This window comes from Aquibium pacificum, assembly GCF_040839445.1.
GTDB lineage: Bacteria > Pseudomonadota > Alphaproteobacteria > Rhizobiales > Rhizobiaceae > Aquibium > Aquibium pacificus.
This window is the reverse complement of the sequence record NZ_JBDPGJ010000004.1, coordinates 1-115343: the sequence shown is the minus strand read 5'-3', so window position 1 is coordinate 115343 and position 115343 is coordinate 1. Positions and strand designations below refer to the sequence as shown.

The 115343-nt window shown below is 62.3% G+C and carries 102 protein-coding genes and 10 pseudogenes (1 of these 112 running past the window's edge); 46 read left to right on the top strand and 66 right to left on the bottom strand.

All coding sequences use genetic code 11. From position 1 onward, the window contains the following. Positions 1-52, top strand: the final stretch of a protein-coding gene (locus ABGN05_RS17080; RefSeq protein WP_367955249.1) for a TAXI family TRAP transporter solute-binding subunit. It extends 968 nt beyond the left edge of the window; the window shows 52 of its 1020 coding nt (coding positions 969-1020); the start codon falls outside the window, past its left edge; it ends in the stop codon at positions 50-52. A 61-nt stretch (positions 53-113) separates the two neighbouring features. Beyond that, positions 114-2192, top strand: a complete 2079-nt coding sequence (locus ABGN05_RS17075) for a TRAP transporter permease (protein ID WP_367955248.1) — start codon at positions 114-116, stop codon at positions 2190-2192. A gap of 286 nt (positions 2193-2478) precedes the next feature. On the opposite strand, the gene ABGN05_RS17070 is transcribed toward ABGN05_RS17075, so the two are convergent. The 3 genes from ABGN05_RS17070 to ABGN05_RS17060 form a co-directional block, all read right to left on the bottom strand. After that, complete coding sequence (locus ABGN05_RS17070) at positions 2479-3975, bottom strand: class I adenylate-forming enzyme family protein (RefSeq protein WP_367955247.1); 1497 nt, start codon at positions 3973-3975, stop codon at positions 2479-2481. Between the two features lie 116 nt (positions 3976-4091). Further along, positions 4092-5075 (bottom strand): fumarylacetoacetate hydrolase family protein, encoded by a 984-nt coding sequence (locus tag ABGN05_RS17065; protein ID WP_367955246.1) that lies wholly within the window; start codon positions 5073-5075, stop codon positions 4092-4094. Positions 5076-5129: 54 nt separating this feature from the next. Continuing rightward, positions 5130-5819: a TetR/AcrR family transcriptional regulator gene (locus tag ABGN05_RS17060; RefSeq protein WP_367955245.1), complete on the bottom strand. Its 690-nt coding sequence runs from the start codon at positions 5817-5819 to the stop codon at positions 5130-5132. A gap of 153 nt (positions 5820-5972) precedes the next feature. Here ABGN05_RS17060 and ABGN05_RS17055 point away from each other — a divergent pair, with 153 nt between their 5' ends. The 6 genes from ABGN05_RS17055 (at position 5973) to ABGN05_RS17030 (ending at position 11260) form a co-directional block, all read left to right on the top strand. Continuing rightward, on the top strand, positions 5973-7046 hold the full coding sequence (locus ABGN05_RS17055; RefSeq protein ID WP_367955244.1) for a type 2 periplasmic-binding domain-containing protein: 1074 nt from the start codon (positions 5973-5975) through the stop codon (positions 7044-7046). Positions 7047-7183: 137 nt separating this feature from the next. Then, positions 7184-7741 carry a TRAP transporter small permease subunit gene (locus ABGN05_RS17050; protein ID WP_367955243.1) on the top strand — a complete coding sequence of 186 codons (558 nt, stop codon included), beginning with the start codon at positions 7184-7186 and terminating at the stop codon, positions 7739-7741. After that, positions 7741-9057, top strand: a complete 1317-nt coding sequence (locus tag ABGN05_RS17045) for a TRAP transporter large permease (RefSeq protein ID WP_367955242.1) — start codon at positions 7741-7743, stop codon at positions 9055-9057. Before ABGN05_RS17050 ends, ABGN05_RS17045 begins: the two co-directional genes overlap by 1 nt. A 20-nt stretch (positions 9058-9077) precedes the next feature. Next, the gene (locus ABGN05_RS17040) at positions 9078-10100 is read left to right on the top strand and encodes an MBL fold metallo-hydrolase (protein WP_367955241.1); all 1023 of its coding nucleotides are present in this window, start codon (positions 9078-9080) and stop codon (positions 10098-10100) included. 52 nt (positions 10101-10152) lie between these two features. After that, positions 10153-10881 carry a glutathione S-transferase family protein gene (locus ABGN05_RS17035; RefSeq protein WP_367955240.1) on the top strand — a complete coding sequence of 243 codons (729 nt, stop codon included), beginning with the start codon at positions 10153-10155 and terminating at the stop codon, positions 10879-10881. Between the two features lie 250 nt (positions 10882-11131). Beyond that, positions 11132-11260: a hypothetical protein gene (locus ABGN05_RS17030; protein WP_367955239.1), complete on the top strand. Its 129-nt coding sequence runs from the start codon at positions 11132-11134 to the stop codon at positions 11258-11260. Between the two features lie 354 nt (positions 11261-11614). On the opposite strand, the gene ABGN05_RS17025 is transcribed toward ABGN05_RS17030, so the two are convergent. The 11 genes from ABGN05_RS17025 to ABGN05_RS16975 form a co-directional block, all read right to left on the bottom strand. Further along, positions 11615-12544, bottom strand: coding sequence for an ABC transporter permease (locus tag ABGN05_RS17025; RefSeq protein ID WP_367955238.1), 930 nt, complete (start codon positions 12542-12544; stop codon positions 11615-11617). Then, complete coding sequence (locus ABGN05_RS17020; RefSeq protein ID WP_367955237.1) at positions 12537-13577, bottom strand: ABC transporter permease; 1041 nt, start codon at positions 13575-13577, stop codon at positions 12537-12539. The genes ABGN05_RS17025 and ABGN05_RS17020 overlap by 8 nt, the downstream gene beginning before the upstream one ends. Further along, complete coding sequence (locus ABGN05_RS17015; protein ID WP_367955236.1) at positions 13574-15145, bottom strand: ABC transporter ATP-binding protein; 1572 nt, start codon at positions 15143-15145, stop codon at positions 13574-13576. The genes ABGN05_RS17020 and ABGN05_RS17015 overlap by 4 nt, the downstream gene beginning before the upstream one ends. A 12-nt stretch (positions 15146-15157) precedes the next feature. Beyond that, on the bottom strand, positions 15158-16111 hold the full coding sequence (locus ABGN05_RS17010; protein ID WP_367955235.1) for a BMP family protein: 954 nt from the start codon (positions 16109-16111) through the stop codon (positions 15158-15160). 41 nt (positions 16112-16152) lie between these two features. After that, a complete protein-coding gene (locus ABGN05_RS17005) occupies positions 16153-16824 on the bottom strand; it encodes an isochorismatase family protein (protein ID WP_367955234.1) in 672 nt (223 codons plus the stop codon). Positions 16825-16838: 14 nt separating this feature from the next. After that, entirely contained in the window at positions 16839-17438 is a 600-nt protein-coding gene (locus ABGN05_RS17000) for a helix-turn-helix domain-containing protein (RefSeq protein ID WP_367955233.1), read from the bottom strand. A gap of 3 nt (positions 17439-17441) precedes the next feature. After that, entirely contained in the window at positions 17442-17720 is a 279-nt protein-coding gene (locus ABGN05_RS16995; protein ID WP_367955232.1) for an acetone carboxylase subunit gamma, read from the bottom strand. Next, positions 17717-19513 (bottom strand): hydantoinase B/oxoprolinase family protein, encoded by a 1797-nt coding sequence (locus tag ABGN05_RS16990; protein WP_367955231.1) that lies wholly within the window; start codon positions 19511-19513, stop codon positions 17717-17719. Before ABGN05_RS16990 ends, ABGN05_RS16995 begins: the two co-directional genes overlap by 4 nt. A gap of 3 nt (positions 19514-19516) precedes the next feature. Beyond that, the gene (locus ABGN05_RS16985; RefSeq protein WP_367955230.1) at positions 19517-21631 is read right to left on the bottom strand and encodes a hydantoinase/oxoprolinase family protein; all 2115 of its coding nucleotides are present in this window, start codon (positions 21629-21631) and stop codon (positions 19517-19519) included. Continuing rightward, positions 21628-22203: a helix-turn-helix domain-containing protein gene (locus ABGN05_RS16980; protein ID WP_367955229.1), complete on the bottom strand. Its 576-nt coding sequence runs from the start codon at positions 22201-22203 to the stop codon at positions 21628-21630. The genes ABGN05_RS16985 and ABGN05_RS16980 overlap by 4 nt, the downstream gene beginning before the upstream one ends. Positions 22204-22502: 299 nt before the next feature. Continuing rightward, complete coding sequence (locus ABGN05_RS16975; protein ID WP_367955228.1) at positions 22503-23717, bottom strand: acyl-CoA dehydrogenase family protein; 1215 nt, start codon at positions 23715-23717, stop codon at positions 22503-22505. 221 nt (positions 23718-23938) lie between these two features. On the opposite strand from ABGN05_RS16975, the gene ABGN05_RS16970 reads away from it, so the two are divergent. Further along, entirely contained in the window at positions 23939-24628 is a 690-nt protein-coding gene (locus ABGN05_RS16970) for a TetR/AcrR family transcriptional regulator (protein ID WP_367955227.1), read from the top strand. A 62-nt stretch (positions 24629-24690) separates the two neighbouring features. Here ABGN05_RS16970 and ABGN05_RS16965 read toward each other — a convergent pair whose 3' ends face one another. Next, positions 24691-25611: a LysR family transcriptional regulator gene (locus ABGN05_RS16965; protein WP_367955226.1), complete on the bottom strand. Its 921-nt coding sequence runs from the start codon at positions 25609-25611 to the stop codon at positions 24691-24693. A 120-nt stretch (positions 25612-25731) separates the two neighbouring features. Here ABGN05_RS16965 and ABGN05_RS16960 point away from each other — a divergent pair, with 120 nt between their 5' ends. Next, the gene (locus tag ABGN05_RS16960; protein WP_367955225.1) at positions 25732-26322 is read left to right on the top strand and encodes a carboxymuconolactone decarboxylase family protein; all 591 of its coding nucleotides are present in this window, start codon (positions 25732-25734) and stop codon (positions 26320-26322) included. A gap of 66 nt (positions 26323-26388) precedes the next feature. On the opposite strand, the gene ABGN05_RS16955 is transcribed toward ABGN05_RS16960, so the two are convergent. The 10 genes from ABGN05_RS16955 to ABGN05_RS16910 form a co-directional block, all read right to left on the bottom strand. Continuing rightward, positions 26389-26631, bottom strand: coding sequence for a lipoyl domain-containing protein (locus tag ABGN05_RS16955; RefSeq protein WP_367955224.1), 243 nt, complete (start codon positions 26629-26631; stop codon positions 26389-26391). After that, positions 26628-27608, bottom strand: a complete 981-nt coding sequence (locus tag ABGN05_RS16950) for an alpha-ketoacid dehydrogenase subunit beta (protein ID WP_367955223.1) — start codon at positions 27606-27608, stop codon at positions 26628-26630. Before ABGN05_RS16950 ends, ABGN05_RS16955 begins: the two co-directional genes overlap by 4 nt. Then, positions 27608-28588: a thiamine pyrophosphate-dependent dehydrogenase E1 component subunit alpha gene (locus ABGN05_RS16945; RefSeq protein ID WP_367955222.1), complete on the bottom strand. Its 981-nt coding sequence runs from the start codon at positions 28586-28588 to the stop codon at positions 27608-27610. Before ABGN05_RS16945 ends, ABGN05_RS16950 begins: the two co-directional genes overlap by 1 nt. A gap of 57 nt (positions 28589-28645) precedes the next feature. Further along, positions 28646-29569, bottom strand: a complete 924-nt coding sequence (locus tag ABGN05_RS16940) for an alpha/beta hydrolase (protein ID WP_367955221.1) — start codon at positions 29567-29569, stop codon at positions 28646-28648. Between the two features lie 182 nt (positions 29570-29751). After that, positions 29752-31008: a TetR/AcrR family transcriptional regulator gene (locus tag ABGN05_RS16935; RefSeq protein WP_367955220.1), complete on the bottom strand. Its 1257-nt coding sequence runs from the start codon at positions 31006-31008 to the stop codon at positions 29752-29754. Further along, the gene (locus tag ABGN05_RS16930) at positions 30971-32644 is read right to left on the bottom strand and encodes an AMP-binding protein (protein ID WP_367955219.1); all 1674 of its coding nucleotides are present in this window, start codon (positions 32642-32644) and stop codon (positions 30971-30973) included. Before ABGN05_RS16930 ends, ABGN05_RS16935 begins: the two co-directional genes overlap by 38 nt. A gap of 231 nt (positions 32645-32875) precedes the next feature. After that, positions 32876-34195, bottom strand: a complete 1320-nt coding sequence (locus ABGN05_RS16925) for a TRAP transporter large permease (RefSeq protein ID WP_367955218.1) — start codon at positions 34193-34195, stop codon at positions 32876-32878. 31 nt (positions 34196-34226) lie between these two features. Next, complete coding sequence (locus tag ABGN05_RS16920; protein WP_367955217.1) at positions 34227-34778, bottom strand: TRAP transporter small permease subunit; 552 nt, start codon at positions 34776-34778, stop codon at positions 34227-34229. Positions 34779-34782: 4 nt separating this feature from the next. Further along, a complete protein-coding gene (locus ABGN05_RS16915; protein ID WP_367955216.1) occupies positions 34783-35862 on the bottom strand; it encodes a C4-dicarboxylate TRAP transporter substrate-binding protein in 1080 nt (359 codons plus the stop codon). A gap of 315 nt (positions 35863-36177) precedes the next feature. Then, positions 36178-37104: an alpha/beta hydrolase gene (locus ABGN05_RS16910; protein WP_367955215.1), complete on the bottom strand. Its 927-nt coding sequence runs from the start codon at positions 37102-37104 to the stop codon at positions 36178-36180. 208 nt (positions 37105-37312) lie between these two features. Between ABGN05_RS16910 and ABGN05_RS16905 the strand changes: the two genes are divergently transcribed. Then, on the top strand, positions 37313-38329 hold the full coding sequence (locus tag ABGN05_RS16905) for a LacI family DNA-binding transcriptional regulator (protein ID WP_367955214.1): 1017 nt from the start codon (positions 37313-37315) through the stop codon (positions 38327-38329). On the opposite strand, the gene ABGN05_RS16900 is transcribed toward ABGN05_RS16905, so the two are convergent. The 4 genes from ABGN05_RS16900 to ABGN05_RS16885 all read right to left on the bottom strand — a co-directional run bounded on the left by ABGN05_RS16900 (position 38326) and on the right by ABGN05_RS16885 (position 42173). Then, the gene (locus ABGN05_RS16900; protein ID WP_367955213.1) at positions 38326-39486 is read right to left on the bottom strand and encodes an acyl-CoA dehydrogenase family protein; all 1161 of its coding nucleotides are present in this window, start codon (positions 39484-39486) and stop codon (positions 38326-38328) included. The genes ABGN05_RS16905 and ABGN05_RS16900 overlap by 4 nt on opposite strands. Before the next feature lie 129 nt (positions 39487-39615). Further along, positions 39616-40245, bottom strand: a complete 630-nt coding sequence (locus ABGN05_RS16895) for a TetR/AcrR family transcriptional regulator (RefSeq protein WP_367955212.1) — start codon at positions 40243-40245, stop codon at positions 39616-39618. Positions 40246-40367: 122 nt separating this feature from the next. Continuing rightward, positions 40368-41165 carry an enoyl-CoA hydratase/isomerase family protein gene (locus ABGN05_RS16890; RefSeq protein WP_367955211.1) on the bottom strand — a complete coding sequence of 266 codons (798 nt, stop codon included), beginning with the start codon at positions 41163-41165 and terminating at the stop codon, positions 40368-40370. Positions 41166-41276: 111 nt separating this feature from the next. Then, on the bottom strand, positions 41277-42173 hold the full coding sequence (locus tag ABGN05_RS16885; protein WP_367955210.1) for an NAD(P)-dependent oxidoreductase: 897 nt from the start codon (positions 42171-42173) through the stop codon (positions 41277-41279). Between the two features lie 81 nt (positions 42174-42254). Between ABGN05_RS16885 and ABGN05_RS16880 the strand changes: the two genes are divergently transcribed. Then, positions 42255-42539, top strand: a complete 285-nt coding sequence (locus tag ABGN05_RS16880; protein ID WP_367955209.1) for a YciI family protein — start codon at positions 42255-42257, stop codon at positions 42537-42539. A gap of 18 nt (positions 42540-42557) precedes the next feature. Here ABGN05_RS16880 and ABGN05_RS16875 read toward each other — a convergent pair whose 3' ends face one another. Both ABGN05_RS16875 and ABGN05_RS16870 read right to left on the bottom strand, forming a co-directional pair. Then, positions 42558-43460, bottom strand: a complete 903-nt coding sequence (locus tag ABGN05_RS16875) for a DMT family transporter (RefSeq protein WP_367955874.1) — start codon at positions 43458-43460, stop codon at positions 42558-42560. Positions 43461-43657: 197 nt separating this feature from the next. Beyond that, complete coding sequence (locus ABGN05_RS16870) at positions 43658-44140, bottom strand: OsmC family protein (protein ID WP_367955208.1); 483 nt, start codon at positions 44138-44140, stop codon at positions 43658-43660. A gap of 774 nt (positions 44141-44914) precedes the next feature. Here ABGN05_RS16870 and ABGN05_RS16865 point away from each other — a divergent pair. Continuing rightward, positions 44915-45037 carry a hypothetical protein gene (locus ABGN05_RS16865; protein WP_367955207.1) on the top strand — a complete coding sequence of 41 codons (123 nt, stop codon included), beginning with the start codon at positions 44915-44917 and terminating at the stop codon, positions 45035-45037. A gap of 870 nt (positions 45038-45907) precedes the next feature. On the opposite strand, the gene ABGN05_RS16860 is transcribed toward ABGN05_RS16865, so the two are convergent. From ABGN05_RS16860 to ABGN05_RS16815, 10 genes are all read right to left on the bottom strand, one after another. Beyond that, a complete protein-coding gene (locus ABGN05_RS16860; RefSeq protein ID WP_367955206.1) occupies positions 45908-46930 on the bottom strand; it encodes an RES family NAD+ phosphorylase in 1023 nt (340 codons plus the stop codon). Positions 46931-46935: 5 nt separating this feature from the next. Continuing rightward, on the bottom strand, positions 46936-47871 hold the full coding sequence (locus ABGN05_RS16855; protein ID WP_367955205.1) for a sce7725 family protein: 936 nt from the start codon (positions 47869-47871) through the stop codon (positions 46936-46938). Positions 47872-47878: 7 nt separating this feature from the next. Beyond that, complete coding sequence (locus ABGN05_RS16850) at positions 47879-48769, bottom strand: sce7726 family protein (RefSeq protein WP_367955204.1); 891 nt, start codon at positions 48767-48769, stop codon at positions 47879-47881. A 390-nt stretch (positions 48770-49159) separates the two neighbouring features. Then, entirely contained in the window at positions 49160-50239 is a 1080-nt protein-coding gene (locus ABGN05_RS16845) for a transposase (RefSeq protein ID WP_367955203.1), read from the bottom strand. A 112-nt stretch (positions 50240-50351) separates the two neighbouring features. Beyond that, positions 50352-51599: a His-Xaa-Ser system-associated MauG-like protein gene (locus ABGN05_RS16840; protein WP_367955202.1), complete on the bottom strand. Its 1248-nt coding sequence runs from the start codon at positions 51597-51599 to the stop codon at positions 50352-50354. Beyond that, the gene (locus ABGN05_RS16835; RefSeq protein ID WP_367955201.1) at positions 51583-51978 is read right to left on the bottom strand and encodes a TIGR03982 family His-Xaa-Ser system protein; all 396 of its coding nucleotides are present in this window, start codon (positions 51976-51978) and stop codon (positions 51583-51585) included. The genes ABGN05_RS16840 and ABGN05_RS16835 overlap by 17 nt, the downstream gene beginning before the upstream one ends. Next, positions 51953-52546: a His-Xaa-Ser repeat protein HxsA gene (gene hxsA / locus ABGN05_RS16830; RefSeq protein ID WP_367955200.1), complete on the bottom strand. Its 594-nt coding sequence runs from the start codon at positions 52544-52546 to the stop codon at positions 51953-51955. Before hxsA ends, ABGN05_RS16835 begins: the two co-directional genes overlap by 26 nt. Beyond that, a complete protein-coding gene (hxsC, locus tag ABGN05_RS16825; protein ID WP_367955199.1) occupies positions 52543-53634 on the bottom strand; it encodes a His-Xaa-Ser system radical SAM maturase HxsC in 1092 nt (363 codons plus the stop codon). The genes hxsA and hxsC overlap by 4 nt, the downstream gene beginning before the upstream one ends. Further along, positions 53631-55037 carry a His-Xaa-Ser system radical SAM maturase HxsB gene (hxsB, locus tag ABGN05_RS16820; protein ID WP_367955198.1) on the bottom strand — a complete coding sequence of 469 codons (1407 nt, stop codon included), beginning with the start codon at positions 55035-55037 and terminating at the stop codon, positions 53631-53633. Before hxsB ends, hxsC begins: the two co-directional genes overlap by 4 nt. Then, positions 55034-55291, bottom strand: a complete 258-nt coding sequence (locus ABGN05_RS16815) for a hypothetical protein (protein WP_367955197.1) — start codon at positions 55289-55291, stop codon at positions 55034-55036. Before ABGN05_RS16815 ends, hxsB begins: the two co-directional genes overlap by 4 nt. A gap of 817 nt (positions 55292-56108) precedes the next feature. Here ABGN05_RS16815 and ABGN05_RS16810 point away from each other — a divergent pair. From ABGN05_RS16810 to ABGN05_RS16795, 4 genes are all read left to right on the top strand, one after another. Further along, positions 56109-57815, top strand: coding sequence for a tyrosine-type recombinase/integrase (locus tag ABGN05_RS16810; protein WP_367955196.1), 1707 nt, complete (start codon positions 56109-56111; stop codon positions 57813-57815). Between the two features lie 14 nt (positions 57816-57829). Then, entirely contained in the window at positions 57830-58885 is a 1056-nt protein-coding gene (locus ABGN05_RS16805) for a site-specific integrase (protein WP_367955195.1), read from the top strand. A gap of 3 nt (positions 58886-58888) precedes the next feature. After that, positions 58889-59296 (top strand): hypothetical protein, encoded by a 408-nt coding sequence (locus ABGN05_RS16800; RefSeq protein WP_367955194.1) that lies wholly within the window; start codon positions 58889-58891, stop codon positions 59294-59296. 500 nt (positions 59297-59796) lie between these two features. Next, entirely contained in the window at positions 59797-60168 is a 372-nt protein-coding gene (locus tag ABGN05_RS16795) for a transposase (RefSeq protein ID WP_367955193.1), read from the top strand. 209 nt (positions 60169-60377) lie between these two features. On the opposite strand, the pseudogene ABGN05_RS16790 reads toward ABGN05_RS16795, so the two are convergent. Then, positions 60378-61396, bottom strand: a pseudogene (locus tag ABGN05_RS16790) (IS110 family RNA-guided transposase). 127 nt (positions 61397-61523) lie between these two features. Here ABGN05_RS16790 and ABGN05_RS16785 point away from each other — a divergent pair. Continuing rightward, positions 61524-61925 carry a transposase gene (locus tag ABGN05_RS16785; protein WP_367955873.1) on the top strand — a complete coding sequence of 134 codons (402 nt, stop codon included), beginning with the start codon at positions 61524-61526 and terminating at the stop codon, positions 61923-61925. A 70-nt stretch (positions 61926-61995) separates the two neighbouring features. On the opposite strand, the gene ABGN05_RS16780 is transcribed toward ABGN05_RS16785, so the two are convergent. The 16 genes from ABGN05_RS16780 to ABGN05_RS16705 form a co-directional block, all read right to left on the bottom strand. Then, positions 61996-63207 (bottom strand): IS256 family transposase, encoded by a 1212-nt coding sequence (locus ABGN05_RS16780; RefSeq protein ID WP_367955192.1) that lies wholly within the window; start codon positions 63205-63207, stop codon positions 61996-61998. Between the two features lie 660 nt (positions 63208-63867). Next, positions 63868-64278, bottom strand: coding sequence for a Zn-ribbon domain-containing OB-fold protein (locus tag ABGN05_RS16775; RefSeq protein ID WP_367955191.1), 411 nt, complete (start codon positions 64276-64278; stop codon positions 63868-63870). Further along, positions 64275-65435: a thiolase family protein gene (locus ABGN05_RS16770; RefSeq protein ID WP_367955190.1), complete on the bottom strand. Its 1161-nt coding sequence runs from the start codon at positions 65433-65435 to the stop codon at positions 64275-64277. Before ABGN05_RS16770 ends, ABGN05_RS16775 begins: the two co-directional genes overlap by 4 nt. A 49-nt stretch (positions 65436-65484) precedes the next feature. Beyond that, positions 65485-66618 (bottom strand): acyl-CoA dehydrogenase family protein, encoded by a 1134-nt coding sequence (locus ABGN05_RS16765; protein ID WP_367955189.1) that lies wholly within the window; start codon positions 66616-66618, stop codon positions 65485-65487. Positions 66619-66628: 10 nt separating this feature from the next. After that, positions 66629-67663 (bottom strand): acyl-CoA dehydrogenase family protein, encoded by a 1035-nt coding sequence (locus tag ABGN05_RS16760; RefSeq protein WP_367955188.1) that lies wholly within the window; start codon positions 67661-67663, stop codon positions 66629-66631. 52 nt (positions 67664-67715) lie between these two features. Then, positions 67716-68477 carry a crotonase/enoyl-CoA hydratase family protein gene (locus tag ABGN05_RS16755; RefSeq protein ID WP_367955187.1) on the bottom strand — a complete coding sequence of 254 codons (762 nt, stop codon included), beginning with the start codon at positions 68475-68477 and terminating at the stop codon, positions 67716-67718. A 5-nt stretch (positions 68478-68482) separates the two neighbouring features. Continuing rightward, positions 68483-69247 carry an SDR family NAD(P)-dependent oxidoreductase gene (locus ABGN05_RS16750; protein WP_367955186.1) on the bottom strand — a complete coding sequence of 255 codons (765 nt, stop codon included), beginning with the start codon at positions 69245-69247 and terminating at the stop codon, positions 68483-68485. Between the two features lie 17 nt (positions 69248-69264). Beyond that, complete coding sequence (locus ABGN05_RS16745; RefSeq protein ID WP_367955185.1) at positions 69265-70446, bottom strand: thiolase family protein; 1182 nt, start codon at positions 70444-70446, stop codon at positions 69265-69267. Positions 70447-70536: 90 nt separating this feature from the next. Next, positions 70537-71313: an SDR family NAD(P)-dependent oxidoreductase gene (locus ABGN05_RS16740; protein ID WP_367955184.1), complete on the bottom strand. Its 777-nt coding sequence runs from the start codon at positions 71311-71313 to the stop codon at positions 70537-70539. After that, the gene (locus ABGN05_RS16735; protein ID WP_367955183.1) at positions 71310-72467 is read right to left on the bottom strand and encodes an acyl-CoA dehydrogenase family protein; all 1158 of its coding nucleotides are present in this window, start codon (positions 72465-72467) and stop codon (positions 71310-71312) included. The genes ABGN05_RS16740 and ABGN05_RS16735 overlap by 4 nt, the downstream gene beginning before the upstream one ends. A gap of 43 nt (positions 72468-72510) precedes the next feature. Next, positions 72511-74082, bottom strand: coding sequence for a class I adenylate-forming enzyme family protein (locus ABGN05_RS16730; RefSeq protein WP_367955182.1), 1572 nt, complete (start codon positions 74080-74082; stop codon positions 72511-72513). A gap of 54 nt (positions 74083-74136) precedes the next feature. Next, positions 74137-75360: an ABC transporter substrate-binding protein gene (locus tag ABGN05_RS16725; protein ID WP_367955181.1), complete on the bottom strand. Its 1224-nt coding sequence runs from the start codon at positions 75358-75360 to the stop codon at positions 74137-74139. Between the two features lie 36 nt (positions 75361-75396). Continuing rightward, complete coding sequence (locus ABGN05_RS16720; protein ID WP_367955180.1) at positions 75397-76086, bottom strand: ABC transporter ATP-binding protein; 690 nt, start codon at positions 76084-76086, stop codon at positions 75397-75399. Next, positions 76076-77878 (bottom strand): branched-chain amino acid ABC transporter ATP-binding protein/permease, encoded by a 1803-nt coding sequence (locus ABGN05_RS16715; protein WP_367955179.1) that lies wholly within the window; start codon positions 77876-77878, stop codon positions 76076-76078. Before ABGN05_RS16715 ends, ABGN05_RS16720 begins: the two co-directional genes overlap by 11 nt. A 127-nt stretch (positions 77879-78005) precedes the next feature. Then, positions 78006-78917 (bottom strand): branched-chain amino acid ABC transporter permease, encoded by a 912-nt coding sequence (locus tag ABGN05_RS16710; protein WP_367955178.1) that lies wholly within the window; start codon positions 78915-78917, stop codon positions 78006-78008. 210 nt (positions 78918-79127) lie between these two features. Further along, positions 79128-79937 (bottom strand): IclR family transcriptional regulator, encoded by an 810-nt coding sequence (locus ABGN05_RS16705; protein WP_367955177.1) that lies wholly within the window; start codon positions 79935-79937, stop codon positions 79128-79130. Positions 79938-80048: 111 nt separating this feature from the next. Between ABGN05_RS16705 and ABGN05_RS16700 the strand changes: the two genes are divergently transcribed. Beyond that, entirely contained in the window at positions 80049-80516 is a 468-nt protein-coding gene (locus tag ABGN05_RS16700; protein ID WP_367955176.1) for a MaoC/PaaZ C-terminal domain-containing protein, read from the top strand. Positions 80517-80800: 284 nt separating this feature from the next. Here ABGN05_RS16700 and ABGN05_RS16695 read toward each other — a convergent pair whose 3' ends face one another. From ABGN05_RS16695 to ABGN05_RS16680, 4 genes are all read right to left on the bottom strand, one after another. Then, positions 80801-82096: a TRAP transporter large permease gene (locus tag ABGN05_RS16695; RefSeq protein WP_367955175.1), complete on the bottom strand. Its 1296-nt coding sequence runs from the start codon at positions 82094-82096 to the stop codon at positions 80801-80803. 13 nt (positions 82097-82109) lie between these two features. Then, entirely contained in the window at positions 82110-82637 is a 528-nt protein-coding gene (locus ABGN05_RS16690; RefSeq protein WP_367955174.1) for a TRAP transporter small permease, read from the bottom strand. 83 nt (positions 82638-82720) lie between these two features. Beyond that, complete coding sequence (dctP, locus tag ABGN05_RS16685) at positions 82721-83662, bottom strand: TRAP transporter substrate-binding protein DctP (RefSeq protein WP_367955173.1); 942 nt, start codon at positions 83660-83662, stop codon at positions 82721-82723. A gap of 361 nt (positions 83663-84023) precedes the next feature. Beyond that, on the bottom strand, positions 84024-84806 hold the full coding sequence (locus tag ABGN05_RS16680) for a citryl-CoA lyase (protein ID WP_367955172.1): 783 nt from the start codon (positions 84804-84806) through the stop codon (positions 84024-84026). Positions 84807-85201: 395 nt separating this feature from the next. Between ABGN05_RS16680 and ABGN05_RS16675 the strand changes: the two genes are divergently transcribed. The 14 genes from ABGN05_RS16675 (at position 85202) to ABGN05_RS16610 (ending at position 102770) form a co-directional block, all read left to right on the top strand. Next, entirely contained in the window at positions 85202-86377 is a 1176-nt protein-coding gene (locus tag ABGN05_RS16675) for a CaiB/BaiF CoA transferase family protein (RefSeq protein ID WP_367955171.1), read from the top strand. Positions 86378-86443: 66 nt separating this feature from the next. Continuing rightward, on the top strand, positions 86444-86980 hold the full coding sequence (locus ABGN05_RS16670) for an acetyl-CoA carboxylase biotin carboxyl carrier protein (protein ID WP_367955170.1): 537 nt from the start codon (positions 86444-86446) through the stop codon (positions 86978-86980). Next, positions 86981-88348 (top strand): acetyl-CoA carboxylase biotin carboxylase subunit, encoded by a 1368-nt coding sequence (locus ABGN05_RS16665; protein ID WP_367955169.1) that lies wholly within the window; start codon positions 86981-86983, stop codon positions 88346-88348. A 14-nt stretch (positions 88349-88362) separates the two neighbouring features. Next, a complete protein-coding gene (locus ABGN05_RS16660; RefSeq protein ID WP_367955168.1) occupies positions 88363-89832 on the top strand; it encodes a hydroxymethylglutaryl-CoA lyase-like TIM-barrel protein in 1470 nt (489 codons plus the stop codon). 281 nt (positions 89833-90113) lie between these two features. Next, entirely contained in the window at positions 90114-91082 is a 969-nt protein-coding gene (dctP, locus tag ABGN05_RS16655; protein ID WP_367955167.1) for a TRAP transporter substrate-binding protein DctP, read from the top strand. A gap of 93 nt (positions 91083-91175) precedes the next feature. After that, positions 91176-91805 carry an isochorismatase family protein gene (locus ABGN05_RS16650; protein WP_367955166.1) on the top strand — a complete coding sequence of 210 codons (630 nt, stop codon included), beginning with the start codon at positions 91176-91178 and terminating at the stop codon, positions 91803-91805. A gap of 192 nt (positions 91806-91997) precedes the next feature. Continuing rightward, complete coding sequence (locus ABGN05_RS16645; protein ID WP_367955165.1) at positions 91998-92588, top strand: biotin transporter BioY; 591 nt, start codon at positions 91998-92000, stop codon at positions 92586-92588. 600 nt (positions 92589-93188) lie between these two features. After that, positions 93189-94823 carry an FAD-dependent oxidoreductase gene (locus ABGN05_RS16640; RefSeq protein WP_367955164.1) on the top strand — a complete coding sequence of 545 codons (1635 nt, stop codon included), beginning with the start codon at positions 93189-93191 and terminating at the stop codon, positions 94821-94823. Positions 94824-94871: 48 nt separating this feature from the next. After that, complete coding sequence (locus ABGN05_RS16635) at positions 94872-95891, top strand: TRAP transporter substrate-binding protein (protein ID WP_367955163.1); 1020 nt, start codon at positions 94872-94874, stop codon at positions 95889-95891. 66 nt (positions 95892-95957) lie between these two features. After that, positions 95958-97820, top strand: coding sequence for a TRAP transporter large permease subunit (locus ABGN05_RS16630; protein ID WP_367955162.1), 1863 nt, complete (start codon positions 95958-95960; stop codon positions 97818-97820). Positions 97821-98080: 260 nt separating this feature from the next. Then, the gene (locus ABGN05_RS16625; protein WP_367955161.1) at positions 98081-99079 is read left to right on the top strand and encodes a TRAP transporter substrate-binding protein; all 999 of its coding nucleotides are present in this window, start codon (positions 98081-98083) and stop codon (positions 99077-99079) included. A gap of 116 nt (positions 99080-99195) precedes the next feature. Continuing rightward, a complete protein-coding gene (locus ABGN05_RS16620; RefSeq protein WP_367955160.1) occupies positions 99196-99702 on the top strand; it encodes a TRAP transporter small permease in 507 nt (168 codons plus the stop codon). Further along, positions 99699-101117, top strand: coding sequence for a TRAP transporter large permease (locus tag ABGN05_RS16615; protein ID WP_367955159.1), 1419 nt, complete (start codon positions 99699-99701; stop codon positions 101115-101117). Before ABGN05_RS16620 ends, ABGN05_RS16615 begins: the two co-directional genes overlap by 4 nt. Before the next feature lie 39 nt (positions 101118-101156). Beyond that, positions 101157-102770 (top strand): FAD-dependent oxidoreductase, encoded by a 1614-nt coding sequence (locus ABGN05_RS16610; protein WP_367955158.1) that lies wholly within the window; start codon positions 101157-101159, stop codon positions 102768-102770. Between the two features lie 20 nt (positions 102771-102790). Here the strand turns inward: ABGN05_RS16610 and ABGN05_RS16605 are convergent, their stop codons facing one another. Further along, positions 102791-104353 (bottom strand): FAD-binding protein, encoded by a 1563-nt coding sequence (locus tag ABGN05_RS16605; RefSeq protein ID WP_367955872.1) that lies wholly within the window; start codon positions 104351-104353, stop codon positions 102791-102793. A 144-nt stretch (positions 104354-104497) separates the two neighbouring features. After that, positions 104498-104923: an organic hydroperoxide resistance protein gene (locus ABGN05_RS16600; RefSeq protein ID WP_367955157.1), complete on the bottom strand. Its 426-nt coding sequence runs from the start codon at positions 104921-104923 to the stop codon at positions 104498-104500. Positions 104924-104979: 56 nt separating this feature from the next. On the opposite strand from ABGN05_RS16600, the gene ABGN05_RS16595 reads away from it, so the two are divergent. The 4 genes and pseudogenes from ABGN05_RS16595 to ABGN05_RS16580 form a co-directional block, all read left to right on the top strand. After that, the gene (locus ABGN05_RS16595) at positions 104980-105588 is read left to right on the top strand and encodes a MarR family winged helix-turn-helix transcriptional regulator (protein ID WP_367955156.1); all 609 of its coding nucleotides are present in this window, start codon (positions 104980-104982) and stop codon (positions 105586-105588) included. Positions 105589-105616: 28 nt separating this feature from the next. Further along, positions 105617-105819 (top strand): annotated as a pseudogene (locus ABGN05_RS16590) (transposase); the annotation flags it as partial. Between the two features lie 68 nt (positions 105820-105887). After that, positions 105888-106108: pseudogene (locus tag ABGN05_RS16585) on the top strand (IS6 family transposase); the annotation flags it as partial. Between the two features lie 51 nt (positions 106109-106159). Then, positions 106160-106288, top strand: a pseudogene (locus ABGN05_RS16580) (IS66 family transposase); the annotation flags it as partial. Here the strand turns inward: ABGN05_RS16580 and ABGN05_RS16575 are convergent. Continuing rightward, a pseudogene (locus ABGN05_RS16575) lies at positions 106284-106544 on the bottom strand (helix-turn-helix domain-containing protein); the annotation flags it as partial. The pseudogenes ABGN05_RS16580 and ABGN05_RS16575 sit on opposite strands and share 5 nt — an antisense overlap. A gap of 74 nt (positions 106545-106618) precedes the next feature. Here ABGN05_RS16575 and istA point away from each other — a divergent pair. The 8 genes and pseudogenes from istA to ABGN05_RS16535 form a co-directional block, all read left to right on the top strand. Further along, a pseudogene (gene istA, locus ABGN05_RS16570) lies at positions 106619-107267 on the top strand (IS21 family transposase); the annotation flags it as partial. A gap of 110 nt (positions 107268-107377) precedes the next feature. Continuing rightward, positions 107378-109282, top strand: coding sequence for a DDE-type integrase/transposase/recombinase (locus ABGN05_RS16565; protein WP_367955155.1), 1905 nt, complete (start codon positions 107378-107380; stop codon positions 109280-109282). Between the two features lie 44 nt (positions 109283-109326). Continuing rightward, positions 109327-109986 (top strand): annotated as a pseudogene (locus ABGN05_RS16560) (Mu transposase domain-containing protein); the annotation flags it as partial. Further along, positions 109986-110785, top strand: a pseudogene (gene istB / locus ABGN05_RS16555) (IS21-like element helper ATPase IstB). The pseudogenes ABGN05_RS16560 and istB, both read left to right, overlap by 1 nt. Positions 110786-111179: 394 nt before the next feature. Then, positions 111180-111542, top strand: coding sequence for an IS1096 element passenger TnpR family protein (locus ABGN05_RS16550; RefSeq protein WP_367955154.1), 363 nt, complete (start codon positions 111180-111182; stop codon positions 111540-111542). A gap of 23 nt (positions 111543-111565) precedes the next feature. Beyond that, the gene (gene tnpA, locus ABGN05_RS16545; protein WP_367955153.1) at positions 111566-112003 is read left to right on the top strand and encodes an IS66-like element accessory protein TnpA; all 438 of its coding nucleotides are present in this window, start codon (positions 111566-111568) and stop codon (positions 112001-112003) included. 26 nt (positions 112004-112029) lie between these two features. Further along, positions 112030-112356 (top strand): IS66 family insertion sequence element accessory protein TnpB, encoded by a 327-nt coding sequence (gene tnpB / locus ABGN05_RS16540; RefSeq protein WP_373695954.1) that lies wholly within the window; start codon positions 112030-112032, stop codon positions 112354-112356. 108 nt (positions 112357-112464) lie between these two features. Continuing rightward, positions 112465-112980, top strand: a pseudogene (locus ABGN05_RS16535) (transposase domain-containing protein); the annotation flags it as partial. A gap of 230 nt (positions 112981-113210) precedes the next feature. On the opposite strand, the gene ABGN05_RS16530 reads toward ABGN05_RS16535, so the two are convergent. Beyond that, positions 113211-114245 (bottom strand): IS110 family RNA-guided transposase, encoded by a 1035-nt coding sequence (locus ABGN05_RS16530; RefSeq protein ID WP_367955152.1) that lies wholly within the window; start codon positions 114243-114245, stop codon positions 113211-113213. Positions 114246-114322: 77 nt separating this feature from the next. Between ABGN05_RS16530 and tnpC the strand changes: the two are divergent. After that, positions 114323-115288: pseudogene (tnpC, locus tag ABGN05_RS16525) on the top strand (IS66 family transposase); the annotation flags it as partial. Positions 115289-115343 lie beyond the last annotated feature (55 nt).

The following is a 115343-nucleotide window of genomic DNA, read 5'->3' as shown; positions in this document are numbered from 1 at the left end:
CCGCTTCTATGAAGAAAAAGGTATGGACGTTAGCGGCATGACCGCTGAATAAGCCACTAGATGCCCAGAGGGGGCCGGCCCATCGGCCCCCACCTCTACGATCGGGAAGCAGCATGACCGAGGCCGACCGCCAGGAGGCGCTTACCGAAGCCGAGATGAAAGCGCTCGAAGAGCGCTACGATCCGGAAGTGCGGTTCCGACCGCTGCCATCCTCGTTGCACTGGCTCGTCGCCACGGCGCTGTTCGTCCTTTCCTGCTATCACTTCTACACCGCCGGATACGGCATCCCGCAGGCCGCCACGCATCGAGGGACGCATCTCGCTTTCACGTTAGGCCTGATCTTCTTTTCCTTCGTAGCCTGGGGCAAGGCGCCGGAGCCGCGCGGCACCTGGCTCCGACCCCTCGGCGTTTCCTTCTTCGATTGGGTGTTGGCGGCAGCGGGGATCGTCGCAGCCCTCTACGTCCCCTGGATCTTCGATGACCTCGCCTTTCGCGTCGGCGATCCGCTGCCGATCGACGTCGTCATGGGGACGATACTGATCGTCGTGCTGCTCGAGGCTACGCGCCGCGCCATGGGTTGGCCGCTGCCTGTTATCGCGATCCTGTTCCTCGCGTATGCTTATTTCGGTCGCTCGATGCCGGGCGTTCTGACGCATCCGGGCGCCAGCTGGACGAACATCGTCAATCACCTATACCTCACCAGCCAAGGAATCTACGGCACGGCGCTGGGTGTCATCTCCACCTACGTTTTCCACTTCGTGCTGTTCGGCGTCCTGGCGACGCGCATTGGCCTGGGACAGCTCTTCATCGATCTTGCCTCGGCGCTCGCGGGGCGTTTCGCCGGCGGTCCGGCCAAGGTGTCGGTCATCTCGTCGGCCATGCTGGGCTCGATCTCAGGCTCTTCGATCGCTAACACGGTGACGACCGGCTCGCTGACGATCCCAGCGATGATCCGCATCGGATATCCCCGCCATTTCGCCGCCGCCGTGGAGGCAGCCAGCTCCACCGGCGGCCAGATCACGCCGCCCGTCATGGGCGCGGTAGCGTTCCTGATGATCGAGTATCTGGGCGTACCGCTGACCACCATCCTCACGGCTGCGCTGGTGCCGGCCTTCATGCACTTCTTCGGTGTGCTGGTGCAGGTTCATCTGGAAGCGCGTCGTCGCGGGCTTCGCGGCTTGACGAAGGAGGAACTGCCCGTCGCATGGACGGTATTCAAGGCCGGTTGGCTGACCACGCTGCCGCTTTTCGTGCTGGTGGCGGTCCTACTTTCAGGCAAGACGCCGTACCTCGCCGCTTTCTGGGGCATCGCATCCTGCCTGCTCGTGCTGGTGATCCAGAACGTGATCCGCCACGACCTTAAGACCGCCGCGCGCGAGACCGTGCGCGAGACATGGGACGGGTTCGTCGTCGGTGCGAAATACTCGCTGTCTGTCACTGCCGCTGCCGCGCTGGTTGGTATCGTCATAGGCGTGGTTACGCTGACGGGGGTGGGGTTCAAGATCGCCTACATGGTGACCTCCGTCGCCGCTGAATGGGCGGGGGATGTCAGCGGCTTTCTTTCGGTGCTGCCGTTCGAGATTATGAGCGTCGCCAGCCTAACTCTGTTGTTTACGCTCATCATGACCGCGGTCGTCTGCGTCCTCATGGGCTGCGGCATACCGACAACGGCGAACTACCTCATCATGATCGCGGTCGCCGCGCCCATCCTCGGGCTGCTGGGCGTACAGCCGCTCGTCGCGCACTTCTTCGTCTTCTACTACGGCGTGCTGGCGGACATTACGCCGCCGGTGGCGCTGGCCGCTTATGCGGCCGCGGGGATTGCCGACGCCAACGCCTTCAAGACAGGCAACACCGCCTTCCGGCTCGGCATGGGCAAGGCGCTCGTGCCGTTCGTCTTCGCCTTCTCGCCTTCGCTGCTGCTGGTGACCGACGGCTTCACCTGGACCGAATTCTTTCTCGCATCAGGGGGAGCGATGCTGGGCATATGGGCCTTGTCGGCAGCATTCTCGAACTGGCTTTTCGCGCCATTGCGCGTCTATGAACGGTTCCTACTTGGCTTCGCGGCGATTCTCCTCGTCGCGCCGGATCTTGTCGCTACGATCATCGGCCTCGCCCTCATCGCTCCCGCGTTCCTACGCCAGACGATTTTCCATACAGACAGGCGCGCTGTTCGGAAAAGCACGGGTTGAGGCCGAAGGCTGATCACGGCGGACTCGAGCCGTGGGCTGCCCCCTTTGAAACAGTCCGGGTTGAGTGCCCCTTCCCTGTTACCTCGTTTCTGGGAGCGTTACCCAACTAAGACCAAGATGGTTGCGCGGGTGACGGTCCGCGATCGCAAAGCCATGCCGATCCGAAGGCCCGAGAATGTCGGCTTCCCGGAAGAGACAACTCATTCGGAACGGCAAATTTGGGGGCGCTTAGAAGTCACCGATCAAATGAAGAACCTGTACATGTCCATAGAGTTGCGGACACCAGTTATCGCCTGAACATGGCCTGGAGCTCCCGGCGCAGAACCTTTCCATACGCGTTCTTCGGCAGTTCCTGCACGATATGGACGTGTTTTGGCTTCTTGAAGCTCGCCAGATGTTCTCGGCAGATGGCGAGAAGGTCCACCTCGCCGAGCGCCGGATCGTTGGCTACGACGGCGACCGCGACGCTCTCGCCCCATTCCGCGTCGGGGACGCCGAAGGCGGCGACCTCGCGAACCCGCGGGTGAGAGGCGAGGACGTCCTCGATCTCCTTGGGGTAAATGTTCGTGCCGCCGGAGATGATGGTGTCGTGGCGCCGATCGAGAATCCGCAGGCGGCCGCCGGTATCGAAGTGGCCGACGTCGCCGGTGTGGAGCCAGCCGCCAGCGAGCGCCCTCGCGTTCGCTTCCGGATTGCGCCAGTAGCCCGCCATCACCACGTCGCCGCGCACGCAGATCTCGCCGTCCGTGCCGTCTGGCACGTCGCGGTCGTCCTCGTCCCTGATCCGCACCTCCACGCCCGCACGCACGTAGCCGGCCGAGAGCAGCGTCCCATCATCGGCGCCGAGATGGTCGCGGCCCGGAAGATAGGAAATCGTCATGGGCGCTTCGCCCTGGCCGTAGAGCTGGTGGAAGATCGGCCCGAACATGGCGACCGCGGCGCGAATGTGCTCGAGATGGATAGCCGCGCCGCCGTAGACGATGCCACGCAGGGTGCCGATGTCGTCGCGCGGGCCGGCCTCAAGGAGGCGCACGATCATGGTCGGGGCGACGAAGGCGATGACGGTCACCCCGCGGGCGGCGATCGTGTCGAAGACCTCGTCGGGCCTAAAGCCGGAGCGGTCGTAGACGATGTTGTGCGCGCCTCGCGTCAGCGCGGGCAGGAGGTAGAGGCCGCTGCCGTGCGACAAAGGCGCGACGTGGAGCACGCGGTCCGTCTGGCGGAAGTCGAAGACGTCGGCGAGGCAGTTGATCGACGCGGCGACGAGGTTGCGATGGGTGAGCGTCGCCCCTTTCGGCTTGCCGGTGGTACCAGAGGTGTAGAAGATCCAGGCCGGGTCTTCTGGCGCAACCGCGACGGGCTGTGCCGGCGCGCCGGCAAGGGTGGAGAGCGCGAAATCCTCGATCGCGACGATCTCGGCCGCGTTCCCCTTCGGGAGCGCCGCGGCCAGCGCTTCGACATGCTCGGCATGGGTGAAGATGACGCGTGGCTCGGAGTCGCCGGCGATCCAGGCGACTTCGCGCGGATGCAACTTGGAATTGGCCGGCACCGCCACCATTCCGGCGCGCATTGTCCCCATCAGCAGTGTGGGATAGTCGAAGCCGTTGCGGAGAAACAGGAGCACCCGGTCGCCGGGACGGCATCCCTTCTCCGCCAGCCATTCGCCGAAGGCGGCGCATGCAGCGTCGAACGCGCGGTAGGTCAGCCGCCGGTCGCCGTGCTCGACCGCGGTCTCGCGGCCGCGGCGGCGAATGGCATCGGCAAGCATGGCATAGACGTTCATGGGAGGATTTTCCGAAGGATCACGATGAGACCTTTGGCGACCGGATGCCGTCTAGCATGAAGCGCCGGTCGCTGGCAGCGCGGCCCGGTGCCAGCCGGAATTCCGCGTAGAGGCCGCTACTGGCGGGTCAGGACGCGGTTGCGCAGCGTCCCGATGCCTTCGACCTCGAGTTCCACGACGTCACCATGTTTCAGGAACTTCATGTGCTCGAGGCCGCAACCGTTGCCGACGGTGCCCGAGCCGAAGAACTCGCCGGGGTAGAGGGTCTCCGACCGTGAGACGTAAGCGATCAGATCCTCGAACTTCCAGTACATCGACGACGTGCTGCCGCGGCCCCACTCCTCGCCGTTCACACGACATACCATGGTCAGACCGTAGGGATCCTTCAGTTCGTCGGCGGTGACAAGGCAGGGCCCCATGGCATTGCCGGTGTCGAAGTCCTTGCCCTTGGCGGGTCCCAGCTGCCCGCCCATTTCCTGCGTCTGGGCGTCGCGCGCCGAGAAGTCGTTGAAGATCGTGTAGCCGTAGATGTAGTCGCGTGCCGCGTCGCGGGCGATGTCGACACCCTTCTTGCGGACGTAGAAGCCAAACTCCAGTTCGAAATCCATCAGATGGGAATAACTCGGCCACAGCACGTCGTGATCGTTCCCGATCACGCTGAAGCGGTTGGCCTTGTAGTAGATCGGCTGCTCGTAGAAGGTCTTCGGCACCGAAAGGGTGCCGGTTCGCTCGAATTCCCGCATCGCCGCTTCCGGATCCGGCGTCGCATCGGCGCGTATGCGCCTGGCGGCCGCGAAGGACTGCTTGAGGTGTGTCTCAAAGCACAGGCAGTCGCGCATCTGCACCGGCACAGGAACCGGCGCGAGGAGCCTGACGGAATCCCGCGCGAGGGTGGTGGCGTCCGGCTTGCCGACGGTCTCGTAAGCCCGGTCGAGCGCGGCGTCGCCGGCTTCAATCATCGCCTGCACGGAGGCAAAGGGCGCATAGGCTTCCCCGAATGCCCTCTGGTGGGCTTCCGCCAAGTCGACGATCCGGCGGTCGCCGTCAACGAAGGCGCCGGCGCGCGGCGCGCCATCCCGCTCGTAGGTCACGAGTTTCATCAGTCTGTCCTCCCAGAGCCGGACGCCGGCCGATGCGCCGGGTCCTTGTTTCGACTACGACACGCGGCTGTAGAGAAGGGCCGCCTTCATGAGCGCCACCAGATGCCTCGACGTGGTCATCTCGTCCTCCGGGTCGCACAGCCCGCCCGAGAGGCGGCTGATGCGGCCGGTATCGGCCATGGTGTAGACCATCACACCGAGCATGGCCTGGTAGCCCCAGTTGATCTCCTCGACGGTCCGGTCGGGCATCGCGCGCTGCAGCGCTTCGATCACCTTGTACGCGATGGGATCGAAGAACTCGGCGACTACCTTGCGGTGGTGTGACTTCGGATCCGAAACCTCGCGGGCTAGGATCCGGGCGTAGCTCGAGTTCTTCTCGGTGCTGCGCATGTGCAGGTTCGGGACGAGCACCGCCTTGACGATCATCTCGACCTTCCGCTCCGGGTCCGGCTCCATCTCGGCCAGGCGCAGGCCCGCGATGCGCTGGTCGACGATCATCGGCGCCCGCATCTCGAAGATTGCGCGGTAGAGACCTTCCTTGTTGCCGAAGTGATAGTTGACGAGGGCGACGGGGACGTCGGCGCGCAACGCGATCTGGCGCACCGTGGCGCCGTCGAAGCCGTGGTCGGCAAACTCGCCCTCCGCGGCCATCAGGATGCGCATGCGCGTGGCCGCGCCATTGCGCTGCGTCGCCTCGATCATCACGACCTTCCGGTCTTCCGCGTTCTTTTCGCTATTCGCCACGTTCCACCGATCGCGCAGGGCGCGCCGATGGCGCCCTTGTGAGATCATTGAACGACATGACAGGTATCTTGTCAACTTGTTCAAATCTGCTACCGTTCGTGCATCGACGGAAGGGCACGGAGAGAGCCGCCGTTTTGAACAGGGAGGATCCGGATGTATCGTAACGCATTGCTGGGCGGCGCCGCCGCCATCGCCGTCGCATGGGCCGCGGGTCCGGCGGCCGCGCAGGAGACCATCAATCTCACCGCCGCCACCGGCCATCCCGAAGTGTTCCTTTGGGTGAAGCACCTGAAGGAGACGTTCATCCCAACGGTCGACGCCGAACTCGCCAAGACCGGCAAGGTGAAGATCAACTGGACGCAGGGGTATGGCGGCACGATCGTCAAGCTCGGCTCGGAGACGGAAGCCTTCCAGCAGGGCATCATCGACGTCGGCCAGATGAGCGGCGTGTTCAATCCGGCCACGATGGGCCTGCTCAACCTGACCTATGCCATGCCATTCGGGCCGCCCGACGCGCGCGGCGTGACGGCGGCGGTCGAGGCCGCCCTGACGGAGACGGATGGAGCGCTCACCAAGCTCGAGGAGGCGACCGGCGTCGTCTATATCGGCGGCGGTATCGCCATCGACGACTACAACATCGCCTCGACCAAGGCCCTGAGCAAGATCGCCGACATGAACGGCGTCAAGCTCGGCGGCGCGGGACCGAACCTCGCCTGGCTGGCAAGTACCGGGGCTGTCGGCGTGCAGGGCAGCTACGTCACCTTCTACAACGACATCAAGACCGGAGTGTACGACGGCAATATCGGCTGGATGACGGCCAACGTTCCGGCCAAGCTCTACGAGGTCGCTCCCAACTGGAACCAGACGCACTTCGGCGCGATGTATATCGGCGGCCTGGGCGTCTCCAAGCAGCAGTGGGACACGTTCTCGGACGAGACCAAAGCTGCGTTCAAGACGGCCGCGGCCGTCTACACCAAGGCCTATTTCGACGAGCAAGAAGCCCGCTACGAAGCGGCGAAGAAGACGCTGATCGACGCTGGCGGCAAGATCGTCGAATTCGATCCGGCCGAGCGCTCGACCTGGATCAAGAGCCTGCCGAACCCGACCACGGCGTGGACGAAGGCTGCCGACGCGCGCGGCGAGCCGGGGAAGAAGGTGCTCGAGGCCTATCGCGACAAGCTGAAGGCTGCGGGCTTCACCTTCGAACGGGACTACCTCGCCGAGTGATCGCCAGGCCCGCCCCGCGGGCCTCTGACAAAGACCGGCGGCGCGACGGGCGCCGCCAGTCTTCGTGCGCCCTCACGACGCGGAGATCCGCCGCGTCGGGGCATCAACCCCACCTGACGCAGGACCGGAGCGAAGTCATGGCAGGCGAATCCGCGATCCCCAGAGACGAGGCGCCACCGCCTGGTCCGCCCGCCGGACCGTTCGCCCGCGTCATCGGCGTGATGAATGCGGTCGGGACGATCTGGATCATTGGCCTGATGCTGCTGATCAATGCCGATATCTTCGGCCGCGGCGCGCTCAACGCGCCCATCGCCGGCGTGCCGGAGCTCGTTGCGTTCTCGATCGTCGGCATCGTCTTCCTCCAGCTCGCGCACACGCTTCGATCGGGGTCGATGACGCGCTCCGACGTGCTCCTCAACGTGCTGGAACGCCGCGCGCCGCGTGTCCGGTCTGCCCTGCTGGCGTTCTTCCACCTCGTCGGCGGTCTGCTGATGGCGATGATCGCCTGGAAGTTCTGGGCCAGCGTCGCCGCCGCCTGGCTGCATCCGGAGCGCAATTTCATGGGCAATCCGGGCTTCTTCACGATTCCCCAGTGGCCGCTCTTCATCCTCGTCTTCCTCGGCATCGTCGCGACCGCCGTCCAGTTCCTGCTCACTGCGTGGAACGATCTGCGTGCCGTTCGGGAGCCGATGTAATGAGCGGCGTCGACATCGCGTTCCTCTCCATCGCCGTCATGCTGATGCTGATCTATTCGGGCATGCATGTCGCGGTCGCGCTGATCCTTCTCTCCTTCGGCGGGGTCTGGCTGTTGCGCGGCAATTTCGACATCGCCTCGAACATGCTGGTGCTGGCGTTCAAGGATTCGATCAGCGACTACCTGTTCGGCGTCGTGCCGCTGTTCGTGCTGATGGGACTGCTGGTGGCAGTGGCCGGCATCGGGCGCGACACGTTCGAAGTGGCGGCGCAGCTGTTCCGCCGGGTGGCCGGCGGTCTCGGCATCGCCACCGTCGCCGCCAATGCGGTCTTCGCCGCGATCACGGGGATCTCGATCGCTTCCGCCGCGGTGTTCACCAAGGTCGCGGTGCCGGAGATGATCCGCCACGGCTACACGCCGCGCTTCGCCGTCGGCGTCGTCGCGGGATCGTCGGTGCTCGGCATGCTGATCCCGCCGAGCCTGCTGTTCATCCTCTACGGCGTCCTCACCGAGCAGTCGGTGGGATCGCTGTTCATCGCCGGCGTGATCCCTGGAACGCTGCTCGCCGTCGTCTACTGCATCGGCATCGTCTCGATGGGGAAATGGTGGCCGTCGTTCATCGGCGGTCGCTCGTCAGCCTCCTACGACACGTCGCAGGACATGGGCATCGGCGAGATGGCCAACAAGATCGCGCCGATCCTCATTCTCATCGCCCTGGTGCTCGGCGGCATCTATGGCGGCTATTTCACGCCGACCGAAGCCGGCGCGGCAGGTGCGCTCGGCGCGCTGGTGATCTCGCTCGCCAAGGGCCGGCTGACCTGGGCGAGCTTCTGGCAGGTGCTGGTCCAGACCGGCCACACGACCTCGTCGATCTGCTTCCTGATCATTGGCGCCAGCCTCTACTCGCGCATGCTGGCGATGTCGGGCATGCCGGGCTGGCTCGGCAATTTCGTGGTCGAATCCGGCATGGGCGCGACCGGCATCATCCTGGCGCTGATGCTGGTGATCATCCTGCTCGGCACCATCCTCGACTCCGCCTCGATCATGCTGCTGACGCTGCCGATCGCGCTGCCGATCCTGACCAGCACCGGCGTCGACCTGATCTGGCTCGGCGTGATGGTGGTGCTGGCGGTCGAGATCGGGCTGCTCACCCCGCCCTTCGGCATCGCCGTCTTCGTGGTGAAGGCGACGCTGGGGCCCGACAGCACGGTCACGCTCGGCGACATCTTCGCCGGTGCCTCACCTTTCGCCGCCATGATGCTCTTCGTCCTCGTTCTCGTCTTCCTCTTCCCGTGGCTCGCCACGGTGCTCGTCTAGTCTTTTCAGGGAGTTACCCGATGGCAAAGTGGCAATACACCAAGGGCATGCACGACCTCGGCAACGGCTGCTATGCCTATCTCCTGCCGGACGGCAGCTGGGGCTGGTCGAACGCGGGCCTGATCGTCGACGGCGATGCGACCCTGATGGTCGACACGCTGTTCGACCTCAAACTAACGGCCGAGATGCTCGCCGCCTACCGCGCCTCGATCCCGGCTGCGAAGGAGATCGGCGTGCTGGTCAACACGCATGCCGACGGGGACCACACGTTCGGCAACCAGCTTGTCGAGGGCGCGCGCATCATCGCCACGCAGGGCACGGTCGACGATTTCGCCCGGTTCGACCCGGCGGTGGTGCAGCAGATCGTCACCAATGCCGACCAGTTCGGCAGCGCCGGCGTGTTCATGAAGGAGTGCTTCCGCCCATTCGACTTCTCCGGCATCGAGCTGACCCCTCCGACGGAGACCTTCTCGGGCACCCTCGACATCATGGTGGGCTCCAAGAAGGTGCAACTGATCGAGGTCGGCCCGTCGCATTCGCTCGGCGACGCGCTGATCTACGTGCCCGACGACAAGGTGATCTACACTGGCGATATCCTGTTCACCGAAGGCACGCCGATCGCCTGGTACGGCCCGGTGGATCGCTGGATCCGGGTCTGCGACATGGTGCTCGACATGGACGTGGAGACGATCGTCGCCGGCCACGGCCCCATCTCGACCCAGGAGGACGTGCGAACGATGCGCGACTATCTCCAATACGTGACCGACAAGTCGCGTCCGCTCTGGGAGCAAGGCATGGACTACCTGGAAGCGGCCTACAAGATCGATCTCGGCGAGTATCGCGACTGGAACGATGCGGAGCGCGTCGTCGTCACGATCCAGACACTGTTCGATGATTTCGGCCAAGCGCCGGAGCGCCCGGTGCGGGCGCCGATTCCCTACTTTGCCGAGATGAAGGGCTTTCGCCATCATCTCGGACGCGGACCGGTCCACGAAGCCTATTGCAAGGCCTGCGGACTGACGCACGGCACCGACCAACCCTAGGCGAAACTGGACCATTCGATCTCGTTGAAGGCCTCACCCAAGGAATGTCCGAATGCTGTTTCTCTACCACGCACCTATTTCGACCTGCAGCCAGAAGGTTCGGCTTGTGCTCGCCGAAAAGCAGCTGGAATGGGAGGGGAAATCCATCAATTTTGGCAAGGGAGAACACCTGACACCGGAATACCTCAGGCTTAACCCCAACGGGGTTGTGCCGACACTTCTCCATGACGATGATCCCATCATCGAGAGCAGCGTCATCACGGAGTATCTCGACGAGGTTTTTCCCGAGCATCCGGTCAGGCCGAAGGATCACAAGCCGCTCGCCCATATGCGCGCGTGGCGTCAGTACATAGACGAGGTGCCGACGCCATCGATTAGGCCGATCTCGTTCAACACCTTCTTCGTGCCGATCTGGTCCAAGATGACCGAGAAGGAGTTCTGGGACTACACGGAGCGCCTGCCGCTTCGAAAACACTTCTATCGGAAGATGGGCCGTACCGGCTTCTCCAGTCAGGAGATCGACGAGTCGCTCGACCGGCTATCCCAGGCGCTCGGGAGAATGGAGAGCGCACTCGAGCGCACACGGTTCATAGCGGGAGATGAGTACTCCATCGCGGACGTGAACATGACCCCGACGGTTGTCCGCCTCGAGGATTGCGGACGCGCAAACCTGTGGGATCGCCTACCAAGGGTGGCGGACTGGTACGAGCGGATCAAGGCACGGCCAAACTTCGATGTCGCCTACATGCCCGGATCACGGGATCTTGGCGCGCATATCTGAGGTCTGCCGAGCCCGGACGATGGTCGGCGTTGGCGGCGCCGATTCGGAACGCCATCGGAGGAGACGGGATGATGCCAATAGAAATTGTCGGAGTGCGGGAGCAGGCGGCAGGAGCGCTTCTGGATGCGACCGAGGCGCTGCCTACTTGTGCGACCTCTTGGCAGGAACGGTAGTAGGTTCGGGGACCGTTTCAAACGAAAACTGCCGGGAGGCCGGATCCTCTTGCATCGCCGAGCGGCCGGGCATCGAGATGATCGACGACGGCGAAGCAAGCACCGGCTTGATGCGCTTCGGAGACAGGGTGCAGAGGGAAGCCAAGCTGCCCGACGGCACACCGCTGTTTGGCGGCATCGACCAGAAGATGGTCAAGGCCGGATGAGCAGATCTCGAAGCACGCCACGCGGTTGATGGTGCGGCGAACCGGTGTTCCTGGTCTAATTGTTGGGAAAATCCGTCCCCAAGACGCACGGGATCTGTCCCAGTTCAAAGCCAGATGATGGCAATTAAGTAGGGGGACCGCGCCAGCGGAGTGCCGGCGAAATTTTGAGTACGTCGACCCCGCAGAAGCATATGGGAGCGCCGCGGGTTGTGTGGCAAAGTTCGCTTCCAATCTTGACATCTCGGGACCGTCGGCTTCCAGGCAACTGCCCTTTCGGGCTAAACGACAGTTTTGAGAGCGCAAGACTGCCATTTGCAGTTTATCTCTCAACCTGCCTGGAGCGGGTTGATACCCTTACCGTTGAGGTGAAAACGCCGTTCCCAACGCTGCTGGCATTCGGCTGCCGCGCGACGCCAATGCCAGCGACACGATCGCCACCACATAGGGCGCGATGACGAAGAACTGGTAGGGTACTCCGGGATAGCCGGCCTGCATTCGGATCTGCAGCGCGTCGGCGATGCCGAAGCCGAGCGCAGCGACGATCGCCCCGAGCGGGTTCCAGCGGGCGAACACGACGCAGGAGATGGCGAGGAAGCCGCGTCCGGCCGTCATGTTCTCGACGAAGCCCCACAGCTGCGCCGTGGAGAGGAAGGCGCCGCCGGCTGCGGCGAAGGCGCCGCTCGCCATGACGCAGAGAAAGCGCACGCGATCGACGGCGCCGCCGGCCGCGTCCAGCGCCTGCGGATAGTCGCCGGCGGCCTTAATCATCAGCCCGAGGCGGGTCGACGAGAGCATGAAGGCGAGCAGGGCGGCGCCGATCACCGCGAGATAGACGAGGGCATGCTGGCCGAACAGGATCGGCCCGACGATCGGCACGCCGGCGAGACCGAAGAGGTCGAGTTCGCGGAAGCCCGGCACCTGCACCGCGGTGCCGCCCTGCGCGAGCGTCAGGCGGAAGCCGTAGCCCGACAGGCCGATGCCCAGGAACAGCAGCGCGATGCCGCTGACGATCTGCTCCGCCTTCAGCCGCACTGTGAAGACGGCGTGGATCGCGCCCATCGCCGCCCCGGACAGGATGGCCGCCGCCAAGCCGGCCCAGGGGCTGCCGGAGGAGACGGTCACGAGGACGGCGACGAAGGCGCCGACCAGCATGATGCCCTCGATGCCGACGTTGATGACACCCGCACGCTGGGAGATCGTCTCGCCGATCGCCGCGAGCGCGATCGGTGTGGCGAGCCGGATGCCCGCCGCCAGCAGGCCGCTCAGGAAAAGCGCCTCATCCATCGGCCGTCTCCGCCTGCCCTCGCTTCGCCCGGTGCGCGACGTAGACGCTGCCCGCCAGGAACACGAAGATGATCGCGCCTTCGAGGATGTTGATGATCGGGAACGGCACGACCCCGTTTCGCGCCAGCGTGCCGAGACCGGCATAGAGGAGCGAGAAGCCGAGGGCCGAGACCGGTACCAGGAGGGGATTGAGCCTAGCCACCAGAGCCACCGCGATGGCGGTGATCCCGAAGCCGGGTGCGAAGCCTTCCTGCAGGCGACCGTAGATCCCCGTGATCTCGACCGCGCCGGCGAGGCCCGCCAGCGCGCCGGACAGGGTCAGCACGCTGCCCGCGATCCAGCGCGGATCGATGCCGGCATAGCGGGCCGCATGCGCATTGGCGCCGACGACGGCGAGCTTGAAGCCGTAGCGGGACCGCCGTGCCAGGATGGCAACGGCGACGACGGCGGCAAGGGCAATCAGAAGGCCTGCATGAATGCGCGTTGCCTCAAACAGGATTGGCAGCCGCAGCGCCGCGTCGAGCGGGTCCGAACGCGGTATGATGCGCATCGTTTCCTGCATCGGCCCGCGCACCAGCCAGGACAGGATCTGCAGCGCGACGTAGTTGAGCATGATCGTCGCGATGATTTCGTTGCCGCCGAAGCGTCCCTTGATGACCCCCGCTATGCCGCCCCAGGCCGCGCCGCCGACGATCCCGCCCGACAGCAGGAGCAGCAGGCCGAACGCGTCGAGCGGGACGAGCGGCGCGAGCGCCATCGCCACCACGCTGCCGGCAATCAGTTGCCCGTCCATGCCGATGTTGAAGACGCGGGCTCTGAAGGCGAGGGCGATCCCGAGGCCAAGAATGGTCAGCGGGATGCTGCGCAGGACCGCCTCCAGGAAACCCGACCGGGTGAACAGCGCGCGTTCGCCGATCCCGATCGCCACCGAGAGCGGATTGGCCCCCGCGAGCAGGATCGCGCCGACGACCAGCGCCACGATGCAGGCGGCGGCGATGACGGCCTGCCGCGCGATATCGCTACGATCAGTCATGCCGGTCCACTCGCATGGCCAGCGATCCAGGCGCCGATCTCGTCCCGGGCAATGTCGCCACGGCTCGTGGGGCCGAAGGTGCGCCCAGCGGCGAACACCATGATCCGGTCTGCGAGCCGGAGAATCTCGTCGAGGTCGGAGGAAACCAGGAGCACGGCTTTCCCGGCCTGGCGGGCCTCCTCCAGGAGCCCATGCACGAAGCGGATCGTCTTGATGTCGAGCCCGCGCGAGGGATGGGCCGCCAGGATCAGCCGCGGATCTCCGTCCATCTCGCGGGCGAGCACGAATTTCTGCTGATTGCCGCCCGACAGCTGGTCGATCCGCTCGTCGGCGCCCCGTGTCCGTACGTCGAACAGGGCCAGTCGTTCACGCACCAGGCGCTGAAGGGCGGAGTTCCGCACCATACCGTGACGGACGAGAGCCCGCCGATCGCTGTGGCGGAGGAGATAGTTCCGGGCCAGCGACATCTCGCCCACGATGCCCGATCGCCGGCGGTCTTCCGGAACGTGGGCGACGCCGGCGCGGCGCAGGTGGGCCGCCGTCCAGGCGGAGCCTGCCGAATCCCGTCCCAGGCATTCGATCCTGCCGCCAAGAGGCACGTCCATCCCTGCCAGCACGCGCATCAACTCGCTCTGCCCGTTGCCATCGACGCCGGCGATCGCCACGATCTCGCCGCCATGCAGGTCGAGCGACAATCCGGAAACCGCGATTGACCCATTGCTGCGCCGCAGCGTCACGTCCGCCAGGCGGCACACGGCATCGGTCCCGGATGCGGACGAGGAGCGGAGGGTCGTCTCGCCCGTCACGATGGCACGCGCCTGGTCGCGGTCGCCGCTGCCAACCATGTGCAGGACGACGTCGTCGGGCGTGAGCCCGGCTGCCGGTGCGTCGGCCACGACCTCGCCATTGCGCAGCACCACTGCCCGGTCAGCGACGGCGAAGATGTCTTCCAGCTTGTGCGTGATGAGGATGACGGCGGTACCCTCCGCCTTCAGGCGCCGGATCGTATCGAACAGATGCGCCTTGTCCTCCGGGCCGAGCACCGCCGTCGGTTCGTCGAGGATCAGCAGCCGCACCTTGTGGATCAGCGCCTTGACGATCTCGATCCGTTGCTGCTGGGCGACGTCCAGCCCCTCGACCCGGGACGTCGTGTCGACGGAAAGGCCGAGCGTCCGCGCCGCCGTGTCGATCGCCTGGCCGATCTGCCGGCGGTTCAGCCGGCCGAGCCCGAGTTCGGGCATCGCCAGCGCGATGTTGTCGAGGCCGGTCAGGGTGGGAACGAGCGTGAAGTGCTGATGGACGACCCCGATGCCAGCTCGCACCGACTGCGCCGGCGAGTCGAGGCTGACCGGCCGGCCGTCGACCAGGATGCTGCCTTCGTCGGGCCGGAGCAGGCCCGACAGCATGTTGACGATGGTCGATTTGCCGGCCCCGTTTTCCCCCACCAGCGCGAGGACCTCGCCGGGACGGACGGCGAGGTCGACCGCGCGGTTGGCGACGACCGCGCCGAACCGCTTCGTCACGCCTCTCAGCGCGACGAGCGGGGGGACCGATCCTTCATCGGACACGCTGCTTGCCTCTCACTTGGGAGGCAGCGTACCGTCGGCGAACTCCTTCATCATGGCCTGGATCCTGGCCATGTCCTCGGCGGAGATCTTGCTTTCGAAGTCACGGAAGGGCGCCAGGCCGATGCCGTTCTCGTTGAGCCCCAGCACGTAGCTTTCCGGCTTGAGCGATCCATCGATCAGGCGGCCCACCGCCAGGTCGATGTTGACGTCCATGTTGATGAGCGCGGTCGTGATGATGGTTTCGGGCGCCATGGCCTGGCTGTCGAAGGCCGTGCCGATCGCCTGCACGCCCGCCTTCTGCGCCGCCTGGATGGTGCCGACGACGTTCTCGTTGCCGGTCGACGTCACGACGTCGGCGCCCTGCTCGATGAGCGACGTGGTAATCTCGGCGCCGCGGGCGATGTCGCTGAACGAGCCGACATAGGCGGACAGGACCTTCACTTCCGGCCGCATGCTCTTCGCGCCGGCCTCGAAGCCCTTGTTGTAGTCCTCGATGACCGGAACCGGGATCGCGCCGATGTGGCCGATCGTGCCGCTCTTCGTGTAGAGGCCGGCCACAGCCCCGGCCATGTATCCGGCATCGCCCCAGCGGTTGTCGAAGGATGCGACGTTCGGCGCGGCTGCGACCTGCGCCGTATTGACGACGAACCACGTGTCGGGAAACTCGGCGTGGATCTCCATTACCGGCTCGGCGAACTGGAAGCCGTGGCCGATGATCATGTCGTAACCCTCTTCGGCATAGGAGCGCAGCACGTCCTGGATCTGGGCGAAGTCGGTGTTTTCGCGCACCACCACCTCGATGTCGTACTTCGCCTTGGCCGCCTCGATGCCCTTGTTCGCGGCCGAATTGAACGTGCCGTCTGTCACCGGGCCGGGCAGAACAAGCGCGATCTTCTTGGTTTCAGCGATGGCCGTGCCGGCCATCAGCGCGAGGACGATCGCAGTACCTGTCATAAGCTTCAGCATGTCAGTTCCCCATTGTTGGTTCTGGTTGTCAGTCCCACCCGTTACGGCACGAGCCGTTCCAGGATCTCGTCGGCGGTCATCACGTCGCCGAATTGCTGGATGATGTTCTCGAGGCTCGCCTGGTGCTCGCGCTCCGACAGCGCGGCTGTGCCGTCCGCGACCATGATCACCTTGAAGTCCATCATCATCGCGTCCCGGGCCGTCGACTCGCAGCACACGTTCGTCTTGGTGCCGCAGATCAGCAGGGTGTCGAGACCGAGGCTGCGCAGAACGCGCTCGAGTTGCGAGGAGCCTGGCACCAGCGCGCTGTAGCGGTTTTTGAACAGCTTCACGTCGCCGTCGCGGACGTCGAGTTCCTCCCAGATCGCCTGTCCGGACCCGCCCGGCGACAGGCTCTCGATGGTCCGGCTGCGCAGGTCGTCGGAGACGAAGTGATCGAAGAAGTTGCGCCAGTCGCTGGTGGTGCCGACGCCGACATTGGCATGCGTGCACCAGATCACGGTGCCGCCCGCCGCGCGCAAGCCCGCCGCCAGGCGATTGATCGGCGCGATGATGCCGCGCGAGGCGGGAACCTCGGCGGGCGCGCCGGGTTCGCAGAAGGTCTTCTGCATGTCGACCACAACCATCGCGGTCCTCGCCGGATTGATGCTGTCGAAGATGTGGAGCCGGCCGCGCCTGGCCACGACCCGGTCGATGATGTGCTGGCTGATCATGTCGAGAAGTCTCCCTAGAATGACAGGCCGTCGGAGAAGACCCACAGCAGGACTGCCTTGTCCTTGCTGGGGTTCGTCCACCGATGCGGGATGTCGCATTTGAAATGAAGCGAATCGCCCTGTGCGAGCCGGTGCACCTCGCCGTCGATGTCGAACACCACCGATCCCTCCAGCACGTGGACGAGTTCCTCGCCCGGATGGCTCATCAGTTCGGAGCCGGAATGGGTCTCGGGGCCGATCGTGCCGATGCGGGCTTCCAGCAGGCCCGGCACGAAGCCGATGTTGAGGTCCTCCAGCACCATCGACATCTCGGGAAAGTCGCGGCGCCCGCGCTGGCCGCGCCGCACGACCGCCGATCGCGCCACCCGTGTGCGGGCCCGGTCAACGAGGAAGCCGAGATTGGCGTCGAGCGCCGAGGCGAGGTTGATGGCATGCACGAGGCTCGGGTTGAGAAGTCCGTTCTCGATCTTGCTGATGGTGCTGGCGGGCACCGCGGACGTGCGCGCGAGATCGGCAATGCTGAAACCGCGTTCGCGGCGCAGCATGCGCAGCCTCTCGCCCAGCGTCTCTCCCGCCATCTGGTGCACGCCGACTGTTTCGCGTTGCGCCGCCATCGCTCAGGACCAGTCGACCCGGTCGACCAGGAAGGGCTCTCCTGGAAGGGCCGTTTCCGTGTCGAGCGTCGTGCCGCAGGACGGGCAGTAGAAGCGGCGCAGCAGCACGCCGCCGTCGGTTCTGAACATCGGGCCGCCGCCTTCGCCAAGCGGACGCTCGTCGAGCACCGCGACGTCCTTCCAGCTCGCTTCGACAGGTGCTAGTTCATGGCCGCAGGCCCGGCAGGCGGTCTTGCCGGCGCTCAGGACGAGGGTCGGGGAGATCGATCTCGGGGGGCTCATTGCACGACCCTTTCCAGCCTGGCCGCCCGGCTGATCGCACGCAGATCCTGAGTGGCCGGTACGTCCAACTCTCCGTCCGGGCCGAGGATGACGCCGTAGATGTCCCGCGCCGCCTCTACGCTGACGAGATCGCCGGCGACGTCGGCCGCGACACGCTCCGGGTCACGGTCGAGCGGATCGCCATAACCGCCACCGCCGTTCCATCGGACGTAGAGCGCGTCCTTGCCCATCAGCGGAAAGACGCCCCACGAGACGGCGTCGCCATCGGCCGTGTCCGCGGCCTCCACGTCGCCACCATTCCTGGCTTTTGCCCAGGCATACTTGTTCGGCGCACCCGGAAAGCCGCCTGCCAGGCCGTCGCTCATCGGGTGGCGGTCGCCCTTGCCCGAGATCACGTAATGGATCCCTCCGTCTGGCGCCTTGTGCGGGACGACCGCGAGCTCGCCGCCGCTGCCGCCGCGCCACAGCCCCGGCCCGCCGGAATCCTTCATGCGGCGACGAAAGAGGTAGCGGATGGGGAAATTGGCCTCGACGGTTTCGACATTGGCCATGCGCGAGATCGGGTTGGGGATCTCGCCGCCGATGTCGACGCCGTCGGCGAAAGATCGCGCACCGCCAGCCCCGGCGAAGGTCTCGGTGAAGATGCCGATCGACTGCCCGCCCTTCTGGTTGCGTCCGAACTTGAAGATGGCGAAATGGTTGGCGTGCCACACCGAGGTCGCCTGCTCGCGATAGCGGTCGCTCGCCGCCAGCATCTTGCCAATGGTGGCGCAGGCTGCATTGTTGACGGACTGGATCGCCGCGACGGTCGCGACGGAGACGGGCGCGGGGCGCGTGCAATTCACGATCGACCCTTCCGGCGCAACCATCTCGACTGGCCGGATCACCCCCTCGTTCCAGGTGATGTCGTAGCAGAGCAGGGGGAAGAGCGGCGCGAACAGGCCGCCGAGCGACGCCCATTTGGTGCAGTTGATGGCATGACGGCTCTGCTCGCTGGAGCCGGTGAAGTCGAAGACCAGCCGGTCGCCCGACTTGGTCATGGTCAGCCTGACGGTGGCCGTCTCGCCATTGACGTCGAGATACTGGCGCGACTGCCAGCTGCCGTCCGGTAGTTCCTTCAGGCGCGCCCGCAGCAGGGTCTCGGACTGGGCAATGAGTTCGGAGCCCGCGGCATCCACCGTCTTCGCGCCGTACTTCGCGGCCAGCGCTTGCATGCGCTCGCGCGCTACGTTGTTGCAGGCGATCATCGACCGCAGGTCGAGCATGACCATCTCGGGCGAGCGCACCATGTTGAGGAGCGTGTCGACCACGTCCTGGACCATCTCTCCCTGGTCGACAATCCTGATGCCGGGCGAAGAAAAGCCTTCCGTGAAAATGTCGGCCGATTGCGGGCTGAACCCGCCCGGGTTCATCGCGCCGATGTCGTAGACATGCACGAAGCAGGCGCTCCAGGCGATCAGCTCGCCCTCGAAATGGATCGGCGCGACCAAGTAGATGTCGGAGGTGTGCAGCGCGGCGGTATAGGGATCGTTGAGCAGGAACACGTCGCCTTCGCGGATGCGCCCCTCGAACCGTCGGATGATCGACTTGCAGGCTTCCGCGGCACTGGTCAGGTGGTGCAGGAAGCCGACGCCGCCCATCAGAAGGGACCCGTCTGCGCGGTAGAGCGACACCATGAGGTCGTGGCCTTCATTGGTGATCGCGCTGCCGGAGACGTGCTTCAGCGTGATCACCGCCTCGTCGATGATGCGGAAGAGGCGGTGGCGGATGATCGAGAAGGTCATCGGATCCATGGCTCAGCCCTCCATCTCGAGCACGATGTTGCGATAGCCGTCCATCCGGGCGGTCTGACCCTCCTGGACGGCGATGGTGGTGATCGGCGTGTGGATCACGGCCGGCCCCAAGAGGCGGTTGCCCGGCGACAGCCGCGAGAAGTCGTAAATGTCAGACTCTACAAGCCTGCCGCGCACCTCGACGAAGATCGGCCGGCGGCCGATGCGCGCGCCTTCGCAGGCGGCCTCGCCTTCTGCTTCGACAGGCAGTCGCGGCGGCTGCATGAGGCCGCTCGCGGTCAGGCGAAACATCGTCATCTCGATGCCCGCTTCGCGGTAGGCTGACCCCTTGCCGAACTTGCGCTCGTAAAGGCTCTCAAAATCGTCGATCAGAGCCGCAAGACCCGACGCGTCGAGCGGGGTCGTGGCGCGCACAGGTGTCGTCACCTCGTGGACCTGGCGGCGGTAGCGCAGGTCGACGGACCAGTCGAACCGCGTCGCCTCGCCGGTAAAGCCCTCGGCTTCCAACTGCTGGCGCGCCCGTTCGGTCAGCGGTGCGAAGATCGCGTTGACCTCTCCGACGTCGACGTCGGAAGGCAGCGTCGTGGTGGTCGAATACTCATGGCGGACATCCGCAGTCACCAGACCGAACGCGCAGTTCACCGATGCCGTATAGGGGATCACGATGCGCTTCACCTCCAGTTCCTCGCCAAAGGCAGAGGCCAGCATGCCGCACGTGCCGCCGAAGGCATGCAGCACGAAATCCCGCGGATCGAGCCCGCGCTCGACCGTGATCGTGCGGATCAGGTCGGTGATCTGCGCGGCCGCGATCCGGTAGATGCCAATGGCGGCCTCCTCGACCGAGACGCCGAGCGGATCGGCGATCCTCTCTTTGAAGATGCGTCGCGTGTTGACGACGTCGAGCGTCATCGAGCCGCGCAGGAAATGGCCGGGCTCCATGTATCCGATCAGGAGCATCACATCCGTCAGGGTCGGTTCGGTGCCGCCGAGCCCGTAGCAGATCGGACCCGGACGCGATCCGGCCGAGCGTGGTCCCACGGTCGGGAGCCTGGTCTTGGGATCGAGCTGGACGATGCTGCCCCCGCCCGCGCCAATCGAAACGACGTCGATCTTCGGCGCGACGTAGTGGAAGCGGTCCACCATGGGCTCGCGCGCATAGTCGAGTTCGCCGTTCTGGATCACCCCCACCTTGAAAGTGGTGCCTCCCATGTCGGCAGCGATGATCTCCGTATCGCCCATCAGGTCGCCGAGGAACTTCGCGCCGATGACGCCCGCCGCGGGGCCACATTCGATCATGCCGACCGCCCGATCGCCCGATTCCGACGCCGGCAGCAGGCCACCATAGCCCTGCATCACCATCGTCTGCCCGCGATAGCCGTTCTCGGCGAGCAGTCCCTCCAGCGAGCGCAGATAGTCGCGCGTGACACGCCCGGCATAGGCGTTGATCACCGCCGTCGACGTTCGCTCGTACTCGCCCGGCACCGGCGCGATGTCGCTCGACAGCGTGACGTAGACCTCCGGGGCGATGCGGCCGATCAGGTCGCGGACGGCGCGCTCGTGCTTCGGGTTGAAGAATGACCAGAGGAACGACACCGCGATCGCCTCGACCTTCTTCGTCTCGACCAGATAGCGCACCGCGCGCTCGGCCTCTTCAAGGTCGAGGTCCTCGACGACCTCGCCGTCGCAGTCGATGCGCTCGCGGATCCCCCGGATCGCTCCGGTCGCCACCAGGGGTTCGGCGCGATCGGTGCGCACGGGGTTCTTGATCCCGTCCTCGGTCAGCCCCGACCACCGGCCATAAGCGCCGCGGGTCACCAAGAGCGTGTCCTCGAAGCCCCGCGTCGCAAGCAGGCCGGTCGCCGCACCGTCCCGCGTCAGGACGGTGTTGTCGACCACGGTCGAGCCGTGGATGAAGAGCGTCGTCTGTTCCAGCACGTGCCGGCGGTCCACGCCCATGATCTCGGTCGCCGACGCGATCGAGGCCAGCACGCCGGTGGCGAAGTCGGGCGGCGTCGACAGCGCCTTGCCGATGTGGATCTCGCCAGTCGATGCGATGATGATCGTGTCGGTGCAGGTGCCGCCGACATCGGTGGCCACGATGTAGGTCGTCTCGCTCATGCCGTCTCCTGTCCCCCGTCCGTCGCCGCATGTCCTGCCTGATCGGCCAGCGCCTCGACCACGAGCAGGCGCCCGCCGGCCTGGCTCCGCCAGCCCCGCAGCACGCCCGCCTGCGCATGAAAACTGTCGCCGTGCCTAAGCAGGGTCTCTTCGCCGTCGAGCGCGACCGCCACGCTGTCGGCGAGCACGTATCCGAACACGGCGTTCGACGGCAGGCTCGCCGCACCGTCGGCGCCGACCTGCACGATGCGCGCCCGCATGCGGGGCGAGCGCAGCGTCCGCGTCAATTCCGTCGTTTCAGTTGCATCGGATGCGGGAGAGTAATCTGAAATGGAGTCCCTTCTGCGCGACGCCTCGACGAGGTCGTTGAGGTTGGCGCCGAGCACGTCGGCCAGACTGACCACCGTCGCCAGGCTCGGGTTGGTGCGGCCGGCCTCGAGGTCCCGCACCGCCCGCTCCGAAAGGCCGGCTGCGCGCGCAAGTTGCGCGATCGTGCGGCCGGAACGCTCCCGCAGAAAGCGGAACTGGCGTCCGATCTTGCGGACGTCGGTCTCTCGGGAAGACGGGGACATCGCTCGCGGCTCCGCTCCAGACATTCACTATTGTCGGAAGATGGACTGATCTGAAACAAGATGTCAATGCGAGCTTGAGGGGCTTTCAATTGCTCCCCATTTGACGGGATCCGAGCGAAGTGGCTCACCTCCTAGCCGAAGACGAGACTATCGATAGCGTGAGAGGGTCGCATGAGCGTGGCTCACGCGATCCGCGCGTGGCCGCTAGATACCTCCGGCTGCGGCCATCGCTGCCACGGCAAGCGGCACAAGCCGCATTGATTTCCGCCTTCCTCGAGCCTGAATACCTGCCAAGGTGCTCAAGAGCCGCCCCCCGCGGCGTCCCATTTCCAGAAGTCGCTGCCTTCCATGTCGAGATGTTTGTTGAGAACCATCTGATGGACCTCGTCGGCGCCGTCGACGAGTCGGGCCTGGCGGGCGTACCGGTAGATCCACTCGAGAACCGTGTCCTTCGAGTATCCGCGCGCGCCGTTGATCTGGATGGCCGTATCGGCCGCCTGGTGCAGCAGGTTGGCGACATGCACCTTGGCCATGGAAACTTCCTTTCGAGCGAAGGAGCCACTGTCCAGCGCCCACGCGGCCTTCATCACCAGCAGCCGGCCGATCTCGATCTTCATGGCGAGGTCGCCGAGCATCATCTGGATCGACTCCCGGTCGGCGAGGCGCTTGCCGAACCCGGTGCGCTCCGCGGCATAGGCGCGCGCGATCTCGACGCAACGCTTCGACAGGCCAAGCCAGCGCATGCAATGCGTCAACCGCGCCGGACCAAGCCGAATCTGCGTGGCCTTTAGCCCGTCACCCTCCTTCATCAGGATGTTTTCCGCGGCTATTTCGAGCCCGTCGAAGACGAGTTCGCAATGACCGCCATGCTCTTCGGGCCCCATGATCCCGATGCGCCGCTCGATCCGCCAGCCTGGCTGGTCGCGGTCGAACAGAAAGGCCGTCAGTCCCTTGCGCGGATCCTCGGAGGTCCTGGCGACGAGGATGAAATGCCGGGCCTCCTCCGCGCCGGTGATGAACCATTTGCGGCCACGAACGACGTAGCGGTCACCCTGGCGGGTGGCGATGGTCTGGATCATGGACGGATCCGACCCGCCGCCCGGATGCGGCTCGGTCATGACGAATGAAGAGCGAACACTGCCATCCACGATCGGCTTGAGCCAACGCTGCTTCTGTGCCTCAGTCCCCACAGCCTCGAGGAGCATCATGTTGCCGTCGTCAGGCGCGGCCGAGTTGAAGATGACGGGTCCGAAGATCGAACGGTTCATCGCCTCGTAGCACACCGCCATTCCGATCTTGCCGAAGCCCTGCCCGCCCGTCTCCTCTCTCAGTTGAAGACACCAAAGGCCTTGCGCGCGTGCCTGCGACCGCAGTTCGTCGGCAGTATCCAGGCGGATGTTCTCGTGTGCATCGTAGTTCGCCGGATCCGCCTCGAGCGGTAGTATCTTCTGGTCGACAAACGCGGCGATCCGCGAGCGAAACTCTTCGATACGAGGTGAAACGGTGAAATCCATGGATGATCCTCAAGCTGTCAAGGCGGGCTGGCGGCCGCCTGTCGGTAAGATTTCCGAGCGAGCGCTCGCTTTTAATTTGTCGAGCCATCGGCTGCAAGCGTTGATTTCGCCGCCATCCTCGGCGACTAACGTTGGACCCGATTTCACCTGGCGGGCAAACCTGCGACACGCCGGTGCAGCGGGTTCGCTCCAGCCGCATCACACACAAGGGAGCTCGATCAGTGAGCCAACACATCAGGCCCGGCGCGACGGATGGCTACACGATGGAGGCTCTGTGCGCCCGCATCGTCGATCGCCATGGCGAGCGCATACGCGTGCGCAAGCAACCGCTGGCCGTCGCCAATCTGACACGCATCGTCGGCGCCTTCCTGCGACTGTCCAACCGGAAGGGATTCCATGCGACGTCGCTGCGTGAACTTGCCTCCGAGTCGGGGCTCAGCATGGGTGGACTCTATTCCTATTTCGACAGCAAGGAGACGCTGCTGTTGATGGTGCTGGGGGAGGTCTCGGACACATTGAAGGAAGTCCTGTATGCGGCTCCCGACGATATTTCGCGCGATCCCCTGGCGCATCTGAAATGGGTCATCTCGACCCACATCCATCTGACAGAAAAGATGCAGCCCTGGTTCGTCTTCGCTTACATGGAAGCGAAATCCTTCCCCAAATCGGCACGGAACGCGGCTGTCGACAGCGAACTCCTGGCGGAAAACGTGCTTGCCGACATTCTTAACCGGGGCAATACATCCGGCGCCTTCTCCGTATCGGATCCGGCGCTCACCGCGGCACTGATCAAGCCACTTCTACAGGACTGGTATGTCAAACGCGCGAAGTACCGGAAGCGTGGCACGTCGATCGACCACTATGTCGAAACCGTCACGCGGATGGTCGAGCTAGCGACACGGGCCACTTGAATAGGAAAACATTGTCATTTCCATGGACCGAATGCCGCTCGAAGAGATCCTGCCGATGAACGTCAGTCGGCCGCTACCGGTCTCCACGAGCTGCCGGTTGCGAGCGTCGCGGCGATTGCGCGCAGTTGCCCTTCGACCGCGTCCCGCAGGCGTATCGATGCGCCGTGATTGGACACGGCGATCGTCCATACGACCATTTCGTTGCCGATCTTTCGGCCGGTGATGCGACCGCCTTCACGCATCTCGCGGCTGATCGATTCCGGCAGCAGCGCGTAGCCGACACCCTTTTCCACCAGTTCCATTGCAACCGCGGCATCCCCGACCTCTGCCAGAATCGTCAAGTCGATGCTGGCCGCCTGCGCAGCGGCATTGATGCGACGCCGCAACGGGTTCTGCACCGGGGGGACGATCAGCGGCAGGCCTTCCACCTCGCTCCATCTAGCATTATTCGCCGCCAAGGGCTGGTCGGACCGTCCGAGCAGCATCAGCGGTTCGGTCGCAAGCGGCTTCACGCTGACCAGGGGAACCTGCGTCTGCGGGCTTATCAGGATGCCAATGTCGATCTGGCCAAAGCCCAGCGCCTGCTCGATTTCGTGCGAAACTCCAAGCTGCAACTGGATCGTGCTTTTCGGAAAGCGTTCGATGAACCAGGTAACCAAGGGCACCGCTACCGTCCTGGCCATCGAATGGGGAATACCCACCTTGATCTCGCCGGTCGGTTCGAAGTCAGCGGATCGTATCTCACCCATGACATTCTCGATTCCCGAGACGAAGGCCGGCAGGCTGTCCGCGAGATGCTGTCCTGCGTCCGAAAGCCGGACTCCGCGTCGCGTCCGCTCAAGCAGCTTTACGCCGGCTTCCGTTTCCAGGCCTCGAATGATGCGGGTCAATGTCGGCTGGCTTACGCCAAGGGACTCGGCCGCCCGCGTCAGATTTCCCATCTCGGCGACCCTCAGAAAACTGCGGATGACTCTGGTGTCCATGCCGGGGCCGGATGCGCTCCACGATCCTGCCATGCAGAATGCGTATCGATGTGATCTCAGTTCATGCATACCACACCCGCGCAACAAGGTGTACCTTGCGAGACCATCACGGAGGAAAACATGGCACCCAGGCTCAAGATGCTCGAACGGTCCGAAATGACGCGGACGCAGACTTTGCTCGTCGACACATGCACCTTCAACGGGGCGCCCGATGCGTTGATCGCCAGCATATTCACGCGCAGCGAAGTCGGCCGCGTCTGGCTGCGCGCCTGGAACGAAGTCCTCAACGGCGGCATCGTGCCCGTCGAAATCAAGGAGATGTGCCGCGTCCTGCTGTCGACAAAACACCAGTGCGGCTATTGCTCGACCGTGCGCTCCCGCGTCGCCGCCGCGGAAGGCCTGAGCGAGGAAAAACTCATGGCCACGATGGATTTCGAGAACAGCCCGCTGCTGTCGGAGCGGGAAAAGGCGGCGCTCCGGTTTGCGCTCCTCTTCCACGAGGGCGACGAGGCGCTGGATTCCGACGCGGTCTTCGACGCGGTCAAGCAGCATTTCAGCGAGGAGGAAATCATCGAACTCGCCCTGCTGTGCGGTGAAACGACCGGCGTCGGCAAGTTTGCGCGCGCGCTCCAGGTTCGCACCTGGGACGAAGCCTGCGAGATCCAGCCGAAGCTGCGGACCCAGACACCGATCGCGGTCGCAGCCGAATAGCCGAACTGGCAACGGGAACCGGCCGAAATGGATGAAGGCCGGTTTCCCGTCCCTCGAGTGTGACTGTCAGTCGGTCTTGTCGATCCGGCAGACCGACGCCCCGACCTCGGCTTCGCTGCCTTCGGCGATCATCGTCTCGAGCAGGATGCCGGCACAGGGCGCCTCAACATCCGACGTGACCTTCTCCGTCTCGATGGAATATAGAACGTCGCCGGGGGCAAAACTCTCGCCGTTCTTCTTGTGCCAGGTGACGAGCGTCGCCTCGTCCATGTTCATGCTCAGCTTCGGAAGTTTGAGGACGACCTTCACGCCGCACGCTCCTTCATGATTGTTCTTATTCCATCGGCGATGCGCGCGGCGTCGGGTATCATCGCCGTTTCGAGCGGCGGCGAATAGGCGATCGGCAGGTCGCGCGTGGTGATGCAGGTCACGGGCGCCTTCAGGTAGCGGAAGCCCTCGCCGGCCGCGATCGCCGCGATCTGGTTCGCCATGCTTCCCGCGCTGCGCGCCTCGTCGGCGACCACGAGGCGGCCGGTCTTCTTCAGGGAATCGAGAATCGCCGCCCGGTCCAGCGGAAACACCGTGCGTGGATCGACGACCTCGACGTCGATCCCCTCTTCCGCCAGTTCGGCCGCGGCGCGCAGGGCAGGCCGCTGCATCGCGGCGATGGCGACCAACGTGACATCCGCCCCTTCTTTTGTAACCGTTGCCTTACCCAGCGGGATGAGCGTTTCCTCGTCCGGCACGTCGCCCATCTCTCCACCCCTGCTCGCAGGCTGGAGAAACACCACGGGGTCGTCGCAGCGGATGGCGGATTTCAACAGGCCCTTGGCGTCGCCCGAATTGCCGGGTGTGACGACATAGAGGCCGCCGAGGCTGGCAAGGGCGGCATGCGGATAGTCCGAATGCTGGGCCGAGTTGGACCGTCCTCCGCCGCCGACCGCCATGAAGACGATGGGAAGCCGGATCTGGCCGTTGGTCATCAGCCTGAGCTTGGTCGCCTGGTTGGCGATCGCATCGAAGGCCGTGTAGATGAAATTGGCATACATGAGGTGGCATACGACCCGGTAGCCGGCCGCGGCGGCGCCCACGGCCATGCCCGCCATCACCGTCTCGGATATCGGCGTGTCGCGGACACGCTCTCGGCCAAACTTCTGCTGCAGCCCTCGCGTGTCGCCGAAAATCGACGTTCCGACGTCCTCGCCGAACAGAATGACGCGTTCGTCGCGCTCCATTTCCTCGAAAAGCGCATCGTTGATCGCGTGGATCATTCTCTTGCGGGCCATCAGCGTACCTCCAGGCCGTCGAGGCTCGACACCTCGGGCCAAGGCTCGTTCAATGCTCGGTCGGCGGCATCGTCGACAGCTGCCCCGATCTCGCGGGAGATCTCCTCAAGCTGTCCCTCGTCGAGAATCTTCCGCGCCACGAGATCGGCGGCGAACCGCATGATCGGATCGGCGTTGCGGCGCTCCTCAACCTCTTCTTCGCTGCGATACGGGGTCTTCAGAAAGCCGGCCTCGCCTTCGACATGTCCATGAAAGCGATAGGTCCTCGCTTCGATCAACGTCGGACCGCCACCACTGCGCGCCCGATCGACCGCCTCATGGGCAGCCTGCCACATCGCCGCGACGTCGTTCCCGTCCACGGCGACCGAAGGCACCCCGTAGGCGGCGCCGCGGTCGGCGATGTTGCCGGAGATGACCGCCCGGGTGGGTGAAAACTCGGAATAGCCGTTGTTCTCGCAGACGAGGACAAGCGGCAGCTTCCAGAGCGCCGATATATTCAGCGCCTCCGACACAACGCCTTGCGCCGACGCTCCGTCGCCGAAGAACGCGACCGCGACGGCTCCCTTGCCGTCGAGCTGGGCGGCGAGCGCCGCACCGGCGGCGATGCCAATACCGCCGCCGACGATGCCGTTCGCGCCGATGATGCCTTTCGACATGTCGGCCACATGCATGGAGCCCCCCATGCCGCCGCAGATTCCGGAACTGCGACCGCGCACCTCCGCGAACATGGCGAAGAGGTCGCCTCCCTTGGCCAGAAAGTGGCCATGTCCGCGATGCGTGCTGGTTATGAAGTCGCTGTCGGCAAGGTGGGCGCAAATGCCGACCGCGACCGCTTCCTGGCCGATGTAGAGATGCACCGACCCGGGAAGCTCGCCTGCCTTGAAGTCGCTGGCCAGCCGCTCTTCGGCCTTGCGGATGAGCATCATCCGGCGGAACAGCGAATCCTGTTCCGCCGTCGGTATGTTGGTCAGCTGGGACATCTTGCTTTCGTCTCTCACGCCCTCGCCCGAACCGAGGGCGGGAGGATCATCGGAAGGTCACCTGTCGAGTCTGGCGAGCGTTTCTTCGAGCCATTCAGCCTGCACCTTGCCCATTTTCGCGAGGTGATCGACGTTGGTGTAGAGGCTCATGTGGTCGATGCCGCCCACCGACACCAACTTCTTGTCCGGCGACGCGATGGCGTTGAACATCTCGACTTCGAGATCGGCGGACGTGATGTTGTCGGCGCGCGCCAGGGCCACCATGACCGGTGTCTCGACGATACGCTGGGCGTAGGGCTTCACCACATAGCTCAGCAGCCACTCCGTCGATTCGATCGTGTTCCAGTGCTCGTGCAGCGGAGCTTCCTTGGCCTTGATGCCCATGAAGCCGGCATAGACGTGCGGGAAGGGCCAGGACGAGAGTTCCTTGGTCGGATCTTCCTTGGGCGACATCGGCATGTTGCCGCCCGGCTTGCCTTCGAAGCGCGCCTGCCGGTCGTCGGCGATCAGCTTCTGAAGCTCTGCGAAGCGTCGTTCGCCGTGGGTACGCCGCATCGTCTGGAACCCGTCGACCACCGGCACGGTCGAGATGACGAAGGCGGGACGCGAATCCAGCGCCGCCGTGATGATGACATGGCCGCCGGCATAGGAGATGCCCCAGATGCCGGTCCGCTTGTGATCGATGCCCTTCAACGTCTGAGCAAAGGAAATCGCGTTGCGATAATCCTCGATCTGCTCCCAGGGGTTGAGGTGCTGGCGACGGTCGCCTTCGCTTTCGCCGAAGTTGCGATAGTCGAAGTACAGAGTGGCGCAGCCGATCGCGTGGAACGACTTCGCATAGTGCGGCATCACCACTTCCTTGGTGTAGCACCAGCCACCCGCCATGATGACCAGAGGCACGTCACCCGTCACGCCCTCGGGGCGGACGAGTATGCCTTTGAGCGTGTTGCCATTGCTCTTGAATTCAACTTGCTCGGCCAATTCCGGATCCTCCCTTGGCACTAGAACTATGCCGCGCAAACTGTTCGAAACGGAGCGGTCTGTCAACCGAATTTTGAACCAGTATTCACTTCGCAAACCGGCAATCCCGAGCGGAGTTTGCCGGCGATCGGCCGCTGGTCACTCCTGATCGTCGAGACTGCCGCGCAGGCCTGTCGATGGTGCTAGTTCGCGGCCGACAATCCGTGCTGCAGCAGGCGGCGATACGCGTCGATGACGTGTCGGGGAAGCTGACGGACACCGCCGTCGGAGGGAACGTATCGGGCCGCGAGATAGTGGCGCGCCGCCATGAAGACATAGGCCAACACAGGCAGTTCGCGGTCTTCGAAATTGACCAGTTCGCCTGCCGATTTCGATCGCCGCAACAGGATCACGTAGGAGTCCGCGAGATCGAAGAAATGGCGCCGATAGGTTTCAGGGGCCCAGACCGAGGCCTCGGACTCGACCCGGATGTACCAGGGGCTCGTCGCCAGAAAGTCGAAGAAGCCGCAAAAGCCGCGGTACTCGCGCTCGAGCAGCGTTTCGGCGCCATGCGTGAAGGCACGGACGTGGTCGATCATGGCGATCCGGACATGGTCCAGCAACTGGTCGAAGAGTTCCTGCTGCGATTCGAAATGCGTGTAGAGGGCGCCGACCGACAGGCCGGCGGCTTCCGCGATGGAGTTCACGCTCGTGGCGGCGAAGCCCCGCGCCATGACCACCCGGACAGCGGCATCCAGCAGGCGCTCTCTCGTGCCGCCCGACCGGGGACGAAGCCCGTGCGTCGCAAACTGGGACGGATCGAAATCGAAGCTGGGGGTCTGCGCGCCCGAAGCGATTCCGTTGCGGATGAACTTCACGAAGGTATCGGCAGCCCAATCCGGGATGCCCGGTGCATCGGCGGCCGGGCGACCTCCGAATCCGAGCGCGATGTGCCCGATGGATCCCGCCAGGATCTCGGCGATGACGCGCGATTCGTCGTCGGGGCATTTTCGTATCTGACCGGCGGCTTCCGCAGCATACTGGGCCTTGAGGTAGCGGTCCTCGACGCTGCCCATGTATTGCGCATAACTCTCCGGCGCGGCGCATTCGGCATCTGTCATGACACGGAGGAAGTGCCTGTTTCGCTGCAGGAAGCGCGAAACCGCCAGGAAATTCCGGCGCTGGTCTTCGAAATACTCACCGGTGTCCGGTGCGTTCTGATCGAGGTACCGGAACAGCCGCATGCCTTCGGCGGGAAGCAGTTCGTTCAGGAAAGCCTGATGTGAGCCGAAGTAGGAATACAGCGTTCCCTGGGCCAGCCCGGCAGCATCGGTGATGCGCTGGACCGACGCTTTGGTATATCCGTGCCGTGCGACGACCTTGAGCCCGGCGGAAATCAGCGCCTCGCGTCGCTCGCGCTGGTTATCCTGCCGCGTCTTTTTCTTCGTCACTGTTCCCATCTGAGGTTTTTTCTTTCGCGATCAGATCGCGGACGAGATCGCGCAGTAGATTTTTCCGTATCTTGCCCGCGGCTGTATAGGGCATTTCGCTCACCACTTCCAAGCGCTCGGGGAACTTCTGCCGGGCAAGACCGCTGCTCGAGAGGACACGCTCCATCGCCGCGAAATCGAAATCCGCGCCGGGTTTCAGTCGCACCACCGCGCAGCAGGTTTCTCCGAGCCGATGGTGCGGCATCGCCACCACCGCCGCCACGTCGATCGCCGGATGTGCGTGCAGGATGTCCTCGATTTCCTTGGGGCTGATGTTCTCGCCGCCGCGTATGATGAGGTCCTTGCTGCGACCGGTGATGACCAGGCAGCCTTCCGGCGTCATGCGCGCGAGATCGCCGGTCAGGAAATATCCGTCGGCGTCGAAGGCGGCTGCGTTGTCGGCAAAGCGGGCGTAGCCGACGCAGACTTCCGGTCCGCGCGTCCTTATCTCGCCTTCTTCGCCCGGCGCCACGATCCGGCCGTCCGGGTCGGTGAGCCTGACATCGTGCGCGACCACGTATCCCTCGGTGGTGGCACCGAGATCCGCTCTCGCCTTGTCGGGCACTCCCAGCGTGACGGTCGGCGCTTCGGTGCTCCCGTAGAGGCGGAAGACCGTGCAGTTCGGGAGCGCAGCATTGGCGCGGTGAACCACTTCCGGCGGCACAGGGGCACCACCGCTGGGAAAATAGCGCAGGCTCGGCATCGGCCGGGCATGGTCGACGGCAAAACGCGCCAGTTCCTGCACGAATGGGGTCGCGCCGATGGTGAACGTTACGCCATGGCGATCGATCAGATCGGCCGCCCTGCCAACGTCCCAGACATCCATCAGCACGACGCGGCACCCCAGAGTGATCGGAAGCTGGATGCCGTAGAGGTAGCCGGTGATGTGGCCCAGCGGCGACGGCATCAGTACCACGTCATCGGCGCCAAGCCCGAGGAAGCCGGCGAAATTCCTCACCTCCGCACCGATCGTGTTGTGCGTGTGCAGCACGCCTTTCGCGGGACCTGTCGTGCCCGACGTGTACATCAGGAGCTTGATGTCGTTGGCGTCGACGACGGCAATCTCGGGCGGACCCGCGGCCTCGGCCAGAAGCATCTCGAAAGAGGTCCGATCGCTTTCGTTCTGCGGACGGACGAGAACGGTTTCGGGTCGGTCGCTCCACGCGTCCTCGATGCGCGACACCATCGCCTCGTAGTCGAAGCGGCGGAAACTTTGCGGAACGAACAGGACGCGGGACCTGGCGTCGCCGACGATGTGCTGCACCTCGGCGTCGCGATAGATCTGGACGATCGGATTGCAGACGAAGCCGCCATAGGCGCAGGCGAGTTCGATGATGATCGCCTCGTGCCAGTTGGGCAACTGGAAACTGACGACGTCGCCAGGCACGAGTCCGCGCTGCTGAAGGGCGCTCAGGAGCCTGAGCGCCATCTCCCGGCAGTCCGCCACGCTGAGCGACCTGTCACCGTCGATGACCGCGACCCTGCCGGGATCGGCGCTCCAGAGCCGTTCGAGATGTCCCGCCAGCGTCGAGCCGTCCCATTCGCCCGAAGTGATGCGCTCGCCAATCATCGCGTCGGTCAGAAGCGTGGTCCACCGCGCGTTCATCGAAGGCAACTCCCCCGGAGAACCGGCAAAACGCCGGCTGGGTGTTCCTTTGACACAGGGATCCTCGTGCGCCTGCCAGCCGGACGCCGTGCCCGTGGCGCGGTATCCTGGTACGGCGCGGGCAGTACGATGCCACTGTGCGCCCGTGCACCGGAAATGGATGCCCGGGCAAAAAGAAGCGGTGGATTCTCCGTCACGAACTCCTCCTGCGACCCGACGCTTCGGACCCGGTCAGACGAAAAACAGAACAATCGACGGGAAGATGACGATCAGCGCCACCGTGAGCAGCATCACCACCGCGAACGGGAACGCCCCGATGAACACGTCACCGAGCGTGACGCCGTAATCCGACAGCGTGCTTCGAACGACGAAGCAGGAAATGCCGAAAGGCGGCGTCAGCAGCCCGATCTCCGTCGCAAGCACGGCGACAATTCCGAACCAGACCAGACTGACATCGAAGGGAGCCAAAAGTGGAAGGAAAAGCGGAACGGTGATCAGGATGATGGAAACAGAGTCGATGATCGTTCCCAGGATCAATGCCAGCGCGATGAACACCAAAAGGATGACGATGTAGCTCGCATCGAGATCACGAACCATGCCGCCGATTTGCGTGGGCAGCCCCGATATTCCGAGCATGCGGCTGTACATCGTGGCGGAGATCACGATGAACAGGATCGACGCGGTGATGTAGCCGGTTTCGATCAGGATAGCCCAGAACCCGCGCAGCGTGAGCCGCCCCTTCAGCAATGCAGCGACCAGCGCCATGGCGGCGCCAACCGCGCCGGCTTCGGTGGGCGTGAATACCCCGCCATAGATCCCGCCCAGAACGGCAACGACCAGCACTACGACCGGTGCTATCTTCCAGAACAACTCGAGCACGGTGAGATTGTCATTGGTGTCGATCGCCGCGGCTTTTTCCGGATCGGAAATGACATACCGCGGGAAAAACTTGGCCGTGAGAAAAATCCCCAGCGAAAACAGAAAGGCTAGCAGCAGACCCGGACCGATGCCTGCGAGAAACATGGCGCCGACCGACTGCTCGGCAATCAGCGCATAGACGATGAGGAGCACGCTTGGCGGGATCAGCATGCCGAGCACGGAGCTTCCGGCGACGACCCCGACTGCGAACCTCTTATTGTAACCGAATTGCAGCATTTCAGGCACTGCAATGCGCGAGAACACGGCCGCAGATGCGATTGTAACACCGGTTATCGCGGCAAACACCGTGTTCGCGGCAACGGTCGCGATACCCAATCCGCCAGCATATCGCCTCAACAACTGATTGGCGACGATATAACTGTCCCTGCCGAGATCGGCGGCGCTGACCAGCATTCCCATCAAGACGAAGAGCGGCACGACACCGAATATGTAATCGGCGATGCCTTGTGTGGCGGCCTGCGTCAGCATCAGCGTCGCAATGGTGAAATTGCCCTTGATCAGCCAAACGCCCACGAACGACGTCAACGCGAGAACGAAGGGGACGTGTATGCCGACGTAGATCAAGGCGAGCATCACCAGAACGGAGACGATGCCGATCTCAATGGGGCTCATCGCAGTCCTTGTCCTGGGCGTTGTCGTGTGATCAAGTGCTGCTGCGGTCGTCGAACAACGCGCGCAACGCGGCAAAGAAGAGCTGGATTCCAGTGAGGATCACGCCGATCGCGACCACCAGCTTCGTCGGCCACACCGGGAAGGTGAACAGTCCAACCGTACCGACGTAGTATCCGCGCTCGTAGTCGACAGGGATCGCGGGGATGATCCCGTAGGCCAGTATGGCCATCAGTGCCAGGCCGGTCAGCGCAGCCATGAAGTCGATGGAGCGCGCGACCTTTGGGCGGCGCATCCGCAACATCGCGATGACGCTGTCTGCGCGCGTTATCCTGTCATTCGCGGTCGCGTCCGCCAATTGGGCGAACACGATTGCGACAATGGATATCTCGACAATCTCGGCAACGCCGGCAATCGGCGCATTTAGGAAATAGCGGCACGCCACGTCGGCGCAGATCAGGCACATCAATCCGAACGTCAGCAGGGATCCGAGCGCGTTGAACGCGCCCGAAACACTGTTGATGAAAGCGACAACGGGACCGCGCGGACGCAATGCCGTTGTCATTTTCAGGGCAGGTTCGGCCAATGGCCTATTCCTTGTCCCACTCGCGCGCGATCTCCTGATCGTTCGCCCGCAGCATGTCCATGTACATCGTCAGGATCTTCGAACCGGGCTTCCCGGCCTTGTCGGCCGCTTCAGCCCACTCCTTCGCAATGTTCGGCATTCCGGCCGCCATCTCCTGGCGCTGCTCCTGCGTGTACTGGACGATCGTGCCGCCGTTGGCCTTATAGGTTTCCAGCGACGCATCCGCCGCCGCGACGACATAGTCGGCAAGCGCGGTTCCGTAGCCTGCGGTCGCCTCCTCAATTGCCTCCTTCACGGGCTCGGGAAGAGTTTCCCAATAGGTCTCGTTTGCCGCGATTGCGAACGACGTGACGGCGCCCATGTCGGCCTTGATGAAGTAAGGCGCGACTTCGTAGAGTTTGAAACCGGCGGCGGCCTCCGCCCAAACGGACGAGCATTCCGCGATGCCCGTCTGCATGGCGTTGTAAAAATCACCGAGATTGCTGTTGACGCCAACCCCGCCGACGCCCTTGAAATAGAGCAGATTGGTACCTGCACCGGCTATCTTGACTCCATCGAAGTCTTTCGGATTCGGCTTGTTGGTCTTGCAGACGGCCTCGTAGTTATCGACGGAACCGGCCGGGCCAATATAGTGCACACCCAGATCCGACCACTCCTGGGTAAATTCCGGAACTTCCTCGGCGATCTTGGACATCGCGCGCGTGACGAGATGCAAATCGCCGGTCGCGAAGGGGGTCACGAAGGAAACGGCGTGCAACGGCAGCTTGTCCACGTGGAATGCCGGCACCACGATCGCGAGATCGGCGACACCGCTGGATACGGCGTCGAGTTCGCCGCGCGGCTTGACGACCGTGCCGCTGAAACCCTTGTTCCAGTTGATGACGTAATCGCCCTTCTCCGCCAGTGCCTTGTCGACCTGCGGAATGAAGTACTCCTCGAAAATCTTGACCCACGAAGCAGTCGGCGCATAGCCGGAAACCGCCGTGAGGTTGATCGTCTCAGCCGCGAGCGCAGTACCCACGGCCGCCGAAAAGACGGCGGCGAAAGCCGCGGCCGAAACGGACGTCCTCATAGAGATGTTCATGCATTCCTCCCAATGTTGATCCTAGTCACGTGCGGCGCAAAGATCTGCACCGAAAACACAATGCGCCAACGTCCCGATGCACTTCGATGGAAGTCATCTTGAAAGTCTGGACGCGGGCCTCCCGCCTGCATTTGTCCGCTGCCACGTCGCGTTCGCAAAACGCATCTGGCGCTTTTCACGACAGCCAGATCGAAGCGACAAAGGCTCCAAACCCTCCCCTACACACTGCATCAGTTCTACTGAATTTTGAACCATTATTCTAGTGCCAATGTTCCGGTTTCGAAGCCCGGTTCCAGGCAGCTCCGAAAGATGCGCTCACCCGCCCGCAACACTGAGGGTATCCCCGAACCAGTCGCGGGCGATCGCCGCCGCCTTCTCGACTTTCGACTTGTCGGAATAGAGCGTCATGTGGGTCGTATGCGGCAGGATTTCGAGCTTCTTCTTCGGAGTCGGAATCGCGTTGAACGCATTGATCTCGAGATCCCAGAGCGTCAGGTCGTCACCCTCCGCAACGATCATCAATGTTGGAACATTGTAGATGCGCTTCACGAAGGGGCCGACGTCGTAGTTCAGCAGGAGATCGACGGATTCCACGGTGCTTCGATTTTCGTAAAGCGGCGCTTCGCTCGCCTTGATCTTGAGAAAAGTCTCCACGGTCTCCGGAAACGGCCAGGACGAGACTTCCGCCTCCGAATCCGCTGTGGCATGCGGGAGATAGAGCCGCTTGCCGGGCTCTTCGTACCGGAGCTTGCGGTCGGCCAGGATCAAGTCCCAGAGCCTGCGGTACTCCATCGTTCCGTGCGCGCGGCGCATGTTTTCATAACCGTCGACCACCGGAATCTGGCTGACGATCGATTTCACGCGCGGATCCGTGGCCGCCAGCACCAATGCGTGGCCGCCTGAATAGGAAATGCCCCACACGCCGATGCGGTCGGCATCGACGCTGTCGTGGCGCTCGAGGAAGCTGATGGCGTTCTGGTAGTCGCGTATCTGCGCCCATGGATCGAGGTGCTGGCGATTGTCCCCGTCCGACACGCCAAGATTTCGATAGTCGAAGATCAGGGCATTGATGCCAGCCTCGGCAAACGCCTTTGCATAGGTCGGCATGACGATCTCGCGCACATAACACCAGCCGCCGGCCAGCACGACCGTAGGCGATTTCTTCGCGCTGTCCGCGAGGTACAACCAGCCCCGGCAGGTTACCCCCTCAGACTGAAACTCGACATCGACACGCTTGGTCATTCGCCCTCCCCTACGCCTGCAAATTCGGCTCTCACACACCGAGCGGGACAGCATTTCCGGTCACCGCAATCGATTGCATTGGATTGTTGCGCTCCCGCTGCCCATTGTCAATCGATTGCATGCACAGATAATCCGGATTATGCATGGCCAACCGCAGCGCAGCCCGAGTTCGGGATGCCGTCGATCATGAACCGTGGAATTGCACCCGATGGCTCGCGTGAACATGCGCGAATTGGCACGTTCCCTCGGGGTCGACCGCTCGACGATTTCGCGCGCGCTCAGCACCGACAAGTCGCATCTGGTCGGCAAGGAGACGCGTGAGATCATTCGCAAGGCAGCCGAGGCTGCCGGCTACCGGCCGAACCTCACGGCCGCAACTCTGCGCCGTGGAAGTTCCAACACGATCGGCATTCTCGTGTCCGACCTCGAGAACGAGACTTTCATCACCGTGATCAGGCGCGTTGTCGCGGAATTGGGCACGCCGGGGCAGCACCCCTTCACCCCGCTGATCGGCGAAACGCGCGATTCCCACCAGACCAGCCGCGAATTGCTCGATCAGTTCATCTCGCGACGCGTCGACGCGATCATCTCGCTTGCATCGAGCGATACGGATGCGGAGATTCTAAGCGATGCGACGCGATACGTGCCGGTGATACTCGCCATCCGCAAGATCAACGGGATCACGTTGCCCACGGCGACGTGCGACGACGAAGCCGGTGGCGCCATGGTCGCCGAACATTTCGCGGAACGCGGTCACCAGGTCGTTTGCCAGATCAAGGGCCCCACGATTTCCGCCACGTTCGTCGATCGCGCGCTTGGATTCTCCAGAGCATGCGCGCGGCTCGGCGTCTTTGAATGCGAACCGGAAATCGTCGCGCCGAATGCGACCACCGCCGCGGGACGAAAAGTCGGAGAGCAGGTGCTTTCGATGCGCCCGCGCCCTACCGCGGTTTTCGCGCACAATGATGCCCTGGCGCTGGGAATGCTGGAGACCATGCGTTCGGCCGGCCTCTCATGCCCGGCGGACATCGCTCTCGCGGGATACAACAATACCAGGATCTCGCAACTGCTGGCCACGCCGCTGACGACGGTCGATTATCCCGTCGAGAAGGTAAGCATTCACGCCGGCCAGGCGACCAAATCGCTGATCGCGGACCCAACGAATGAATGGTCGAGCCGGACGTTCGAGCCCCGGCTGATCGTTCGCGGGTCCACTTTATCCTAGCGCCCCAGCCCCATCCAGTTGGCGATGTTGTTTCTCTGGACGGCCGATGAGCCGCCGATGATCGGCAGCAGCAGCACGTCACGCACATAGCGTTCCACGTCGAAGTCCTTCACGTAGCCGTAGGCGCCGAGGATTTCCTGGCTGTCGAGGACAATGGATTTCGCGGCTTCCGTGACGAAAAGCTTCGTCATCGAGGTTTCGATGCCGCAGCGCTCCCCACGGTCGGCCATGGCGGAGGCGTTGTACATCATCAATCTCGCAGCCATCAGCCGCGTATGCATGTCGGCGAGCTTGTGCCGGATGGCCTGGTATTGAGAAATCGCCTTGCCGAACTGCTTGCGCTCGTTGGCGTAGTTCCAGGCATCATCGACGGCGGCCGAGGCGATCCCGACGCCCATCGCGGCCACTTCCAGTTTCTCGACGTCGAGCCCTGCCCCGGTCAGCATCTGCCAGCCACGGTTCCAGGCGTCCGGACCGCCCACGAGGTTGGAGAAGGGAACCCGGACATCCGTGAAACTCACATCCGTCGTCGCGGCGCCTTTCATGCCCATCGAACCAATCCGGGAGATCGCCACACCTGGCGTATGCGGCGGGATGAGCACGAATGACAGGTTGCCGTAGCGCTGGTCGGCCGGGCCGCTTCGAACCAGGGTGTAGATGTAGTCGCAGAACTCGCTGCCGGAGCAGAACCGCTTGTGCCCGTTGACGACCAGCATGTCGCCATCGCGCACCGCCGTCGTTCTCACGCTCGCCAGATCCGCGCCGACATCGGGCTCCGTCCAGCCATAGGCAAACAGCATCTTTCCGGCGGCGATCAGAGGAAGCAGCTCAGACTTCTGTGTTTCGGATCCACATTCCAGGATGTTCATGCCCGCATAGCAGGCCGCCATGATGTAGGGGACCGACACCGCCAGACTGCGGCGTGAGAGTTCCTCAATGACGATCATCGTCGCCGTGATATCCCGCCCCGCGCCGCCGTATTCTTCCGGAATGGTCAGCCCCATGACGCCCAATGCCGCGAGCTCGTCGAATACATCCCGGGGAAAGACATTGTCCTGATCCCAGCGCGCAGCCTCGGATCGGGACATGTGCGCGTCGACGAACTTCCGCATCGTGTCGCGCAACATGCGAATGTGGTCCGGTTCCGCGAAATTCATTCCAGCTCTTCCCAGTTGCTTGTCCGCAATCCCGAGCGAACATCCGGAAGCGAGCAAGGGAAGTCAAGAAAAATGAAACATGAGCCACTGTTCATTTTCTGAATTGATCGAGCGGGAGCAGGCTTTCGGCTAGGGCGTGGTCTGCTCCGGGCCGATGCCGTTCCTCAGGATCGAAACGAAGGCTTCGACGATCTCATTGCGGCGGGTTTCGTCGGCGCCGCCCCGCAGCACCAGATTGCGGTAGAGGTAGTCGCGGGCGCCCATCAATACGTAAATCAGGACGTCGCGCTCGACGTTGGTGAGCGCGCGGATCTGGTGTTCGGCGCGCGCGCGCTCGAGAACTTTGAGATACTTTCGCGCCAGGTTTTCGTAGTGCGTTCGCGTTGCCTCGGGTGATACCGAGTCCGACTCGTATAGAATCCGGAAAAAGCCGCTGTTCTTGGTCAGATAGTCGAAGAACGCGGAGAGCCCCCGCCGTTCCACGTCAAAGTAATCCCGCGAGCCATGAACGGCCTTCGAGACATAGGCGATCATCTCTTCGCCAACGGCCGGCAGCAACTGATCAAACAGATCCTGCCGCGAGTCGAAATAGAGATAGAATGTCCCTTGGGCCAGACCGCACCGTTCGGTGATCCGTCCTATGCTGGCGTTGGCATATCCGTGCTTTCCAACAACATAGGCTGCCGCCTGGAACAAGCCTTTGCGATTCGCATCGGCCTTTTCCGGGCGTCGAAGTTTCCTTTTCCCGGCGACGGCCATTTCAGCTTCCCGATCCGATCGAACTCGGTTGGACTGAACCCTCCCCGGACCGGGGTGGAAAGGGGACAGCGTGCTTTTCCACCTGAATCAAGAGCCCGATGCCGTCCCGCACGACCAGTCCGTCACGTGCCGCTGAAGACCGGGCTTCGTTTTTCCCGAAACGCGTTCACCGCTTCCTGGTGATCGTTGGACAGGTTCGACATCTGTTCATAAGCGATGCCGGCATCGAAATGCGAATGGAAGATCGCCTTCAGAGGCAGGTTCGCCGTGACTTTCGTCCAGTTGAGCGCCTTGGTCGGGGCGGATGCCAGCCTGTCGGCCAGCGCATCGACCGCGGCATCGAGTTCCTCCGGCTTCACGACGTCGGTAATGAGGCCTATCCGTTCGGCTTCCACGGCGTTGATCATGTCTCCGGTAAACAGGAACTTCTTAGCCTTGGCGTAGCCAAGTATCTGTGGCCAGATCAACGCGCCACCGTCGCCCGCCACGAGACCCACGGACACGTGCGGGTCGCCGATCCGCGCGTTCTCCTGCGCGATGATCACGTCGCAAAGCAGCGCGAGCGAGGCGCCCAGTCCGGCGGCGTGGCCGTTCAACCGGCAGATGAGCGGCTTGTCGAGATCCAGTTGGCTGAAGACGATCTCCTTGGCTTCCCTCGCGGTCTGCTCGAAAGAAACCGGGTCGTCGATCGCATCCTGCATCCAGTCGATGTCGCCGCCGCCGCAGAACGCCTTGCCGCGCCCCGTTAGAACGACGACCTTTGCGTCAACGTCCCGCCGCACATCGACAAAGATGCGGGAGAGTTCCTCGTGCAGCACGGCGTTGACGGCATTATAGGCCTCGGGGCGATCGAGAATGATCGTGAGTATGGACCCCCGCCGCTCGACCGCGATCGTCTTGTAGCTGTCGTAGCTTCGCATCGGGTCCCCCTCGCCAGCGGAAGACCGGCGGGCCATCCGTCATGAAATGAATTCCGGTTCACAAATCATAATCGCCGGGCATTGGCAAGCGAGACAATCGCCAATCACAAGTCAGCGTTCCGGCGCTTTCTCGTCGTGCGACCGGACAGCCGCGAGCGCGAAAAAGTCCTTCTGCCCGAACCCGGCTTCGGCCGCGGCCTCGTACTGCTTCCGGATCGACAGGAACAACTCGGTCGGAGCACCGCCCTCGTTCGCCGCGTCGAGGACAAGGTCCAGATCCTTCATCATCTGCGTCAGGCCAAATGCCGGCGTGAAATCGCCGGTGACGACCATGTCCTTCTTGTATCCCAGCAGCGGCGAGGCAACGACGCTCTGCATGATGGCGTCCATCATGATCTCCGTCGACAGATTGCCGGCTCGCCCCAGGGCGAGCGCCTCCGCCAGAAGAGCCGAGCTGGCTGCCACCATCGAGTTGATAACCAGCTTGAGATAGCGCCCTTCTTCCCCCTCTCCGACATGCATCATGCGGTTGGAGAAGCTGCGGAACACTGCCTCGCAACGGTCGAACGCGGGTATGGGTCCGGAGGCCAGCACGGTCAGCGAACCGGACGCCGCGGTTGCCGTGCTGCCCGATATCGGGGCCCGGAGGTAGTCGGAGCCCCTCGCCGATAGTGCGGCGGCGACTTCCCTCGAAATTGAAGGTGAGACAGTACTCATTTCCACCACGGTATGTCGGGCCGACACCGATCGGGCGAGCCCGTTGGACGGATCGAGCATCACCGCTCGAAGGACCGCGTCGTCGGGAAGCGTGAGGAAGATGAGATCAACCTGCTGCGCCAATTCAGCCACGGAGGCGACCGGCACACCGCCCGCTGCAACGGCCGCGGCGCGATTTTCGGCACGCGGTTCGACGAGCTTCACCGAATGGCCAGCAGCAAGCGCGCGAAGACACATCGCGCTGCCCATCTTGCCGATTCCGATCCATCCTATCGTCAATCTCTCGGTCATTTTCGTTGCCTCATGTTATCTGCGTCGCCATCAGCCGCGTCGTTCGCGCGGAAGAGTCCAAACCACAAGGAATCCGTCCTCATGCATTTCATCGTCCATTGCCTTGACCGCCCCGGGGCGCTCGACCTCCGCCTGGCCCACTATGATGCACACAAGGCGTATCTCGCATCCAATCCCGTCACCATGCTCGTTTCTGGCCCGCTGCTTGCCGATGACAACGAGACGATGATCGGTTCGTTTTTCCTGGTGGAAGCGGAACCACGGCAGGACGTTGAGCGATTCAACGAGGCAGACCCTTTCTTCGCTGCGGATCTTTGGGCCGAAGTGAGGATCCATCCGTTCTCGAAACGCGTCGACAATCGATAGCCATACAGCGCCGCGCGGTTATCGGCCGGTAAGCGCCAAGCCGATCCCGGCGACCACCAGACCGAGCGCCATCGCCTCGCGAATGCCGAAAGGTTCTCCGAGCACGTATGCTGCGGACACCGTGCCGATGACTGGAATGAGCATCGTTCCAAGCGATGCCATGGTTGGAGGCAGCCGCCGCAACGCGGCAAACCAGCAAAAATAGCAAAGAGCCATTGCCACGATCGACATGTATAGCCATGACCACAGCGCCATCGGACTGAGCGCGTAAGTCTCCGGCTGCTCTACGAATATGCCGAGCAGCAGCATCGGCACGGAGCCGAGCACGAGCTGCCACGCCGTTCCGCTGATCGGCGCGACACCGACCGGCGGCCGCACGGCGATCGTGCTGATCGCGAACATCACGGCCGCCGAAAACGCGCAGACGATTCCAAGCAGTTTGTCGTCGTCCAATTCGACGCCACGCCCAGCCAGCACCACCGAAATGCCCCCCATGCCGAGAACCAGCGCCAGTACGCCGCTGATCCTGGGCTTCGTGCCGCTGATCGGCCAGGCAAGTACGGTCGCCCAGATCGGCATGGTGTAAATGATCATGGCGGCCTCGCCGACCGACAGCCAACTCATGGCAAGGCTCGCCAACCCCATCCACGCCGTGACGTTGAACAGGGAAGCAACGATCATTCGTAGACGCGAGCCTGCGGGAACACCGAGGTTCTCGCCCTGGAAATGGGCGAGAATGGCAATACCCAGTCCTGCGATCAGTCCGCTGCTGCCACGGGCGAATAGAGGCGGCCATTCGGCAAGCAGGATCTTCATCACCGGCCAGTTGATCCCCCATCCCAGTATCGTAACCAGCAGGAGCCCCACACCGACATACTGTGACCCTCGGGCATCGTTCTGCCTGCCAGCTGACGCCTTGATCGAAGCCTCCGGGATTTCGGACATCAAGAGCGTTTCCTGAAATGACTGAGGCAAACTTGCCGGAATGAATTCTGGCGATGCCCGCGCCGGAAAATCCGTGCGGGCGTCGGGGAGACCCGGCCCGACCGTGCGCCAGTCGACGCATTGATGAACCATGTGTCATTGTTCATGTCGGTGCCAGCAGAGAAGCATTGCACCTAGTCCAATTCCACCCATTCGCCGTCGACCTTCAAGCGGTGTTTCACCAGGCCGGGCTTCAGGATCACTTCAACGAAGCACCCCTTCGCGGCGGCAAGGATAAGCCTCGTCTTTTCCTCGACGGTGGCTCCGCCGCGGATGTCCACGTCGAGAACGAAGCCCAAGCCCCTGCTTTCGTAAGGGTGCTTCATGCTCTCCATCTCGGCTTGCCATTCCGCCCGACAGAAGATGTCGAATGTCGTCACGTCTATGCCGAGACGGCGCGAGAAGGCCCTTATCTGCGTCATCAGGCATGTCGTCAGTCCGCTGACGAAGTACGAAAGCGGGTACGGCGCGGTTCCGTCACCACCATGGTAGGCTCCCTCGTCCGATGGCAGGAATGCGGTGTGCGGGGCCGCGCCACGCAGATGCACCGTGCAATCGTTGCGGAACTTCGCATTGTTCGTACCCTCCGATTCAAGCAGCACGTCAAATTTCATCATAGGCATCGCCTTCCGGGTTCCTGTGGTTTGGAGTGAACATCCCCATGCGTACAGGACACGAGCAGCAGTACGAAATGGATTTTGGCAAGAGACCACGTGGGATGAAGCGCCCTCGAGGAGCTTCTGTGAAGCGGCAGCGCGATATGACTCCTCCACCTGCCGCGGAATCGGTGGCTTGTGGCGCCAATCGGCATTCGGACCCCTCGCCATTTTCACAACCGAACTGCCGAAATACGCGTACGGGAACGCGCTCAAGACCGAACTGCGGGATCTTTTGGTAAATCTGCAATAGGTTTCAGATGCACGTTCGAACATCGCGTACAGCGCGTAGCGGCCATCCCGAGGTTGGCAAGATCTAAGACAGTTGGACACGGCGTGGGGACCCGGACCAAGGCGTCGTAGGGAATGCCTGCCGTGTTCGTGGTGAAGTAGCCCGCTGTCACGAGCAACCCTTGGGAAACGTGCGGAATGTAAGGTCCGCGCGTGTACGAACCTGACCGAGCCCACCCAAACTGCCGCTGTCCTTAGACCTCCTCTGACGTCTCCGAGCACGTTCGGAGAGATTTGCGAAAGGCTGGATTCTGCAGCAAGCGACACCGGCGGCGGCCCCAGGCAGACCGGGTCGAGTAGCCAGATCCTTAGAACTCGCCTGCGACGTCACTTCCAACAACTGCCCAGAGATCTTGGACAATTTACATTACGAGGCCGGGATCAAGGAAGACCTTTTCCAGCCCCAGCTTCTCGGACTAGATCCGGTGCTCGGAGCGATTGCAGGTGACGCTGCATCCGATGGATGCTGTCTCGGTGCTTGAAGGTATCTTCCCCTTCCGCCGCTTCTCGAACGGTTGCAAGTCCGATCCCGCTGTCCCTGGAAAAATCTCGGAACTCGGCTCATGAGATAGGGGGCCTTGTTCCTCGACTGGGCGGTGAGAATTAGCGTTCCCGCCCAAAGCGGCAGAGAAGCGTGAAGTGATCAAAGGTGGATGGTCCGCCGGAGCGCTCTCGGCCGATGCAATTGGCGCGAGCCCAAGGGTCCCACCGGAGAAAAGGCCGGGACCGAAAAAGTCAGGCTGTGCGGCAGATAGTTTACGATTCATGACGACGTGCAAGCGGCTTCCGCCGCCCCGTTTGCACATCATGCGCTGATCCCCAAGGGACCGATTGGCTTTTCGCTTCCGAATAGAATCCGCTGGCCGCGTGTTCGACCCGCTGATCGCCCGATACCGCGACCCGTTAAAACGGCTGTATCCTGATTGCACTTCGCACAAGCGCCAGAAACTCAATTCTGCATCGATCCGTGTTCCATCGCACTGCGCTCGACACACCAATTTGATCCGCCTGCACAAAGAGGCACAAAGAGGCGGAGGGGATATTCTTCAGCGGCGACGCGATCCGCTGGTGTGCATCATTGTGATCTGAACGATGGATTTATGGGGGCTAAGGTGGGTCTAAGAAAATGAGGCTAGGAAATTTGAGCTAAATCAGACGATTATCACTCATTTATGGCGGAGAGAGAGTGCGCCATCTCCAGGACTGAGGACAGCGATATCAATGCTTTACATGAACTGAGGCAGCGCGTTGTATAGCAAAAGGTGATGCAAGAAGGAAAAGGTGCTTTCAACTCCTTACTTGTTGGCCGGGTTTTCACGCAGAGATTGACGGTCTCATTCTTACGTCAGAAACCCGCCCGATCTCGGTCAGCCAACAATCTGCCTGCAGGTTCTGGAAGCTGCCGTTCGCGCGGATTGCCAGCATGGAAGTGCCTTCTTAGGCGGCGGCTACTTCGACTGACACCTTCGAAACAGTGTAAAGCTCCACCGTCCCCCCCACCGCCTGAGCGGGATCAAAGAGCGCCAGATTGATGCCATCGCTCACTGAGCTACGATAGACTACGCCATCAAAGCCGCTCTTCTTGATGAATTCACACAGGTATTGGCTCGGAATGTAGTCAATTGCCGCTCCCGCCGGCTGAACAGGTCGGGTCAATTCCTCGCCCAGGCGTTCGAGGAACGGCAAGTCGGCCCGCAGTTGGCCAATCGCGCTAGATTCGGACAAGATGAAGGGGGAGACGAGCTTACGCGGGTTGCGCAAGTCTACAGCCTTGATCTCAGGAATGGTGTAATCAGCGACGCAAGCAACCTCGCCGGTATGGGGCCTGATCTCGGCCGCAGCCGTTTCGGGAAGCGACCCCAGATAGAGATAGGGAATACCCGCCGGATTGGCCCGACCATGGGACGAGCGTCTTTTCGGCGGTGCACCCATTTTATCAATCGGGAAGACCTCATCCTCGGTTCGAATTCGCGCTCGGTACCATTGCCGGGGCAATTGCGGTGCCAAAAGCATGCCAAGCAGCTGGTAGAGACGGTCCAGGTCAATGTCGACGTTCAGAAACCAGCGATTGGCATACATCATCTCGTCGCGCAGCTTGTCCCACTGAGCGAGACCTTCGCTGATATAGCTTGCCGACGGGACGAAATTGCTACGGACGATCTCGCCGTCATCGAGAATTTCGCCGAGCAGTTCCTTTGCGTGGGCAACGTCCATGCGCTCGTGGGTGAAGAGTTGCCAGTCCTCCTTCATCCATTCGACCAGCGACTTGCCGTCCTCACTCGGTTCATAGACATTGACCAGCAGCTCGAAATAGTTAGCGAGCTTGCCCGGCTCGACAAGCTGGGTGTCAGCGGTCCCGCAGAAGTCGCACGTCCCATGGCTGGGATCGAGCGACGGGAAGAGCTCATCGCGCAGGGCGCGATCGTCGAAGCACTCAGGGCAGCAGAAACGCTGTGCCATAGAGTTCAGCCGAGATAATCGGCGAGGGTCTCGATGTGATGCTTCATCGAGAGCTTTTTGACGTAGCCGAGGCCCGGGAAGTGGCCCTTAGCATGTAGGTCGCGAAACTCCTTGATTGCTTCGGTCTCAAGAAGGTGGGAAGTGCCGCTGTCCAGTTTCGCGATCAGCTTTGCCAGCGCCTGGGCAAACTTGCCGGCGGGATCGGTCGGGGTATCTTTCGTCGTCGAGACGAAGTGGTAGACGTACATGACATCGTCCTTGTCGGGATCAATGAAAGTTAAGTGGATCGCGACTGCGTAAGCTGGGCCTCCACCCTCGCTGTAGACGTCCCCAACGATTAGAAAATCACCAAAACCCGCCATGCCGAGTTCGCCATAGGTGACATGAAGATCGGAAAACTCCTCCATCGGCGGATAATCGGCATTGCGCTGCCGCTTGAAGCCGTCGCGCACGAGAATGCGCGTGCTCTGGTCGAAGTGCTTCCGGTAGAGCAGCTTCGCATAATCTTCGACGAAGACGTTGGTGAGGCCAGCCATGCCGTCCTGAAGCTCGGTCGCCAGCCCCCTTGGGGTGGTGAAGCCGGCATGCACTAGCACCGGATGGTGATCGGCATGATGGTCATAGCACGCCATGACTTCCTCGACGGTCATGTCGCTACGCAGAAGTATGCCCGCGGCGACGTTGTCGGTGCCGATAAAGCCTTCTTTGAGGAGGTCAGTGATGCTTCCCCCGTCTTGCTGATGGTCGCCGTAGTTCGGGTTCACGATCACGATCGCGCGCCCTCCGGCATCGCAAACCGAGCTCAAAGTCTTTTTGAGGCCACCGAGCGATTCGCGCACCGGCTCGATCAAGGGCACGAAGTTCTTCTCGGCGAAAAGCGCCGCCATCTCGCGGATTGTGATAAGCTCGTACTGCTTTCCACGGAAATAGGGATGATACATGCGCCGGTTAGCTCCAGGCCATGGCAGCGCGCACCGAGGTTGCGATGGCGTCGATGAGCCGCGGATGATCAGCACGGCGCACCGACACTGACAGCGCCGCAGCTTGAAGGGACTCCGGCAGACGTTCGACGAGGTCGCCAAGCGGTGCGAGATCGCGTGTCCGCTTGAGCGTCTGCACCATCTCGACATGGACAGCAACGGGGTCGAGCGCGGCGAAAAGGTCGCGCATCGCAGCATGTCGCTGCGTATTAGGCACCTTCGGTACCGCCACTCCCATCGCCCTCAGGATCGCCGCGGCTTCGACCATGCGCAATGATTCAAAAACGGTGACCGGGCAGATGCGTGCCGGGCAGTCGATCGCTTCTCGCATTGTCGTGATCCGGTATCGCTTTGAAAGACACATTACCCCGACATCGTCCGGGACCGCTGCCAGTACGCCCTCGATATGGCCTTCGCTCGCGATCACGTTCACTTTGGCAAAGACGCGCTTGTAGTTCTCTACCTGGTTGGTGAGTCGCGCGAGCGAATCCCGCTCTGACTTGATTTCATAGGCGGTTGAGGTCCCGTTCAGGATGACGAGATCCGCCTTGCAGTTGCCGGCACGAAACTCATTGATCATCGAGGCCGTGCGGAGCGAGTGCGTACCCATTAGCACTTTGTGGCTGATCGCCGCGCGATAGATGTATTCGTCGCGATGTCCTGCGACCTTCAGAATCTTGAACGCCGAGTTGAAGGTATCGCCGACAGTCGTGCGCGGGTCGGCGTGCTCGAGCAGATTGGTCTGCTCGATCAGCCGACGGAACAAGCCGGATTGACCCCTCTTCGCCATTTCACGGAAAACGGTGGCGGAGAACAGCCGAGTCAAAGCAGAGAGTTGCGCTGCGCTGTAGATCATCATTCCCCAATGGACATCGCATCGTGCAGACGCGATGTCCTCTTAGCGCAAAACGCTCTGACATGGAATCGAGGTTTTGCCAGATTGAAGTGAAACGCTGGCGTGAAAAATGGTGACGTCCCGGTACGTCACCTCGGGCACACCTCAAAGACTCACTTGGAATCGCAACCTTCCCTGCCGGCAATGTCCAGCGCAGACAGGTTCCCCCTTGTGATCCCCAGCACCGGACACTCCGCAAGCGGTTCCCAAGCCGCCGAGACAATATCGAAGCTGGACGGTTCTATCAACGCGGTCTGATCGTGAGCTTGGCAGGTTCGAGCGATGGTCGAGCTCTTCGCGCCCGGTGATTGCCGACGGAGAGCAGGTGTTTGCGATCGGGTTTGATCTCGTCCGCTATGCCGCGGCGGGCTTCTGCAGGAAGATCAGGCGTTTGATGTTGTAGGCGATGTTTGCCATGCCGATCTTCGTAGTGGCGCGCGCGATGCCGATCGTGCGAACGACGAGGCCCATCCGCGATTTCTGCTCGGCGAAGACATGCTCGACGAAGGCGCGGACCTTCGATTTGGCGCCGTTGGCGATCGCGGTGCGGCGATCCATCGGCCGACCCTTCGGCTTCTTGCGGTGGACGCGGGAGACGAAGCCGTTCTGCTCCATGAAAGCCTCGTTGGCCTTCGAGCGATAAGCCGTATCCGCCCAGACCTGGCTTGCGGTGTTGGTCCTGTCGAGCAGACCCTCGCGCAGTCGCGCGCCCTCGTAGGCGGCCGCGTCCGTCGCCTGCCACTTGCGGATCAGGCCGAACCGCCGGTCGATCGAGACGTGGTTCTGGTAGCCGAAGGCGGGAATGGCGATGTCGACCGGCGGCTTCGTTCCGTCCGGCCGCTCCTTCGCCTTCGAGAACTTGACGGTCCAGCGCGCGTCCCGGTCCTTCTGCCGGAGCTTGGCCGGACGGGCCTTCCAATTCTCGGGAATGCGCCCCTCCTTCAGAGCCTTCTTCTCGTCCTCCGTGTTGCGTTGCTTCGGCGCCGCCACGAGGCTGGCATCGATGATCTGGCCGCGCATGGCGATATAGCCCGAGGCGCGAAGCGCCGCATCGAAGCGGTCGAACAGGGGCTGGATGGCGCCGGCCTTCGTGAGCTTCTCCCGAAACAGCCAGATCGTGCGTGCGTCGGGGACCCGGTCGGACAAGCCCAGACCCAAAAAGCGCATGAAGGAGAGCCGGTCGCTGATCAGGAACTCGGCCCGCTCGTCCGACAGGCTGTTGGCTGCCTGGATCACGAGCACCTTGAACATCATCACCGGATCAAAGGGCGGCCGCCCGCCCTGCGAACCGACCGAGTAGGCCAGCGCCTTGACCAGATCGACCCGGAAGATCTCGAAATCGACGGCCCGGCCGAAGGCTTCGAGTTGGTCGCCGAGATCGCTCAGACGCTTCAGGCGCTCATCGATGTCGAAGAAACCAGGCTGGCCGCGCATCTCGTCCGATCCTCCCCCTCAACCACACGCATTGAATCAGAAGGCGCCCGATTCGGCGAGGTTCTTAGAACCGTCCAGCTGCTTATCACCCGAACGTCCAGCGTAGATGCATTTACTCCTCCGCCGCAACCGGTTCGTCGCTTTTGTACTCCAGGGTGTTCAAGAACGCCACTGTGCGGTCAATATCCGTCTCACTCAGCACAACACCAGCAACAGGCGATGCGCTCCATCGCTTCAGGACTTTGTAGAATTCCGCACGCTGTCGTTTATCCGATGGAATACTTTTGGCATCAGCGAGGGGATCGATATGTGCTCTGATTATATCAGAGAGGTCATAGAGGGCGCCCGAATGGGAGTAGGGCGCGGTCTTGGTCACGTTGTATAGCGGGGGCGTCCGGAAGGCATAGAGGTCTGCGACGTCGAGAGTGACATTGTAGCGGCCGTAGTCGACGCCGAAGCCGTTCTTGCCAAATCCGGCCTGGGGAAAGGGAATGGCATGGAACAGAAAGTCGGTAAAATACGCGCCGTTGTGGCACATGGCGCACCGGCCTTTGCCGTAGAAGATGAGCCCGCCCTCGACCTCATCGTTTGTAAGACCGCCGCTTCCGAATACGAACTCATGCAAGCGCGTCGGCTTCAGGCGGAAATTGTGACGAATGAACCCGGCGAGTGCTTCCGCCATATCGACAAATCGGAGTTCGCTTCGCGCAACGCCGTGAGCTCTTGCAAGGGCGGGCCCGATGATGGGATCCTCACGTAGGCGCTGTTCGAGTTGCGAATAGACCTGGTTGGCAGACTCGACAGTCTCTCTTTGAAGCGTTTCGTTCCCGGCGCTGTTGAGCAACATCTCACCCAATTCGACGGGTGGCAGATGGACCGCCACAACCAATGGATCGGTGGATGGCTCTTCTCCAGCGAACTGGCTGATCATTCGCTCGGCACGGCCATCGACCCTGCCGTCCCAGAAGAACACGTCGAACCCTTTGCTGCCGCGCCCCCAGAACGGCAGGGCATTGCGCGGGATGATGTCTCCGCCGCCCATCAGGCGGTTAACGCCTTCGCCGCGTCCTTCGGTTCCGATTGCGTTGGGCAGCCCGTCCGTCGAGCCAAAGCGATCAAGATGGCAAGAGGCACACGCAATATCCCGTTCGAGGGAGAGCTTCTTCGTTTCAAAGAGGAGCTTGCCGACCGCGACCAGGGCGGGCGGCACATCTACATGCGTGTCCTCTGCCAGTATGAGGCCGGCATCGAGCGCCGCTTGCCGCAGGACGGTTTCGCGCAACGTGTCGGCCCTCGCTGAGACAGCGGCCAGCACGGCAACCGAGGCAACGACGAGCCTAAATTTAGTAGCGTATCTCATGGACCCGTACGACTTCCTGGAGGTTCGTGGCGCGCTCTTCGATAGCGAGAAGCGCCATTTCACTCAACTCGTTGTCGGTGAGGCCCCATCGTATCAGGCGCTTGCGCATCAAGTCGTAGTCCTGACAGGCAATCAGCTGAATCTCCGCTGCCTTAAGTTCGCGCACGGTGTCCTCGGATGGTGTTTTCGCCACGGACATCTTGGCGATGAGATGCCCCCGCATCGCATGGTCGCATGCAAAAGTCAGTTCGCCGTAGGATGACTGCGATGTGCGGATCAAAGCCAGCTTCCAAAGCGGGAGCGCCACGATCGCGGTCGTGATCCCTGCAAGGAAAGCGATCAGATAGCCGGTCCTACTGAGCCACGATCTTGAGCGCATCCAGCACCTCCGGCGTGATGGTTCCGGTCACCTTCAATCCGTAGTCGGCCTGCATCTTTGAGAGCGCCGCCTTCGATTCCGGGCCGAGGATCCCGTCGATGGCCCCGGTGTAGTAGCCAAAGGCAAACAGCGCGAACTGCACTTCCTCAACGATCTTGCGGAACTTCTCGGAGTTCCCGGGAAGCGTCTTGGTCGCAGCGGCGGGCGGGCTTGGCAGCACCGAGGATGGTGGCGTGCTGTTTCGGTTGCGTGAGGTGTCAGGCACGTCGGGCGCCACGATTGAAGGCGCCTTATACAACGGGACGGGTGGTGCCGTGCGGACGGGCGGGTTGGCACGCGGCGTTGAATAGCCGCCGCCCGACGAGGACCGATGGCTGCCGTGAGATCGATGGCTTGAGTGCGAGCGGTGACCCGCGAGCGAGTAGAGATGATGGAGCCGGAACCGCTCGAACAGGGACGGCTTCTTGTCGCGATGCGGTTCCACGCCGGCGCCTGGCACGGCTTCCGCGCGCGGCGTCAGGAAACCGGCGGCCACGAGAGACGAGATGAGGAAATGCGTCCTCTTCATACCGGTCCCACCTGCGCAAATCCGCGTCGCTGATCATACCATTCAAAGAACCCCCCGCAACGCGCGCGAACCGAACACTCTCCACAACTCTCGATGAACTTCTGCTTCCAATCCGAGATCGTCGCCATGGCATATTTGCGATGTGTCTCAGGAACGGTGCATAAGGGAAAGTTGAACAGTGCGACGTCTAGACCTCGCGTGAGTGCGATATTCATCGCGCGGGCGATTGGTTCGAAGTCGATACTGCTGTCATGGAATATCTCGTCCCAGTTCATCCGCCCGAAACCGATCGGTTCGAGTTGCATTAGTGCCCAACTCGAACAGAACGGCAGATCCGTCGTAATCAGGTTGGCAAGCCGCGGGAGGTCTTCGACATTGCGCGCCGTCACCACCGTGCGTAGTTCGATTAGCGCTCCGGCCCGGGCCAAGGTATCCATCGATTGCATGAGATTGTCGAAGGCGCCGGCCTTCGCAACAATCGCATCATGATCGGCGGCTGTCGGTGAATAGAGCGGTATCCCCCAAAGGACTTTGTCTTTCGCCACCTCGCGCAACCAGTTCTCATCGTCCCTGCCAAAATGCTGCGCGTTTGTCAGGACGTGAAACCGCAGATCCGGCCGCCGCGCGAGAGAGACATCGATCAGATCGAACACCTGATCCTTGTAGAGCAGCGGTTCGCCGCCGGAGATGCCGATGGTTGCACCGGGCGGCGCCAGCATTGCCGCCTGACCGAACTGAGCGAAGAGGTCAGCGTGCCCTGTCTTCGGTGGCTGCGAACACATCACGCATAGCTGGTCGCACCTTTCTGTAATAACGAGCGTGTTGTGCACCGAATTTGCTCGGATGATACGGTTGACCGACGATCGGCCGGGCTGCGCGAGGAGAACATCGCCGTCAAGCGCCTCATGCGGTGCGGCATGGATGCGTAGTGAGAAGCCGCCATAGTCGTACTCGCGCCATCCACCCGAGACGTCCAGCAACACCGCCTCGCAGTCGGGCTGAAAATCCTCCGTTCGCCTGTCGCGCAGTCTGACCACCAGCGGCTCGATGAGCGGCGGCAATTCCGCCTTGAGCCGAAGCGGTATCATGCATGGACCGGCGCCAGCGCCGGATCGAAGGCTGGCACATCCAGCCACGCAGCAAGCGAGGACCGTGCGGCCTCATCGTTGCGGTAGATGAGCTCGAATGCCTTTCGAAAGATTGCGGTATGGCGGCGACAAAAGGCTGTCTCGTGTTTCGGCAGATCGATGCGATCGTAGCGGGACAGATCGTCGATCAGATCGACGCCGCAGAACGGCTGATAGGCACAGTGTGAGCAGTCTTCGTGAAAGTTGTTGTCCGCGGCGGCGTTCAGCGTCGCCAGCTCTTCACCATCGATCCCGCCGGAAACGGATCCGATGGACAGATCGATCTGACCCACACGTGTCATCATGCGGGCCTCGTCTGTGGGATACAGCGTCCCATCAAAATCGACGACCAAATAGTCCACGCCGAGGAGATTGGGATTGCGCAGGTCGACATGGCCATGATGACCGCCGCGAAAGATCCGCCTCAGGCAATGGGTGAAGTAGTACTCCTCCATCATCGTGTCAGAAGAAGCGTTATGAACGAGCAGGGCCTCGATGAACCGATCGTAATATTGGTTCCAGCAACCGTCGTCGCCTCGCCCGAAGCGCTTGCGGGCGAACCCCTGATAGTTGACGGCCCGCAGGTAAATGGAGCGAATCCCGAGGCGCGCATAGCTGGCGATTATCGTTTCGGGCGCTGGCCCATTGGTGGGATCGATGGTGGGCAAGGCTGACACCTTCTCCGGCCCTACAACCGATATCGCCCGCTCAAGATTGCCTATAAACGTCGCGGTGCGCGCCGGATCATACGTTCGCTGCCTGGTATGGGTGACGACATCGCCGTCGAACGACGTGCTGAGATACGTGTCGGGCGCATCGAGGAAAGCCCAGGCTTCGTCTGAAACATTCTGCAAATTCGTGCAGACCACGAACTCGGCGGAAACGAACCGCTTGCGGCAGAATGCTCGCGCGTGCTCTAGGAGATCGAGTCTGAGCAGCGGTTCGCCGCCCTGGAACTCGATCTTGATGCGTTTTGTCGACAGTCGATCGAGGAATGCGAGGGTCGCGCCAAGGGTCTCTTCGCTCCAGTCGAACCCGCGGGCGTTGGCGTTCACCCGCGATACCTGGCAGTAGCTGCAGGCCAGATCGCAGCGCAACGTCGGCACGAGGATGACGTAGTCCATTGAGCCCGGCATGAACTGGCGCTTTGCCCACCGGGCCGCAAACCCGAGATAGTGCCGATCGCCTTCTTCCATGAAGGCATGGCCTCCCTCGAGGAGAAACTGCCGATCCTGTTCGCTCAGCTCGGCTCTTGCGTAGCGGGTAAGAAAGCTTTCGTCCGACCGAAAAAAAACTCCCGCTTCGTCACAGAAGAGAAGGGCCTCTTGCCCGACCTCGGTGAACCGGAGCGGCCACACCTTCATTTTTGCGACAGGAGTTCAAGGAACCGGGCGCGCAATGGTTCGGAATCCGCGCGAACCTTCTCCCGATAGAGAGCGTGATTAATTTTTCGCATGATCGCAGGCTGGTCGGCAGGGCGCTTGGCCGTCACCAGGAACGATGATCCGACCACATCAAGCGAGAAGGTCTGCTCAACATAACCCAGCCGAAGCGCAACATCGGCCATATACCGTTCGAACAATCGATCGATTCCGACCTCGAAACTCTCATCACTCAAGGTAGACGAATCCCAATTCACCTTCGATCCTTCCGAATGGAGTCTATTGTACTCGGCTGGGATTGCAATCCTGGGTTCATGTTTCCGGATGTGGTGGGTATATGCAGTGCAATGAACCGAGTCGAAAGGGGTCGGCGATGAAGACGCGCAAGCCTCGATCAGCGCACGAATCCGGCTCTTGTGTACCCGCGAGACGCTAGTTCGACAATCCCCGCAGCACATCTACACAACTCTGGAACGGTCGCTGGGGACCTTTCGGAGTCTCTTTGTAACTCCCAACCCGCCGAACCAGGCCGGCTTCAACTCCCCGTGGGAGTTTTCTCCTGACACCGCTCGGGCTGAAATTCAGACGCGGGTGGAGGGGGACCCTGCGAATCCTTCGTTGGCGCGACTTTGGGGGTCGCCAGAGCGTCGCTCGCCGGTCCTCCTCTCGCTTTTTGCGGGCCCGCAAGAAGGTCGTTTTGTTAACTAACTACATTAAGATTAACCCTACCCCTCGTACTACTATGACGTCTCTCATAACATGTCTCCGTACACTTGGCAACTAGTCGCATTTACAGACGATATTCTTACTCATACATAGGTCTCGCATTCTTCTGATTGGCCCCGCCGCAACAAAGGAACCGGCTGGAACCATTCAGATGAATGTCAGGCAGTGTGGCGTTCAACAACGAAGATCTGGTCACTCTAAGCGTTCTTGAATTTCTTGTACGGCTTAGATTGGTTCGTAGAACGAGGTCTTCCCGAAACCGTGCTCCTGTAACCGACGTTCGGGAACCGATCGTCATCCTTTTGTATCGAGTAAATGGAGACGAAAATGAACTTTACCTACACCAACAACCCCACTCTCTCCGATGTGGAGACGGTGATCGAAAACTCCGACAAGATCTCGGAGGAAAAGCGCCGCGCCGTGGTCTCGGCGCTGCACAGCCTGGCAAAATGGACAGGAGAAAACCTCTCCGACATTCCGGCCTCCATACCGGAATTGGCAAGGCGGTTCGATCGCGTGCAGCCACACGCGGTTGGTATTTCGCCGAAGACGAGATCGAACGTGAAGGCTAGCTGCTTTGACGCGGTGGCGCTGAGCGAGGTGGTGCCGGGCGTGGTCAATTGGAAGATCAGAGGTCGGCCCCGTTCACCGGAATGGCGAGAGTACTGGTCGGGGCTCAGCAAGGTCGTCGAGCGCAACAGCCTCTCGCGCCTCGTCAACTGGTGCAACGCGCAGTCGATCACACCAAAGGAGGTCAACACCGACATTATCGAGCGGATGATGGCCCACATGAAGGCGACATCCTTCCGTCAAAATCAATACCAGGTCCATCGCACCACCGCCCGGATGTGGAACGAGATCGTCGATCGGTTTCCGCAAAGGGACCTGACAAAGGTGGAGGTGCCGGTATCGCGTCTTCGTCGCAGTCGTACTCCGATAGAGAAATTTCCGCGGAGCCTTCACCAGGACTGGGCGGACTTTGCGGCTTGGGCTCACGGCGACGATATCTTTGCCGATGATGACAGCCCGCGCGTAAAGCAGTCGACGCTCGATAACTATCAGCGCCGCTTCCATAACGCGATCAGCCTGCTGGTGGAGACGGGGATCGATCCTTCAGCCATACGCAAGGTGGCCGACGTGACCACACCAGATGCGATGAAACGCATACTCGGGCGTCGTCACGAGAGTTCCAACGGCGAAGCATCCTATGAGACCTTCTTCCTTGGCCAACTCCTGGTTCGGCTCGCCCGCGATTGGGTGAAAGCGCCGCCCGACGAGGTCGCCGAACTCAAACGGCTGACGAAAAAGCTTCCTCGGCCGACATTCATGATGACGGCGAAGAACCAGCTGCTGGTCGACGAATTTGATGACCCGAAGCTCCTTCAGCGCTTTGTGTCCACGCCGGATCGGATCTGGAACGACATGATGTGCAACAGTCGGCGCAGACAATGGCGGCTGGCGGAAGCTCAAGCCTCGCTCGGCATCAGCATCCTGCAGAACACCGCAATCCGTCTTGGGGACCTGACGGCGTTGCAGTTCGGCAAGCATGTCACTTTGCGTCCTGGAGGGACGTCGACCCTTCGTACCCTGGCTGCTGAGACGAAGACCGGTCATCCCGTGGACTTCGATCTTCCGGCAACCCTTGCGGAACGGTTGATCGAGTATCATGACGTGATCGCCCCGGCCGAAATCGGGCAGCGCCCAAAATACCTCTTCACGAATACCGACGGAAGCGTGAAGGGCTTTGCAGCGGTCCGCTACCTCGTGCAGCGCTATGTTAAGGCGTATGCGGGGATCCACGTCAATCCGCATGCCTATCGGCATATCGCGGCCAAGTTGGTGCTCGACGACAATCCTGGCGCGCATGTGCTGGTCCAGCACCTGCTCGGCCACAAGTCGGTGAACACGGCGGCGAACTATTATGCCGGCCTCAATACGCGGCGGGCAGGGCGTCATCACCAGGCGCTGCTTGCCCGGGAAGTGAACCAGGCGCAGACGGGACGGGATCATCGCTCGTCCGGTCGGCGCGGTTGAGAGGGGAGGGCAAAATGACGTCTCATCTCAACCACGGCCTCCCCCTAGCAGAATGGCCCTCGAAGGATCGGGAACTTTGGGATCGAGTGGTCCGTGGCAGAGGTCTCTTCGATGAGGGACCTGCCGCAGACTGGTCGGAAACGACCAGGCAGTCGCTGCGCTATGCCTACAGCCTGTGGCTGGGGATGCTGAGCGTTCTGAACCCTCAAGTCCTCGATCTCGAACCCGCGGAGCGGGTCACTCAAGAGGCAGTGAAGGAGTATGTCGAGTCCCTGCGGATCAACTGCCGCGACACGACCATCTTCCACTGCATCGCACGCCTGCACTACGTACTCCGGGCTATTTGTCCGGAGTACGACGGGGATTGGATCTATCGTTTGTCCCGGCGGATTGCCGCCGGGGCGGAGCCGATGCAGCACCCTCAGGTGCTGAGCTCAGACCTCTATCGTGTCGGTTTGAGGCTCATGGATCGAGCGCAGACTACTGCGGCTGCGCAAGGTCGTATGGCAAAAAGCAGCGCCATTCGTTTCCGGGATGGGTTGCTTATCGCCGCCCTGGTTGAAGCTCCCATGCGGCGTCGTCCCTTCTCGCAGCTTCGGCTGCGGGAAACCGTCGTCAAGCGAAACGGTCGGTGGATCTTGCGTGTGCCGGCAAACCTGTCGAAGACGAAAGAGGCGCAGGACTACGGCCTGTCGGAGCGTCTCGGTGTCTATATGGACGATTTCCTGGAACGCATACGACCCGCGTTCCCGGGCGTAGAAACGCACGATTTTCTGTGGCCGTACGAGGGCCGTCCAATGGGCGACAAGATGATCAGGCGGCGGATCATCAAGCGCACGACAGAGGGGCTGGGGTTTCCGGTTCCGCCCCACCGCTTCCGCAACGCCGCGGCGAGCTTCGTCTCCGTCGCCGACCCACAAAACATCCGGATGGCGAAGGACCTTCTCGGTCACAAGTCCTTCGCGATGACCGAGAAGCACTACATCAACGCTGCTCAAAGCCGCACCGCCGGTCGCGAGCTTGCACGGCTGCTTCAGGCTGGAACGGGGGGCGACGATGCGACCGCATGAGGGATGCTGTTCGACGGCCGTCTGCGTGGACTGCTTCATCTCCGGCTGCTGCCGGCGCGCAAGGCAGGCCCCCATGACCCAGACGCCTCGGCCGGTTCGCCGACCCGGGAGGAGGAGCCCGTGAGAAGGCCCCTCCCGATCGAGGATCAAATGGCAGCGCGGATCGCAATCATCGAACTGCGCTGCCTGCTCGCGGCTGATTCCTTCATCGGGGTCAGCCGCCGCACCAGCCTCGTCCACCTGGCTGCTGGCCTGGTGGAGGATACAGCTAAAAGAGAGCTATTCGTGGCGCAACTCACGGCATCGATCAGCGAGCGGTTCGGACGCGATCCCGATACCTTCGAGCCGTCGCCCCAAACCCGTACTGCTCTGCGGCTCCTCAACGCCGTCCAGGAAGGACGGAAATGGTGACAAGCAGGGCCGGCCAGACTGCCAGATTGCTGCCAATCGGCCGGCCCAAACAAGCTGCGCAACTGCAAGAAGAATATGTACCACCATTTGCCAGGCGCCGCGCGCCGAGCCTCTTCTCCGTTTTTTCCTGCAAAGACCTGGCTTCGCGCCCAACCAGCGCCTCCTAGCATTCGGCGAGGAAGCTAAAGGACACAATCATCTTCACGAAATTGCATACGATACCGGAAATCGCGGGCGGCCAGCGTCACCGCCGAGGCAGCTGCGACGCGGCGGGTGTCAACACGAAGGAGAATCGAGGACGCTGGCCACCTTGTTGCACTATACATCGCACAGGTTGCAGATATGTAAACGCTCTCGTTCTACCTGGCTGCAAATCAGAAATTAGTGTTTGTTAATACTCGACTAGGCCGTGTGGACGAATTGACTCAGGTATGGGTTTGAGGTTCCGCCGATGAATTCGGTCTGATTCATGGATAGCCGACTGATTCTGGAGGTCGGCGATGTCCACGAGGATGACGGAAGCGGATTGGGTGAACGCGGTGGAGGTCTTCCGGGCCTCGTTGCCACGGCGCGGGGCCAAAGGCCGGGACGACCGGCTTTTCCTGGAGGCTCTGCACTATTTCTCGGTCCACAACATCACCTGGCGGGCGCTGCCGGAGCATTTCGGCAAATGGAACAGCGTGTGGAAGCGCTTCGACCGGCTGAGCAAGGCCGGCGTGTTCGAGACCTTCTTCGACCACCTCGCGTCGCTCTCGTCCGCGGCGCACCTGGTGCAGATGTTCGATTCGACGGTGGTCCGCGCCCATGTGTCGGCGGCGGGCGCAAACGTATGGCCCGGCCCGGTTGCAAGCGACGATTGGAGGATGGTGTGAACAGTCTGCATAAACGTATCCGGCATGTCGGCCTGACGGCCGCCGCCAAGATGGAGATCCGCGCGTTCCGATCCTCATAAAGGGGCCGGCCTCGTTGGGCCATTTTACGCCGGAGGTTTTCGGAACTCCGATCGACTGTCAGGCCATCTTCCTTTCACCACTCGCAGCTCGTGACGTCCGGCGGTTATCCGGACGTTTGTTCCTCATCCCTACTTCGATGCGACCTGATAAGTCCTTCCGTGGTGGAGCAGCGCCCAGACGGTGCGGGCCATCTTCGCAGCCAGCGCGACGACGGCGACATTGAGGTGGGTGCGAGCGAGGAGTGCGCGCAGCCACGATCCGACCGCCGTGTTGCTCTTGGTCAACGAGGGCATAGCCGACCGTGCGCCCTGGATCAGCATCTTGCGCAGATACCTGCTTCCGCGCTTCGTGATACCCAGGAGCTTCGGCCTTCTTCCAGTTGTGGCTTGCCGAGGCACAAGGCCTACCCACGCGGCGAGGTCGCGTCCCTTGTCGAATGTTGCCGCGCTGCCAACTGCGGCTACCAGTGCGGTGGCATTAGCGCTCCGATGCCGGGAATGCCTGTCAGTCGCCGGGCGCGGTCGTCGGTCCGCGCCATGGTTGCGAACTCGGCGTCAAAGGCCGCGATGCGGCGGTCCAGCTCTTCCCAGCGCGAACGCATGTCCTCGAGTAGGAACGCCATCCGTCGGCTCTGCGCGTCGCCGCCGTTGTCAAGCAGTTCACTCAGCGAAAGACGCAGCCGGGCGTGACCCTGGGCCACGACGGGCCCGCGCTCCAAAAGCAGGCTCCTGATCTGATTGGTCAACGAGGTGCGTTCACTGACCAGGCGGTCACGCCCTCGATGCAGGGTTTGAACGTCGAGCTGCTCTTCGCTCTTGAGTTCGACGAAGCGCATGGTGGGTCGCGTCGCCGCTTCGGCGATCGCCTCAGCATCGCGGTCATCGTTCTTTTGAGCCTTCACATAAGGGCTCACATATTCCGGAGAAATCAAACGGACCTGATGGCCCAGTGCCGCCAGCGATCGCCCCATGTGATGTGCACCGCAGCAGGCTCCCATCGCCATGATGCAGGGCGACAGCTTTGTAGCGAACGCGATCACCCCCTCGCGTCGCATACGCCGTCGAATGCCGACCTTTCCGCTTTCGTCCAGTCCGACGACGCTGCAGCTGTTCTTGCCCAGGTCGATGCCAAGGATCACAATGCTCATGGTCCGCTCCTTCCTCTCTTGAACACCGACATCCTACACACAGGTTTCGGCGGGAGGGGCGGGCCATCCATAAAGGGGGCAGCACGGTCAGGCGCTCGGCCGCTCGCGCGGTGGCTTCTCCACCAAAATCCACCTGAAGACAGACTTCGACGGCCATCCCATCGCATTCGACCTGACCTGCGGCGAGAAGGGCGACGCGCCGCACTTCCCGATCCTGCTCGGGCTCGGTCCCGAGGTCGAGCCGCGCGCGGCGATCGGCGACAAGGGCTACGCCAGCAAGGCCAACCGCCGGGCGGCGCGGGATCGCGGCATCATTCCCGTCATTCCACACAAGGCCAACGAGAAGGACAAGCCGGCCTTCTTCGCCAGGACGCTCTACAAAGGCGGCGCCCGCATCGAGCACGCCGTCGGCAAGATCAAGCGCTTCAAGCGCGTCGCCCTAAGCTGCGAGAAGACGAGGCGAAATTTCGCATCCTTCGTCGCCCTCTCCGCCGGCTTCATCTTGATCAAATCCGTCCACACGGCCTAGTGCCTACCTGCACAGAGGGTAGCGTCCGTCAATGTGGTGTAATTTCGGGTGTGGTTCCGGGCCGTCATGATCAGGCGGCTCTCGGTGTAATCTGAAGCGTCTTTTCCTCCTCGATTGCTGGTGGGATCAGGTCGGCCATGGCTTCGACCTGCATGTATCGATGCTGAAGCTGCCACTCGTCATTTGCTTCGAGCAGGACCGCGCCGATCAGGCGGACGATACTGTCCTCGTTCGGGAAGATGCCGACGACATCGGCACGGCGCTTCACCTCCTTGTTCAGCCGCTCCAGGGGGTTGGTGCTATGCAACTTCGTACGGTGCTGGGACGGGAAGGCCATGTAGGCGAGCACGTCGGCCTCGGCATCATCCATGAAGGTTCCCAGCTTCGGCCATTTGGCGCGGAGCTGGTCGGCCACGTGCCGCCATGTCTGCACGGCATTGTCATGGTCCGGCTGGATGAAGGCCTGCCGGATCGCGGCGGCGACCATTGTGTGCTGGCCCTTGGGAACATAGGCGAGCGCGTTGCGCATGGCGTGAACCCGGCACCGTTGCCATGTCGCGCCGAACACGCGGGTGATAGCGGCCTTCAGCCCTTCGTGCGCATCGGAGATGACCAGCTTCACGCCAGTCAGCCCACGACGCACCAGATCGCGCAGGAAGCTCGTCCAGAACGGCTCGGCTTCGGACGGGCCGATATGCAGCCCGACGATCTCGCGCTTTCCGTCCGTGTTGACGGCTACTGCGATTATCGCCGCCACCGAGACGATGCGCCCGCCCTCGCGCATCTTCAGGTAGGTGGCGTCGAGCCACAGATAGGGCCAGTCACCGGAAAGGGGGCGCTTGAGGAAGGCGTTCACCCGCTCGTCGATATCCTTGCACAGCTTCGACACTGAGGACTTCGAGATGCCGGTCATGCCCATCGCGTGCACCAGTTCATCGACCTTGCGCGTCGAGACGCCGTTGATCCATGCCTCCTGGATGACGGCGACCAGCGCCTTCTCCACCGTCTTTCTCGGCTCCAGAAAGCCGGGAAAGTAGGCTCCGCTGCGCATCTTCGGGATCTTCAGGTTCAGCGTGCCAAGCCGCGTGTCGAGCGAGCGCTCGCGGTAGCCGTTGCGCCATGTCTGACGGGACTCGCCGCGCTCGTAGCGGCCAGCGCCGATCAGGCCGTCGACATCGGCCTCCATGATCAGTTGCAGCACGTTCTCCGCAATAGCTCGTAGAAAATCGCTGTCGCCACTCTTCGCGGCAAGCTCGGCCAGCGGTAGTCTGTCATCGGTCATCGGGATTTCTCTTTCGGTCAGGTTGAAGTCCTCAAACTCCACCTTATCCGACAGGCCCGGTGACCACCCGACGCGGGGCATGTACGGTAGCGAAATCTCCACCGTAAATTCCACCCGCATCGTTCCTCGAAATTACACCACGTGTTCGGACGCTACCTGCACAGAGGCGCAATATATGTCTATGTAGATTACAGGAATATTCTCGCAATAGGCTCTGGTACGAGCTTGAATACCGTGTACAAAACTTTGCCGTGAGACTTTGTTGCCGAGGTTTGCACAACACGTTCGGCACCCTCCAGCCTTACCCAACGGGTATGCATCATTGCAGTTGAATAGCGCTGATTGCCGAGAACCGAAGCGCATTGGACATGGCCCAGCCTCTCGCTCCTGACACGCCGAAGAGGCGCAGCGCTCTGCTGCGCTCCCGTCTAAGTGGAAAACCATCGAAGGGCAGGCTGCGGACGCCGGCCGCACAAGGCGCCCGACCCTGCGAAGCATCTCGATACAGGATTGATCGGCAGGTGACACCGGTTATCGTATTGACAACGACATCAACCTGAAACCGTCGATATGCGGCGTTTTCCGGCGTACGGCGGAGTGCCCGCGGCCAACGAGGAGACGGGTAAACTCAGGAAATGGCGGGATCCTTGTGACGGTTGCCTATTCTGGCACGAACACGGGCAGGTTTATCCTGTCCGAAAGTCTCTGCCAGACAACTCGCACCTCCATCCCGAACGAGACGCGGTCCGGCGGGCAGCCGACGACATTCGTCATCATGTGCCAACCTTCTTCCAGATCGACGTCCGCGAGTACCTTCTGCTGGGGCAGGGGGCGGCCATCGGTTCCCATGTCGAGGATCGTGAAGCTGTAAATTCGTCCGCGGCCGCTCGAGGAAACCCATGGTAGATCTGTTCCTAGGCACCTGCGACATGCGAATTGCGGGGGAAACATGTCATAGCCGCAACTTGCGCATTTCTGTCTGCAAAGCACGCCGCGATTGGCGTGTTCCCAGAAGGGAAGCGTCAGCCATGACGGTTCCGGCACGAAAGTTCCTGCGCTGCTCCCGTTCATGATGGCCTCCCGAAGATGATGGTACCGTGATACTGGGCGCCCGAGCCTGCGCCGCAGGACACTGCCGTTTCGACGCCGGCGACCTGCCCGGTCCCCGCGGTTCCGCGGACCTGGCGTATTGCATACGATGCGCGCGTGTGCGGACCACCGAAACCGGTATGGCTGTAGGACAGCAGACCGCCGTCCGTGTTCGTCGGCATCCTGTCGCCGGGGCCGATGCCGTTCTCGACGGCGAAGGCTGCCCCTTCGCCGAAGCTGCAATAGCCGAGGACCTCGAACTGCCGCGCGATCTCGAACGCGTTGGCATCGTAGAAGGAGCGCACGTCCGCATCCTCCGGCCTCAATCCGGCCATGCCGAACGCCTTCCGCGCACCGGCCGCCCCCACCTGCCAGTTGTCCTCCAGCCGCGGAGCCATGACATATTGCTGGCGCTGCCACTCGCATCCCACACCAAGAATTTCGACCGGCGACGGACAGCCCTTCGCGACCGCCTTACCGGCAACGATGATGGCGGTGGCGCCCTCGTTCGCCAGGCACACGTCGAACAGGCGCAGCGGCGAGGCAATCGGGCGCGACGCCAGCACCGCCTCGGGCGTGATTTCGCCCTTGCCGGTCAGCACCGCCTCGGGATTGACGCTGCCGCAGGTGCGGATCGTCGCGGCGATGCGTGCGACGTCCTCGCGTACCCGGCGGGCCTCGGCCAGTCCCAACTCGTGGAGGTATCGCTGCGCCACCAGTGCGAAATTGGCCGCGGTGAACGCGCCGTAGGGCGCCACGAACTCGTTTCCGGGTCTCGTATATTCGGCGAGGCCGCCTGCGAGCTGCCCCTGCCCGCTGACCACGACCGCGACGTTGCAGGATCCCGCGGCCACGGCCGCTGCCGCATCCATGAGTCCTTGCGGACCCTGCGGATAGGTGTCGCCGATCCAGCTCAGCGGCTGGCCGAGCAGCGTGCTCCAATCCGCGGAACCGGGATGGAGCGACGTGCCGCCCGGCGCCGTCCACCGCCCGCTGAATCCGTCTATGTCGGTCTTCTTGAGCCCCGCGTCGTCAAGCGCCGCCTTGATTGCCTCCAGGAAAAGCATTTCCGTTGGCACGCCGAGCCGGAAGCCCATTCGCGTGTTGCCAAGCCCGACAACATAGGTCCCCGTAGTCATGCTCTGCGCACCTCGCTTTTCTCCTGCCTTGAATGCTCGTGCCAGATCGTCATCTCAGGCCGAGTCCTCGTGCTATGATTCCGCGCAAAATCTCGCGCGTGCCACCCTGGATCGAGAAGCACGGAGCAAGTGTCAGCGTGAGAGCGAAAGCCTCGTTGAAATCGGTGCCGGAAAGCTCGTCCATGGGCAGCAGGGACCGCGCGATCTCGGGAATCTGCTGATCAAGCGTCGTGCCGACATCTTTCACGATGCTCGCTTCGACCGCCGGCTCGCCGCCAGCGTCGAGAACTCCGGCGATCGATCGCGAAAGTTGGCGCAGGACCGTGAGCCGGGAAACAATCTTGCCGACCTCGATCGCTGCCCGGTCGTCGGCAGCATCGAGCTGGTCGGTCAAGGTTGCGAACAGCGGGAACGACGACAGGAAGCGTTCGGGTCCGCTTCGTTCGAACGCGAGTTCGCTCGTCACCTGCTTCCATCCCTCGCCCTCCGTGCCGACAATGCATGAGGCGGGAAGAAACACGTCACGAAACAGAACCTCGTTGAAGTGGACGTCTCCCGACAAGTCCCTGATGGGACGGACGGTGATGCCGGGCGTGTCCAGATCGACAACGAATTGCGAGACACCGCCGTGGCGCAGTTCGGCGTCACCCGTGCGACAGAACAGGATCATCGAATGGACCTCGTGGGCATGGCTGGTCCAGACCTTGGTGCCGTTCACGCGATAGCCGCCGTCGATGCGTTCGGCCTTGGTCCGCGTCGCTGCGAGATCTGAGCCCGAGTCAGGCTCGCTCATGCCGATGCAGAAATAATGTTCGCCGGCGGCGATCCGCGGCAGATATTTGAGGCGCTGTTCCTCGGTACCATACTTGATCAGCAGCGGGCCGCTCTGCCGGTCGGCGATCCAGTGGGCGGCAACCGGCGCTCCGGCAGCGAGCAGTTCCTCCTGCACGACATAGCGCTCCAGCGAACTGCGTTCCCTGCCGCCATATGCTTTGGGCCAGGTCATTCCGATCCATCCCCGCGCCCCGAGCTTGCGGGAAAAGTCCGGATCGAACGCCTTCCAGGATTTGGCCCGTTTTGCGCAGGACCGCCCCTCCAGCTCTCGCGCGAGGAAGGCACGAACGTCGGCTCGCAGGTCACCGAACGCGTCTTCCGGCGGGCGGGGGAAACTCAGCAGCGCCATATTCGCCTCCTTACCCGACCACCAAAGGCCAGAGCCCCTCGCGCCCGGCCTTAATCGCGGAACGGCCGAGATCGAGACCCCAGACGGACGCGCCGCCGTATTCGTCGCGCCACGACCACAGCCTCAATGTGAGCGCATGCAACGGATGCTCGCGCGCAAAGCCGATCGCCCCGTGCACCTGATGCGCTATGGCGGCGCTCGTACCTGCCGCTTCGTCCGCGACCACCTTCGCCGACGCAATCCTGTTCCGCTGCCGCAGATCGCCGAAGGCATCGGCCGCCAATTGCGCCGCGGCAGAGGCCATCGCCCCGTGTCCCGCCATGACGGCGAGTTGATGCTGTATCGCCTGAAACTTGCCTATAGGCCGTCCGAACTGCACCCGTTCCATTGCGTAGGTGACACTGCGCTGAAGCACCGTCTCCAGTGCACCGGCAATGGCGATGGCCCTGATAGCGGCCGCGCAGCCAAGCAGATCCTGCAACTCGAGATCGGCCGGGAGCCGCGCAAGGTTAGCGGACGGAACAATAAGATCGAACGCCAGGGTGTCCCGCGGCTCCCCGGCCAAGTTTGTCAATTCGCCGGCGATCTCGAAAGCGTCTTTCGGCACGAGCACTAGCCTCAGTTCGCCGTCGAGTTCCGCTGGCACAACCGCATGTCTCGCGCTCCGCCCCCAGGGCACGCGCGGCACGCGACCCGACAAGCGCAATCCGCCGCCTTCGGCGGCCAGGCGCGGCGGGGTCGCGGAAATCGCCAGCGCCAGAGCCCCGCCTGGGAGAAACAGGCCCGATTTCGCAAGCAACCAGTTCGCGACCAGGGTCTCGGCGAACGGAAGCGGCACCGCCGCGCCGCCCGCCACACGCACGAGATCGAGCGCCTCGCGCAGGTCTAGGCCGAACCCGCCGGCGTCTTCCGGAACGAGCGCCAGCGTCAGCCCGGTCTCTTCGATCGCGTCCCACGCCTGCGTGCGCCAGTCCGCATCAGCCGCCCGGACACCGTCGGGCCAGAACAGGCCGGCGAACAGGCGCTCCGCCATGTCGACCGCCATGCGTCCGGCCTCCGATACCTGGCTGACCGTTCCGCTCATGGGCCGGGCGCGCTCATCTGCCCTGCCAGTTCGGCTTGCGCTTCTCGGCGAAGGCGAGCGCGCCTTCGCGCGCGTCGGCCGACGCGAAGACGGGCGCGGTGATCTGCCTCTGGCGCTGGAACATCTCGGTCGACGGCCAGTCCTGCGATTCGAGCATGACCCGCTTGCTGACGGCGAGCGCCATCGGCCCGTTCTGCGCGATCGTCTCCGCCAATGCGAGCGCCGCGGCGAGCGCTCCGCCGTTGGGAACGAGCCTGTTGATCAGCCCCAGGCGGTGGAGATCGCCCGCCTTGACCTGTTCCCCGGTCAGCACCAGTTCCATAGCCATCCGGAACGGCAGCTGGCGAGGGAGCCGCATCAGTCCGCCCGCGTTCGCCACCAGCCCGCGCTTGACCTCGGGGAGTCCGAACCGGGCGTCCTCGGCGGCGACGATCAGGTCGCAGGCCAGCGCGAGTTCGAATCCTCCCGCCAGCGCATGGCCTTCAACCGCCGCGATCAGCGGCTTGCTGGGCAGCCGCTCAGTCAGCCCGGCGAAGCCGCGGCCTTCGACGCGGGCAAGTTCACCGCGCAGGAATGCCTTGAGATCCATGCCGGCGCAAAACGTGCCGCCGCGACCCGTGATGACGCCGGCCGACAGGTCGTCCCGCTCGTCAAGCGCATCAACCGCCTCTGCGATCGCCACCGCGACGGCACGATTGGCTGCATTGCGTGCTTCGGTCCGATTGATGGCGACAACCATCACCCGCCCGGCGATTTCGATCTCGACTTCCGCCATGTCGTCTACTTCGGTCCCATGCGTAGCGCGCCGTCGATGCGGATCGTCTCGCCGTTGATATACTTGTTGCCGATGATGTGCGCGGCCAGCGCCGCATATTCATCGGCGCGCCCCAGCCGCGGTGGATTGGGCACGGCTGCCGCGAGCGAGGCGCGCACCTTGTCGGAAAGTCCCGAGAGGATGGGTGTATCCATCACGCCCGGCGCGATCGTGCACACGCGGATGCGCTTGCTTGCCAGATCGCGCGCGGCGACAACCGTGAGGCCGATCACGCCGCCCTTGGACGATGCGTAGGGTACCTGTCCTATCTGACCCTCGTATCCCGCAATCGAGGCTGTCAGCACGACGACGCCGCGTTCGTCGTCGACCGGTTCGTTGCGCGCCAGCGAAGCGGCCGCAAAGCGGAGGACGTTGAACGACCCGACCAGATTGATGCGGACGATGTTCTCGTAGTGCGCGAGCGAGCCCGGATTGGAATCTTTGTCCAGGATACGCAGCGCGCCGCCGCGACCCGCGCAGTGGACCGTCGCGGCCAGCGGCCCGAGCCGGACAGCCTGCTCGAACACGGCGCGCATGTCGGCCTCGGACGTGACGTCGCCGGGTACGAACAGCGTACCCTTGCCCATCTCGGCTGCCACCTCCCTGCCGCGCGAGGCCGGCAGGTCGGTGATGACGATTCTCGCGCCTTGTCCGCCCAGCAGTTCCGCCGTGGCACGGCCGAGCCCGGATGCGCCTCCGGTCACCACAACCGTCTTGTCTCTTACATCCATGTTCCAGCCCAGTCTGTTCAGATCAGCTCGATAATTGTTGCGTTGGCCATGCCTCCGGCCTCGCACATGCTCTGCAGCCCGTAACGCCCGCCGCCTTGCTCCAGCGCGTTGACCATGGTCGTCATCAGCCGCGCGCCGGACGCGCCAAGCGGATGGCCAAGCGCGATCGCTCCTCCGCGGGGATTGAGCTTCGACGGATCGGCGCCGAGGCTCATGCACCAGGCGAGCGGGACCGAGGCGAAGGCCTCGTTGATCTCGAAATGATCGATATCGGACAGCGAAAGCCCGCCCTTTGCGAGCACCCGCCGCGTGGCCTCGATCGGCGCCGTGAGCATGAGCAGCGGATCGTCGCCGCGCACGTCGAACGAAACGAAGCGGGCTCGCGGCGTCAATCCAGCCTTCGCGGCGTAGGCCTCGCTTGCCAGGAGAACAACCGCCGCTCCGTCGGTGATCTGCGAGGAATTCCCGGGGGTAACACCCCAGTTGATCTCGGGAAACCGGGCGGCATTGTCGTCTGTTCGAAAGGCGGGCTCCAGCACCCCCAGCCCATCCATGGTGGTCGCGCCGCGGATGGTTTCGTCGCGTTCGACAGGTCCATGATCGGCCACGATGGGAACGATCTCCGTCGCGAAAGCGCCGCTGTCACGCGCCGTCGCCGCCCTTTGGTGCGAGGCCATCGCATAGGCGTCCATCTCCTCGCGGCTGATGTGCCACTTGCCGGCGACGAGCTCCGCGGCCACGCCCTGGGAGACGAGCCCCGGCGAATAGCGTTTGCGGACCGACGGCCCAAACGGATCGGCCTGCTGGCGGGCCGAGCCCATTGGAACGCGGCTCATGGACTCGACGCCGCCGGCGATGACGAGATCGTAGGCGCCGGCGGCGATCCCCTGCGCCGCGAAATGGATGGCCTGCTGGCTCGATCCGCATTTGCGGTCGATGGTCGTCGCCGGAACGTGCTCGGGAAAACCCGCCGCAAGCAGCGCCATGCGCCCGGGCGTCGCGGATTGCTCGGACACCTGGCTCACGCAGCCGATGATGACATCGTCGACCAGGCCCGGATCGATGCCGGTTCTCTGCGTCAGGCTGGAGAGGAGCTGGGCGAGCAACTCCACCGGATGGATCGATGCGAGTGCGCCGTTGGACTTGCCTCGCCCCATCGGCGAGCGGACGGCGTCTATGATGAGCGGGGCCCGGCTCATGGCATCATGTCCTTCGGCGGCACCAATTGGGGGCGATTTCGTTGGCGATTGCGCATGCTTCGCGATCCAGTTGGGGAGCCCGTCATTGCCCTAGACCTGCCATCCGCCGTCGACGGCCAATACTTGGCCTGACACGTAGGCCGCCTGTTGCGAGGAAAGAAAAAGCACGGCTGCCGCCACTTCATCGGCATCGCCGAGGCGGCGCAACGGTATTGCGGCGGCGAGCTTGTCCGCGTTTCCGCCGTGCTCGGCATCAATGATCCGCGCGCCCAGCCCGGAACCGATCCAGCCAGGCGCAACGGCATTGGCTCTGATTCCGTACCGGCCCTCCTCGCGCGCGATGGCGCGGACGACCGTTTCGATCGCGGCCTTTGGCGCTGCGGAGAGCACATCCTTCGGCGGGTATCGGCGCGTCGCGGCGGTTGTCACGGCGGTGATCGTCCCGCCGCCGCGCCGCATGATCGGGATGGCAGCTTTAACGCCGGCGAAGAAGCCATGCACATCGGCGTCGAACGTTTCCTTCCACACGTCTGCCTGAAGCTCGCTCAGAAAGCGGACCGCGATGTCCGGTCCGGCGGCATAAATCAGGCTATGTATATGTCCGAACTTGTTGAATGCGTATTCGATGGCGGCTGCCGCACTTCCCGGTTCGCGCAGGTCGCATCCCACCGTCTCGACGCGGCCGCCATGTGCGGCCACGTCCGCAACGGCGGCATCCACCTGCGGACCCTGACGGCGATGGGTGAAGGCGATGTCGCTGCCCGCCCGCGCGAATGCGGAGGCGATCGCGCGTCCGAGCGCGCCCGTCCCGCCGATGATCATCGCTGCCCCGACCGGCAGCGTGAGTTGGAATCCCGTGCCCGTCATCGCGTCCGGTCTCTCGGGATGATGGAGCGAGCGATGATCTGGCGCATGATCTCGCTGGTGCCCGCGGCAATCCGCGCCATCCGCGCATCAACGAAGGCACGCGCCACCGGGAATTCCGTCATGTAGCCCCAGCCGCCGAAGAACTGGAGGCACTGGTCGGTCACGCGCCCCAGCAGCTCCGTCGTCGTCAGCTTGGCAATGGCCGCATCGGTCGCATCGAGCAGGCCCGCCAAATGGAGCTCCAGGCAGCGATCCACGAAGACACGGCTGGCGACGCATTCCGCTTTGATGTCCGCGATCTTGAACTGCGTATTCTGGAAATCCGAGAGGCGGCGTCCGAAGGCCTGGCGATCGGTCACGTAGTCGACCGTCCAGCCCAGCACCGCCTCCGCGGCGGCAATCGAGCGCACCGCCTGCACGAGGCGCTCCTGCGCCAGCTCGGTCACGAGATGGTCGAAACCGCGCCCCTCGATGCCGAGCAGGTTGGTGTCGGGCACGTCGACATCCTCGAGGAACAGCTCGGCCGTGTCCTGGCCCTTGCAGCCGATCTTCTGCAGTTTTCGGCCGCGCCGGAATCCCGGCCGGTCGGCCTCCACCAGAAACAGCGAAATGCCTGGCGCCTTCTCCTCCATGCCCGTTTTGCAGGCCACGACCACCAGATCGGCGCTGATGCCATTGGTGATGAATACCTTCTGCCCGTTAAGCACGAACCGGTCGCCCTTGCGCATGGCACGGGTGCGGATCGACCTGAGGTCGCTGCCGCCGGACGGTTCGGTCATAGCCACGGCCGCGATCGCCTCGCCGCGCGTCATCGCCGGCAGCCAGCGGCGGCGGAGCTCGTCCGATCCGAAATCAACGAGGTACGGCGCCACGATGTCCGAATGCAGCGACCAAGACGGAGCCGAGGCGCCCACCCGCGCCAGCTCCTCGATCACGATCGCGCTGAACAGGAAGCCGGCGCCGACGCCGCCCCATTCGGCGGGCACGTTGCAGCAGAGGAGTCCCGCCTCGCCGGCCTTGAGCCATGCCTCGCGCGGCACCTGACCAGCCTCCTCCCACGCCGCATGATAGGGTACGACTTCGCGTTCCACGAAACGCCTGACGGAGCTGCGGAACATCTCGTGCTCCTCGCTGAAGAGAGTACGCGGTATCATGCTCAGGCGCGACCTTGGGTTGGCGGGACGGGGCGGGCGGGCCTCATATGCTCCGCTCCCTGCCTTCCCAGTAGGGATCGCGGAGCGCGCGCTTCAGCACCTTGTCGTGGGTCGCGCGCGGAAACTCGGTCCGAAATTCGCAGCGGCCGACCCGCTGGAACTTGCCCAGCCGCTCGTTGCCCCAGGCGGCGAGCTCCTCTTCGGTGATTCTGGCGCCGGGATGCATGATGGCCAGCAGCAGCGGCGTCTCGCCCCATTTGTCGTGCGGGATGCCGATCGCGGCGACCTCCTTGACCTCCGGATGCTGCATGAACACCTCCTCGATGTCGGAGGCGAAGACGTTGATGCCGCCCGAAATGATCATGTCCTTCACGCGGCCGGACACATAGATGAAGCCCTCCTCGTCGAGCCTGCCGACGTCACCACTCTTGAGGTAGGTGCGGTTTCTCGGGCCACGCCAGATCATGTCCTCGGTCCGCCTGGGGTCGCGGTAATAGCCCTTCATCAGGCCGGCGCTCCAGCCGACGATCTCGCCGGTCTGGCCACGTTCGAGAACGTTGCCCTGGTGGTCGATGATTTGGACGTCGGCGCCAAACAGCGGCTTGCCCACCGAACCGCGCTTGCCGCGCTCCCAGTCGCGCGGCTCGGCGACAGCGATGAAGCCCTCGGTGATGCCGTAGATCTCGTAGATACCGATATGCGGAAAGCGCTCGCGCATTTCGTTGAATGTCGTCGTCGTCAGCGGCGCGCCGCCCGACAGGATCCCACGCATGGTCTTCATCGATCCCGGGCCGGTCTGTTCGGCAAGGATCACGATCATCTGCGTCGGCACGAGAAAGGCATGCGTGCCGCCCTCGCGTTCGACGGTCTCGATAAAATCTCGCCCGCTGAACTTGGAAAGCAGCACCACGGTCCCGCCAAAATAGACCGCGGGCAGCATGTTGATCCAGGTGCCGTTCGTGTAGAGGGGCGTGCTGCAAACGACGGTCGCGTAGCGATCGACCCCGAAGGCTGGCCCGGCGCCCAGCGAGTACATGTGGCGCGCGAGATGGCTGTGTTCGATGCCCTTCGGCACGCCGGTCGTGCCGGAACTGTAGATGATGCTCATCGAGTCAGACAGCGCGATGTCGATCTCGGGCTCCGTCTCGGGCTGGCCTTCGACGAAGTCGGCGTAGGAACCCCAACTCGTGTCGGAATGCCCGGCGCAGTGGAATCCATCCGGCCGAATGCCCGGGAGCTCCGAGCGGATCGCGTCGATCTGCGCGTAGGTCGTCGCATCCGCGAAAAGAAACCGGGCCTCGCTGTTGTTGATCATGGCCGGGAGCGCATCCTTGGCCATCATCACATTGAGGGGAGCGATGACGCCGCCTGCCTTCACCGTCCCCCACAAGAGCTCGAACATGGGGATGGAATTGAACATGAAGAGGCAAACCTTGTCGCCCTTCCGCAGCCCCGCCCGGATCAGCGCATTGGCGACCATATTGGTGCGACGGTTGAACGCCGCCCAACTGAGGCGGTCTTGCCCACAGACGACCGCGGTCTTCGCTCCGTGGGAGCGGGCATTGTGGGCAATGACGTCGGGAAAGATCAGAGGGGGCTGGTCGAGTAGGCTCATGGTAGCGTATCCGCCGGAGTGAAGCGCGGGAGCCAGGCTCCCGCGCCGGGGAAATTATTCTGTGACTTCGAGGGCTTCGCCTTCATAGGTCCCATCGATCAGGGGGCTCGTGTGGATGAGGCCCCAGAAGGTCGAATAGTCGGCATTGCCCGTGGAGTGGTGGTCGCCCTGGTAGCGCGGGTTACCCAGCATCAGGCTGTATTCGGCTGGGTAGTCTGCCGACGCGATATCCTCCAGCACGGCCTTAATGGCCTCCGCATCGGTAGCCCCCTTCTCCTTCTGGGCCGTCTCATTGGCCCATTTGACGAGGAAGACAACGTCTCGGATGGAGGCCGAGAGGCCGAGATTCTGGATCGGGCCGAAGCTGCGCAGTTCATCCATGAAGCTCTTCATCTGTGGCGAGACCTCTGCGCCGGTCCGCGTCGCCACGCGATAGTTCACGCTGTAGAACTGGTCCTGGACTTCGGCCGGTATCTGCTCAAGAAGATCCCCATTCACCACCGCAGGTTCCCCGACGATCTTGGCGTCCCAGCCGATCGCCTGCATGCCGGCCATCACGATGCGGACCGAGTCGCGCGCAACGCCGTCGAAGGCGACAATGTCGGCGCCGGCATCGCGCAGGCTCTGCAGCAGCGGAACAAAGTCCTTCGCGTCGCCTGCGAACTTCTGCAAGCCGACGACCTCGATCCCGTATTTCTCGGGCAGCACCTTCTGCAGCCCCTCGCCAAGCGCGACGGTCGCAGGGTTGGTGCTGACCAGGATGCCGGCCTTGGTGCCGCCGAGCTTCTTGAGTGCCGATGCGACGGCCGGCACCCGCTTCGTCGCAAGATCCGAAAGCTGGAAGCTGTAGGGAAACTTCGAGCCGTCGCCGATCTCGGGCGTGGCGCCGACGGTAGCAGTGAAGACCTTCTGTTCCGTGGCGTAGGGCAGCACGGAAACCACCAGGCCGCTCAACGTCTCCGGATACAGGAAATCCACCTTCTGCTCTTCGACCAGTTCCTTCACCGCAAGCAGCGCGCGCCCCGGATTGCCGTTGTCATCGCGCACGAGCAGCTCGACCTGCTTGCCGAGGATGCCGCCGGCGTCGTTGACCTGCTTGATACCCGCCCTTAGCGCACGCTCGGTCAGCTCGCCGTACTGGGCGAAGGGACCGGTGATCGACAGCGACGCCCCGATGACGAACTTGTCATCGTTCTGGGCCCATACCGACGGTGCGAGTGCGAACATGGTTCCAGCCAGCATGCTGCCGGCAAGGAAAAGTCTGCGCGTAGGTTTCATGGTCTTCCTCCCTGGTTGTGCCATCTATGCTCGTGACTACCCCTCACGGATCGCCGCGGTGATTTCATCAAGACCGCCCGACCCGGTCACTCGACCCATTTCAAGGTGATAGGCGCGCTGGACGAGTTCGCTCAGCCATGCTGGATGTTGCTCGACCACAAGCACCGTGATGCCGGATCCGGCCAGCTGCCTGATCGTGTCGTAGAGCTCGCGCGCCACCAGCGGCGCGAGGCCCGCCGAGGGCTCGTCGAGAAGGAGAAGGGAAGGCTGCGAGGCGAACGCCATGGCGAGGCCGAGCGCCTGTCGCTGCCCGCCGCTGAGCAGCCCGGCCTTCCGGTCGACCAGCGGCTCCAGCAGCGGGAACCACGCCAGGATCTCGGGTAGCGTTCGGACCGGGCGTTTCCGGGCCACGGCCAGCCGCCGTGCCAGCGCGATGTTCTCGGCGACCGAAAGCGAAGCCGTCAGGCGGCCAGCCTCGCGCAAAAGCGACACGCCTGCCAGCGCGATCCCGTGCGCCGGCTGGCCGGCAATGCTTCGTTCTCCGACCAGGACATCGCCCGTCATCCTTGGCGAAAGTCCGGCGATCGCGCGCAGCAATGTTGACTTTCCGGCGCCGTTGCGCCCGAGAACACCGACGACCTGCCCCTCCTCGACGGTCAGGTCGATGTCCCAAAGCGCACGGGCCTGGCCATACCAGGAAGAGAGTCTGCGGACCTCAAGACGCATCTTGGGCCTCCTGCGTCAGGCTGGCCTGGTCGGCGCCTGGATGATGCTCGGGCGCGTAGCTTAGATAGGACCGAAGCCGGGCCGGCAGGGGCTTGGACATGTCGGCATGGACAGTAATCTCGCCGCTTTCGAGCAGAACCAGTTCGTCACAATATTCAAGGACGAAAGGCACGTTGTGCTCGACAACGACGACGGTCATGCCGGCGCCCTGAAGATAGCGCAGCAGTTGGCCGAACTCCGCGCGCTCGGAATCGTCGAGCCCTGCCGTCGGCTCGTCCAGCAGGAGGACATCCGGCCGGGAGACGATGGCCCGGCCGACCTCGACGATCCGCTTCAGGCCGAGCGGTATCTTTGCCGCGGTCAGATCGAGCAAATCGTTCGGCAATCGCAGCTCGGCGAAGGTCGCGAACGACGCCTGGTGGCGTTCGGCATTGGCCTTCCGCACCCCAGGCGTCTGGAAGAACGGCGCCAGGTATGTAGCTCGCTCCCGGGCGACGAGGCCGACCGCGATGTTCTCCAGAGGTCCAAGCTCGTCGATGAGCTGCGGAACCTGGAAGGTCCGCCCGAGGCCCATAGCCGCGCGCCGGTGGATCGGCCATCCGGCGATGTCCATTCCTTTCAGCTTGATTGTTCCGGAATCCGGTTTCACGAAACCCGAGAGTGTATTGAGCAGCGTGGATTTCCCGGATCCGTTCGGTCCCACCACACCAAGCAGCGAACCGCGTCGGACGGACAGGTTCAATCCTTTGAGGACATGATTGCCGCCGAATCGCTTTTCGACCTTGGTCAGCTCGACGACGGCCTCGTCTCGCGCGGCCGGATCGGCGGCAGCCTCTGCCATCGAGGCGGCCAGCGGCGCCGGGTTAGCATCAGTTGTCGGGATCCCGTCCTTTCTGCCGGCCGAGGGCATAAGTGGCAGCAAGGCCGGCACCAGTCCGTTCGTGAAGATCAGAGCACCCACGAGGAGGCCGACGCCGAGCCCGATGGCATTGTAGGGGCTGAATGGTCCAACCCAGAAACTGAGCACCAGCAGCGGCAGCATGCCGGCAATGGTTCCCCATTTGGTGCCCGCGCCGCCCAGCACCACACCGGTGAGCAGCAGCAGGGTCAGGCCGATGTTGAAGCTGTCGTAGTGGACGAAGCGCTCGGAGAAGGCGAGCAGCGTGCCGGCGAGTGCCGGAGGCACGGAAGAAACGATATAGACATAGAGCCGGGTCGATACGAGATCGATGCCGACCGACTCGGCCGCCCGGGGTGCGTCGCGCAGCGCTCTGAAGCGCAGCCCCCAGGCGGAGTTGATGAGGTTGGCCGACGCGAACCAGACCGCGGCGAAGCCGGCGACGACCACGAGATACATGCCGACGCTACCAAGCGGGTAGCCGAACAGCGTGGGCGATGCCATGCCGGTCACGCCGAACTCGCCGCCGCTCCACTCGGGAAACAGCTGCGCGGCGTGCGGCAGCACCAGCACGGAAAACAGTGTCACCAGCGCGAGATACCAACCGCCGACCCGGATTCCGACCGACATCATCAGCGTGCCGAAAATGGTGCCGATGACCACGCCGGCAAGGAGGGACGGGACGAACGCCAATTCCGCGAAAACGCTGATCATTGCCGCCGAGTAGGCCGCCACGGCCATGATGACCACGTGCCCTAGGACCAACTGGCCCGCATAGCCCAAAGCCAAGTTGAGCCCGAGCGCGGCGACCATCAGCAGGATCGCGGTCGTATAGCGGCCCAGGGTGAAGGATCCGGTCGACACCAAGGGAACCAGCGCCAGGCAGAGGACCATCGCCAATCCGCCGGCCAGTGACAGCCGCGACGTACCCCTGCCGTGTCCGGCGAACCGCGCGGCCCCAGCGGGAGCTACGAGATTCTGCTTCTGATCCGCGCCGGATCTTGAGGTGCTGCTGGCCATTTCAGACATCGCGAAGCCGTGCCGAGCCAAACAGACCGGCGGCACCCCAAAGGCCGGCGGGGCGAACCAGCAGGACCACGATTGCCGTGAGCCAGGTGATTGGAAGCGTGAGATGCGGATCCAGCGCGATCGTGGGGAGCAGGCCCCCTAGAAGGCCGACGACCAGCCCGCCGACCAGAGCCCCCGCGAAGCTCCCGAAACCACCGATCGTCATGCCGGCGAAGCCGTAGAAAGCGAGTTCCTGGGCGGTGAAGGCGGATGCGCCGACCATCGGCGCCACGAGATAGCCGGCGAGCGCCGACAGCACACCGGCCACGCAAAACGCCACGGCAATGACCTTGCGTGTGTTGATCCCGAGCAGTTCGGCGCCCTCTGCGTCCTCCAACGTCGCCCGGAATATGTGCCCGTACTGCGTGCGGCGTACGATCAACTCGATCGCCAGCGCAAGGCCAAACCCGATCGCGATAATGACCAGGTAGGTGGGACGCAGCGGAATGGAGAACAGGTAGATCGGCGCATCAGAGACGTAGGACGGCACCCGGAACGTGTCAGCCCCGAACATGAGCGCTGCGATGGCGTTGGCGGCGGAGCCGAGGCCAATGGTGGTGAGTACCGTTGTATGGCCGAACGACTGCGACCGGCCCACCGCAGGGTAGACGGCGATCAGATACGTCGCGAGACCGCCTAGGGCGCCGGCCGCCGCGATGGCGATCGCCACGATCGGTCCGGCCCAGGAGAGCTGAACGCCCAGGATGAAGGACAGGATCGTCCCCAGCATCACGATTGAGCCCTGGGCGAAGTTGAAGATGCCGCTGACCGCCAGGACGAACGTCACGCTGAGTGCGATCAGGACATAGACGCTCGCCAGTGCGAGGCCGGTAAGGATTCCTAGCGCCAAAGCGGTAACGGTCACGGCTTCCTCCCAAGCTTCAACCGAAAATGATCCTATGGACGCGACGCTTCGGATGCAATCACATTTTTCTGTTATCTGATTTTTTTTCTGTATATAGAATTCTTGCAATAGCCGGCATGCAAACAGGCGCCGGAGCCGATGAGCCGGAGTCTTGGATGGAGGGACGAGTTGCGAATGTCGGAGGAAGGACGTGGCGAAAGCTGGAAGCCGCTACATCTCCGTCAGGAGACGAGTAAGGTCGGCACCGAGCCTTTTGACCTCTTCGGCAATGCGATTCACATCCCCGGAATCATGCTGCCCGACGAAACTCGTCGAGCTTACGATCGACCGCACCGATCTGTCGCGCTCGAAGATGGGCGCGGCGATGCCCAGCGCCCCGCGTATGAAGGTTCCATTATCGATCGCATAGCCCTGCTGGGCGGTCTGAGCGACTTCGGAAAGATATTGCTGCAGGCTCAGCGGCGCATGCCAGCGCAGCGAGGCGAAGCGGCGCTCGATCTCTTCCGCATCGAATTTGGAAAACGCACACATCACGCGGCCGCTGGCGCCGATCAGCAGCGGCAGCCGCTGGCCGAGCCTCAACATGATGCGCACCGCCGTCGGGCTCTCAACCAGCCAGACCAGCAGGACCCGATCTTCGCCCACGCGGCGCCACAGGCCGACCGTAATGCCGTAACGGTGTGCGACCTCCTCCATGCGCCGCTGCATCTCTCCCGCGACGCCGCCTGTCAGGATAGCGCTGTTGGCGACGCCTATGGCGCCCGTGCTTATCGCATAGGTTTTCGTATCAGCATCGAAATCGAGGACATTGCTGGCGACGAGAGTCCTCAAGATGTTGAAGCAGGTGCTGGTGTTGATTGCGAGCTCCCTCGCAATGATCGTGACCGTGGAGGGGCGGCCGGAATTGCCAAGAAGCCTGAGAATTCTTATTGCGCTCTCGACCGGCTTGACGATTACCTGCTTGGTGGACGTATTCTCTCCCAGACTGACTTTCCCAGATACTGTGGTTTTTCGAGACATGGTTCAACCAACGCGACACCAGGTGCCCAATCGAGTACCCACTTGAAGTGCCTGTTCGATAGCGATTAAGGCTGATTGACGGCAATTTCAAGCAAGCTTCGGAGGACTTAGATGAGCGACATCCCAGTAGTAGGCCTTGGATTTCACCTGGAAGATCTCCCGGTGGGAAGGAAGTTCCGAACGATCGGACGAACCGTAACGGAAGCTGACATAACCGCGTTCGTGGGTGTAACAGGGATGGTCGAGGTTCTCTTCACAAACCTGGAGCACCTCCGGCACGAGTCGGCATTCGAAGGCAAGCGTCTCGTCCCCGCCGCACTCGTCTACTCGTTCGCGGAGGGGCTGGTGATGCAGTCCACACTGCAGGGAACCGGCATGGCCTTCCTGTCGATGGAGTTTACCGTGCAGAAGCCCACCTTCGCCGGAGACACGCTACACGTGGAATGCGAGGTGCTGGAGTCGCGCCGAACCAGCAAGGGCGACCGTGGTATCGTGAAGACGATGAACCGGGTGGTGAATCAAGAAGGTGCGGTGGTCATCACCTATTCTCCTACCCGTATGATCAAAGCTAAGAGCTGAGGTTCCGACGTTCATCCGCGGCGGCGGATCCGCTTCGAGAGCGTTTGTGTAAGATATCGCTCTATCATCTACATGCCTTTTCTTCGTGACGTGAGCGGAGCTGCTTAGTCGAAGGAATCGGTTCCGGGATCGCCGGAGCCATGTGAGGTTGGCGGAAGGAGGTTGATGGCCGGAAGGGTCGAACACCCGCGTCCCTGCAAACCTGGTTCAAAAAACGGCACTTCGATGCCGGCAGTTCACGCACGCCCTGCCGCTGATGTGAATCCTTGGAATGCGTCAGTGCACTAGATCCAGTACATTACAAGTTGGGGAAATGCCACCAAAGCCATCATGGAAAGAACGAATATGAAAACAATCGGTATGCTCGCGTTATAGAGTTCGGTCAGTTTAATATTCCTGATCACGCCCTGCATCACGAACAGCACATAGCCGACCGGCGGCACGATCCCTCCAAGAGTGATGTTGATCAGGAAAATGGTCCAGAACCATACGGGATCGAAGCCGAAAATCCCAAGCAAAGGTGCGTAGATAGGAACAAGGATAAGCATGGCGGCTATCTCGTCGAGCACCATGCAGATTACAAAGGGAATTGCCATCATGATGAACATCATCATGCTGGGCGACAACGACACCGAATTGACGAACGAACTGATGGCTGCGCCGGCGCCGCTGAATGCAAGGAGTTGGGAGAACAGTTGCGAAGAAAGCATGATCGCCATGACCATGGCGGTGATGCTGGTCGTCGACTGAAACGCTTCCACCAGGAGTCGGAAAGTCAAGCGTCTGAAAATCGCCGCCACGACTAGCGAACCAAGGACGCCGGCGACGGCCGATTCGTTTGGAGTGGCGATGCCCAGAACGATGCTCCCGATAACCGCGCCGATCACCAGAGTGAAAGGGAGCAGGTTTAGGATTGCCCTGAAGACCTGCCGCCACGTCGGTCTGACATAGTCCGCATCCGCCGGGGCGAGAGCGGGGTTCAAGAAGATCCGGATGAAGATATAGCACAGCAACATCGCGGAGATCAGAACTCCCGGCACGATACCCGCGATAAACAGGTCCTTGACCGAGATTTGCGCAATCATTGCCACGATGATGGCGAGCACGCTTGGCGGAATGATCGGGGCGAGGCACGCACCGCCCATGATCACGCTGAGCGTCATTCCTCGATCGTAGCCACGCGCATGCATCGTCGGATAAATCGTTCGCGACAGCATCGCGGAACTACCCATCGCCGAACCGGATAGGGCGGCCAGAATGGTCGATACGATGATCGAGAGCACATACTGCCTGCCGCGCAGCCGCCCTATCAATTTATCGACAGAATCGATAAGTGCGTCGATGGCGTTTGCCCGATAGAGCACCTCTCCCATTAGGATGAACAAGGGTAGTACCAGCAATGATGACGAGGTCGCGGTCGTGACGATGCTGTTGACGAACAGGCCGATGCCAGGCGGGCCGATAAGGGCGAACAGGGCTGCCAAATTGCAGATGAGAAACGCCGCGTAGATGGGAACGCCGAGCAAGAACAGCGCCAGCAGGCCAACAGCCATCACTGAGAAGATAGTGGTGGGATCCATGCTTATCGCTCACTCACAAAACTGCAGTGTGGGTCGACGACGAGCGTAGCACAGCCCGCTGGAAGTGGAGGGTCCCGCTCAGCAAGAACCCATATGTCATGATCGACGTCAGAATCCATCTAGGTATGGGGACTACGGCGAGCGTCAGTGTGCCGGCGTCGTACTGTCTCAACGAGAAATCGAAACAAAGAGCGGCGACAATGACGCACGACATGCCTGCGACGATTTCAATCATCGTGATCAGCATGGGCCTGTACCGCTCAGCCAGCATGTCGACCAAGATGGAGATCGCGATGCTTGAGCCTTGTGCTGTTATGGTGGGCAGGGTGAAGAATACCGCCGCACAAAGTAGATAGCTAGAATAATCGAGCGCCCATGCTGTGGGAGCCCCAAAGAAATAACGCGCGACCAGTTCATATAAAGTCGCAAGAAAGATGAGGGCGGTGGCGCTCACACCGAGTTTGAAGCTCGCTGCGGCGATCTTTTCCAAAACCAGTGCCATGTTTCTCATGGATGCCCAATCTGCCATTTTGATACGCAAGACACTCCCAGGCGAGCGATAATCCTCGAATGGGAGTGTCTAACGGGCAGCCTAAAGTGATGTGTTAATCTTGGCAGGTCGAACTATTTCATCAAGCCTTTGGTGGCCAGGAACTCGCGCAGTTCTTGGCCTTTTTCCGGGTTTTGCTTGTCAATGATGCGCCAGATACCGTCGGCGAAGGCAGCGTTTAGCTGGGATGCCTTGTCTTCCGGCAGTTGCGTGATCTGCACGTTATGCTCGTTGATCAGCGTCTGCTCTTCCTTGTTCACCATCTGCGCGTACTCGGTCCCCCAAAGTTCCTCGACCCGCTCTCCCTGTTCCAGAAAGAGGGCCTGCCGTTCCGGCGGCAGCGCCTTCCAAGTGTCAAGGTTCATGAAAATCGGAAGGCCACTATAGCCGATTGCCGGGCGCATCAGATTGGGAGCAACTTCGTGCCACCTGTTGGCGAGAATTCCGTAGGCACCCCAAGCCGCGCCGTCCGCCACGCCCCGTTCCAGGGCGGCATAGACTTCGGCTGGAGGAAGCGTGACCGGCGTGGCGCCAAGCATTTCGAAGACGCCGAAATAGGTCGGCGTACCGCGTATCTTGCGGCCCGCAAGATCCCCCGCATCGGTCAGCGGTTCCCGGAGAACGAGTTGATAGCCACCCTTGACCGAAGGGAGTGCGATCAACTTTAGATTGTGGGCCTGATAATACTGGTCGAACCAATCCCAGATGCCTTGATCCCGGAGCTCCTGCGAAGTCGCATCGATCGCATCGATCGCCATTCCGATCGAGGTCGTTCCGGTGTGATAGGCCGTATGGGTGAAGAGCAACTGGAACACGCCCGAGCTGACAGGTTCGAGCTGCTCGAAAGGCGGTATCGTCTCGGGCCCGCTCATGAGCAGTTTTATCTCGCCGCCGGAGGCTTCCTCGACTAGGCGCGCGAAGGGTATCGCCACTCCTCTGACGGCGGGATTGGTATTGTCCCAGCTCGAGAGAAGCCGGAATTCCTCGGCATTAATTGTTCCTGCGGAGAGCAGCAACGCACCTGCCGAGAGCAGCGCCTTAAGCCGAGATCCTCTAATAAATCTACTTATGGACATATTTACCTCCCTGATTTCGTTCTTATTGGAACAAGCTGCATGACGTGCCACCCCAATGACCCGCGAGACTTGAAAATCCCCAGCTGAGCAGAACGAGTCTGTCGTCAACAGCCTTGGCGAAATCGAGCCCTCGCTCCAGCACCTAACTTCTAAAGTGACAGGTGCAGCAAACCCGAGAGCAATCGAATGAGCAACGATTCTTGAATTCATGCTCCCTCGTTCTCGATAAGTGAAATCTCGCCCATCGGATGATACACTCTCGATTTCCTGTCGAACGGTGCACGCTCCATTATCATCAGAGTCATTCCGACGGCTCGTAGCGGACACCTTCAGCAGCCTCCGCTGCGAGATGAAAGCCCATGGGCCTTCGCCGTTCCTCGGCAAGGTGGGCGATTAGCCCGGCTGTGCGGGCCAAAATGGGGATGCCACGTAGTGCTTCCATCGGAAAATCAAGATCGAGCATCACCGCTGGGATCGCGCAAGAGACGTTCATGACCATCGGGCGTCCGAAAGCTGCGTTCGCTTCGCTCTGGACGGCGCGCGCATATGCACAATGCGGCCCGACACTGCCGACCTCGTCCGCCAGATTGAGCAGGCGATCGGTGCGGGGATCGATCGGATGGTGCAGTGGGTGACCGAAGCCGGGCAGGCGCTGGTTTGCGGCGCGCAACCGCGCGATTTCCTCGCGTGCAACATCGGTCATCCGGGCCGGATTGCCCGCAGCTAGGTCAACGCCGGCACTGAGAAATCGCCCGGCCAGTTCCGTTGTCCCCAGAACGGTATTGCCACATCCCAAGATTCCCGCTGCCACAGCGCCTTGGAACGATTCCGGGGCCGCCGCGAAGGTCATTCGCGCCGCCGAGACGCTGGCAGTCATTCCATGTTCGGCAATCGCTATGAGCACCGCATCGAGCATTCGACGCTGTACCGGCGTCGGCTCCAGGCCGAGAAGCATGAGATGGAAGAATTCCGTGAAACTTACCTCGCCGATGAGCTCCGACGCCAAATCGCGACCACGGATCGTGATCGACGCCGCATCCGCGGTCGATATTGACGTGATGCCGTCGGACTTGCCAACCCGCATGGCTGCTCTCCTTTGTCTGCTGCAACCACCGTCTTTGAGCTCCGGTCTTCGACGAACTGCCCAAGGGCGTGCCACGCTATTGCAGGGGGAGTCTCGGCGGAGGTCATCGAGGATGTCAAGGAGCGGGCGGTATGGATCGGCTTTCTCTTCACTATTGAGAAAACTTTCTGAGGAAGCCCCGCCCGTGGCCAGAATAGCCAGACAGTAATGCGAAACTTCTCGTTATGTGAGATTGACCGTTGTGTTTCCTGCCGCCATCCTTGACCCGGGCGAGCGCATTGCGCAGTATTTTTTGATAGTGTTGGAGGGGCGTGGGCGCGTAAATGATTGTGCGAACGCGACAACGGATATCTTCGCCCAAGAGGCAGGCGGCAATACCCAGCGGAGGGGTCAGTATGCTCGAAGGTATTCGGGTGATCGAAATGGCGAACGTGATCAGTGGACCCTTTGCGGGCATGCTGCTCGCCGATATGGGCGCCGAGGTGATCAAGGTCGAGATGCCTGGCGGCGGAGATCCGTTTCGGATGTGGTCCGCCAGCCAGAGCGAAATATCGCCGGCTTTCGCCGCTTATAACCGCGGCAAGAAAAGCGTGACCATCGACATCAAGAGCGCGGAAGGACGCGCAGCCTATCTCAAGCTCGCCGCTTCGGGCGATGTGGTCATCGACAATTTCAGACCCGGCACACTCGACCGTGCCGGCATCGGCTGCGAGGTGCTGCGCGTTACAGCTCCGAGCTTGATATATTGCGCGGTCTCGGGCCTTGGCCATGTCGGTCCCGACCGCGACAGGCCCACTTATGACGCCATCGCCCAAGCCATGAGCGGTCTGTGGAGCCAACTCACCGATCTCGACGCGCCTCAACCCGTGGGCCCCCCGATGTCGGATCAGTTGACGGGGCTTTACGCCGCAAATGCGGTGCTCGGCGCCCTTGTCGCACGCGGTCGCAATGGCGGGGTCGGTCAACGGCTTGACGTGAGCATGCTGGGGGCAAGCATCGCCTTCCAGCCTCATGCCGTGGCTGAATTTCTGAGCAGCGGGAAAATCGCTGACAAGCTTTCGCGGGCTTATAATTCGCAATCATATGCCTTCGTGGCAAGCGATGGACGCCCTTTCGCAGTGCACCTGTCATCGCTTCCGAAATTCTGGAAAGCGCTTCTCGTCGCGGTTGCCCGGCCCGAACTCGAAGAAGACCCCCGCTTTGCCACGAAGCAGGCGCGCGGGGCGAATTATGAAGAGCTCCACTCCGTATTGCAGGCGATCTTCGCCACCGCCCCGCGCGCCGTATGGCTCGCGACCCTGCAGGCCGAGGATGTGCCCTGTGGCCCAATCCACACGATCGGCGAGGCGCTGGAAGATCCCCAGGTTCGTGCACTAGAGATGACGCGCAGTTTCGGGAGCGGCGATCGTGCGACCCAACTCGTCGGCTACGGCTTTGCCGCTTCCGGTGGACAACCTGAGGGGACGGGTAGACCGGTACCTAAGTTGGGCGAACACACAGAGGCCGTACTGGCCGAATGCGGCTACGACAAGGAAGCCGTTGCGGCTTTGCGCCGGGCTTCGGCTGTTTAGATAGCGCAGCCATCCAGAAAGCCGCAGATGGCATCCAGTAAAGCTAATGAGGAGAATAAGTCTGTAATGTCGCTGACACCGGATGACGTGAAACGGATTCTCGAACTCGTTCAAAACTCCGCCTTCGACGAATTACGGCTCGAGGCGGGCGATCTCAAACTCGTCGTTAGCAAACATGGCCGCATCGTCGATGCAGGTGGCGCAGCCACTGCGGAAGCCCGACTGGCTCCCACCGCGGCCCCGCCGGCCTCGGCTCCTGCCTCACCTGTGCCCGCCGTCGCACCCGCTCAGGCGGCGCCTGCCGCAGCGGCTGCCGCGCCGAAGTCGCCGGCCGGTTCGTCGAGCGATGAATCGAACCTAATCCCTATAAAATCTCCCATCGTGGGAATTTTCTACATCTCTCCCGAGCCCGAGGCGCCGCCTTATGTGGAAACTGGCGCCGAGATTGACGAAGACAGCACGGTCGGCCTCGTCGAGGTGATGAAGGTGTTCAATGCCGTTAGATCCGGCGTGCGCGGCACGGTCGTGCGGCGGCTTGTGGGCAATTCGGAATTCGTCGAATTCGGCCAGCCGCTGTTTCTCGTCCGGCCCGCGGAGCGCTAAATGGCACTTTCGCGGGTCTTCGTGGCGAATCGCGGGGAGATCGCGGTTCGCATTGTCCGGGCTTGCCGAACGCTGGGCATAGAGACGGTTGCGGCGGTTTCGGAAGCCGACCGGGACAGCATGGCGGGCCGGATGGCCGACCGGATGGTCTGCATCGGTCCCTCCCGCGCCGCTGACAGCTACCTGCGTCCCGAGGCGCTGATCAGCGCTGCGCTGGGGACCGGCTGCGACGGGTTGCATCCAGGCTACGGCTTCCTGTCCGAAAACGACCGCTTCGCCAAGTCATGCGCCGACGCCGGGCTGATCTTTGTCGGCCCCAGCCCGGAAAACATCCGCCTCATGGGCAACAAGCTGGAAGCGCGGCGCATCGCTAGCGAAAACGGCGTCCCGCTGGCGGAGGGATCTCCCCGCGTGTTATCGGTGCAGGCCGCGACCGAGATCGCGAGTTCGGTCGGCTACCCGTTGCTTTTCAAGGCCGCCGCGGGTGGTGGCGGACGCGGCATCCGCATCGTGCGCAAGCCCGACGAACTCGCCGCCGCTTTCGGGAGCGCGACGGCCGAGGCGCAGGCCGCCTTCGGCGACAGCGCGCTCTTCATGGAGCGCTACATTGAAAACGCCCGCCATGTCGAAGTGCAAGTGCTGGCCGACGGGCAGGGCACGGTGCTGCATCTCGGCGAGAGGGATTGCTCGTTGCAGCGCCGGTATCAAAAGATGGTCGAGGAAGCTCCGGCCTTCGGTTTGCCGCAGGCCTTGCGCCAGGGCCTTTACGATGCCGCGGTCACATTGGCGCGCAGCATCGATTATCGCAGCGCGGGAACGGTGGAGTTCATCGTCGATGTCGATCGGGAAAGCTTCTTTTTCCTAGAAATGAACACCAGGGTGCAGGTCGAGCATCCGGTGACGGAAATGATCACGGGCATCGACATCGTGGCGGCGCAAATCCGCATTGCGGGCGGCGAGCCATTGGCGCTGCGGCAGGAAGATATCCGCTTTGACGGCCACGCCATCGAATGCCGGATCAACGCGGAGGCGCCCAAGCGGGGCTTCCAGCCCTCTCCCGGCAAGGTCCTCGAATGGTCGGTGCCTGTGGGGCCCGGCATCCGTGTCGATACCCATGTCGAAGCAGGATGGGTGGTCTCTCCCTATTATGATTCACTGCTGGGCAAGCTGATCGTGCATGGACGCGACCGTGCCGATGCATTGGCGCGCACGCGCCAGGCCTTGGCCGAGCTTTCGGTGGTCGGCGTGGACACCACCGCACCGTTTCTGGAGCACATCCTCTCGCACGAAGATTTTGCGTCCGGGAAAATCAATACGCGCTGGCTTGAAGCCGAAGCCGAACGCTTCGTCGCCGCGGCTGCACAATAGGGGAGGGTCCTGCGATGAACGAGATCAAGATCATCGATACCACGCTGCGAGACGGCCAACAGAGCCTCTGGGCTCTCAATATGCGCACCGGCGTCATGCTGACAGCGCTGGAGCGTCTCGACGAGGCAGGCTACGAGGCAATGGAATTCTATTGTCCGGCGGCCCAGATCAAGAAAATGGTGCGCGACCTTGGCGAGGATCCGTTCCAGTGGCTTCATCTCGGCATGAAGAAGTTGCCTAAGACGACGCAGCGGCTGCATGGCGGCTATAAGACGGGAATCGGCAAGGTGCCCGAATGCATAAGCAAATTGCTGGTGCAGAAGGTCATCGACCGCGGCATAACCGTGACACGCATCTCCGATCCGTGGAACGATTTCGAGTCACTGCGCGACGAACACGACACCCTGCGCGCCATGGGCATGGAGTCGGTGATCAACCTGATCTACTCGATCTCGCCTCGCCACACCGAGGACTATTTCATCGAGCGTGTCCGCAACGCTGTAGCGCTGAAACCCTACCGGCTTTGCTTCAAGGACGTGGGCGGGTTGCTCACTCCGCAGCGTTTGGCGATACTGCTGCCGCGCGTGCAGGAAGCTGCAGGCGACATTCCGATCGAATTCCACAATCATTGCAACAATGGTCTTGGCCCCTTCAATGCGCTCGAGGCCTCCCGGCTTGGCGTGCGCTACATTCACACCGCCGTGCCGCCGCTCGCCAATGCCTCGTCGCAGCCCTCGGTCTTCAACGTCGTGCACAATCTGCGGGCGCTTGGATATGATGTGGCGCTGGACGAGGAACCGTTGCGGAAAGCCTCGCAGTTCCTGACCCGGGTTGCCGAGCGCGACGGTCTCGCGATCGGGGCGCCGGTGGAATATGATCAGTCGATGTACAGTCACCAGATTCCGGGGGGCATGATTTCGAATCTGCGATACCAGCTCTCGAAGGTCGGCATGGAACACCGGCTTGACGAGATCCGTGTCGAGGCCGCCCAGGTGCGCGCCGATTTAGGCTATCCGATCATGGTCACCCCGCTGTCGCAATTTGTCGGCACGCAGGCGGCGATTAACGTGATCACCGGCGAGCGTTATGGTCAGGTAACCGACGAAACCATCCAATTCGCGCTCGGCCACTGGGGGCGCGAGGCGTTGCAGCACATGGATCCGACCGTCCGCGACCGCATTCTCAACCGGCCTCGCGCCCGCGAGCTGGACCGCCCCGAGCCATCGCAACCCAATCTCGCCGAGGTGCGGGCTCACTACGGCGAAAGCCTGACGGATGAGGAGCTCATCATCCGCGCCTATGTCGACCAGGACGCCGTGGAACAAGTCCGGCGTATGCCGACTCCCATGGAAGAGCCGCTCAGCAGTTCTTCCCTTGTCGATCTGGTCGCGGCCTTAAGCCGGACAAAAGGGCGGCGGCACATATCGATTCGCAAGGGCGATCTGTCGGTGACTCTGCGCACCGCACCGGCTGACGTCGCATGAGGCAGAGCAAGGTTAGCGGCAAGAGATGACTGTTCACTCCGGGCTTAGGGCAGGGCGCGGTTGCCTGTCTCTTGTATCCGGAGGATTTAGTATCGCTGGATGTAAAGTCCGCCCTTGCCATGGGCCATCTTAATTCCTGCAATGCAGTAACGCTAGCCGTTTCTCGACGTCAGCTTGACGCGTGCGACTGCACTGTTCGAAAGTCCTTGAGACCGCCAGGACGTGGGGTCGAAAGACGTGGACTAGAATCAGGACTGCTGAGTAATCGGAGGAATACTCGAATGAACAAACTGCTGGCCATCATTGGAGTTGCCGTATTGGCGGTAGGGAATTGGTCTGCCGCGCAAGCCCAGGACATGCGTGCGCTGGCTGGCTGGGACGCGACCTATGTCACCGTGGGAGGAGTCATTGACCCATTCCTGCGCGAGATCGAGGGTGTGACCGGGAGCGCGATACAGCGCTTCGGCCCCGAGACGGTTCCTCCCTTCGAGCAACTCGAGCCGGTTGGCAGCGGCGTTTTCGACATGCTGATCACGAACGGCGCCTACCACTACAATCAGAGTGCGGTGGGTATGACGGTCGAGGCCCTTGCCGCCGATTCCACCGGACTGCGGAGTTCCGGGATATGGGATCTGATCGATCAGGAATATCATAAGCTGGGCCTGAAGCTGGTTGCCACTTTGCTCGATCATGGCGGCTATAATATCTTGCTGAAAGAGCCGCTCGACGACAAGGGCCTCGCCGGCCTGCGCGTTCGCGGAACACCTGTCTATCATCCGTTGATCGAAGCTCTGGGCGGCTCGCCGGTGGTGATGGCACCGGCTGAAATCTACCCCGCGCTCGAACGCGGGATAGTTGACGGCGCCGCTTGGCCTGCGGTGGGCGCGCTTGGGTACCGCTGGTTCGAGGTTGCCGATTACATGATGCGTCCGACTTTTGGGACGGGCGTTTATCTCGTCTTCATGAATCTCGAACGCTGGAACTCGTTCGACGCCGACAAGCAGAAGGCCATCGCGGACGTCGCGGAAGCGTTCGAAGTCAAGGCTCGGGGGATCTTCAGCGAGATCGTGAAGGCCGAGGAGACCGCATTAACCGAGCAGGGCATGCAAATCACGCACTTGCCCGAACAGTTGCTGCCGACCCTTAGCAGCGCTTGGTTCGAAGGTGTGATGGCACTGGCCGGACGCCAAAATCCCGACGCTGTCGCCAAAATCGAGGCTCTCGCCGCCACGGCGGAGCTGGCTCCCTGAGGCAAGTGAACATTGAGACGCGACCGGCTGCAAGCCGGTCGCGTCTCCTATCGTGCCGTGAGCAGCACAAGACGCCATAGGAGACATTTCGGAATGAGCAGCAGGCAACAGGCATCCGCGCAGCCGGTGTTCGGCCGTCAACTCGGCTTCGGCAAACGCGCGGCGCTCCTGGTGATAGATCTGACCCGCGCCTTCACAGAGCCCGGGCGCCCGCTCGCCTCGGATGTACGATCCGTCATCGCGGCCGCGAACCGCCTGATCGACAAGGCACATGAACGCGGCCAGCCGGTGATCTTTACGACCGTATTCTATGACGCCCCGGATTTCTCCGATGCCGGAACATGGGCGTTGAAGATCGGCGGCCAGGACGATCTCCGCGCTGGCAGCAATGGATCGGAGATAGACCCACGCCTGCACCGCGTTAAAGGCGATTCGCTGCTGGTGAAGAAATACGCTTCATGTTTCTTCGGCACTGACCTGTCCAGCCGGCTGACGTCATTGGGAGTGGATACGCTGGTGGTCTGCGGCGTCTCGACCAGCGGCTGCGTGCGCGCCACTGTTGTGGATGCCATCCAGTCGGGGTTCAGGCCGATCGTCGCTGAGGAGGCGGTGGGCGACCGCTGGCCGGAGGCGCATCGCCAGTCGCTGGCCGATCTTCAGGCCAAGTATGCCGACGTCCTGCCGATCGATACGGTGTGCGACGGCATGCTGCGGGTCGGATAATCTGCAAAGGCCAGCGATTTCCGCAGGCGACAAGGATATCTGTATTGAAATTCGTTCCGCGATTTCTCGCTAACGTTTCAAATATCGAGAATGTGCGGGCGCACGATCCGGCTAGGATTGCTGGTCGTCCTTCTTTCCGCTTTTGTTTGATGTCGGACGAGGTTCGCGCCGTCCGCCTAAAAGGAGTATAACATGACCACCGCAATCCTCTCCGGGCCGTTTGTTGCCCTCGCAGTGCCCGAGAAGGGCGCCTCTCGCTATGCTATCCTGGCTCTGCTCGCGGTTGCCGGCACGCTGCTGCTCGCTTTGTCCGCCAAAACCAAGGTCGTGCTCGGCCCCGTCGACCTGTCGCTTCAGACATTCGCCGTCTTGATCATCGCGGCCGCCTTCGGCATGCGTCTGGGCGTCGTCACCCTTCTTCTCTACATGGCCGAGGGCGCGATCGGCCTCCCGGTATTCCAGAACACGCCCGAAAAGGGTATCGGCATCGCATATATGCTTGGCACGACCGGCGGATTCCTCGCCGGATTTGTCGCCATGGCTGCGATTGTAGGCTACGCGGCCGACCGCGGCTGGGGTAACAGCCTGTTCAAGCTGTTCGGCGCAATGCTCGCTGCTGAAATCGTAATGATGGCTATGGGTTTCGCTTGGCTCGCCTTCATCATCGGGACGGCGGGCGCATGGGAGTTCGGCGTCGCGGCTTTCATCGTTCCCGACCTGATCAAGGTCCTGCTCGCCGCTACGGTCGTGCCGGCTGGCTGGGCCCTTTTCGCGCGCCGTTGAGGGGTGATGCAAGGGGGGTCCTTTCCGGCTTCTCATCGCCATCTATTAAGAGGGCGGTTGAGAACGGCAGGCCTGGTGGTGTCGATGTAAAATAGCTGTAACCTTTCCGGAGGTTATTCATGCCGGCGTGGACCGGGAAAGCTGAGGTTATCGAAGCTTCAGTGATTCTCACGGAGGACCGGATCAACATCCACAAGAATGCCCGGCTGAGAGCCCTCTCTGATTGGGGTCGGTGAAGTCGAGCTTCTCCTGCCACTTTCATTCCAGACGATGACGCCCCGGGGGTCACTCGCTTCTCTTCGCGCTCGGCGCGGGGCCGCCCCATGATGGGATCAGGAGAGCAAGGCATCTCAATCTGTATCACGACCTGCAAGCTCTAGACCTGCGCATTCCGAACTCTCGACGAGATCGTCTCGCCCATCGTCCCCCGGCAAATCGGCGAGCGCCATAGGAAATTTCCGCCACAAGCAGGGTGATGCATGATTAGATTGTCTGCGATATAATCGTTGACAGAAATATTTGCCATAACGTAGCCTATTCGCTGATCGGCTACCTCCACGGAGGTGTGACAGGGCCGTTCGATGGGAGGAGTGAACAAAATTGGGCCAGCCAATCGAGGGCGCGTATGATGTAGTGGTTGCCGGGTCCGGTGCAGCCGGACTTTCCGCCGCTTTGTCGGCGGCCAAAGCCGGATTGAAGGTGGTTATCCTGGAGAAGAGCGACAAGCTCGGCGGCGGGACCTCAGTCTCGCATGGCGGTATCTGGGTAGGCAAGAACCATCTCGCCAGCGCCGCAGGCTATGCGGATTCTCGTGACGACATTCTGGCCTATATGCGTTTTGTCGGCGGCGACCAGATCCGCGAGGACAACATGGTTGCTTATGTCGACTGGTCGCCGAGAGTCTTGACGATCCTAGAAGACTGGGGCCTGAAATTCAGTGTCCTTAAAGGCGTTTCCGATCACTATTTCCCGATCGCTCCAGGCTCAAAAGAGGCGGGACGTACCATCGAGCCGGCCCTGATTTCCGCCAACGATCTTGGCGAACTGAAGGACGCCGTATTCTTGCCTCCCAACGAAGTGGTGGAAGTCTGCTCGGCGGAGTCGATCGCCTGGGGTGGCATGAGCAATCTCGCCGGCTGGGACGGCGCGCTCATCGAAGAACGACGCAAGCAGCGCATTTGCGGCCGCGGCGTGGCCTTGGTCACGCATTTCCTGAAGGCGCTGAAAAAGGAAGATGTCGAAATCGTCCGAGGTGCCGGTGTCGATCGTCTCGTTGTCACGGACGGGGCCGTATCGGGCGTGGTGCTGTCCTCGGGCATGGTCCTGCATGCGTCGAAAGCGGTGATACTCGCCACCGGTGGCTATGAGTCCAATCCCGACCTGGTTGCCGTGCATGAAGGCTTGCCAAGGTGGCAGTCCATGTTCCCCGAGAGCCTCACCGGCGACGGCATGATCATGGCGTCCGAACTGGGCGCCGCAGTGCGGACCATCCACAACAACATGGCCTTATTCCTGGGGTTTGTTGTCCCGCCGAAGACGGCGAACGACATGCCTTTCTACCGGATGGCCGGAATCACCGAACTGCTTTTCCCCCACACGTTGGTGGTGAACCGGAAGGGCAGGCGGTTTGCGGACGAAACCTATTTTCAGTCAATGGCGCCCCGCCTGCGCGAATACGAACCCGCCACGCATAGCTTCAGCAACCTGCCTTGCTATCTGGTCTTTGATAGCCAATTCCAGCGCCGCTTCTCTTTCGCCGGCAACGCGCCCGGTGCGGCGATTCCGGATTGGGTTGCGTGCGCCGACACCATCGAGGAACTGGCAGCCAAGCTCGATGTGGATGCGGCGGGCCTGGCCGAGACGGTCGCGCGCTACAACGGCTTTGCGGCCACCGGCGTCGACGAGGATTTCAAGCGCGGTGCCCAGAAATGGTCGCTGGCCAAGAAAGACAGCTGGGGTGCCGAGGGGCTTCCCAATCCGAGCGTCGGAGCGGTGTCGCAAGGGCCATTTTACGGCATTGAACTGCATCCCAGCGCCTTCTGTTCGGCGGGTCTTGTCACCAATCCCGATGCGCAGGTACTCAACCAGCGCGGACACCCGATCAGTGGTCTCTACGCCGTCGGAAACGCTTCGGCGCATACCGACTACGGCGTCGGTTACCAGGCGGGCTATTCGCTAGCATCCGCCATGACATTCGGATACCTGGCCGCCCGCCATGTCGCGCAAACACGCTGAGCCCCGCGAGGGGCAAGCACTCGACAAGAAACATAAAGGGAGGAAGACATGAACTTTCTGAAACCAAGCAGACGTGCGTTCCTTGCAGGCGGCGTTTCGTTAGCCGCGGCAAGCTTGGCCGCACCCGCGATCGTGCGGGCGGCGCCGACCAAGATGAAGTTCTCCGGAACGGCCGGCGTGCAGAATCCGATCGCGATCCGGATCGTCGAAGCGACCAACCGTATCCGTGAGGAAACGGGCGGGGAGATCGATATCACCTTTTTCCCTGCCGGCCAGTTGGGCGGCGAGGTGGATTCGATCAGCCAGCTCCGCACCGGCGCGATCGACTTCACGCATCTTTCCGCGGTAACGCTGTCATCGGTCGTGCCGTCGGCCTCGATCAGCGGCCTGGGCTTTGCCTTCGGTTCCTATGACAAGGTCTGGGCTGCCATGGACGGCGAACTGGGGGCGCTGGTTCGCGCCGACATGGAGAAGGTCGGCATCGTGGGCATGGAGCGCATGATGGACTACAGTTTCCGGCACCTGACGGCGACAGACAAACAGATCAACACGCCCGAAGACCTTCAGGGCTTCAAGATGCGGGTTCCGCCCGGCCCGCTCTGGACGTCGCTGTTCAACGCACTGGGCGCGGCCCCGACGACGGTCGCCATCGCGGAAGTCTATACCGGCCTACTTACCGGGGTTATCGACGGTACCGACCTGCCGCTCCTGACGATGGCCGATCTCAAGATCATCGAGGTTCAAAAATTCGTGTCGCTTACCTCCCATATGTGGGACGGCCCGTGGCTGATAGCCAACAAGGCCAGCATTGAAAGTCTTTCGGCAGACCACTCGGCGATCGTAAAGAAGAACTTCGAACAGGCGGCTCTCGACCAGCGGGGAGACGTGGTGGCCTTCAACGAAAGCTTCATCGGAAGCGCGGGCTCGAGCGGACTGACCATTATCGAACCAGATCGCGAGGCGTTCCGCAAGAAGCTGGTCGAGGCCGGATTCTACAAGGAGTGGAAGGGCCGCTTCAGTCCGGAGGCGTGGACCGCGCTCGAGAAGGTCACCGGACCACTGGGATAGCAACCCGTTTCAGCAGAAACCAGTAGGCGGCCGCCTTAGGGCGCTCGCCATTTGAGGCCGCACCCCATGGAAAATGTCGCGCACGCGGCCGAATCCCCGACGCTTCCCGTCGTTCCGCCCAGTCTGGTGGAACGTTGCATCAAGATCGTCGTGGAAGCCGCGCTTTGCGTCCTCATGGTCGCCGAGGTCGCCATACTTTTCGTCGGTGTGGTGGCGCGCTACATTTTTTCAAGCCCGTTCTCCTGGTCGGACGAACTGGCCTCCGAGATTTTTCTGTGGCTCGTGATGCTCGGGGCGGTGGCGGCTGTCCACCGCGGCCAGCATATGCGCATCCTGTCGCTCTTTCGCTTCATTCCTGATGGCCGTAAGGCGATGCTGCAGCGGCTGTCGAAGGCGAGCGTGTTTGTCGCCTGCTGCATTCTTACCTATTACAGTTTCATTTTCACCCTGCACGAAGCGCCCCTCGCCACCTATTCGCTCGAGATCAGCAGGGCATGGCGCATTTCCGCTTTGCCGACCGGTTTCGCGTTGATGGCGGTGCTTTCGGCGCTGCAGCTTTTGCGGGAGCGCGCCACCGACCATCTCGTGCCGTTGGCTATCCTTGCTGGTACCGCTGGACTGCTCTGGCTTGCCTCTCCCGTCCTGCTGGAGATCGGGAACTACAATCTCATCGTCTTCTTCGTGCTGCTCGTGGGAGCAGGCGTTCTTGCCGGTATTCCCATCGCCTTTGTGTTCCTGCTTGCCACCCTCCTCTATCTCGCGCTCATGACGCGGGTTCCGGTGACGGTCGTCGTTGGGCGGCTGGATGAGGGCATGGCACACATCATCCTCATCGCCGTGCCGCTGTTCGTGTTCCTCGGCCGCCTGATGGAGGAAACCGGGCTCGCGCGTTCGATCATGAGCTTCCTCATCCTGCTGCTCGGCCACCTTCGCGGAGGCCTGTCTTATGTGCTGCTTGCCGCGATGTTTATCGTGTCGGGCATCTCCGGGTCAAAGATCGCCGACATGGCGGCGGTGGCGCCGGTGCTGTTTCCCGACATGAAGCGGCGCGGTTCCAAGCCGGGCGAACTGATCGCCCTGCTTTCGGCCTCGGGAGCCATGTCGGAAACGATCCCGCCGAGCCTGGTCCTGATCACCACAGGCGTCGTCACCGGCGTGTCGATCGAGGCGCTGTTCATAGCCGGACTGCTGCCTGCGGCCTTGCTGGCGCTCGCTTTGTGCGTCGTCGTCTGGCTGAAGACGCGCGGAGAGGATTTGTCGAAATTCATTCGTCCGACGCGCTCGATGGTCTGGAAGGCTGCCCTCGTCGCCATTCCCGGCATCGGCCTGCCGATCATCATCCGCACCGCAGTCGTGGAGGGCGTGGCGACCGCCACCGAGGTCTCGACGATAGGCATTCTCTACACAATCGTGCTGGGCATGATCCTCTATCGCCCTTTCCCCTGGTCGAAGCTCGGCCAGATGCTTGTCGACACAGCCGTGCTGTCCGGCGCAATCCTGCTGATCGTTGGTGCAGCGACGGCGATGGCGTGGGCATTGACGCAAAGCGGCTTCTCGCACGTTCTTGCGACCACCATCACGGAACTTCCCGGCGGGAAGCCGATGTTCGTGGCAGTGACCATCATCTTCTTCATCATTCTGGGCAGCCTGCTCGAAGGACTTCCGGCGATCGTGATCTTCGGACCGCTGATGTTCCCCGCCGCCGTCGCGCTCGGGATGCACGAAGTACACTATGCAATCATCGTCGTCCTTTCGATGGGCATCGGCCTGTTCATTCCGCCCTTTGGTATCGGCTATTGGGCCGCGAGCGCCATAGGCCAGGTCGATCCCGATGAAGGCGTCCGCCCGCTCGTGCCCTACATGTTGGCGCTGCTTGCAGGGCTTATTCTGATCGCGGCAGTACCGTGGATTTCCATCGGATTTCTGTGACGCATATGGAGAGCAGGACGTTGGACGCTCTCAGCGAAGACTGAAGGCCGGCGGGCACTGAATTGTGCACAATTATAAATCGGTAAATTATATTTGGTTGACTTCGCCGCTTCGGACTATGAAAGTGAGGAGCGTAGAAGGCAGCCGCTAGTCCGGCAAAAAATGTCCACGCATCGCAGTTACGGCCTTTGGGTGTTGTGGTGCGAAGTCCAAGGAGGAGATCGACGATGAATTCAATTGCTACACGCATCCTATCGGGTTTGACCGCATTCGGCCTGCTGGCCGGGGTCGCGCAAGCTCAGACGGTTCTGACCGCGTCCAGCTATCTTCCCGCCAACAATGTGATCACCGAAGACATCCTGATGGCGTGGGCGCAGGATGTCGAGCACGTTACCGAAGGGCGCGTCAAGGTCGAACTGCTGGCCAAGCCCGTCACCGCACCCGCGGGCACATTCGACGCCGTCCGTGACGGTCTTGCCGACGTTTCCTGGACGGTGGACGGCCTGACCCCCGGCCGATTTACACTCAGCCGCATGGCGGAATTGCCGGGGCTGGGAAACAGTGCCGAAGCGACAACAATTGCCTATCAGCGCACCTACGACAAATTTTTTGCACAGGCCGACGAACATGCCGGAGTGAAACTGCTCGGCGTGTTCACCCATGGCCCAGGCAACATCTTCAACTCGATGCATCCCATCGAAACGGTCGCGGATGCCGAGGGTTTGAAGATCCGCGCCGCCGGCGGCGTGATGACGGATGTGGTGGCCGCGCTTGGCGCCACCCCCATCGTAAAGCCGGCATCCGAGGTTTTCGAACTATTGAACGCCGGTATCATCGATGGCGTGATGTTTCCCGCGGGCTCCATCGCCGGGTTCAACCTGCAGGAGACGATCAAGTTCGGGACACTGGTTCCCGGCGGCCTCTACAATGCGGCCTTTTCAATGTTCATGAACGAGGCCGCGTTCGAGACCTTGTCGCCGCAAGACCAGGAAGCCGTCATGTCGGTCTCGGGCGAGGTTCTGGCGAAGCGGGCGGGCATCGCGCTTGACGAGGATGACCGCGTCGGCCTGGCGGCGATTCAGGCGAACCCCGAGATTTCCATCACTACCGCTTCTCAGGGATTCATCGACGAGATGCGCGAAAAGACAGCTTCGGTGGAGCAGCAGTGGATCGACCAGGCCGCGGCGAAAGGTGTCGATGGCGCGGCTGCCCTTGAATATTTTCGTGAGCAGATCAAGGAACTGTCCGCGAGCAATTGAGGGCTGCCGTTGCTCTCTGAAAGCCGTTTGAGGTTTCCAGGACGGCAAATCGAGTGTCGCCAATTGCCGGTCCTCGAGCCCATCGGCGGTTTGATAACTGGTGAGCTTCCAAATAGATGATCCGATTCCTGGACCGCCTCTACCGCTCGTCCGAACTGTTCCTGCGGGGGCTGGCCTGCATCGCCCTGTTCGCCATGATGCTCGTGACCATGGTCGATGTCGTGGGGCGGTACGCTTTCAACAAGCCGGTGACGGGCGCGCTGGAGGGGACCGAGTTCCTGCTGGTCGTGCTGATCTTCGGCGGCCTTCCATCAGTCTCTCGCGCCGACCAGCATATCAAGGTGGATCTGATCGCCTTCCCGCTCGCCATCGACCGCGTCATCGAAGCATCGGTGAATATTCTCGCCTGCCTTTTGGCGTTCTTTCTTTGCTATGTTGTTTTCCAGAAAGCCAGCAGCCTGCTGGCCTATGGCGATACCACCGCCGTTCTGTCCTTGCCCCTTGCTCCCGTTACCTACTTCATGGCCGCGCTGCTTTTCCTGTCCGGCATCGGCCAACTGCTGCTGATCGGCGAACGGATAAGGCGGGAAAAACCGTCCCCGCATCGGGGAGAAGCCGCATGACCGTGGCCCTTGCCGGGCTGGGAGCGCTTTTCGTCCTTCTGCTGCTGCGCATGCCGATCGCCTTCGCGATGGGGCTTGTCGGCACCATCGGGATCGCTCTTGAGCGCGGCTGGACCCCCGCGGCGGCAACGGCGGCGGCAATGACATATGAGGCCGGCTTCACCTATTCGTTTTCAGTCGTCCCGATGTTCATCCTCATGGGCAATTTCGTTGCCCGCTCCGGCATCTCGGATGAATTGTATGAAATCGCGCGGTCATTTATCGGCCATCGTCGCGGCGGCCTCGCCATCGCGACGATTACCGCCTGCGCAGGTTTCGGGGCCGTTTGCGGTTCCTCGATCGCGACGGCGGCGACAATGACCAAGGTCGCCTATCCGCCGATGCGGGCGAGCAGATATTCCGACAAGCTCGCGGCGTCGGCAATTGCCGCCGGCGGCACTCTGGGCATCATCATCCCGCCCTCGACGGTGCTGGTTCTCTACGGCCTGTTGACTGAGACGAATATCCGCACGCTGTTCATCGCGGCGATCATCCCGGGCATCATCGCGACGCTGCTGCTTTGCCTGGCAGTGATGGTGGTCACCTATTTCGATCCAGCCGCGGGTCCCGCCGGCGAACGCGTCCCGTGGGCGAAAAGGCTGAAAGCCCTGAACGGCCTCGGGTTTCTTGCGGTTCTTGCCGTCATCATCGGGGCAGGTGGTTGGTTCGGGATCATCCCCACAGCAAGCCTCGGCATCGTGGCAGCGCTTGCGATCTTCGTCCTCGCCCTTTTTTCGCCCGGCATCGTCAATGTCATCGCGCTGTTTGCCCTCGTGGTGGGCGGCATCTATGGCGGCGTTTTCACGCCGACCGAGGCTGCGGGCGTCGGCGCCGCCGGGGCGTTCGCCTTCTCGATGGGCCGCCGGACACTGACGTTGCGGGACTTCTGGGACGTGTTGAGCGAGACAGCCCGGACGACGGCGATGATCTTCACCATCCTTATCGGCGCGATGATCTTCGCCAATTTCATCAACTACACCAGTATGGCCGCCGACATCACCGGGGTCATCGTCGATCTCAACCTTGGTCCGGTAGCGGTCATCGGCATCATCTGCCTCATCTACCTGCTTCTCGGATCGATCATGGAAGAACTTTCCATGGTGTTCCTCACATTGCCGATCTTTTTCCCGATCGTGACGCAAATGGGTGTCGATCCGGTCTGGTTCGGCATTCTGATCGTGGTCGTCGTCGAGATCGGCCTCATCAGTCCGCCGGTGGGGATGAACCTCTTCGTGGTCCAGACCAGTCTGCCGCATATTTCCACGGGAACGATGTTTCGCGGCGTGATCCCCTTTGTCGCGGCCGATTTGGTCAGGCTCGCTCTTCTGATCCTTTTTCCCGCGCTTTCGCTTTATCTGCCTAGCACCGTCAATTGACGAGCCGGGTAGCGAACCTGCACTCAATGGAGTATCATTATGGCCGAACTGGAAGTCGATGTCGTCGTAGTGGGGTCGGGAATCGCCGGCCTGTCGGCGGCGCTTGCGGCGCAGGCGCACGGCTTTTCCACCATCCTCGTCGAAAAATCGACTGCCGTCGGTGGCGGAACGTCCCATTCCTATGGTTTGATCTGGGTCGGCGGAAACCATATCGCCGAGCGCGAAGGCATTTCCGACGATATGGCCGACGTGCGCCGCTACCTCGATTTCCTGAGCGGGGGGCATGCGGAGACCGACAGGCTCGAGGCGTTCATCCGCGAGACGCCCAGCGCCATCCGCTTCTTTGAAGATTGCGGCATTCCGTTCCTGAGAATCCACGGACTGACAGACCACTATTTCGACCGGGGGCCCGGCTCCGCCGAGACCGGGCGCTCGATCGAGGCCGCACCGATGTCGGGGTATGAACTCGGGCCATGGCGCCAGAAGCTCTACACGCCGCCTGGCGTGCCGTTCAACATCTCAGCTGAGGAATTGGTCGGCTGGGGCGGCATCCACAGCTTCTCAAGCTGGGATCGGGACACTATGGAGAATCGGAAGAAAGAGGATTTCCTGGGGCTCGGTGTCGGCCTCGTGGCGCGCTTCCTGAAGGCACTCATCGACCGCGACGTGCCCGTCTGGACGGATGCGGCGCTGGCGGAACTCGTGGTCGAGGACGGCAGGACCAAAGGAATAGTTTTGACCGACGGCCGCATGATCGGCGCACGCAGGGGGGTGGTTCTGGCAACCGGCGGTTATGAATCCAACTTGGAACTGGCAAGGAACTATGACGGTCTGCCGGGTTACCGTTCGATCTTCCCCGAGAATATCAGCGGGGACGGAATGATCTGCGGCGCGGAGAAGGGTGCTGCGATCCGCCAGATCCACCAGAATCTGCAGCTCATGCTGGGCTTCAGCATGACGGCCACCGATACGGGCAAGCAGACTTTTCGTCCGGCTGCGATCATCGAACTGACCAGTCCGCACACTATCGTCGTCAACAGAGCCGGCCGCCGCTTTGCCAACGAAGCCTATTTCCAGGCGGTCGGGCCGAAGCTTCGGGAGTTCGACCCGGATACGCATCAATACGTCAATTTGCCCTGCTATCTCATCTTCGATAGTCAGTATGCGCAGAAATTCTCATTCGCGGGCCTGCCGGCCGGCAGCGCCGTGCCGGAATGGGTGGAGCGGAGCGACACTATGGAAGGCTTGGCCGACAAGCTCGGCATGGATCCCGCCTCCCTCACCGCGACGGTCGGCCTGTTCAACGCTTTTTGTGATCAGGGCCGCGACGCGGATTTCGACCGCGGGGCAAACAAATGGAAGCTGGCCGCCGGCACCGACCCGACTGTCAATTCGAGTCTCGGGCGGTTGGACACGGGCCCGTTCTACGGCATCGAACTGCATCCGAGCGTCGGCGCCTCGGCCGGGCTTGCTACCGATGTGCACGGACAGGTACTGCATGTGCGCGGCCATCCGATGCCGGGCCTCTATGCAAGCGGCAATGCGGCCGCCCATACCGAATTCGGGACCGGCTATCAGGCCGGCCTTACGCTGGCATCCTGCATGACCTTCAGTCTCCAGGCGGTGCGCCATATGAAGGCTGCAGCCCAGTAGTGACGCTTTCCTGCAGACCGCTAAGGCCTGTGCGCGCGCATATGCTGTGCCGCCAGCCATCCGAAGGTCATGCCTGAAGCCAGCGTGAAACCCGCTTGATAGCCGGTCCCGAATTCCGTTCGCGCGGCCGTGTTGCCGGTCGCGTAGAGGCCTGAAATTGCGTTTCCCCGCACATTCAGGACTTGCGCGCGATCGTCGGTCAGGAGGCCGGCCGAGCCGGCGCCTGTCGGCCGCAATTCGATGCCATAGAACGGAGCCTTGGACAGCGAGCCCATCGTGGGATTGCGGAGGTTGCCGCCCATCTTGGCCAACCGCCAGGCCTTCTCGCCTCGGTGAAAATCCTCGTCCACGCCGGCTTCGGCAAAATCGGCAAACCGGGAGGCCGTCTGCGCGAGCCCTTCCGGGTCGATGCCAAGGTGGGCGGCCAGCCCGTCCAGCGTTTCGCTCGAGGCTACCCATTGCGGTATCCGTCCGGCGGGCGAACCGCCGAATGAATAATTCTCCGCATATTCGGAATCGAAAAGCAGGAAGCAGGGCAGGTTGGCGTGACTGTGCGTCTCGACATCGAACCGGCGCAAGGCGGGCACCATCCCCTGAAAATAGGATTCATCGGCGAAGCGCATGCCGAACCGGTTGACCACCATGGTGTGGGGACTGCAAAGTTCGACGATGCCGGCCAGATGGAATTCCTTGCCGCCCGGCGCATCTTCAACCGGCACCTCGAATCCGAGGAACAATTGAAGATTGTTGCGGATCAGATGGATCGCGCCGCCGATCTCGCCCGCAAGCACGAGACCGTCACCGCAATTGCTTTCCGGACATTGCGACGTCCAACCGGGCATCCCCTCGAAGGTCTGCACCAGTTCCAGATTGGACTCATAGCCCCCGGCGGCGAGTACGACGCCCCTGGATGCCTTGATGCGGCGGCCATCGGCCAATTCGACGCCGGCCACGCGATTGCCGTCGTTTATCAGCGAGCGGGTATCCACATTGGTCAAGATCGGTACGTCAGCGGCCAGCAGGCCGCGCAGGAACTGGCTGATGAGACCGACGCCCTTGCCGCGCATATCCTTTTGGCGGCGGTCAGTCACGAGGTCCTGGTTCCAGGAATGCATTGTGTTCATTCCGCCCCAGGCCACCTGTTCCTCGGCGGTCAGAAAGAACGGCTGCATGGCCGGGCGCCTCACGCGTTCCCGCCACTCGCCGAGTTCATAGCCGGAAATGAGCTTCGCCTCGACGGTCCGCCCTTCGGAGCGCGCGCCGGGAGCGATGCCCATATAATGATCCGCCACTCCGCGGGTCAGCTGGAATTCCACACCGCATTGTTCGAAGAAGCGGAGCGCGCCGGGCGATTGGTCGACATAGGCTTCCAGCTTCGCCGCCTGGCTTTCGCCGCCCGCAACGAAACGCATATAGGCCAGGATGTCGTCCCGGTTGTCACGCAATCCGGCCGCCTCGGCGAGGTGATTCCCACCGACCCATATCAGCCCATAGGAATCGGTGGTTCCTCCGCCGACCAGATGCGCCTTTTCGAGGAGAAGCGCCCGCATACCCAAATTGGCGGCGGCAAGAGCCGCGGCCATGCCCGCAATGCCCGTGCCGAGCACTATGACGTCGAATTCATCGTCCGCCGCCAAATCGGTCTCCTGCGCCTGCGCGCACGACCGATCAGGCGAGCGCTGTCATCAATGGGTCTGAGCGAGCAGAAAGTCTAATGGAGGGCCGTGCTATGCCGTCGAAACGTTGACTTTGACGCCCACATTGCCGCGTACCGCGTTGGAATAGGGGCACATCGTGCCATGCGCGATATCGACGAGCTCCTGGGCCTGGCTCTTGTCGGGTCCATCAAGGAAAACATCGAGCACGACCGACAATCCGAAGCCGCCGCTTGCGATGGGTCCGATGCCGACTGTCGCGGTTATAGAACTGTCGGAGATCGAGATCTTTTTCTGGCTTGCCACAGCACGCAGCGAGCTTTCAAAACATGCTGCGTAGCCGGCTGCAAAGAGCTGCTCGGGGTTGGTCCCGCTGCCACCGCCGCCGCCAAGTCCCTTCGGAACCGACAGCTCAAGGTCCAAAACCCCATCCTCGGAGCGAGCGCGTCCTGCGCGGCCACCCGAAACTTTCACCGTGGTCGTATAGACGGGATCCATGAACCCTCCTTTTCCCCGTAATAGCGATCGTGCAAAGCCTACGAACGTACCATTAAATGTCAAGAAATTATTTTGCACACAATTTACTTTCACCCCTCGACCCATCGAAAGAGTTCCGTTATCGATCACAGATCGACGGAGAAAAGGGCTTAGGCGAGATGCAAAGTGACGCCGCCAAATTGGCGCCTGAAGGCAGGGAAGTGACCGAGAATCTCAGCATGAAGCTGAGTCATCAAATTTGCTTCGCTCTTTATTCCACCTCTCGAGCAATCACCAACACGTACCGGCCCTTGCTGGACGAACTGGGTCTCACCTATCCGCAGTATCTGGTCATGCTTGTCCTATGGGAAGACGAGCGTTTGAATGTCGGCCAGATCGGTGATCGGCTCATGCTCGACTCGGGCACGCTGACGCCGCTCCTAAAGCGGCTTGAGGGGCGGGGCCTGATCACCCGCAAGCGCGAGCAGAATGACGAACGACAGGTCAATGTCGGACTGACACCTGCTGGAGAGGTCCTCCGCGAATCCGCCATGAACGTCGTGCGCAACATCGCGTGCAAGCTCGCCATGACAGGCGAGGAGTTCGTACAGCTCCATGCCCAGCTCGCAAGGCTCAAGGACAATATCGCTGGCCTGCCCCCTGAAAAGGGGTCCTCCCTGAAGTAGGCTTTCGAGCCAGTTGGAGGACAGAGGAATGCCCCAGAAGAAGAGGCCTGAGGAAATTGTCGCGAAGCTCCGGCAAGTCGACGTGTTGGTGTCGCAAGGCCAGTCGGTAGCCGAGGCGGTTCGCTCGATCGGCGTGACGCAGTTCACCTACTACCGATGGCCAAGGAGTATGGCGGGTTGAAGGCCGACCAGGTGAAGAGGCTGAAGGAGTTGGAGAAGGAGAACGAACGGTTCTGTCGCAAACTCTTCGGTAATGGCGGTGAGGGCATGAAGGCTCATCGGCTTCGTGGGAGTTCGTCATGTTCAAGGGCCGTCATTTTGACCAGTCGGTGATCCTGCTGTGTATACGCTGGTACCTCGCCTACAATCTCAGCCTGCGCGATCTGGAAGAGATGATGACTGAGCGTGGCCTGATCGTCGATCACTCCACCGTTCACCGCTGGGTCGTACATTTCGCGCCGCAGCTGCTGCAGCGCTTCAACGGAGAAAGCGTGCCGTCACTGGCAAGTGGCACCTGGACGGTAATTGCTCACCCCTTGCCAACGGGCCGAAAGCCTGAATCCATCAGGGCATGGATCGCGGTGATTTGCAGCGGCTTTCGAAGGACGAACTGATCGATCTGGTGCTTCGGTTGTAGCGGCCGGAAAAGACGTCGAGGACGTCGTCGAAGCCACCCTCTACGGATCGCAAGGAGCGCCGAAACGCTCCTTGATGACGCGCTTCAGGTCGATGCGCCGCCAGCGCACGACACCGTCAGCGGCGCGGTCTGGACCCTTCTCGACGATTGCGGCCAGGTCCACCTGCTGCTCGGCCGACAGCCGCGATGGCGGACCCGGCGACCATTGATCGAGAACACCATCGGGGCCGGCGGCGTTGAACCGATGCACCCAGTCGCGCAGCGTCTGGCGGTGCATGCCGCCGATCCGCGCCGCATCGGATCGGCTCATCCCGTCCAGATGTCGGGCGACCTGAGAAATTGACCCCTTCCGACACGAGGAACTGACCCCCTCTTCGTGACGAGGAGGGAATGATGAAGACGCTTGATTTCGGCCACTCTGTCTCGCGTGGAACCACGACGCGGGGAGAGGAGATGCTGCAGCCTGACGAGGTGGCGGCGATGATGCGGCTGCACGGTCTTGGCTGGGGAGGCCAAGCGGCTGGCGCGCGAGTTCGGCTGCGCGCGCAACACGGTGCGACGATATCTTCGCCAGGGTGGATCGATCGCATTCCGGCAGCCGGCGCGGCGGTCTGCGCTGGACGGGTTGGAAGGTTGGCTGCGCGAGCGATTCTTCCGACACGGGGGCAACGCCGACGTCATCCGTCAGGAACTGGCGATTGAGCATGGGGTGGTGCTCAGCCTTCGCCATGTCGAGCGTCGGGTTGCGGGTTGGCGCCGTGAACTGAAGGCACAGGCTCGCGCGACGGTGCGGTTCGAGACCCCGCCGGGCAAGCAACTGCAGATCGACTTTGGTGAGGCGCGGGTCTGGGTCGGCGACGAGAGGCTGCGGGTCCATCTGTTTGTCGCGACGCTTGGCTTCTCGCGTCGGATGCACGTGCGTGCGTCACTGCGGGAACGGCAGGTGGACTGGTTCGAAGGGATGGAGAGTGCATTCCTTCACTTCGGGGGCGTGCCGGCCGAGTTGCTGCTCGACAATGCCCGCGCGCTCGTCGAGCATCACGTGTCGCATTGCCTCACGGGGATTGTTACCGAGCGGCTTCGTTGCCTCACCTAAGATGTTACCCGTGGAATTGCATTCCGGCATGATGCCCTCGCCATGAGGGAGGGATCATGATGACGAAGATGACGCATGGCTTGCGCATGGAACTCGCCGATGCAGTCCGGGATCGCTATGCGGCCGCCGCGAGCAAGGACAAACGCCGGATCCTGGAGGAGTTCATCGCGGCGACGGGGTATCACGAGAAATCCGCCATCCGTGTCCTCAACACTTCATCGGGACCGAAGCTCCGGCAGACTCGTCGACGGTCTTCGTTCTATGATGAGGCCGCTCGAGGGGTCTTGATCGTGCTGTGGGAAGCGTCCGATCGGGTTTGCGGCAAGCGCCTGAAGGCTTTGCTGCCCATTCTCCTTCCTGCGTTGGAACGGAATGGACACTTGAAGATCGAGGAGGAGCTCCGCGCCAAAATCCTGTCGATGAGCGCCGCCACGATCGACCGCTTGCTCCAGATGCCGAGGCGCACGGGCCATACGAAAAAGCCCCGAGTTGTGCCAGAGCCGCGGCGGCGCATCAAAATGCGAACCTTTGCTGACTGGAACGACCCGCTTCCCGGCAGCATGGAAATGGACTTGGTGGCCCATTGCGGGGAGCTCAACCGCGGCAGCTACGTTCACAGTCTGGTTCTGACCGATATCGCCAGTGGATGGACGGAGGCTGCACCCATCGTCGTTCGAGAAGGCACCCTCGTGGTTGAAACGCTCGATCGTATTCGAGCGGGCCTGCCCTACGCTCTGAGGGCGCTGGACGTGGACAACGGAAGCGAGTTCGTCAACAACAAGCTGATTGAATATTGCCTCGGTCACGGCATCGAACTCACGCGATCACGTCCCTACCGCAAGAACGACCAAGCGTGGATAGAACAGAAAAATGGCGCCGTTGTACGGAAGCTACTAGGTTATCGGCGCTTCGAAGGTTTAGCGGCGGCCCGGGCGATCACGCGTCTCTACGCCGCATCGCGGTTGTTCGTGAACTTATTTCAGCCATCGTTCAAGCTGGCTGCCAAACATCGAGACGGGGCCAAGGTGACAAAGCGGTATCATCCGCCACAAACGCCCTGCGAGCGTCTCCTGCAAGCGGAGAGCGTACCGATGGCCACCAAGAGCAAGTTGAGCGAGATCGCCGCCAACCTCGATCCCCTAAAGCTTCTGGAGGAGATGCGTGCAGTGCAGGCTTATCTGGCCGCATTGGCTGACGGCGAAGTACCGCCTGCGACGACATCCGAGCCGCCCAACCTGGCGGCGTTCGTGGCAAGCCTATCGAGCGCCTGGCACGCGGGCGAAATCCGTCCCACGTTCTCCACCGAGGCAAAACCGCTCTACCTGCGAAGTCTTCAAAAGGTCGCCACACAAGCGCCTGTTGCGGGTCGATCCACCGCGTCCAAGCTGGCGATCCCACCCGCGACCGTGGCGCCACCAACGAAGAAATCGGAGAAGCCAAAGCCGATCTACGCCGAACCTGGCCAAGGACGGATCCAGGCGCTCCGCATGGCTTGGCCGATCGCGTGTCGTCGACTGGAGGAATTCCCCAACATCAACGCCATGCAGCTCTTCGAAGAGCTATGCATCCAGTTTCCAGGTCGATTTACCCGCAAGCAATACAAAACCTTCGCCCGACGCGTCTCTGTCTGGCGCGAGGCTGCTCGCGCGCGGGGCGTTGTCATCGGGCCCAAAACGTATCGTCTGCTCAGCGGCAAACCGCGTGGCCGACGTCCCGATACCTTCAGGGATCATTGGGAGGAGATGTCGCAATGCCTGGAAGAACTCCCGGATCAGACCGCGCTTGAACTGCTCGTCGAGTTCCAGGCCCGCTATCCGGGACGATATAGCTTGCGACAGCTCTACACGCTGCAGAAGCGAGTAAGGGCATGGCGCCAACAAGCAGTGAAGCGGCTCATTGGCGAGGCAAATATCCTGTTGCCATCTACTGATCTGAACCCGGGACTTCGGGCGAGCGGGTAACATTCTCGATGAGGCAAGCGGTAACAAAATTACGTGAGGCAACACGACATCACGATGCGGTGACGCGCGAGGTTCGGTTCAGCACCAAGCTTCACGCCTTCGCGCGGCATTGGGGCTTCCAGCCACGCGCATGCGCACCGTATCGAGCCCGGACGAAGGGAAAGGACGAGCGCGGCGTCGGCTATGTGAAGAAGAACGCGGTTGCTGGCCGTCGCTTCGACAGCTGGGCGGCGTTCGAAGCGCATCTGGCCGCATGGTGTCGCGATGTCGCCGACCAGCGCGTTCACGGCACCACCGGTGAACTGCCAGCCGTGCGCTTCTTGCGCGAGGCGCCGGCGTTGCGCCCGCTCAGCGGCCGGGCGCCGTTCGGCCAGCTGCGCGACCTGGTTCGCAAGGTTCAGGCCGACTGTGCTGTCGATGTGGACACCAACAGCTACTCGGTCCCCTGGCGGCTGATCGGCGAGACCGTGCAGGTGACGATCTTTGCCGGCCGGATCGTCATTTGCCATGCGGGGGAAGTCGTGGCCGATCATGAGATCTGCTCCGGCCGCCGCCAGCGCATCACCGATCGCGCCCACCTTGCCGGTGTTGTCGGCGCCGACGGACCGGTGCGGCGAATGACGTCGCCGCCACCGGCTCCGCCTCCCGCCTCGCTGCTGCGACCGCTTGCCGAATATGAGCTTGCCGCGGGAGGGGGCTGGTGATGGAAACGATCGACAATGAGGCGCTGGTCGCCATGCGCGACCGGCTGAAGCTGACCGCGATCCGCGACCAACTCGACACACTGCTGGACGAGGCGGCACGCTCGGACATGACATTGCGCGAAGCGCTCGGCTTCCTCGTCTCGCGCGAGATCGCCAGACGCGACGAGCGACGCATCGAAATGGCGACCAAGCTCGCGCAGTTCCCGTTCGTGCGCGAGCTGGAGGGCTTCGAATGGGCAGCACAGCCTTCGGTGGATCAGCGCCAGATCCGCGAGCTGGCGACCTGTCGCTGGATTGCCCATGGCGACGCGCTGCTGTTCCTTGGTCCGCCCGGCACCGGGAAGACGCATCTGGCGGTCAGTCTCGGACGCGAAGCGATCTGGCACAACTATAGCGTCCAGTTCGTCACCGCCGCGACATTGGTGGCGACGCTGGCCAAGGCCCATGGCGACGGCAGGCTCGATGAACAGCTGACGATCTACGCCAGGCCCAAGCTGCTGATCATCGACGAGCTCGGCTACCTGCCGTTCGAACCGACGCGGCGCATCTGTTCTTCCAGCTGGTTAGCCGCCGCTACGAGCGTGGATCCATGCTGGTGACGTCCAACCGGTCCGTCGTCGAGTGGGGTACGGTGTTCGGCGACCCGGTCGTCGCCACTGCAATCCTCGATCGGCTACTGCACCACTGCAGCGTCATCACCATCCGTGGCGACAGCTATCGCCTGCGCGAAAAGCGCCGGGCCGGGATCCTCAACAGAGCCGGGGCACCAGAAAAGCAAACCGAGGCCACCAACCAATGAGGGGGTCAGTTCTTCATGTCGCCAGAGGGGTCAACTCCCGGAGTCGCTTGACACCAGAACCGCCGCGATCGACGAGAGCCGGCTGCTCTGGCGCACATCCTTGGTAACACGAGCCAGACGGCGAAGCTCCATCGCCGAAAAGTCGTCCCGAACCTTCACCGCTGATCCCATCGCCGAATCTCCTTTGGCAACAGGGAATCACACGGCGCAAACGCCTCAAACTGACGAAAGAGTCAGAAGCCGGGACGGTTGGTATCAGAGCCTGCCCCCAATGCCCAGACCCTTCGCGCACGCCCGCGCAAAAGCGCAAGGAAATGATGCCAAGTCGTCACGACCTGGCAAATCCGGATACTTGGCAGCCCGCTGAAACACCGCAATCTCAATAGTTTGCGAATTGATCACACGCGACTATCGGGACATCGAGGTGTCGAGTTCGAGCAGGCTCGCCGATCTGGCCGAAGCCATGGTAGCGGCATTCGGCTTCGACATGGACCACGTCTACGGCTTCTATTCAAAACTGGCGGGAAAGCTGTTCGACTCGCCCCGGCGGTTCGAGCTTTTTGCCGACATGGAGGGAGGTGGTTCTAGCAGCGTGAAACGCACGCGCGTCAGCACGGCTTTCCAGGGCGTAGGCTCGGCAATGACATTTTTGTACGATTACGGCGACGAGTGGCGCTTCCGTGTTGAAGTTGTTGAAATGGGGGTAAGCGGGGCTCCAACCGCACCTTCTTCGCACGGCTCTGACGAGGCACGGTAGCGATCCTTTTGGAGGATCGTTTTGTGTCTGGACTTGACCATAGACTTGAGCCGGAGGGCGAGATCCGGCGTTTTGAGGTCATCAACGGCGCGATGGGCCGCCGGCGTTGGTCGGCCGATGACCGAGCGCGCATCCTGGAAGAGACACTTGCGCCGGGCGCGGTGGTGTCGGCGGTCGCGCGCCGGCATGACCTGACCCCGCAGCAGCTGTTCACCTGGCGACGCGAAGCCCGCAAGCGTGCGGAGGCAGACGCTAAAGCGCTGGCCTTCGTGCCTGCGGTGGTCGCGCCAGAGCCCACGCCCCCGAAGGAGCTGAAGCCGCCGCGAGCGAAGCGTCGTGCGCCGCGACGACGAACAGCGTCGATCGAGGTCGAGGCGGCGGGCGTCACGGTGCGGATTGGTGACGGCGCATCGTCGGCCACGATCGCTGCGGTGATCCGCGCATTGAAGGTCACGTCGTGATCGGGCCGACCGGTGCGGTCAAGGTGATGGTCGCAACAAAGCCGGTGGACTTCCGCAAGGGGGCCGAAGGCTTGGCCGCGCTGGTACGCGAGACGATGGGCGCCGATCCGTTCTCCGGCGCGGTCTACGTCTTCAGGGCCAAGCGCGCCGACCGGGTCAAACTCGTCTACTTCGACGGCACCGGCGTGTGCCTGTTGGCGAAGCGTCTGGAAGACGGGAAGTTCTGCTGGCCCGCGATCACAGATGGTGTGGTCAGGTTGACGGCGGCGCAGTTGCAGGCGCTGTTGGAAGGGCTGGACTGGCGGCGCGTACATGATGCCCGCGAGACGCGCGCGCCGGTCGCGGCAAGTTGATTCCGTCGACGTTGAAAACGCTGGCAAAGCATTGGAATGCATGATTGAATCGGCTTTGTGAGCAATCCAGCCGATCCTTTGACCAACGATCCAATCGCGCTTCAGGCGATGCTTGCCGCGGAGCGCGCCGAGAACGAGCGGCTGCGCCAGATCATCAAGGAGCTGCAGCGTCACCGCTTCGGCCGCAGGGCGGAGAGCCTGCCCATCGACCAGTTGCTGCTGAGCCTGGAAGAGGTCGAGCAGGTCGAGGCCGAAGGCCTCGCCGCGGAGGAAGCCGGTGATCCTGCCAAGCGGGAGGATCGGACCAGGAAGCGCCGCGCCAACCGCGGTTCATTACCCGCCCACCTGCCGCGCATCGAGCAGGTCATCGACATCCCTGACAAGATCTGCCCGTGCTGCAAGGGAATGCTGCACGTCATGGGCGAGGATCGTTCCGAGCGCCTCGACGTCGTGCCGGCCCAGTTCCGCGTCATCGTCACGCGCCGCCCGAAATACGCCTGCCGCGCCTGCGAGGACGTGGTTGTTCAGGCTCCCGCGCCCGCCCGGCTGATCGAAGGTGGCGTACCGACCGAGGCCACTGTCGCCCAGGTTCTGGTCTCTAAATACGCCGATCACCTGCCGCTTCTGTGATCGGGCTGTTTCTGTCAATTCCACAATCCACGAGCAGGGCCATGCTTCTGTCCGTGGTCGGCGATGCCGCCACATGATGCGAACTAAGGAGGTGGACGGCACAATCTCTACCCCGTGCTCAAGAAGCAACTCCGGCAGATGCGTGCTCAGTCGACCTTCGTCCCTGCTCGGGGACTCCGTCACCGCTCTTCAGCGGCGGACCTGAGACAGCTAGGTAAACCGCTTCAGGCGAGCGCCTCCTTCTCGGTTGCCCACCGGAATGGGGACTGCGACCGCCACATGCAATGCAGGATGGTGGCAAGCTTGCGCGCCACTGCCACGCGGGCCTTCTTCATCCCGCTGCGTCGCGCTATGCGCAGCCCCCAGTTCTTCAGCGCCGACCATTTGACGACCCTGCCGAGCAAGGTTGTCGCGGCCTCATACAGCGCCGTCCTGGTGGCTGCGTCGCCGGCCTTGGTGACGTGACCGCTTCGGTCAACCTGTCCGGACTGATATCGGGTCGGTGTGAGGCCCAGCCATGGGCCAATATCCTTTGACCGCTTGAAGCGAGCGGGATCATCGACGGCGTTCCTGAATGTAAGCGCTACAATCGCGCCAACGCCGGGAGCCGTCATCAGGCACTGAACGATCGGATCGGCGCGAGCGGCCTCGAGCAGCTTGCGGTCGAGCGAGTGGAGTTCCTGCAGTAGCACTTCGCGGATCTTCAGCATGCTCTCAACCAGCGTCTCCAGCGCCGGGATGCCGGCTGCCAGCTCGCGTGCCCGACCAGCCCAAGTCCGTCGCGAGACGTTACCCACCTTCAGACCGAAGTTGCGCAGATTGGCTCGCATCGAATTTTCGATGCCGGTCACCTTGTCGACAATGAATTGACGGGCGTTGAGAAGAGCGCGTGTCTCCTGCGCGCTAGGCGCCTTGACATGCACTGATTTGAACCAGCCGAGCCGGACGAGCTGAGCGATACCGCGTGCATCATTGCGATCGGTCTTCACCCGCATGGCTGCGAAAGCCGCACGAACATGCCTTGCCTCCATCACAGAAACGCGAAAGCCTTCCTTCGTCAGCCCGGCGTGAAGCCACTGCGATAGCGATCCTGTTTCCAGGCCGACGTGCTCAACCTTACGCCCTCGATGACGAATGAAGCGGGCGATTGCTTCCGGCTCGCTCGCTGCCTTCCCTTCCTTGATGACGACACCGCGCTCATCGATGACGCAGATGCTTGAGCTTTCCAAAGATACGTCGATCCCGACAAAGAATTGCATGATCCTTCCCTCCAGCTTGTGATTACCGCTCACCATAATTCCCCAGTGCGCGGCGGCGCCAAGCCCGATCAGCGCATCTCTACCGCCAGTCCCAGATCTATGCCCGCCAAGGCGTGAACGTGGATCGGTCCACGCTCGCCGACTGGGTCGGAAAGGCGGCCTTCCTGCTTCGCCCGATCCATGAGCGCCTGTTCGAGCGGTTGAAGGCCTCCGGCAAGCTCTTCGCCGATGAAACCACGGCGCCGGTGCTCGACCCCGGCCGCGGCCGCACCAAGACGGGCCAATTGTTCGCCTATGCAAGGGACGATCGACCCTGGGGTGGGATCGATCCGCCCGGCGTCGCCTATCTCTATGCGCCCGACCGCAAGGCCGAGCAGCCACTGCGGCATCTTCAGGGCTTCGTCGGAATCCTGCAGGTCGACGGCTACCCCGGATACAAGGCACTGGCCGAGCGCAATGCCGTGAGTCTGGCCTTCTGCTGGTCGCACGTGCGTCGCCGCTTCTATGAACTGGCGCAGTCCGGACCCGCGCCGATCGCCACGGAGGCGCTCGCCCGCATCGCCGAACTCTACAAGATCGAGAGCGAGATCCGGGGCCGCTCCCCCGAAGAGCGGCGCACCGTCCGTCAGGAGAGAAGCCGACCTATCATCGATACCTTCGAGCCATGGCTACGCGGGAAGCTTGCGCTGGTCAGCCAGAAGAGCAAACTGGCCGAAGCGATCCGCTACGCGCTCTCGCGCTGGGCTGGGCTCGGCCGCTTCCTCGACGACGGCCGCGTCGAGATCGACTCCAACGTCGTCGAACGCAGTATCCGCCCCATTGCCCTCAATCGAAAGAATGCGCTCTTCGCCGGCTCCGACGGCGGCGGCGAACACTGGGCGACGATCGCCTCGCTCATAGAAACCGCGAAGCTCAACGGCGTCGACCCATATGCCTACCTCGCCGACGTCATCACCCGCATCGTCGCCGGCCACCCGCAGAACCAGATCGACGACCTGCTGCCATGGGCCTATGCCCCAGCGCCACTCAAGGCCGTGGCCTGAGAACAGCGGTCTGATGTCCGCAGTCAAGGGCTTGGACCATAGAAGTTCGTCCGAT

Bases quoted from the DNA above. Each gene is read 5' to 3' on its own strand.
- ABGN05_RS17050 (WP_367955243.1), top strand. From the start codon at position 7,184: ATGGCAGGCGAATCCGCGATCCCCAGAGACGAGGCGCCACCGCCTGGT.
- ABGN05_RS16605 (WP_367955872.1), bottom strand. From the start codon at position 104,353: ATGGCCGCGGCTCTTGCCGCCGCCAATTTGGGTATGCGGGCGCTTCTC.
- ABGN05_RS17030 (WP_367955239.1), top strand. From the start codon at position 11,132: ATGATCGACGACGGCGAAGCAAGCACCGGCTTGATGCGCTTCGGAGAC.
- ABGN05_RS16855 (WP_367955205.1), bottom strand. From the start codon at position 47,871: ATGTATCATCCCTATTTCCGTGGAAAGCAGTACGAGCTTATCACAATC.
- ABGN05_RS17040 (WP_367955241.1), top strand. From the start codon at position 9,078: ATGGCAAAGTGGCAATACACCAAGGGCATGCACGACCTCGGCAACGGC.
- ABGN05_RS16565 (WP_367955155.1), top strand. From the start codon at position 107,378: ATGATGACGAAGATGACGCATGGCTTGCGCATGGAACTCGCCGATGCA.
- ABGN05_RS16775 (WP_367955191.1), bottom strand. From the start codon at position 64,278: ATGAACGGGAGCAGCGCAGGAACTTTCGTGCCGGAACCGTCATGGCTG.
- ABGN05_RS16670 (WP_367955170.1), top strand. From the start codon at position 86,444: ATGTCGCTGACACCGGATGACGTGAAACGGATTCTCGAACTCGTTCAA.
- ABGN05_RS16880 (WP_367955209.1), top strand. From the start codon at position 42,255: ATGCATTTCATCGTCCATTGCCTTGACCGCCCCGGGGCGCTCGACCTC.
- ABGN05_RS16615 (WP_367955159.1), top strand. From the start codon at position 99,699: ATGACCGTGGCCCTTGCCGGGCTGGGAGCGCTTTTCGTCCTTCTGCTG.
- ABGN05_RS16835 (WP_367955201.1), bottom strand. From the start codon at position 51,978: ATGCGCTCAAGATCGTGGCTCAGTAGGACCGGCTATCTGATCGCTTTC.
- ABGN05_RS16600 (WP_367955157.1), bottom strand. From the start codon at position 104,923: ATGGATCCCGTCTATACGACCACGGTGAAAGTTTCGGGTGGCCGCGCA.
- ABGN05_RS16980 (WP_367955229.1), bottom strand. From the start codon at position 22,203: ATGTCCCCGTCTTCCCGAGAGACCGACGTCCGCAAGATCGGACGCCAG.
- ABGN05_RS16760 (WP_367955188.1), bottom strand. From the start codon at position 67,663: ATGGCGGTCGACATGGCGGAGCGCCTGTTCGCCGGCCTGTTCTGGCCC.
- ABGN05_RS16990 (WP_367955231.1), bottom strand. From the start codon at position 19,513: ATGGATCCGATGACCTTCTCGATCATCCGCCACCGCCTCTTCCGCATC.
- hxsC (WP_367955199.1), bottom strand. From the start codon at position 53,634: ATGATACCGCTTCGGCTCAAGGCGGAATTGCCGCCGCTCATCGAGCCG.
- ABGN05_RS16630 (WP_367955162.1), top strand. From the start codon at position 95,958: ATGGAAAATGTCGCGCACGCGGCCGAATCCCCGACGCTTCCCGTCGTT.
- ABGN05_RS16740 (WP_367955184.1), bottom strand. From the start codon at position 71,313: ATGACGGGCACGGGATTCCAACTCACGCTGCCGGTCGGGGCAGCGATG.
- ABGN05_RS16995 (WP_367955232.1), bottom strand. From the start codon at position 17,720: ATGAGCCCCCCGAGATCGATCTCCCCGACCCTCGTCCTGAGCGCCGGC.
- ABGN05_RS16965 (WP_367955226.1), bottom strand. From the start codon at position 25,611: ATGGACACCAGAGTCATCCGCAGTTTTCTGAGGGTCGCCGAGATGGGA.
- ABGN05_RS16680 (WP_367955172.1), bottom strand. From the start codon at position 84,806: ATGCGGGTTGGCAAGTCCGACGGCATCACGTCAATATCGACCGCGGAT.
- ABGN05_RS16910 (WP_367955215.1), bottom strand. From the start codon at position 37,104: ATGACCAAGCGTGTCGATGTCGAGTTTCAGTCTGAGGGGGTAACCTGC.
- ABGN05_RS16720 (WP_367955180.1), bottom strand. From the start codon at position 76,086: ATGCGTCTTGAGGTCCGCAGACTCTCTTCCTGGTATGGCCAGGCCCGT.
- ABGN05_RS16975 (WP_367955228.1), bottom strand. From the start codon at position 23,717: ATGGATTTCACCGTTTCACCTCGTATCGAAGAGTTTCGCTCGCGGATC.
- ABGN05_RS16770 (WP_367955190.1), bottom strand. From the start codon at position 65,435: ATGACTACGGGGACCTATGTTGTCGGGCTTGGCAACACGCGAATGGGC.
- ABGN05_RS16660 (WP_367955168.1), top strand. From the start codon at position 88,363: ATGAACGAGATCAAGATCATCGATACCACGCTGCGAGACGGCCAACAG.
- ABGN05_RS16925 (WP_367955218.1), bottom strand. From the start codon at position 34,195: ATGAGCCCCATTGAGATCGGCATCGTCTCCGTTCTGGTGATGCTCGCC.
- ABGN05_RS16810 (WP_367955196.1), top strand. From the start codon at position 56,109: ATGAACTTTACCTACACCAACAACCCCACTCTCTCCGATGTGGAGACG.
- ABGN05_RS17075 (WP_367955248.1), top strand. From the start codon at position 114: ATGACCGAGGCCGACCGCCAGGAGGCGCTTACCGAAGCCGAGATGAAA.
- ABGN05_RS16850 (WP_367955204.1), bottom strand. From the start codon at position 48,769: ATGATGATCTACAGCGCAGCGCAACTCTCTGCTTTGACTCGGCTGTTC.
- tnpB (WP_373695954.1), top strand. From the start codon at position 112,030: ATGGTCGCAACAAAGCCGGTGGACTTCCGCAAGGGGGCCGAAGGCTTG.
- ABGN05_RS16635 (WP_367955163.1), top strand. From the start codon at position 94,872: ATGAACTTTCTGAAACCAAGCAGACGTGCGTTCCTTGCAGGCGGCGTT.
- ABGN05_RS16735 (WP_367955183.1), bottom strand. From the start codon at position 72,467: ATGATACCGCGTACTCTCTTCAGCGAGGAGCACGAGATGTTCCGCAGC.
- ABGN05_RS17065 (WP_367955246.1), bottom strand. From the start codon at position 5,075: ATGAAACTCGTGACCTACGAGCGGGATGGCGCGCCGCGCGCCGGCGCC.
- ABGN05_RS16795 (WP_367955193.1), top strand. From the start codon at position 59,797: ATGTCCACGAGGATGACGGAAGCGGATTGGGTGAACGCGGTGGAGGTC.
- ABGN05_RS16695 (WP_367955175.1), bottom strand. From the start codon at position 82,096: ATGGATCCCACCACTATCTTCTCAGTGATGGCTGTTGGCCTGCTGGCG.
- ABGN05_RS16930 (WP_367955219.1), bottom strand. From the start codon at position 32,644: ATGAACGCGCGGTGGACCACGCTTCTGACCGACGCGATGATTGGCGAG.
- ABGN05_RS17035 (WP_367955240.1), top strand. From the start codon at position 10,153: ATGCTGTTTCTCTACCACGCACCTATTTCGACCTGCAGCCAGAAGGTT.
- ABGN05_RS16900 (WP_367955213.1), bottom strand. From the start codon at position 39,486: ATGAATTTCGCGGAACCGGACCACATTCGCATGTTGCGCGACACGATG.
- ABGN05_RS16745 (WP_367955185.1), bottom strand. From the start codon at position 70,446: ATGAGCCGGGCCCCGCTCATCATAGACGCCGTCCGCTCGCCGATGGGG.
- ABGN05_RS16985 (WP_367955230.1), bottom strand. From the start codon at position 21,631: ATGAGCGAGACGACCTACATCGTGGCCACCGATGTCGGCGGCACCTGC.
- ABGN05_RS16725 (WP_367955181.1), bottom strand. From the start codon at position 75,360: ATGAAACCTACGCGCAGACTTTTCCTTGCCGGCAGCATGCTGGCTGGA.
- ABGN05_RS16885 (WP_367955210.1), bottom strand. From the start codon at position 42,173: ATGACCGAGAGATTGACGATAGGATGGATCGGAATCGGCAAGATGGGC.
- ABGN05_RS16715 (WP_367955179.1), bottom strand. From the start codon at position 77,878: ATGGTCCTCTGCCTGGCGCTGGTTCCCTTGGTGTCGACCGGATCCTTC.
- ABGN05_RS16905 (WP_367955214.1), top strand. From the start codon at position 37,313: ATGGCTCGCGTGAACATGCGCGAATTGGCACGTTCCCTCGGGGTCGAC.
- ABGN05_RS16780 (WP_367955192.1), bottom strand. From the start codon at position 63,207: ATGACCGATGACAGACTACCGCTGGCCGAGCTTGCCGCGAAGAGTGGC.
- ABGN05_RS17010 (WP_367955235.1), bottom strand. From the start codon at position 16,111: ATGCTGAAGCTTATGACAGGTACTGCGATCGTCCTCGCGCTGATGGCC.
- ABGN05_RS17000 (WP_367955233.1), bottom strand. From the start codon at position 17,438: ATGGCGGCGCAACGCGAAACAGTCGGCGTGCACCAGATGGCGGGAGAG.
- ABGN05_RS16730 (WP_367955182.1), bottom strand. From the start codon at position 74,082: ATGAGCCTACTCGACCAGCCCCCTCTGATCTTTCCCGACGTCATTGCC.
- ABGN05_RS16915 (WP_367955216.1), bottom strand. From the start codon at position 35,862: ATGAACATCTCTATGAGGACGTCCGTTTCGGCCGCGGCTTTCGCCGCC.
- ABGN05_RS16935 (WP_367955220.1), bottom strand. From the start codon at position 31,008: ATGGGAACAGTGACGAAGAAAAAGACGCGGCAGGATAACCAGCGCGAG.
- ABGN05_RS16675 (WP_367955171.1), top strand. From the start codon at position 85,202: ATGCTCGAAGGTATTCGGGTGATCGAAATGGCGAACGTGATCAGTGGA.
- ABGN05_RS16665 (WP_367955169.1), top strand. From the start codon at position 86,981: ATGGCACTTTCGCGGGTCTTCGTGGCGAATCGCGGGGAGATCGCGGTT.
- ABGN05_RS16945 (WP_367955222.1), bottom strand. From the start codon at position 28,588: ATGTCCCAGCTGACCAACATACCGACGGCGGAACAGGATTCGCTGTTC.
- ABGN05_RS16960 (WP_367955225.1), top strand. From the start codon at position 25,732: ATGGCACCCAGGCTCAAGATGCTCGAACGGTCCGAAATGACGCGGACG.
- ABGN05_RS16530 (WP_367955152.1), bottom strand. From the start codon at position 114,245: ATGCAATTCTTTGTCGGGATCGACGTATCTTTGGAAAGCTCAAGCATC.
- hxsB (WP_367955198.1), bottom strand. From the start codon at position 55,037: ATGAAGGTGTGGCCGCTCCGGTTCACCGAGGTCGGGCAAGAGGCCCTT.
- ABGN05_RS17045 (WP_367955242.1), top strand. From the start codon at position 7,741: ATGAGCGGCGTCGACATCGCGTTCCTCTCCATCGCCGTCATGCTGATG.
- ABGN05_RS17020 (WP_367955237.1), bottom strand. From the start codon at position 13,577: ATGACTGATCGTAGCGATATCGCGCGGCAGGCCGTCATCGCCGCCGCC.
- ABGN05_RS17005 (WP_367955234.1), bottom strand. From the start codon at position 16,824: ATGATCAGCCAGCACATCATCGACCGGGTCGTGGCCAGGCGCGGCCGG.
- ABGN05_RS16595 (WP_367955156.1), top strand. From the start codon at position 104,980: ATGTCAAGAAATTATTTTGCACACAATTTACTTTCACCCCTCGACCCA.
- ABGN05_RS16800 (WP_367955194.1), top strand. From the start codon at position 58,889: ATGCTGTTCGACGGCCGTCTGCGTGGACTGCTTCATCTCCGGCTGCTG.
- ABGN05_RS16610 (WP_367955158.1), top strand. From the start codon at position 101,157: ATGGCCGAACTGGAAGTCGATGTCGTCGTAGTGGGGTCGGGAATCGCC.
- ABGN05_RS17055 (WP_367955244.1), top strand. From the start codon at position 5,973: ATGTATCGTAACGCATTGCTGGGCGGCGCCGCCGCCATCGCCGTCGCA.
- ABGN05_RS16860 (WP_367955206.1), bottom strand. From the start codon at position 46,930: ATGGCACAGCGTTTCTGCTGCCCTGAGTGCTTCGACGATCGCGCCCTG.
- ABGN05_RS16750 (WP_367955186.1), bottom strand. From the start codon at position 69,247: ATGGATGTAAGAGACAAGACGGTTGTGGTGACCGGAGGCGCATCCGGG.
- dctP (WP_367955167.1), top strand. From the start codon at position 90,114: ATGAACAAACTGCTGGCCATCATTGGAGTTGCCGTATTGGCGGTAGGG.
- ABGN05_RS16755 (WP_367955187.1), bottom strand. From the start codon at position 68,477: ATGGCGGAAGTCGAGATCGAAATCGCCGGGCGGGTGATGGTTGTCGCC.
- ABGN05_RS16650 (WP_367955166.1), top strand. From the start codon at position 91,176: ATGAGCAGCAGGCAACAGGCATCCGCGCAGCCGGTGTTCGGCCGTCAA.
- ABGN05_RS16950 (WP_367955223.1), bottom strand. From the start codon at position 27,608: ATGGCCCGCAAGAGAATGATCCACGCGATCAACGATGCGCTTTTCGAG.
- ABGN05_RS16845 (WP_367955203.1), bottom strand. From the start codon at position 50,239: ATGCGCGGCCAGCCTGGTTTCTTCGACATCGATGAGCGCCTGAAGCGT.
- ABGN05_RS16805 (WP_367955195.1), top strand. From the start codon at position 57,830: ATGACGTCTCATCTCAACCACGGCCTCCCCCTAGCAGAATGGCCCTCG.
- ABGN05_RS16870 (WP_367955208.1), bottom strand. From the start codon at position 44,140: ATGATGAAATTTGACGTGCTGCTTGAATCGGAGGGTACGAACAATGCG.
- ABGN05_RS16620 (WP_367955160.1), top strand. From the start codon at position 99,196: ATGATCCGATTCCTGGACCGCCTCTACCGCTCGTCCGAACTGTTCCTG.
- ABGN05_RS16895 (WP_367955212.1), bottom strand. From the start codon at position 40,245: ATGGCCGTCGCCGGGAAAAGGAAACTTCGACGCCCGGAAAAGGCCGAT.
- ABGN05_RS17070 (WP_367955247.1), bottom strand. From the start codon at position 3,975: ATGAACGTCTATGCCATGCTTGCCGATGCCATTCGCCGCCGCGGCCGC.
- ABGN05_RS16645 (WP_367955165.1), top strand. From the start codon at position 91,998: ATGACCACCGCAATCCTCTCCGGGCCGTTTGTTGCCCTCGCAGTGCCC.
- ABGN05_RS17025 (WP_367955238.1), bottom strand. From the start codon at position 12,544: ATGGATGAGGCGCTTTTCCTGAGCGGCCTGCTGGCGGCGGGCATCCGG.
- ABGN05_RS16840 (WP_367955202.1), bottom strand. From the start codon at position 51,599: ATGAGATACGCTACTAAATTTAGGCTCGTCGTTGCCTCGGTTGCCGTG.
- ABGN05_RS16890 (WP_367955211.1), bottom strand. From the start codon at position 41,165: ATGCGAAGCTACGACAGCTACAAGACGATCGCGGTCGAGCGGCGGGGG.
- ABGN05_RS16700 (WP_367955176.1), top strand. From the start codon at position 80,049: ATGAGCGACATCCCAGTAGTAGGCCTTGGATTTCACCTGGAAGATCTC.
- hxsA (WP_367955200.1), bottom strand. From the start codon at position 52,546: ATGAAGAGGACGCATTTCCTCATCTCGTCTCTCGTGGCCGCCGGTTTC.
- ABGN05_RS16765 (WP_367955189.1), bottom strand. From the start codon at position 66,618: ATGGCGCTGCTGAGTTTCCCCCGCCCGCCGGAAGACGCGTTCGGTGAC.
- ABGN05_RS16705 (WP_367955177.1), bottom strand. From the start codon at position 79,937: ATGTCTCGAAAAACCACAGTATCTGGGAAAGTCAGTCTGGGAGAGAAT.